The 89,075-nt window shown below is 61.6% G+C and carries 82 protein-coding genes; 3 read left to right on the plus strand and 79 right to left on the minus strand.

The window, feature by feature from the left end:
• Positions 1-195: 195 nt before the first annotated feature.
• The 10 genes from FQ668_RS20605 to ccmA are packed head-to-tail and all read right to left on the minus strand — an operon-like array spanning position 196 to position 7,541.
• The gene (locus FQ668_RS20605) at positions 196-612 is read right to left on the minus strand and encodes a hypothetical protein (protein WP_014590174.1); all 417 of its coding nucleotides are present in this window, start codon (positions 610-612) and stop codon (positions 196-198) included.
• Between the two features lie 12 nt (positions 613-624).
• Complete coding sequence (ccmI, locus tag FQ668_RS20610) at positions 625-1,821, minus strand: c-type cytochrome biogenesis protein CcmI (protein ID WP_014590173.1); 1,197 nt, start codon at positions 1,819-1,821, stop codon at positions 625-627.
• A complete protein-coding gene (locus FQ668_RS20615) occupies positions 1,814-2,290 on the minus strand; it encodes a cytochrome c-type biogenesis protein (RefSeq protein WP_014590172.1) in 477 nt (158 codons plus the stop codon). Before FQ668_RS20615 ends, ccmI begins: the two co-directional genes overlap by 8 nt.
• Positions 2,287-2,823, minus strand: a complete 537-nt coding sequence (locus FQ668_RS20620) for a DsbE family thiol:disulfide interchange protein (protein WP_014590171.1) — start codon at positions 2,821-2,823, stop codon at positions 2,287-2,289. Before FQ668_RS20620 ends, FQ668_RS20615 begins: the two co-directional genes overlap by 4 nt.
• Entirely contained in the window at positions 2,820-4,808 is a 1,989-nt protein-coding gene (locus FQ668_RS20625; protein WP_014590170.1) for a heme lyase CcmF/NrfE family subunit, read from the minus strand. The genes FQ668_RS20620 and FQ668_RS20625 overlap by 4 nt, the downstream gene beginning before the upstream one ends.
• The gene (gene ccmE, locus FQ668_RS20630; RefSeq protein ID WP_014590169.1) at positions 4,805-5,260 is read right to left on the minus strand and encodes a cytochrome c maturation protein CcmE; all 456 of its coding nucleotides are present in this window, start codon (positions 5,258-5,260) and stop codon (positions 4,805-4,807) included. Before ccmE ends, FQ668_RS20625 begins: the two co-directional genes overlap by 4 nt.
• Positions 5,257-5,433, minus strand: a complete 177-nt coding sequence (ccmD, locus tag FQ668_RS20635) for a heme exporter protein CcmD (protein ID WP_003254380.1) — start codon at positions 5,431-5,433, stop codon at positions 5,257-5,259. The genes ccmE and ccmD overlap by 4 nt, the downstream gene beginning before the upstream one ends.
• Positions 5,430-6,197 carry a heme ABC transporter permease gene (locus FQ668_RS20640; protein WP_010955058.1) on the minus strand — a complete coding sequence of 256 codons (768 nt, stop codon included), beginning with the start codon at positions 6,195-6,197 and terminating at the stop codon, positions 5,430-5,432. Before FQ668_RS20640 ends, ccmD begins: the two co-directional genes overlap by 4 nt.
• Positions 6,198-6,243: 46 nt before the next feature.
• Positions 6,244-6,912 (minus strand): heme exporter protein CcmB, encoded by a 669-nt coding sequence (gene ccmB, locus FQ668_RS20645; RefSeq protein WP_012051653.1) that lies wholly within the window; start codon positions 6,910-6,912, stop codon positions 6,244-6,246.
• Complete coding sequence (gene ccmA / locus FQ668_RS20650; protein ID WP_003254385.1) at positions 6,909-7,541, minus strand: cytochrome c biogenesis heme-transporting ATPase CcmA; 633 nt, start codon at positions 7,539-7,541, stop codon at positions 6,909-6,911. The genes ccmB and ccmA overlap by 4 nt, the downstream gene beginning before the upstream one ends.
• Positions 7,542-7,745: 204 nt before the next feature.
• Here ccmA and FQ668_RS20655 point away from each other — a divergent pair, with 204 nt between their 5' ends.
• The 3 genes from FQ668_RS20655 (at position 7,746) to FQ668_RS20665 (ending at position 12,416) form a co-directional block, all read left to right on the plus strand.
• A complete protein-coding gene (locus FQ668_RS20655) occupies positions 7,746-9,302 on the plus strand; it encodes a flagellar hook-length control protein FliK (RefSeq protein ID WP_014590167.1) in 1,557 nt (518 codons plus the stop codon).
• Complete coding sequence (locus tag FQ668_RS20660) at positions 9,299-9,637, plus strand: EscU/YscU/HrcU family type III secretion system export apparatus switch protein (RefSeq protein WP_014590166.1); 339 nt, start codon at positions 9,299-9,301, stop codon at positions 9,635-9,637. Before FQ668_RS20655 ends, FQ668_RS20660 begins: the two co-directional genes overlap by 4 nt.
• A 67-nt stretch (positions 9,638-9,704) precedes the next feature.
• Complete coding sequence (locus tag FQ668_RS20665; RefSeq protein WP_144180625.1) at positions 9,705-12,416, plus strand: DUF6543 domain-containing protein; 2,712 nt, start codon at positions 9,705-9,707, stop codon at positions 12,414-12,416.
• Between the two features lie 107 nt (positions 12,417-12,523).
• On the opposite strand, the gene FQ668_RS20670 is transcribed toward FQ668_RS20665, so the two are convergent.
• From FQ668_RS20670 to flgB, 69 genes are all read right to left on the minus strand, one after another.
• A complete protein-coding gene (locus FQ668_RS20670; RefSeq protein WP_010955062.1) occupies positions 12,524-12,919 on the minus strand; it encodes a DUF2802 domain-containing protein in 396 nt (131 codons plus the stop codon).
• Position 12,920: 1 nt separating this feature from the next.
• The gene (locus FQ668_RS20675) at positions 12,921-13,400 is read right to left on the minus strand and encodes a chemotaxis protein CheW (protein WP_003254393.1); all 480 of its coding nucleotides are present in this window, start codon (positions 13,398-13,400) and stop codon (positions 12,921-12,923) included.
• Between the two features lie 41 nt (positions 13,401-13,441).
• Positions 13,442-14,335, minus strand: a complete 894-nt coding sequence (locus tag FQ668_RS20680) for a CheW domain-containing protein (RefSeq protein ID WP_144180627.1) — start codon at positions 14,333-14,335, stop codon at positions 13,442-13,444.
• On the minus strand, positions 14,335-15,123 hold the full coding sequence (locus FQ668_RS20685; RefSeq protein WP_010955064.1) for a ParA family protein: 789 nt from the start codon (positions 15,121-15,123) through the stop codon (positions 14,335-14,337). Before FQ668_RS20685 ends, FQ668_RS20680 begins: the two co-directional genes overlap by 1 nt.
• Positions 15,124-15,346: 223 nt before the next feature.
• Entirely contained in the window at positions 15,347-16,204 is an 858-nt protein-coding gene (motD, locus tag FQ668_RS20695) for a flagellar motor protein MotD (protein WP_012051647.1), read from the minus strand.
• 3 nt (positions 16,205-16,207) lie between these two features.
• Positions 16,208-16,948 carry a flagellar motor protein gene (locus tag FQ668_RS20700; RefSeq protein WP_014590163.1) on the minus strand — a complete coding sequence of 247 codons (741 nt, stop codon included), beginning with the start codon at positions 16,946-16,948 and terminating at the stop codon, positions 16,208-16,210.
• The gene (locus FQ668_RS20705; protein WP_003254400.1) at positions 16,948-18,060 is read right to left on the minus strand and encodes a chemotaxis response regulator protein-glutamate methylesterase; all 1,113 of its coding nucleotides are present in this window, start codon (positions 18,058-18,060) and stop codon (positions 16,948-16,950) included. The genes FQ668_RS20700 and FQ668_RS20705 overlap by 1 nt, the downstream gene beginning before the upstream one ends.
• 46 nt (positions 18,061-18,106) lie before the next feature.
• Entirely contained in the window at positions 18,107-20,344 is a 2,238-nt protein-coding gene (locus tag FQ668_RS20710) for a chemotaxis protein CheA (protein ID WP_144180629.1), read from the minus strand.
• A 12-nt stretch (positions 20,345-20,356) separates the two neighbouring features.
• Positions 20,357-21,145, minus strand: coding sequence for a protein phosphatase CheZ (locus FQ668_RS20715; protein WP_014590161.1), 789 nt, complete (start codon positions 21,143-21,145; stop codon positions 20,357-20,359).
• 22 nt (positions 21,146-21,167) lie between these two features.
• Positions 21,168-21,542, minus strand: coding sequence for a chemotaxis response regulator CheY (locus FQ668_RS20720; protein ID WP_010955070.1), 375 nt, complete (start codon positions 21,540-21,542; stop codon positions 21,168-21,170).
• Positions 21,543-21,649: 107 nt separating this feature from the next.
• Positions 21,650-22,390 carry an RNA polymerase sigma factor FliA gene (fliA, locus tag FQ668_RS20725; RefSeq protein WP_003254406.1) on the minus strand — a complete coding sequence of 247 codons (741 nt, stop codon included), beginning with the start codon at positions 22,388-22,390 and terminating at the stop codon, positions 21,650-21,652.
• Positions 22,387-23,220, minus strand: coding sequence for a flagellar synthesis regulator FleN (gene fleN, locus FQ668_RS20730; RefSeq protein WP_003254408.1), 834 nt, complete (start codon positions 23,218-23,220; stop codon positions 22,387-22,389). The genes fliA and fleN overlap by 4 nt, the downstream gene beginning before the upstream one ends.
• A 93-nt stretch (positions 23,221-23,313) precedes the next feature.
• The gene (flhF, locus tag FQ668_RS20735) at positions 23,314-24,621 is read right to left on the minus strand and encodes a flagellar biosynthesis protein FlhF (protein WP_014590160.1); all 1,308 of its coding nucleotides are present in this window, start codon (positions 24,619-24,621) and stop codon (positions 23,314-23,316) included.
• Between the two features lie 11 nt (positions 24,622-24,632).
• Positions 24,633-26,762 carry a flagellar biosynthesis protein FlhA gene (gene flhA, locus FQ668_RS20740; protein ID WP_014590159.1) on the minus strand — a complete coding sequence of 710 codons (2,130 nt, stop codon included), beginning with the start codon at positions 26,760-26,762 and terminating at the stop codon, positions 24,633-24,635.
• Positions 26,763-26,980: 218 nt separating this feature from the next.
• Positions 26,981-28,123, minus strand: coding sequence for a flagellar biosynthesis protein FlhB (gene flhB, locus FQ668_RS20745; protein ID WP_014590158.1), 1,143 nt, complete (start codon positions 28,121-28,123; stop codon positions 26,981-26,983).
• Positions 28,124-28,125: 2 nt separating this feature from the next.
• Positions 28,126-28,902: a flagellar biosynthetic protein FliR gene (gene fliR, locus FQ668_RS20750; RefSeq protein WP_014590157.1), complete on the minus strand. Its 777-nt coding sequence runs from the start codon at positions 28,900-28,902 to the stop codon at positions 28,126-28,128.
• Between the two features lie 7 nt (positions 28,903-28,909).
• Positions 28,910-29,179, minus strand: coding sequence for a flagellar biosynthesis protein FliQ (fliQ, locus tag FQ668_RS20755; protein ID WP_014590156.1), 270 nt, complete (start codon positions 29,177-29,179; stop codon positions 28,910-28,912).
• Positions 29,180-29,200: 21 nt separating this feature from the next.
• Positions 29,201-29,956: a flagellar type III secretion system pore protein FliP gene (gene fliP / locus FQ668_RS20760; protein ID WP_003254415.1), complete on the minus strand. Its 756-nt coding sequence runs from the start codon at positions 29,954-29,956 to the stop codon at positions 29,201-29,203.
• Positions 29,956-30,390, minus strand: coding sequence for a flagellar biosynthetic protein FliO (fliO, locus tag FQ668_RS20765; RefSeq protein ID WP_010955081.1), 435 nt, complete (start codon positions 30,388-30,390; stop codon positions 29,956-29,958). Before fliO ends, fliP begins: the two co-directional genes overlap by 1 nt.
• Before the next feature lie 12 nt (positions 30,391-30,402).
• Positions 30,403-30,867, minus strand: a complete 465-nt coding sequence (gene fliN, locus FQ668_RS20770) for a flagellar motor switch protein FliN (RefSeq protein WP_003254417.1) — start codon at positions 30,865-30,867, stop codon at positions 30,403-30,405.
• A gap of 47 nt (positions 30,868-30,914) precedes the next feature.
• Complete coding sequence (fliM, locus tag FQ668_RS20775; protein ID WP_003254418.1) at positions 30,915-31,883, minus strand: flagellar motor switch protein FliM; 969 nt, start codon at positions 31,881-31,883, stop codon at positions 30,915-30,917.
• A 9-nt stretch (positions 31,884-31,892) separates the two neighbouring features.
• Positions 31,893-32,390 carry a flagellar basal body-associated protein FliL gene (gene fliL / locus FQ668_RS20780; protein ID WP_010955083.1) on the minus strand — a complete coding sequence of 166 codons (498 nt, stop codon included), beginning with the start codon at positions 32,388-32,390 and terminating at the stop codon, positions 31,893-31,895.
• A 218-nt stretch (positions 32,391-32,608) separates the two neighbouring features.
• Positions 32,609-33,874, minus strand: coding sequence for a flagellar hook-length control protein FliK (locus FQ668_RS20785; RefSeq protein WP_076402700.1), 1,266 nt, complete (start codon positions 33,872-33,874; stop codon positions 32,609-32,611).
• A 71-nt stretch (positions 33,875-33,945) separates the two neighbouring features.
• Complete coding sequence (locus FQ668_RS20790) at positions 33,946-34,293, minus strand: Hpt domain-containing protein (RefSeq protein WP_004577674.1); 348 nt, start codon at positions 34,291-34,293, stop codon at positions 33,946-33,948.
• A 48-nt stretch (positions 34,294-34,341) separates the two neighbouring features.
• Positions 34,342-36,033: a fused response regulator/phosphatase gene (locus FQ668_RS20795; RefSeq protein WP_144180631.1), complete on the minus strand. Its 1,692-nt coding sequence runs from the start codon at positions 36,031-36,033 to the stop codon at positions 34,342-34,344.
• A gap of 8 nt (positions 36,034-36,041) precedes the next feature.
• A complete protein-coding gene (locus FQ668_RS20800; RefSeq protein ID WP_003254426.1) occupies positions 36,042-36,347 on the minus strand; it encodes an STAS domain-containing protein in 306 nt (101 codons plus the stop codon).
• Positions 36,348-36,519: 172 nt separating this feature from the next.
• Positions 36,520-36,972, minus strand: coding sequence for a flagellar export protein FliJ (fliJ, locus tag FQ668_RS20805; protein WP_003254427.1), 453 nt, complete (start codon positions 36,970-36,972; stop codon positions 36,520-36,522).
• Between the two features lie 6 nt (positions 36,973-36,978).
• Entirely contained in the window at positions 36,979-38,334 is a 1,356-nt protein-coding gene (gene fliI, locus FQ668_RS20810) for a flagellar protein export ATPase FliI (RefSeq protein ID WP_014590152.1), read from the minus strand.
• Positions 38,324-39,115 (minus strand): flagellar assembly protein FliH, encoded by a 792-nt coding sequence (fliH, locus tag FQ668_RS20815; protein ID WP_014590151.1) that lies wholly within the window; start codon positions 39,113-39,115, stop codon positions 38,324-38,326. Before fliH ends, fliI begins: the two co-directional genes overlap by 11 nt.
• A 162-nt stretch (positions 39,116-39,277) precedes the next feature.
• On the minus strand, positions 39,278-40,297 hold the full coding sequence (gene fliG, locus FQ668_RS20820) for a flagellar motor switch protein FliG (protein WP_003254434.1): 1,020 nt from the start codon (positions 40,295-40,297) through the stop codon (positions 39,278-39,280).
• On the minus strand, positions 40,290-42,068 hold the full coding sequence (fliF, locus tag FQ668_RS20825; protein WP_014590150.1) for a flagellar basal-body MS-ring/collar protein FliF: 1,779 nt from the start codon (positions 42,066-42,068) through the stop codon (positions 40,290-40,292). The genes fliG and fliF overlap by 8 nt, the downstream gene beginning before the upstream one ends.
• Positions 42,069-42,083: 15 nt before the next feature.
• The gene (fliE, locus tag FQ668_RS20830) at positions 42,084-42,416 is read right to left on the minus strand and encodes a flagellar hook-basal body complex protein FliE (RefSeq protein WP_003254438.1); all 333 of its coding nucleotides are present in this window, start codon (positions 42,414-42,416) and stop codon (positions 42,084-42,086) included.
• Between the two features lie 262 nt (positions 42,417-42,678).
• The gene (locus tag FQ668_RS20835) at positions 42,679-44,034 is read right to left on the minus strand and encodes a sigma-54 dependent transcriptional regulator (RefSeq protein WP_019438389.1); all 1,356 of its coding nucleotides are present in this window, start codon (positions 44,032-44,034) and stop codon (positions 42,679-42,681) included.
• A complete protein-coding gene (locus tag FQ668_RS20840; protein ID WP_019438388.1) occupies positions 44,034-45,251 on the minus strand; it encodes a PAS domain-containing sensor histidine kinase in 1,218 nt (405 codons plus the stop codon). Before FQ668_RS20840 ends, FQ668_RS20835 begins: the two co-directional genes overlap by 1 nt.
• Before the next feature lie 156 nt (positions 45,252-45,407).
• The gene (locus tag FQ668_RS20845; protein WP_014590147.1) at positions 45,408-46,727 is read right to left on the minus strand and encodes an IS110 family transposase; all 1,320 of its coding nucleotides are present in this window, start codon (positions 46,725-46,727) and stop codon (positions 45,408-45,410) included.
• 422 nt (positions 46,728-47,149) lie between these two features.
• A complete protein-coding gene (locus FQ668_RS20855) occupies positions 47,150-52,258 on the minus strand; it encodes a glycosyltransferase (protein ID WP_080590252.1) in 5,109 nt (1,702 codons plus the stop codon).
• Positions 52,259-52,358: 100 nt separating this feature from the next.
• On the minus strand, positions 52,359-53,420 hold the full coding sequence (locus FQ668_RS20860; protein WP_230678086.1) for an NAD(P)-dependent oxidoreductase: 1,062 nt from the start codon (positions 53,418-53,420) through the stop codon (positions 52,359-52,361).
• 91 nt (positions 53,421-53,511) lie between these two features.
• Positions 53,512-54,831 carry an FkbM family methyltransferase gene (locus FQ668_RS20865; RefSeq protein WP_014590144.1) on the minus strand — a complete coding sequence of 440 codons (1,320 nt, stop codon included), beginning with the start codon at positions 54,829-54,831 and terminating at the stop codon, positions 53,512-53,514.
• A gap of 86 nt (positions 54,832-54,917) precedes the next feature.
• A complete protein-coding gene (locus tag FQ668_RS20870; RefSeq protein WP_014590143.1) occupies positions 54,918-55,832 on the minus strand; it encodes a hypothetical protein in 915 nt (304 codons plus the stop codon).
• Positions 55,832-57,112 (minus strand): hypothetical protein, encoded by a 1,281-nt coding sequence (locus FQ668_RS20875; RefSeq protein WP_019438382.1) that lies wholly within the window; start codon positions 57,110-57,112, stop codon positions 55,832-55,834. The genes FQ668_RS20870 and FQ668_RS20875 overlap by 1 nt, the downstream gene beginning before the upstream one ends.
• Positions 57,109-58,089: a hypothetical protein gene (locus tag FQ668_RS20880; protein WP_023389425.1), complete on the minus strand. Its 981-nt coding sequence runs from the start codon at positions 58,087-58,089 to the stop codon at positions 57,109-57,111. The genes FQ668_RS20875 and FQ668_RS20880 overlap by 4 nt, the downstream gene beginning before the upstream one ends.
• 85 nt (positions 58,090-58,174) lie before the next feature.
• Positions 58,175-59,233 carry an FkbM family methyltransferase gene (locus FQ668_RS20885; protein ID WP_019438380.1) on the minus strand — a complete coding sequence of 353 codons (1,059 nt, stop codon included), beginning with the start codon at positions 59,231-59,233 and terminating at the stop codon, positions 58,175-58,177.
• On the minus strand, positions 59,223-59,981 hold the full coding sequence (locus FQ668_RS20890) for a TylF/MycF/NovP-related O-methyltransferase (protein ID WP_019438379.1): 759 nt from the start codon (positions 59,979-59,981) through the stop codon (positions 59,223-59,225). The genes FQ668_RS20885 and FQ668_RS20890 overlap by 11 nt, the downstream gene beginning before the upstream one ends.
• Positions 59,978-61,783: a thiamine pyrophosphate-binding protein gene (locus FQ668_RS20895; RefSeq protein WP_230678087.1), complete on the minus strand. Its 1,806-nt coding sequence runs from the start codon at positions 61,781-61,783 to the stop codon at positions 59,978-59,980. The genes FQ668_RS20890 and FQ668_RS20895 overlap by 4 nt, the downstream gene beginning before the upstream one ends.
• 26 nt (positions 61,784-61,809) lie before the next feature.
• Positions 61,810-63,708: an N-acetylneuraminate synthase family protein gene (locus FQ668_RS20900; protein WP_014590137.1), complete on the minus strand. Its 1,899-nt coding sequence runs from the start codon at positions 63,706-63,708 to the stop codon at positions 61,810-61,812.
• Positions 63,705-65,069 (minus strand): CBS domain-containing protein, encoded by a 1,365-nt coding sequence (locus tag FQ668_RS20905; protein ID WP_014590136.1) that lies wholly within the window; start codon positions 65,067-65,069, stop codon positions 63,705-63,707. Before FQ668_RS20905 ends, FQ668_RS20900 begins: the two co-directional genes overlap by 4 nt.
• Positions 65,066-65,758, minus strand: a complete 693-nt coding sequence (locus tag FQ668_RS20910; protein ID WP_014590135.1) for a sugar phosphate nucleotidyltransferase — start codon at positions 65,756-65,758, stop codon at positions 65,066-65,068. The genes FQ668_RS20905 and FQ668_RS20910 overlap by 4 nt, the downstream gene beginning before the upstream one ends.
• Positions 65,758-67,080: a lipopolysaccharide biosynthesis protein RfbH gene (gene rfbH, locus FQ668_RS20915; protein WP_014590134.1), complete on the minus strand. Its 1,323-nt coding sequence runs from the start codon at positions 67,078-67,080 to the stop codon at positions 65,758-65,760. Before rfbH ends, FQ668_RS20910 begins: the two co-directional genes overlap by 1 nt.
• Positions 67,073-68,149 (minus strand): CDP-glucose 4,6-dehydratase, encoded by a 1,077-nt coding sequence (gene rfbG / locus FQ668_RS20920; protein WP_014590133.1) that lies wholly within the window; start codon positions 68,147-68,149, stop codon positions 67,073-67,075. The genes rfbH and rfbG overlap by 8 nt, the downstream gene beginning before the upstream one ends.
• A complete protein-coding gene (rfbF, locus tag FQ668_RS20925) occupies positions 68,131-68,901 on the minus strand; it encodes a glucose-1-phosphate cytidylyltransferase (RefSeq protein WP_014590132.1) in 771 nt (256 codons plus the stop codon). The genes rfbG and rfbF overlap by 19 nt, the downstream gene beginning before the upstream one ends.
• Before the next feature lie 274 nt (positions 68,902-69,175).
• On the minus strand, positions 69,176-70,651 hold the full coding sequence (gene fleQ, locus FQ668_RS20930; RefSeq protein ID WP_010955093.1) for a transcriptional regulator FleQ: 1,476 nt from the start codon (positions 70,649-70,651) through the stop codon (positions 69,176-69,178).
• Between the two features lie 168 nt (positions 70,652-70,819).
• Positions 70,820-71,113 carry a hypothetical protein gene (locus FQ668_RS20935; RefSeq protein ID WP_014590131.1) on the minus strand — a complete coding sequence of 98 codons (294 nt, stop codon included), beginning with the start codon at positions 71,111-71,113 and terminating at the stop codon, positions 70,820-70,822.
• Between the two features lie 16 nt (positions 71,114-71,129).
• Positions 71,130-71,531 (minus strand): flagellar export chaperone FliS, encoded by a 402-nt coding sequence (fliS, locus tag FQ668_RS20940; protein WP_019438376.1) that lies wholly within the window; start codon positions 71,529-71,531, stop codon positions 71,130-71,132.
• Positions 71,532-71,658: 127 nt separating this feature from the next.
• Positions 71,659-73,047, minus strand: a complete 1,389-nt coding sequence (gene fliD, locus FQ668_RS20945) for a flagellar filament capping protein FliD (RefSeq protein WP_019438375.1) — start codon at positions 73,045-73,047, stop codon at positions 71,659-71,661.
• A gap of 83 nt (positions 73,048-73,130) precedes the next feature.
• Complete coding sequence (locus FQ668_RS20950) at positions 73,131-73,487, minus strand: flagellar protein FlaG (RefSeq protein WP_014590128.1); 357 nt, start codon at positions 73,485-73,487, stop codon at positions 73,131-73,133.
• 76 nt (positions 73,488-73,563) lie between these two features.
• Positions 73,564-75,006, minus strand: a complete 1,443-nt coding sequence (locus FQ668_RS20955; RefSeq protein WP_014590127.1) for a flagellin — start codon at positions 75,004-75,006, stop codon at positions 73,564-73,566.
• 393 nt (positions 75,007-75,399) lie between these two features.
• Entirely contained in the window at positions 75,400-76,329 is a 930-nt protein-coding gene (locus FQ668_RS20965; protein ID WP_003254453.1) for a ketoacyl-ACP synthase III, read from the minus strand.
• A 419-nt stretch (positions 76,330-76,748) separates the two neighbouring features.
• Complete coding sequence (locus FQ668_RS20970; RefSeq protein WP_019438374.1) at positions 76,749-78,311, minus strand: flagellar hook-associated protein 3; 1,563 nt, start codon at positions 78,309-78,311, stop codon at positions 76,749-76,751.
• Between the two features lie 13 nt (positions 78,312-78,324).
• Positions 78,325-80,367, minus strand: coding sequence for a flagellar hook-associated protein FlgK (gene flgK, locus FQ668_RS20975; RefSeq protein ID WP_014590125.1), 2,043 nt, complete (start codon positions 80,365-80,367; stop codon positions 78,325-78,327).
• Between the two features lie 12 nt (positions 80,368-80,379).
• Positions 80,380-81,534, minus strand: a complete 1,155-nt coding sequence (gene flgJ / locus FQ668_RS20980) for a flagellar assembly peptidoglycan hydrolase FlgJ (protein WP_019438373.1) — start codon at positions 81,532-81,534, stop codon at positions 80,380-80,382.
• 11 nt (positions 81,535-81,545) lie between these two features.
• Positions 81,546-82,661, minus strand: a complete 1,116-nt coding sequence (locus FQ668_RS20985) for a flagellar basal body P-ring protein FlgI (RefSeq protein WP_003254458.1) — start codon at positions 82,659-82,661, stop codon at positions 81,546-81,548.
• A gap of 6 nt (positions 82,662-82,667) precedes the next feature.
• A complete protein-coding gene (gene flgH, locus FQ668_RS20990) occupies positions 82,668-83,363 on the minus strand; it encodes a flagellar basal body L-ring protein FlgH (RefSeq protein WP_003254461.1) in 696 nt (231 codons plus the stop codon).
• Positions 83,364-83,399: 36 nt separating this feature from the next.
• The gene (flgG, locus tag FQ668_RS20995; protein WP_003254462.1) at positions 83,400-84,185 is read right to left on the minus strand and encodes a flagellar basal-body rod protein FlgG; all 786 of its coding nucleotides are present in this window, start codon (positions 84,183-84,185) and stop codon (positions 83,400-83,402) included.
• Between the two features lie 47 nt (positions 84,186-84,232).
• Positions 84,233-84,973 (minus strand): flagellar basal-body rod protein FlgF, encoded by a 741-nt coding sequence (gene flgF, locus FQ668_RS21000; RefSeq protein WP_010955101.1) that lies wholly within the window; start codon positions 84,971-84,973, stop codon positions 84,233-84,235.
• 160 nt (positions 84,974-85,133) lie between these two features.
• Positions 85,134-85,325, minus strand: a complete 192-nt coding sequence (locus FQ668_RS21005; RefSeq protein WP_003254464.1) for a hypothetical protein — start codon at positions 85,323-85,325, stop codon at positions 85,134-85,136.
• Between the two features lie 71 nt (positions 85,326-85,396).
• Positions 85,397-86,719, minus strand: a complete 1,323-nt coding sequence (flgE, locus tag FQ668_RS21010; RefSeq protein ID WP_014590122.1) for a flagellar hook protein FlgE — start codon at positions 86,717-86,719, stop codon at positions 85,397-85,399.
• 28 nt (positions 86,720-86,747) lie between these two features.
• Positions 86,748-87,449, minus strand: coding sequence for a flagellar hook assembly protein FlgD (gene flgD, locus FQ668_RS21015; protein WP_014590121.1), 702 nt, complete (start codon positions 87,447-87,449; stop codon positions 86,748-86,750).
• A gap of 12 nt (positions 87,450-87,461) precedes the next feature.
• Positions 87,462-87,905 (minus strand): flagellar basal body rod protein FlgC, encoded by a 444-nt coding sequence (gene flgC / locus FQ668_RS21020; protein ID WP_003254469.1) that lies wholly within the window; start codon positions 87,903-87,905, stop codon positions 87,462-87,464.
• A 2-nt stretch (positions 87,906-87,907) separates the two neighbouring features.
• The gene (gene flgB / locus FQ668_RS21025) at positions 87,908-88,318 is read right to left on the minus strand and encodes a flagellar basal body rod protein FlgB (RefSeq protein ID WP_012051595.1); all 411 of its coding nucleotides are present in this window, start codon (positions 88,316-88,318) and stop codon (positions 87,908-87,910) included.
• Between the last annotated feature and the right edge of the window lie 757 nt (positions 88,319-89,075).

The following is an 89,075-nucleotide window of genomic DNA, read 5'->3' on the forward strand; positions in this document are numbered from 1 at the left end:
GCTCCCGGGAGTACGCGCTGCAGGCCCCATCCATGGGGCCTCAGCGCTTGACGGGCATCCATGCCCGTCACCTCCCTTCGCAAGCCCTGCGCTCGGCCTCCTGAAGTCGCAATCTGCGTCGCCTGAACTACCGCGCGCTTACAAGCAAAAGCAGAAGCAGAAGCAGAAGCAGAAGCAGCAGATACAGAAACAGCGTTACTGCGCGAACGCCCGCCCCAACCCACCGGGTACACCACTGCTGTCAGTTTCCTGCCAAGGCCCATTCGGGCTCAACGACCAGCTCCAGCCGTTATCGAACCGATAGTAGGTACGCTGCCGGTAGAAGGTATTGGGCTGCTTCTCCAACACATATACACCCAGCTTGGGGTCCCAGTGGCTTGCCCCGCCAGGCGGTGGCGCAAAGCTGGCCGAGGTGCGCGGCATGGGCTTGGGTATCGCCGCCGGCTTGCTCGGCTGCGTGGCAGGCTGCCTGCCCGGCAAGGGCTTGACCACCGGCCCCGACGGCGGCACACGCTCGATCGGTGGCGCGGGCTGCTCGTACGGCTCATGCACCGTACACGCAGACAAACCCAGGGCCAGGGTAATCAGGGTCAGGCGGACGGTGCTGTGCATGGCATTGCTCTCTTACTGGTCTGGAGTGTCGATGGTCAGGTGCTGGGTAGCCTGGGTGGCGCTAGACAACGGAGCACCCTGGCCAATCCACTCACCCTGGGTAGGCTGACCCGCGCGTGAAACACGTGCAACCAGTTGGACTTCGGCATACTGCGACAGTTTCATCTGCGGCATCATCGCATCAGCATCAGACAACTCCACCTCGATCGGCAACTGCGCCACGGTCACCCGCTTGGCCGCCAGCGGCATCGGCGGGCCATTGCTGGCGCGAGCGAAGATAAACACCGTGTCGTCCGGCTGGACCTTGTCCTTCAAGGCAGCCGCCAGTTCCACCCGCACTTTCAGGCGAGCCGCCACAGGTGCAGGCTCGGTAGCCTGCACTGACGCGCCCCCCAGGCGCTCGGCGGCACGGTCGATCCCCCCCTGCAACGCCGCTCTCGATGCATCACCTTCTGGCAACTGCGCCAGCAAGCGCTTCCAGTAGTCGATGGCTTCCTGATAACGCTCACCTTCAAACGCGGCAATACCACGCAGGCCCAGGCTGGTCACCTCGTTGGGGTCCGCCTTCAGCGCTTCGTCAGTCAGCGCCTGCAATTGCGGGCTCCATTGCTTGTTGGCGGCAAAGTACTGGGCCTGGGCCCACTGCCCCAGCAGCTCGGGCTGGCGGCCAGCCAAGGCCACGGCCCGTTCGAACGTACGCGCGGCATCGGCCGGGCGCTGCTCGGCCATGTAGGCCCGACCAAGGAAATACATGGCCTCGGCCGAATCCGGCTGGGCCTGCACCACGCGCTCAAGGCGCGTAGTCATTTCTTCCATCGACTTGGGTGCCTCGGCAAACTCCTGGGTCAGCGCCACCTTGTCCGCCGCACCAAAATGCAGGTATAGCCCCAGCGCCATCAGCGGCACCAGTACCGCAGCCAGCAGCGGCAGGGCCTTGCCCAAATGCCCCTGGCGCGGGGCCTCGGCGCCTTCGGTATCGGCCAGCAGCTCGCGGGCAGCCTCGTCCCGGCCCTTGGCCATCTGCGCCTCATCAAGCACACCGGCGGCTTGCTGGGCCGCCAGTTCGGCGACACGTTCCTGGTAAAGGGCCACGTTCAAGGCCGTGCGGTCTTCTTCCTGCTGGCGACGGCGGCCACGCAGGATCGGGAGCAGCAAAAAGCTGAGGGCAGCGAGCAGCAGAAGGCCCGCACTAAGCCAGAATTCAATCATGGGTCTGTTCTTTTTCCAGCAGTTTGGCGAGACGCTCGCGTTCTTCGGCAGACAACTCATCGGCGCCTTGCGCGGCCGTAGCACGGCGCCGGCGTACGATCACCGCCAGCACCACGAAGCCACCGGCCAGCAAGATCCCCGGGCCAAACCACAGCAGCCAGGTACGCCCGCTGAGCGCCGGCTTGTAGCGCACAAAGTCGCCATAGCGGTCGACCATGAAGTCGATGATCTGCTGGTTGCTCTGGCCTTCGCCGAGCATGCGGAAGATTTCCCGGCGCAGATCGGCAGCAATCGGCGCGTTGGAGTCGGCAATATCCTGGTTCTGGCACTTGGGGCAGCGCAGTTCCTTGGTCAACTGTTGGTAACGCTCGCGCTCTGCCTCGTCGCGAAACTGATAGGTGTCGATAGCCGCCTTGGCCACACCGGCCAGGCTCATGCCCAACACCGCAGCTGCCAGCCAGCGCCTCATGGCTTGGCCTCGTCGATCAGGCCCTGGTACAACGGCGCCAGCTGTTCACGCCAGACCGTGGCATCGACGATGCCTACGTGCTTGTAGCGGATGATGCCCTTGGCATCGATCAGGAAGGTTTCCGGCGCCCCATACACCCCAAGGTCCAGGCCCAGACTGCCCTGTTCGTCACGAATATCCAGCTGATAGGGGTTGTGGAACTCGGCCAACCACTTCTGCGCGGCGGCGTTGTCATCCTTGTAGTTGACCCCATGGATCACCACCCCCTGCTGTGCCAGCTGGTTCAGGTACGGGTGCTCGACCTTGCACGACGGGCACCAGGTGGCCCACACGTTGACCAGTGCCGGACGCCCCTGCAAGTCAGCCTGAGTCAGGGTGCGGTCCCCCTGTGTCGAAGCCAGGGAAAACGCCGGGAACGGTTTGCCGATCATTGCCGAAGGCAGCTCGTCGGGCTTGAGGAAAAGCCCCTTGTAGAGGAACACCGCCACCAGCAGGAACACTGCAAGGGGCACTACCATGATCCAACGCTTCATGCAGCTGCTCCAGACACGCCCAGGACATCACGCACCCGGGTCTTGACCTTGACGCGGTAGCGCCGGTCGAGGGCCGCCAGCAACCCGCCCAGGCCGGTCAGCAGACCGCCCAGCCAGATCCAGCGGACGTAAGGCTTTATATGTACGCGCACAGCCCAGGCGCCATTCTCCAGTGGCTCGCCAAGCGCAACGTACAGGTCGCGGGTAAAGCCGGCGTCGATACCTGCTTCGGTCATCATCGACTGCTGCACGGTGTACAGGCGCTTCTCCGGGTAAAGTGTGGTCACTTCACGGCCATCGCGGCTGACCACGATGGTGCCCTTGTCAGAGATGAAGTTCGGCCCCTCGAAGTGCTTGGCGCCCTGGAACAGGAAGTGGTAGCCACCCAGCTCCACGCTTTCGCCCGGCGCCATGCGCAGGTCGCGCTCGGCGCTGTTGTTGCTGGACAGCACCACGCCCAGCGCACACACCGCCAGGCCCAGGTGCGCCAGTTGCATGCCCCAGTAGCTGCGGCCCAGGCCCGGCAGGCCTTTGACCAGGCCCTTGTGGCGGGTCTTGTCGAGAATGTCACGCAGCCCGCCAAGCACTACCCAGGCGGCCAGGGCGAAGGCCGTCAGCGTCGGCCAGTCGAAGTCGTCGACGATAAAGCCGGCAACCGGGGCAAGGATGGCACTGCCGATCAATACCGGGGTCATCATGCTGGCCAGCCATTTGCCCGGGGTGTCCTTCCAGCGCACCACCACGCCCACGCTCAGCACCACCATCAGCAGCGCCATCAGCGGCAGGAACAAGGCGTCGAAGTAGGGCGGGCCGACCGACAGCTTGGCCCCGGTCAGGGCATCGAGCACCAATGGGTACAGGGTACCGAGCAGAATCATCGAAGCCGCGACCACCAGCACCAGGTTGTTGGCCAGCAGCAGCGTTTCACGCGACCACAGGGCGAAACCGACCTGGCTCTTGACCACCGGTGCGCGCAGGGCGAACAGGGTGAGCGACCCGCCAACCACGAACAGCAGGAAAAACAGGATGAAAATGCCACGCGAAGGGTCGGCGGCAAACGCGTGCACCGAGGTCAGCACCCCGGAACGCACCAGGAAGGTACCCAGCAGGCTGAGCGAGAATGCGGCAATTGCCAGCAGCACGGTCCAGCTCTTGAACACCCCGCGCTTCTCGGTCACCGCCAGCGAGTGGATCAGTGCGGTGCCCACCAGCCAAGGCATGAACGAGGCGTTTTCCACCGGGTCCCAGAACCACCAGCCACCCCAGCCCAGTTCGTAGTAGGCCCACCACGAACCCAAGGTGATACCAACACCCAGGAAAGCCCAGGCGACGATGGTCCACGGCCGCGACCAGCGCGCCCAGGCAGCGTCCAGCCGGCCGCCGAGCAAGGCGGCGATGGCGAAAGCGAAGGCCACCGAGAAGCCCACGTAGCCCATGTACAGCATCGGCGGATGCACGATCAGGCCAAAGTCCTGCAACAGCGGGTTGAGGTCACGGCCATCGGTCGGCACCTGCGGCAGCAGGCGCTGGAATGGGTTGGAAGTAATGATCAGGAAGCTCAGGAAGCCCACGCTGATCATGCCCATTACCGCCAGCACGCGGGCCAGCATCACCTGCGGCAACTGCCGGGAGAACACCGACACGGCAAAGGTCCAGCCGCCGAGGATCAGCGCCCAAAGCAGCAACGACCCCTCATGGGCGCCCCACACCGCACTGAACTTGTAGTACCAGGGCAAGGCGCTGTTGGAGTTGCTGGCGACATAGGCGACCGAGAAATTGTCTGTCATGAAGGCATGGGTCAGGCAGGCAAAGGCAAACGCCAGGAAGGCGAACTGCCCCCAGGCTGCCGGCCGCGCCAGGCTCATCCACAGGCTGTCGCCACGCCACGCGCCAAGCAGCGGCACACTGGCCTGCACGACGGCAAAGCAGATGGCCAGAATCATCGCCAACTGGCCCAGTTCGGGGACTACCAGTGCTGCGTTCATGGCTTCGTCTCTCCGCCGGTAGCGGCCTGGCCGCTTTCCTTCAGGGCCTTGGTGACTTCGGGCGGCATGTATTTCTCGTCGTGCTTGGCCAGCACCTCATCGGCTACCACCACACCTTCGGTGTTGAGCTTGCCAAGGGCGACGATACCCTGCCCTTCGCGGAACAGATCGGGAAGGATGCCGCGGTAGGTGATGGGTACCGACTTGTTGAAGTCGGTTACCACGAAACGCACGTCCAGCGAGTCGGCCGAGCGCTGCACCGAGCCTTTCTCGACCATGCCGCCGGCGCGGATGCGCGTGTCCAGCGGGGCTTCGCCGTTGGCGATCTGGGTCGGTGTATAGAACAGGTTGATGTTCTGCTGCAATGCGCTCAAGGCAAAGCCGACGGCAACCCCGACGCCGACCAGCAGGCCGACGATGAGCAACAGGCGTTTCTTGCGCTGCGGATTCACTGGTTGTTCTCCCGGCGCAAACGGCGCGCCTCTTCTTGCAAATAGCGACGACGAGCCAGCAGTGGCGCACCGACATTCAGCGCCAGCACCGCCAGGCAGATGCCATAGGCCGACCACACGTACAGGCCATGGTGGCCCATGGCGAGAAAGTCACCGAAGGTGGCAAAGCTCATTGTGCGGCCCTCCGCCCCAGGCTGTTCAATACTTCGTCCCTGACCCAACTGGCGCGTGCTTCGCGCTTGAGCACTTCAAGGCGCATGCGCAGCAGCAGTACGGCGCCGAAGAAACAGTAGAAACCCAGCGCCGTGCACAACAGCGGCAGCCACATTTCGGCCGGCATCGCCGGCTTTTCGGTAAGGGTGAAGGTGGCCCCCTGGTGCAGGGTGTTCCACCACTCCACCGAATACTTGATGATCGGGATATTCACCACACCGACAATCGCAAGCACCGCACAGGCCTTGGCTGCACTGTCACGATTACTGATCGCCTGGCCCAGCGCAATAATGCCGAAGTACAGGAACAGCAGGATGAGCATGGACGTAAGGCGGGCATCCCACACCCACCAGCTGCCCCAGGTCGGCTTGCCCCAGATGGCGCCGGTAACCAGCGCCACGGCGGTCATCCAGGCGCCAATGGGCGCGGCACACTGCAGGGCGACGTCGGCCAGTTTCATCTTCCACACCAGCCCCACCACCCCGGCCACCGCCAGCAACACATAGCAGGACTGCGCCAGCATCGCCGCCGGCACATGGATATAGATGATGCGGAAGCTGTTGCCCTGCTGGTAGTCCTGGGGGGCGAAGGCCAGGCCCCAGGTGATGCCGACCAGCAGCAGGAGCACGGCAGCACCGGCCAGCCACGGCAGCATGCGGCCGCTGATGGCATAGAACCATTTCGGGGAGCCCAGCTTGTGGAACCACGTCCAGCTTATTTTCATCAGGGTACATCCAGGGTATTTGCCGGGCTTGAGAGCCCGGGACTCGTTATTCGCCGACGCTGATCTTCAGGCCGGCCGCTATCGCAAAGGGTGCCAGGGTAACGGCCAGGGCCGTCAGGCTGGCGAGCCAGAGCAGATGGCCGGTTGCCGGCATATTTTGCAACGCCGCTTGCAACGCACCACTGCCCAGGATCAATACAGGGATATACAACGGCAGAATCAGCAACGCCAGTAACAAACCTCCGCGTTTGAGGCCGACTGTCAGCGCCGCACCTACCGCGCCCAGCAAGCTCAATACCGGCGTACCCAGCAGCAGCGAACCGAGTAGCACCGGCAGGCAATGGCTTGGCAGCCCCAGCATCAGTGCCAGCAGTGGCGCCAACAATACCAGCGCCAGCCCGGAAAAGATCCAGTGCGCCAGCACCTTGGCCAGCACCAGCAACGCCAGTGGGTGCGGCGACAGCACCCATTGCTCCAGCGAGCCGTCTTCGAAATCGCTGCGGAACAGGCCGTCCAGCGACAACAACACGGCCAGCAACGCCGCCACCCAGACCAGGCCCGGCGACAAGGTTTGCAACAATTGGCTTTCCGGGCCGACCGCCAGCGGGAACATGGCCACGACGATGGCGAAGAACACCAACGGGTTGGCCAGTTCGGCCGGGCGACGGAACAGCAGGCGCGCTTCGCGGCGCAGCAACAAAATGAATACGCTCATGCAGCCCATTGCCCCAGGTTCAGTTCTCGGTAACCGGAGGGCTTGCGTTCCAGTGTGTGGTGAGTCGTCAGCACCACCGTGCCGCCCTGCTCGCAGTGGGCTGCCAGGTGCGCTTCAAGCTGCGCCACGCCTTGCTTGTCGAGCGCGGTGAACGGCTCGTCGAGAATCCATAGCGGCGGGCAAGCCAGGTGCAGCCGGGCCAGCGCCACACGGCGCTGCTGACCGGCCGACAGCGTATGGCAGGGGACATCTTCGAAACCGCGCAGGCCGACAGCCTCCAGCGCCGCCCAGATCGCCTCGCGGCTGGCCGGCTGGTGCAGGGCGCACAGCCAGGTGAGATTCTCCTCGGCAGTTAGCAAGTCCTTGATGCCGGCGGCGTGGCCAATCCACAGCAGGGCGCTGGCCAGGGCATGTCGCTGTTCGGCCAGGGGCTTGCCACCCAGCAGAATCTGCCCGGCCGTCGGCTGCATCAGCCCGGCCAGCAGGCGCAACAGGCTGGTCTTGCCACTGCCGTTGGGGCCACTGATCTGCAGCATGTCGCCGGCGCCCAGCTCGAAATCGAGCTGCTCGAACAGCAGGCGCCAGTCGCGCTCGCAGGCCAGGCCTGCGGCTTGGAGGTGAAGGGTCACGGTTTCGCCTTATCTTTAGTAGGGCTTTGGAGCGGCGTCGCCTGTTTCGCGGGTTCACCCGCGAAGCAGCCAACACCGCTCCAAAACCCTTGTGTCTCAAGTCGCCCCGCGCGCTGCCGTTATACTGGCAACCACGGGCGCGCGGCATTATTACACGCGCCGCCGCGCTGCCAAGAGGCCGGGCTCGACAGGTTGTATACAATCATGACTGAAATCAATAGTCTCGGCGCACAAACCGCGATCAACAGCCAAGCCATGAAGGCGGGCATGACCGGCGATCTGCTGCGCCTGATCCAGGCGCAGCCTGGGCTGCTGGCCCCCGGCGAAACCGCGCAAGCCGAGGTTTTATCATTGCGCCAGACGGGCCAGGACTTTCAGCTGGTGCTACGGCTGATGCAGGCCAACGGCGTCCAGACCCAGCTTCAGGCCAACGCCAGCCAGCCGCTGCCACAAGGCAGCCAGATCACCGTCAGCCAGACCGAAAGCAATCGCCTGGCGATCATGCTGCAACAGGCCAGCGCCAGCCAGGTCGCCACCCTCACCCAGCTGGACACCAGCAAGGTGCCGGTCGGCACCTTGCTGCAAGGCAAGGTCCTGACCAACCAGCTGCTGGCCCAGGCACCCGGCCAACCGGCCGTGTACCGGGCGCTGGTCAGCCTGCTCAACAGCAATCAGGCCGGTGCCACACTGAGCATCGACAGCCCGCGCCCGCTGGCCATTGGCAGCCTGCTCAGCGCCCTGGTGCAGGGTGATCAGTCATTGCGCTTCGTGCCGCTCAGCGGCAGGCAGGACCAACTCAGCATTGCCCAACAGCTGCTGACCCAGCAGAACCGCCAAGCCTCGCTGCCCGGCCTGCTCAACGCCCTGCAACAGCTCACCCGCGACCCCGGCGTCGATGGCGACCTGCGCGCCAGCGCCGAACGCCTGCTGGCCGGGCTGCCGGATGCCCGACAACTGGGCGACGCCAAGGCAGTGGCCCAGGCCCTGAACAACAGCGGCAGCTTTCTCGAAGCGAAGCTGCTGAGCGGGTCCACCGCCAGCGTCGCCACCGACCTCAAGGCGCATTTGCTGCGGCTGATGGCCCAGGCCCCTGCCCTCCCGGCAAGCCCTGCCAATCTCAACCCCGCCAGCCTGGCCGTGACCATGCCGGCTTTGGCGCGCAGCGCACTGGGCATGCTTGAGCGGGTCAGCCCCAAGCCGCAGCCGGGCGCGTTCCCATTACCGTCGCGCCTGCTCAAGGCCCTGGAGGACGAAGGCGACCTGCAACAGTTGCTGCGCCTGGCTGCTGCTGCCGTCTCACGCTTGCAGAGCCACGCCATGAGCAGCCTGCAACAAACCGGCACGCTGGAAAACGGCAACCTGCAGACCACCTGGCAAACCGAAGTGCCGATCCGCCACGGCCAGGACTTCATCCCGCTGCAAGTCAAACTGCAGCGCGAAGAAACCCCACAACAACAGGCCGACCGCCAACATGAAGCCCAAGACCCTCGCCAAGCCCTGTGGCGCATCGAGCTGGCCTTCGACCTGTCCCCGCTCGGCCCCATGCAAGTGCAGGCACAACTGAGCGAGGGCCGCCTGAGCGGGCAGCTATGGGCGGAGCGCGAGCAGACCGCGCGGTTGATCGACACCCAGCTTGGCGCGCTGCGCGCGCGCCTGCTGGCCCGGGGCCTGGAAGTCGGCGACCTGGAGTGCCACCCGGGCATCCCGCCGCAGGGGCCACGCACACGGATGGAACAACGCTGGGTGGACGAAACCGCATGAACGACACGACGCCACGCCAAGCCATAGCGCTGAACTACGACGGCCATCAAGCACCGACTCTCACCGCCAAGGGCGACGAGGAGCTGGCCGAGGCAATCCTTGCGCTCGCCCGCGAACACGAAGTGCCGATCTACGAAAACGCCGAGCTGGTGCGCCTGCTGGCGCGGCTGGAGCTGGGCGATCAAATACCCGAGGCGCTGTATCTGACCATTGCCGAGATCATCGCCTTCGCCTGGCACCTGCGCGGCAAGGTACCCGCCGGCTTCGATGATCCGCGCCCGGCAGAACGCGATATCACCCCACCATTGCCCCCGCTGCCCGGCACTGGCCAGTAAATATCTACCACCCCTCCCCCTCCATGCGCCCAACCTTGTCGACCTCCCACGTACAAGGTGTACCGTCATGATCGACAGCAGAATCAACGCCAAAGGCGTGCAGTTCGTAGTAGACCATCTGGCCAACATCCCACGCCCGGACCGCGAAGCCAGTCGCTTGATCCGGCAGTGGCTTGCCGGGCAAGGTGTGCATATCGACCCCGATCGCGTCGATGTGGTCACCCTGCACTACCGGCCGGATGATCAAGGGTATGTGGCAGCGGTCCAGCAGACCCAGAGCATGACCCAGGCGCTGCTGGGCAACTGGCAAGGGGAGTCCGATAACAACCTCATCGGCGCGCTGTTCGCCAACCCCTGGGCAGGCACCTTTCCCCAAGGGCCCTTGAAGCTGGTCGATCGCCTGCCAGCGCTGGGCTTTGGCCATCAGGGCGCAGCCTTCGAAGTGTACAACGGCCTGTTCCAGCGATCGTCCCCTGCCCGTTACGATGCTTCGACCCATGTTCAGGTACCGGCTGAAGCTTTCCAGCGGTTCATAGAAGCGCTGGATTTTCACGGGCCGTTCAAAGCCATGCTCGACACGTACTGGCAGCAACACCAAGGCAATCACCGCCTGGCCAGCAAGCTCAATTTCATCGCCGCCTGCAACGCCCAGGTCAGTCAGGGGCGCCTTAGCGATGCCGCCAGGGAGCTGGCATGGCAAGCCGCCGGCATGATGCCACAGCGCTTCAAGATACGGGTGAGCACGCTGAGCATCTATGGCTACGCGGCCACCGACCTGCTGTACATCAATGCCCCCCACAGCGATCTGACCCTGCTGTACATGCCAGGTAACAGCTCGCCCTTGCTCGAATTCGCCAGCGAGAACCTGCTCAAGGACTGGGTGGGCGATCAGTGCAAAGACCCCGCCCGACGCGAGGCACTCAAACAACACTTCAGGCTCGCCGACCGACCTCAGGGCCTCGATTTCAGCGGCCTGGACACCGCGCTCGAGGGCCTTGGCGATTATCCAAACCGGCACCGGCTGCCGCCCGAACATGGTTATTTCAACGATGATGGCGTCTGGCCCCCCAGAACCTACGTGAACTACAAACCTGGCAAATACAACCCCAAACTGACCGGGGATATGTTCGCAGCCCTGACCGAGCGCCAGCGCCAGCGCAGCTACGACGACGCCGATTTTGTCATCACCACCGATAGCCAGGTTACCAAAGCCAAATGGCGTGGCTACCTCGCCAACACGCTCAACCTGCTAGCGCCACTTTGTCTGGTGGTGCCGGGGCTCGCGCCACTACTGGCGCTCGGCGGCATTGCCCAGTTGGGCTTGGGCCTGGATCAGGTGATCAACGGCCACAGCCTGAAAGCCAAACAGGACGGGGTGGGCGACATCGCCTGGGGGTTGTTCAACGCCGTACCGCTGGCAACGGAGGGCACCGCAGGCATCAAGGCCCTGTTCGAGTTCAAAAGCGATGGTTTTGTCATGCCGCGCGAGGTCAACGAGCAGCTCGGCTATCCGCTAAGCCCGACCAGCCCACCGCGGCTTCCAGAGCCAGAAGGCGCGGAGTACTTCCACCACCACGAGCCGATTACACCGCTTGACGAAGGCGACCCGGCTGTTGCCGGCGCGGTGATACGCTTGCCACACTACGATGGCGAACTGGACGACCTGGAATGCAGCATCGAAACCTACAATGCACGCGTGGTCTATGACCTGGAGCACGACGCTTTCATCATCAAGGAAACCGTCAACGAGGTCGAGCCGCAAGCCTACATCGCAGTGCCTGGCAGCCGTGACCTTGTAGCGCTCGACAGGCCGCGCCCAGTCACCGACGCCATGCGCACCCGCACCTTGCGCGCGCTGGGTGTCGACCTGCCACTACCAGTCACCATTCCGACACCGGCCCCGGACAGCGCCCCCATCCCCAAACTTATCTCCAGCCTCTGGGTCGGCGACAAAGTCATAAGCGAGCCATTGCTGGCCAACCTTGCCGCCAACGCCGCGCGCCTGAGCGACAGTGAATACAGCATGCGCCTGTTTCTGTCGAAGGCTTCGCCTACCGCCTACGAACAGAACGCAAGGCTATTGGCAGCCCGGGCGCCAGGGCTGCAGGTATTGCCACTTGAAGAGCAAGGCTTCTTCCGGGCCTTCCGCCAGAGCCGCTATTACGCGCAGTACGAGGCAGCGCTGGATGGCAACGGTGGCATCGCCACCAATTACGCGTCTGCGACCGATGTGCTGCGCTACCGGATGCTGCACCATGAGGGTGGGCTGTACATGGACGTGGACGACTTCCTGCTGCCGGACGGCAAGGGCGAAACGATCGATCAGGTCGAGCTGCGCACCCCACCCGATGGGCTGCTGCTGCCACCGCCGATGTCCAACGAGAAAATGAGCATGAATTGCCTGTACAACACCAGCCTCATTGGTAGCCACCCAGGCAACCCACTGCTGGATGCGATCTCCGATGAAATGCTCGCACGTTTCCAGACCCATGCAGACTTCTACGAAAGCCGACCGAGCCTGGAACAGGACCCGAGCGGTTTCTACCGCTATGCCAACACGCTCAGCTACCTCACCGGGCCGGCACTGCTCACCGAAGTGGTCGATCGCCATCTACCCGGGTTGCGGACCCTGCGCCAGATCATCAACCTGCACACCATGCCACGCGTCAACACCTATCCATTCATCAACCCTTCGCAAGCCAATACAGCCCTGAAGCAACTGCTGCCCCTGAACCGGTTCGCCGGCGTGGGCGGCAATCACTCCTGGGTTCGCAATTGAAATGAGCTGCGGGTACTGAACGGGCCTGCCGACACCTTTCAGATCGGGCGACGCATGGGCGCCGCTCGATTTCCCAGGCGACGTACCTGCTGCCGAGGGTACCCCCGTCAAGGAGCCCGGTACACCTTGCTCATCAACTCCGCCTCGGCCTGGGTCAGGCCGCAGCTCTGGGTCAACTCATCGATACTCGCCCCCATCCCCACCAGCTTGGCCGCCTGGCTGAAGGTAACGTTGCTGGGGTCGCGCTGCTCGAGGCGCTCCAGCCGGTCCGGCAGGGTGGCCACCGCCGCACGCAGCTCATGGATGGCCTCACCCATGCGCACCGTGCCGTTCTGGTAGTCATCCAGACGCTTGGCCAAGTCCTTGATGCGCTGGTCACGCAGCGCATCGCCCTCGGCCTGCTGCGCAGCCAGCTCGCGCTGGCGCTTGCTGTAGTTGAGGAAAAACCACAGGCTCAGCGCCCAGGCCAGCGCCAGGAAGATGACAGCAACCTCTAGGATCAACTCAGATGTTCTCCAGCTCGGACCACTCTTCCTCGGTCATCATCTTGTCCAGTTCGACCAGGATCAGCAGTTCGCCATTCTTGTTGCACACGCCCTGAATGAACTTGGCCGACTCTTCGTTACCCACGTTCGGCGCGGTCTCGATTTCGGACTGGCGCAGGTAAACCACTTCGGCCACGCTGTCGACCAGAATGCCGACCACTTGCTTGTCGGCTTCGATGATGACGATACGGGTGTTGTCGGTCACTTCGGTCGGCATCAGGCCAAAACGCTGACGCGTGTCGATCACCGTCACCACGTTGCCGCGCAAGTTGATGATGCCCAGCACGTAGCTCGGCGCACCCGGCACCGGGGCAATCTCGGTGTAGCGCAGGACTTCCTGCACCTGCATCACATTGATGCCGTAGGACTCGTTGTCCAGACGGAAGGTAACCCACTGCAGGATCGGATCTTCGGAACCTTGTGCAGACGACTTTTTCATTCCCCTACCCTCAAAATCCGCCGTTGGCGGTATGTTCTGTGTCATTTCTGTTTGGCGTGCATCTGCTTGACCGCACCGCTGGCGATCAGCTCGGCCAGTGCGGCGACGTCGAGCAGTGCGCACATGTGTTCGATTACGGTGCCGGCCAGCCACGGGCGCTGGCCACGCTGGCTGCGCCACTTGATCTCCGACGGGTCCAGGCGCAGCGAGCGGCTGACCTGATGCACCGCCAGCCCCCATTCGTAGCCCTGCACCGAAATCACGTATTGCAGGCCCTGGCGAAAATCATCGCGGTAGCGGTCGGGCATTACCCAACGCGCAGTGTCCAGCACCTTCAGGTTGCCGGCCTGGCAGCTCAGGATGCCGAGGAACCAGTCGGGCTGGCCGAACAGTGGCGTCAGCTCCTGGCCAGCCAGGGTGTAGATCGAGCCCAGGCACACCAACGGCACCGCCAGGGTCAGGCCGGCAACGTCGAACAGCAGGCATTCGAACGGCTCGGCCGCCCACACCGGACGACCGTCGACAGTGGCCGGGGGCACGGGCAGGTTGGGTGCCGGCAGATGCAAATCGACCAGCGGCACAGCCGGTTCCACCGTTTGTTCTTCGATCAGTACCGGGATGCTGGCTTCGGCCACGATCTCCTGCTCGACCACCGTCACCACCGGGGCTTCCACCGGCATCACGCTGGGCAGTACCGCCAGCCGGGGTTCGGCGAACGGCCGCGGGGCAAAGCTGGCGGCGGCTTCGGCGGGCTCTGGCCGGGCTGGCTGCCGGGCATCGCGAGCCTGCTCCTCGCGCACCGCCTCGGCGAACTCATCCGCCACTGCCGGCTGCTCGCTCAGGTCTTCGGCCTCGGTGGCCTCCTGCAGCAAGCCGTCCAGGTACGATTGCAGTGCCATCTGGGGCCGGGTGCTGGTTTGCCGGGTTTGAGTCATCAGGCCACCTGCACTGCGTTCTTGTAGGTGAGCAGGTGCTTGAGCAGCGCCCTGTAGGCGATCAACCCACGGCTCTTGCTGTCGAACTGCGAAGGCGTGACGCCCTTGCGACTGGCATCGCGCAGGCGCGTATCCACCGGTATGTAGCCCTGCCACACATGTTGCCCATAGGTGTCACGCAGCAGCTTGAGGGTGCCCAGCGACGCCTGGGTACGACGGTCGAACAGGGTCGGCACGATCTGGTACGGCAGCGCCTGCTTGCGCGAACGGTTGACCATGGCCAGGGTGCCGACCATGCGCTCCAGGCCCTTCACCGCAAGGAATTCGGTTTGCACCGGGATCACCAGCTGCTGGCTGGCGGCCAGGGCATTGACCATAAGCACACCCAGCAAGGGTGGGCTGTCGATCAGGGCATAGTCGAAATCCTGCCACAGCTGCGCCAGACTCTTGGCGATTACCAGGCCCAGGCCATTCTGCCCTGGCGACTGGCGCTCCAGCACCGCCAGCGCGGTACTCGACGGCAACAGCGAAATGCGCTCATCGCTGGTGGGCAGCAGCAGTTGCCCGGGCAAGCCTTCGGGCACCGTGCCCTTGTGCAGGAACAGGTCGTAGCAGCTGTGCTCCAGGGCATCCGGGTTGTGCCCGAAGTAGCTGGTCATCGAGCCGTGCGGGTCGAGGTCGACGACGACCACGCGCTTGCCGGCCTCGGCCAGCAGGCCGGCCAGGGCAATGGTAGTGGTGGTCTTGCCGACACCACCTTTTTGATTGGCTACTGCCCAGACTCTCATCAAGCAAACTCTATCTATTGATTTGGCAGGGACACTGTAGAAACAACCGTCATGCGCAAAACTTCAAAGCTCGCACTCCCCTCTGTGGGAGCGGGCAAGCCCGCGAACACCGGCGTAGCCGGTGCCATTCACCGAGTCGCTGGCTTCGCGGGCATGCCCGCTCCCACAGGGGGCGGCGGCACATTCAAAATCGTGTTCGTATCGGCGACGGGGAATTGACGTATCACGGCCTCGCTACCGTTGCTTGTATTGCCGGTGCACTTTGTGTGCCAGCCCGGCGCAATGCGGCATCCGGTGTGGCATTGGCACTGCCCGAGCCTGTCAGGCTGCGGCGCACTTCCAGGTTACGGGAAATCACCAGCACAACCCGGCGGTTGCGTGCGCGCCCTTCGGCGGTATCGTTGCTGGCCACCGGCTGGTATTCGCCGTAGCCCACCGAAGCCATGCGTGCCGGGTTGACGCCCTCCATGGCCAGCAGGCGCACGATGCTGGCCGCGCGCGCCGAGGACAACTCCCAGTTGGTGGGGTACTGCGCGGTGCGGATCGGCAGGTTGTCGGTGAAGCCTTCGACGTGTACCGGGTTGGCGAACGGCTTGAGAATGTTGGCCACCTTCTCGATGATCGCAAACGCCTTGTCACTGGGCATCGCATCACCGCTGCCAAACAGCAGCGATGAGTTGAGCTCGATCTCGACCCACAGCTCGTTGCCGCGCACAGTCATCTGGTCGCTGTTGATCAGGTCACCGAAGGCATCGCGCACGTCATCGCTGATGGTTTTCAAGGGGTCGACATTGGTCGCCGCCAGGCCCGCTTCAGTCTGCTCGCTGTCTTTGACCAGCGGTTCGGCCGGGCGCACGCTCAGCGGCTGCTCATCGCCAATCGGGATCGGCTTCATACTGCGCTCGGGGTCGTTGAATACCCCGAGCAACGCCTGGGAAATAACCTTGTACTTACCCTCGTTGATCGAGGAAATGGAATACATCACCACGAAGAAGGCGAACAGCAACGTGATGAAGTCGGCGTACGACACCAGCCAGCGCTCGTGGTTTTCGTGTTCCTCGGTATGACGACGGCGACGCATGGGTTACTCCATGAAGCCTTGCAGCTTCAGCTCGATCGAGCGCGGGTTTTCACCTTCGGCAATCGACAGCAGGCCTTCGAGCAGCATTTCGCGGTAGCGCGACTGGCGCATGACGATAGCCTTGAGCTTGCTGGCGACCGGCAATAGCACAAGGTTGGCACTGGCCACACCGTAAATGGTGGCGACAAAAGCCACGGCAATGCCATTGCCCAGTTGCGACGGGTCGGCCAGATTGCCCATCACATGGATAAGGCCCATGACCGCACCGATGATGCCGATGGTCGGCGCATAGCCGCCCATGCTTTCGAATACCTTGGCTGCCTGGATGTCACGGCCCTCCTGGGTAAGGAGGTCGACCTCGAGGATGCTGCGGATGGCTTCCGGCTCGGCGCCATCCACCAGCAGTTGCAGGCCCTTGCGCGCATAGGGGTCGGGCTCGCTGTCCGCTACCCCTTCCAGGCCCAGCAGGCCTTCTTTGCGAGCGGTCAGGCTCCAGTTCACCACGCGGTCGATGCCGCCCGCCAGATCAACCCGCGGAGGAAACAGGATCCAACGCAAAATCTGCAAGGCGCGCTTGAACGACGACAGCGGCGACTGCAACAACGCCGCCGCCAGGGTGCCTCCCAGCACGATCAGAGCCGCCGGACCATTGACCAGTGCACCGACATGACCGCCTTCAAGGAAGTTGCCACCAACGATGGCAACGAAAGCCAGGATCAGACCGATCAGGCTGAGGACGTCCATCAGACGCACGCCTCCACCAGGTGCTTGCCGATTTCGTCCAGGCTGTACACGGCATCCGCCAGGTTGGCCTTGACGATGGCCATGGGCATGCCATAAATCACGCAGCTGGCTTCATCCTGGGCCCACACCGTGCTGCCCCCCTGCTTGAGCAGGCGTGCGCCCTCGCGGCCATCGGCGCCCATGCCGGTGAGCACCACCGACAACACCTTGTCACCATACGACTTGGCCGCCGAACCGAAGGTGATGTCCACGCACGGCTTGTAGTTCAGGCGCTCGTCGCCCGGCAGGATCTTCACCGTGCCACGGCCATCGATCATCATCTGCTTGCCACCGGGAGCCAGCAGGGCCAGGCCCGGGCGCAGCATGTCGCCGTCTTCGGCTTCCTTGACGCTGATGCGGCACAGCTTGTCCAGGCGTTCGGCAAAAGCTTTGGTGAACGCCGCCGGCATGTGCTGGATCAACACGATCGGCGCCGGGAAATTGGCCGGCAGCTGGGTCAGTACCCGCTGCAGCGCCACCGGCCCCCCCGTGGAGGTACCGATGGCCACCAGTTTGTAGGGTTTGCGCTTGGGTGCCGGCGACTGCGAGGCCGCCGGTGTCGGGGCCGCTGCACGGGCAGGCGCTGCCGGGCGCGTCTGCGCCTGGCTGGCGAAAGTGCTGGCGGGCGCTGGCGCGGCGACCGGCGCCGTTCTGGCATAGCTGCCGATCCTGCGGTTGCTGCGCGAAATGGTGTGCACCTTCTCGCACAGCAACTGCTTGACCTTGTCAGGGTTGCGCGAGATGTCCTCGAAGTTTTTCGGCAGGTAGTCCACAGCGCCGGCATCCAGCGCGTCGAGGGTGACACGGGCGCCTTCATGGGTCAGCGACGAAAACATCAACACGGGCGTCGGGCAGCGCTGCATGATGTGCCGCACGGCGGTAATGCCATCCATCATGGGCATTTCGTAGTCCATGGTGATCACATCGGGCTTGAGCGCCAGCGCCTGGTCGATTGCTTCCTTGCCGTTGGTCGCGGTACCCACTACCTGGATCGTTGGATCCGCCGAGAGGATTTCCGAGACACGGCGGCGGAAGAAACCAGAATCATCCACCACCAGGACCTTGACTGCCATAAACACTCCATTAGGCGGCGCAACCCGCCAGGGCGCGCCACCGAAATCAAATACGCCGCGCGGCGTAACGCTTGAGCATGCTCGGGACGTCGAGAATCAACGCGATGCGACCGTCGCCGGTAATGGTGGCCCCGGACATGCCCGGGGTGCCTTGCAGCATCTTGCCCAGCGGCTTGATGACCACTTCTTCCTGGCCCACCAGCTGGTCAACGACAAAACCGATGCGCTGGGTGCCGACCGACAGAATCACCACGTGGCCCTCGTGCTGCTCTTCGTGCACCTGGCCCTGGACCAGCCAGCGCTTGAGGTAGAACAGCGGCAGCGCCTTGTCGCGCACGATCACCACTTCCTGGCCGTCCACCACGTTGGTGCGCGACAGGTCGAGGTGGAAGATCTCGTTGACGTTGACCAGCGGGAAGGCAAACGCCTGGTTGCCCAGCATCACCATCAGGGTGGGCATGATCGCCAGGGTCAGCGGCACCTTGATGACGATCTTGGAGCCTTGGCCCTTGGCCGAGAAAATGTTGATCGAGCCGTTGAGCTGGGAGATCTTGGTTTTCACCACGTCCATGCCCACGCCACGCCCGGACACATCGGAAATCTCGGTCTTGGTCGAAAAGCCCGGAGCGAAGATCAGGTTGTAGCAGTCCGACTCGCTCAGGCGCTCCGCGGCGTCCTTGTCCATCAGGCCCTTTTCCACGGCCTTGGCGCGCAGGATGTTCGGGTCCATGCCCTTGCCGTCGTCCGAGATCGACAGCAGGATGTGGTCGCCTTCCTGTTCAGCCGACAGCACTACGCGGCCGGTACGCGCCTTGCCAGACGCTTCACGCTCGTCGGGCATCTCGATACCGTGGTCGACCGCATTGCGCACCAAGTGCACCAGCGGGTCGGCCAAGGCTTCTACGAGGTTCTTGTCAAGGTCGGTCTCTTCGCCGACCAGCTCCAGATTGATCTCTTTCTTCAACTGGCGCGCCAGGTCGCGGACCAGGCGCGGGAAGCGGCCGAAGACCTTCTTGATCGGCTGCATACGGGTTTTCATCACCGCGGTCTGCAGGTCGGCGGTGACCACGTCAAGGTTGGACACGGCCTTGGACATGGCCTCGTCGCCGCTGTTCAGGCCCAGGCGCACCAGGCGGTTACGCACCAGCACCAGTTCACCGACCATGTTCATGATCTCGTCCAGGCGCGCGGTATCGACGCGTACCGTGGTTTCCGCTTCGCTGGCGGCATGCTTTTCGGCGGCCGGGGCCGGCGCGCGAGGCGCCGCGGCAGGTTTGCTGGCCGGCGAAGGCGCTGGCGCGGCAGCGGGCTTGGCCACCGGCTGGCTTTCGGCCTTGGCGGCAGCCGGCGCTTGCGCCTGGACAGCAGCCGGGGCTTCTACAGCGGCAACATCGCCACCGAACTTGCCCTTGCCGTGCAACTGGTCCAGCAGGGCTTCGAACTCATGCTCGCTGATTTCATCGCTGGTGGCGCTGTTGTCTGGCGCGGCAGGTGCTGGTGCCTGGGCGGCTGGCAAGGCGCCAGCCTGGAAGGTGCCCTTGCCATGCAACTGGTCGAGCAGCGATTCGAATTCGGCGTCGGTGATCTCATCACTGACCGCTTCGCTGCTGACGGCAACCGGCGGCGCGGCGACCTCGGCATTGAACTGGCCCTTGCCGTGCAACTGGTCGAGCAGTGATTCGAACTCGGCGTCGGTGATTTCATCACCAGCACCGCTGACAGTCTCGCCCTGCATCTGCTCGTCGGCCGCCGCTTGCGCCTTGACCGCATCCAGCGAATCGAGCAACTGCTCGAACTCGCTGTCAGTGATGTCCTGGTGCTGCTCCTCGGCCTCGGCCGGAGCCGCAACCGCCGCGTCGGCAACCGGCGCCGGTGCTGCAACAGCTTCGGCTGCGCCAGGTTCGGCCAGGCGCGACAGCGCTGTCAGCAGTGCGGGGGTGGCCGGTGTCACTTCGGCACGCTCGCGCACCTGGCCGAACATGCTGTTGACCGTATCCAGTGCCTCAAGCACCACATCCATCAGTTCCGCATCGACCCGGCGCTCACCTTTGCGCAGGACGTCGAACACGTTCTCGGCGATATGGCAGCACTCCACCAGCTCGTTCAGCTGAAGGAAGCCGGCGCCCCCTTTTACAGTGTGGAAACCGCGAAAGATCGCATTGAGCAGGTCGGCATCGTCAGGTCGGCTTTCCAGCTCGACCAGTTGCTCGGACAATTGCTCAAGAATTTCGCCGGCTTCTACCAGGAAATCCTGGAGGATTTCTTCATCGGCGCCGAAGCTCATCAAACGTGCTCCTTAAAAACCAAGGCTGGACAGCAGATCATCGACATCGTCCTGACCGGACACGACGTCTTCACGCTTATCGGCATGAATCTGCGGACCTTCACCCCGAGTCGGATGTTTTTCTCGATCTTTTTCTGCACGCAATTGATCGTGGTCATGTTTTATACCGGCAAAGCGGTCGACCTGGCTGGCCATCAGCACCAGCTTGAGCAGGTTGCTTTCCACCTCGGTCACCAGTGTGGTGACGCGCTTGATCACCTGGCCGGTCAGGTCCTGATAGTCCTGGGCCAGCAAAATATCATTGAGGTGCCCGGAAACCTTGCGGTTACCCTCGGCGCTGTGCGTCAGGAAACTGTCGACTCGCTTGACCAGATCACGAAATTCCGGCGCAGCCACTTCGCGGCGCATGAAGCGCTGCCAGTCGGTGCTCAGGGCCTTGGCCTCGCTGGCCAGCTCATTGAGCACCGGCGTGCTTTCCTCGACCAAGTCCATGGTGCGGTTGGCCGCGCCCTCGGTGAGCTTGACCACATACGACAGGCGCTCGGTGGCGTCGGTAATCTGCGACACCTCTTCTGCCTGCGGCATGGTGGGGTCGATCTGGAAACTGACGATGGCACTGTGCAGCTCGCGAGTCAGCTTGCCGACTTCCTGGTACAGGCCGCGGTCGCGGGTCTGGTTCAGTTCGTGAATCAACTGCACCGCCTCGCCGAAACGGCCCCGCTCCAGGCTTTCGACCAACTCCTGGGCATGCTTCTTCAGGGTCGACTCGAACTCGCCCAAAGACGTTTGTGATGAATCCATGACGCGCCCCCCCTGACGTGACTCAGCCGTTGACGCGTTCGAAGATCTTCTCGATCTTCTCTTTGAGCACCTGAGCGGTGAACGGCTTGACCACGTAACCATTGACCCCGGCCTGGGCCGCTTCAATGATCTGGTCGCGCTTGGCTTCGGCGGTCACCATCAAGACCGGCATGCTTTTCAGCTTGTCGCTGGCACGCACTTTACGCAGCAGGTCGATGCCGGACATGCCCGGCATGTTCCAGTCGGTCACCAGGAAATCGTAGTGGCCGTTTTCCAGCATCGGCAACGCCGTGGTGCCGTCATCGGCTTCATCGGTGTTGGTGAACCCCAGGTCACGCAACAGGTTCTTGATGATCCGCCGCATCGTCGAAAAATCGTCAACGATGAGGATTTTCATGTTCTTGTCCAATTAGACCTCCAAGCAGTCTCAAACGCGCTCGGCCTACCGAGCACGCACTCATTCAATTCGGTACAACGTGGAAAACGACTGCAACGACAGTGGGCTCAACGTGCCCGCCATTCCCCCAGGCGGCTGCGCAGGCGCGCGGCACATTGGCTGTGCAACTGGCTGACCCGCGACTCGCTGACACCCAGCACCTCACCGATTTCCTTGAGGTTCAGCTCTTCGTCGTAGTACAGCGCCAGCACCAGGCGCTCACGCTCCGGCAGGTTGGCGATAGCCTCGGTCAGGGCAGCCTGGAAGCGCTCCTCCTCCAGGCCGCGCGCAGGTTCGACCTGGCCACTGGCGCCATCCTCATGCAGCCCTTCGTGCTCGCCGTCCTGCAACAGGTCGTCGAAGCTGAACAGGCGGCTGCCCAGCGTATCGTTCAAGATCCCGTAGTAATCATCGAGACTCAATTGGAGTTCGGCAGCAACTTCATGATCTTTAGCGTCACGGCCTGTTCTGGCCTCAACTGCACGCATGGCATCACTGACCATACGGGTGTTGCGGTGTACCGAACGCGGTGCCCAATCGCCTTTGCGCACTTCGTCCAGCATGGCCCCGCGGATGCGGATGCCGGCGTAGGTCTCAAAGCTGGCGCCCTTGCTGGCGTCGTATTTGTTGGCCACTTCCAGCAGGCCGATCATGCCGGCCTGGATCAGGTCCTCGACCTGCACGTTGGCCGGCAAGCGCGCCAACAGGTGGTAGGCGATGCGCTTGACCAGCGGGGCGTAGCGTTCGATCAGCTCGTACTGGGCGTCCTTCGCCGCCCGGCTGTACATCTTGAAGCCGCTGGCGTTCATAGTACGGGTCCCGCGCTGGTGGGTTGCACCAAGCGCTCGACAAAGAACTCCAGATGGCCGCGCGGATTGGCCGGCAGCGGCCAGCTGTCGACCTTCTGGGCAATCGCCTTGAAGGCCAGCGCGCACTTGGAGCGAGGGAAGGCTTCGTAGACGGCACGCTGCTTCTGCACCGCCTTGCGCACGCACTCGTCGTACGGCACGGCACCCACGTACTGCAGGGCAACGTCAAGGAAGCGGTCGGTGACCTTGGTCAGCTTGGCAAACAGGTTGCGCCCTTCCTGCGGGCTCTGCGCCATGTTGGCCAACACACGGAAACGGTTCATGCCATAGTCGCGATTGAGCAGCTTGATCAACGCGTACGCGTCGGTAATCGAGGTAGGTTCATCACACACCACCAGCAGCACTTCCTGGGCGGCGCGAACGAAGCTGACCACCGAGTCACCGATACCCGCAGCGGTATCGATCACCAACACATCGAGGTTGTCGCCGATCTCGCTGAACGCCTGGATCAACCCGGCATGCTGGGCCGGGGCCAGATGCACCATGCTCTGGGTGCCCGAGGCTGCCGGTACGATACGCACACCGCCGGGGCCCTGCAGCATCACGTCACGCAGCTCGCAACGCCCTTCAATCACATCGGCGAGGGTACGTTTGGGGGTAAGGCCCAGCAACACGTCGACATTGGCCAGGCCCAGGTCGGCGTCCAGCAGCATGACCCTGCGGCCAAGCTCGGCCAGCGCCAGGGACAAGTTCACTGAAACGTTAGTCTTGCCGACGCCACCTTTGCCACCGGTCACGGCGATCACCTGTACGGGATGCATGCTACCCATGTCTGTTCTTTACCTTGTCTCGCTGGGACTCAGGCCACACGTAGGGCAATTCTGCGTGCCCCTTGGCATAGCGACTTTGCACACGCTTCATGGTCAACCCGCTCGCCGTGGGTTGTGATAGAGATCAGCGAACATGTCGGCCATGGCCTCTTCGCTGGGCTCATCCTGCTGCTGCACATTCACCGCCCGCGTGACCAACTGGTGGCCCCGCGGCAGGTGCAGGTCGTCAGGAATGCGTGGGCCATCGGTAAGATAGGCCACTGGCAGTTCATGACTGATGGCAAGGCTCAGCACATCGCCAAGGCTCGCCGTTTCATCGAGTTTGGTCAGGATGCAGCCGGCCAGGCCACAGCGCTTGTAGCTGTGGTAGGCGGCGGTCAGCACCTGCTTCTGGCTGGTGGTGGCCAGCACCAGGTAGTTCTTCGCGGCAATGCCACGCCCGGCCAAGGTTTCCAGTTGCATGCGCAGCGCAGGGTCGCTGGCTTGCAGGCCGGCAGTATCGATCAGCACCACGCGCTTGCGCAGCAGTGGTTCCAGCGCTGCTGCCAGCGACTGGCCCGGGTCGACGTAAGTCACCGGCACGTTGAGGATGCGGCCCAGGGTCTTGAGCTGCTCCTGGGCGCCAATACGGAAGCTGTCCATGCTCACCAACGCCAGGTTCTGCGCGCCGTACTTGAGCACGTAGCGCGCGGCCAGCTTGGCCAGGGTGGTAGTCTTGCCCATGCCCGCCGGGCCGACCATGGCGATCACCCCGCCCTCTTCGATCGGCTCGATTTCAGGCACTTCGATCATCCGTGCCAAGTGAGCCAGCAGCATGCGCCAGGCCTGGCGCGGCTCTTCGATCTCGGCGGTCAGGTCCAGCAGCTCGCGGGCGATGGGCCCGGACAGGCCAATACGTTGGAGGCGGCGCCAAAGGTTGGCCTGCTGCGGCTTGCTGCCCTGCAGCTGATTCCAGGCCAGCGAACCGAGTTGCACTTCCAGCAGCTCGCGCAGGCCCGACAGCTCGGAGCGCATGGCATCGAACAGGCGTGGGTCAACCGGCGCAGCAGCCGGTACGGCCGCGGCCTCCGGGGCCTCGACGTGCGGCTCGATCAACGGTTCGGCAGCGGTCAAAGATTGCCCGGCGAACAATTGGCGGTTGTTGTCGCTGCTGTCCTGACGCTGGTCAAGCTCGGCCTGGGCAGTGGCAATGCGCGTATGGGTCTTGCGCAGCTCTTCTTCCAGCTCGGCGTTGGGCACACGCGGGGCCAGGGCGGACAGCTTGTAGTCCAGCGCGGCCGTCAGCTCGACACCACCGGCAATGCGGCGGTTGCCGATGATCGCGGCATCGGCGCCCAGCTCGTCACGGACCAGTTTCATGGCCTGACGCATATCGGCGGCGAAAAATCGCTTAACTTGCATTATCCCCTACCTCAGCCGTTAGGGCCCACGGTGGCAACGATGGTGACTTGCTTGTTGTCAGGTATTTCCTGATACGCCAGAACATGCAAATTCGGTACAGCCAGGCGACCGAAACGCGACAACATGGCGCGGATCGGGCCGGCGACCAGCAGAATGGCCGGCTGACCCTGCATTTCCTGGCGCTGGGCCGCCTCGATCAGCGAACGTTGCAGCTTCTCGGCCATGCTAGGTTCCAGAAGAACACCGTCTTCCTGACCCTGCCCAGCCCTTTGCAGACTATTCAGCAAAATCTGTTCCAACCTTGGCTCCAGGGTAATCACTGGTAGCTCCGACTCAACGCCGACAATGCTTTGCACGATGGCGCGACACAATCCGACGCGCACCACCGCCACCAACGCGGCGGTATCTTGACTCTTGCCTGCGTTGTTCGCGATGGCCTCGGCAATACTGCGAATATCGCGCACTGGCACCTGTTCCGACAACAGGGCTTGCAGCACCTTGAGCAGCCCCGACAAGGAAATGACACCCGGGACCAGCTCTTCTGCAAGTTTAGGCGATGCCTTGGCCAGCACCTGCAGCAGTTGCTGAACCTCTTCGTGGCCGATCAGCTCGTGGCAGTGCTTCTGCAGGATCTGGTTGAGGTGGGTGGCCACCACGGTGCTGGCATCGACCACGGTGTAACCCAGCGACTGCGCCTGTGAGCGCTGGCCGACGTCGATCCACACCGCCTCCAGGCCAAACGCCGGGTCGCGCGCGGCAATACCGTTGAGGGTGCCAAACACCTGCCCAGGGTTGATCGCCAGTTCGCGGTCCGGATAGATCTCCGCCTCGGCCAGAATCACCCCCATCAGGGTCAGGCGGTACGCGCTGGGTTGCAGGTCGAGGTTGTCACGAATGTGCACGGTGGGCATCAGGAAACCCAGGTCCTGCGACAGCTTCTTGCGCACGCCCTTGATCCGCGCCAGCAGCTGGCCGCCCTGGTTGCGGTCGACCAGCGGGATCAGCCGATAGCCGACCTCCAGGCCGATCATGTCGATGGGGGTGACGTCGTCCCAACCCAGCTCCTTGGTTTCCAGCGCGCGCTGAGGCGAGGGCAGCAGGTCCTGCTGGCGCTGCGCCTCCTGCTGGGCTTTGACCTTGGCCTGCTGCTGCTTCTTCCACACCAGGTAGGCGCCGCCGGCAGCCATCAGGCCGAGGCTGAGGAAGGCAATGTGCGGCATGCCCGGCACCAGGCCCATGACGATCATCAACGCGCCAGACACCGCCAGGGCCTTGGGCGAATCGAACATCTGCCGATTGATCAGCTTGCCCATGTCCTCGGAACCCGACGCGCGGGTCACCATGATCGCGGCGGCGGTGGACAGCAGCAGTGATGGCAATTGCGCCACCAAACCGTCACCGATGGTCAGCAGGGCATAGACCTTGCCGGCCTCGCTGAACGACATATTGTGCTGCAGCATGCCGATGAGCATGCCGCCGATCAGGTTGATGAACAGGATCAGCAAGCCGGCGATGGCGTCGCCGCGCACGAACTTGCTGGCACCGTCCATCGAACCGTAGAACTCGGCCTCCTGCGCCACCTCGGCACGGCGATGCTTGGCCTGGGCCTGGTCGATCAGGCCGGCATTGAGGTCGGCGTCGATGGCCATCTGCTTGCCAGGCATGGCGTCGAGGGTGAAACGCGCACTCACTTCCGAGATACGCCCGGCACCCTTGGTTACCACCACGAAGTTGATGATCATGAGGATGGCGAACACCACGGCACCGACCACGTAGTTACCGCCGATCACCACTTCACCGAAGGCCTGGATCACTTTACCGGCAGCGCCATGGCCCTCCTGGCCATGCAGCATGACCACACGGGTGGACGCCACGTTCAGAGCCAGGCGCAACAACGTGGCCACCAGCAAGATGGTCGGGAACGCGGCAAAGTCGAGCGGGCGCAAGGCGTATACACAGACCAGCAGCACCACGATCGACAGGGCGATGTTGAAGGTGAAGAACACGTCGAGCAGGAACGGCGGTATCGGCAACATCATCATTGCCAACATCACCAGCAACAACAGCGGCACACCCAGGTTGCCCCGGCCGAGCCCGGCCAGGTTGTTGCGGGCGTTGCTGATTAACTGAGTGCGATCCACCGCGAGTCCTCTTGATGCAAAACTTTGACGCCCAGGGGGCGCCTGGGCGTGGCTTTGCAAGAAGCTTTCCAACTTTGCTCGACGGGGGATTTATGTTGCCGCCGCTACCGTATTCGCGGGTAAACCCGCTCCTACGACGGACTATGCCCACCAATGTGCCCCCAGATCAGTGTAGGAGCGGGTTTACCCGCGAAAGGGCCAGAAGCCATGACACAAGGTCAACTGTCGCGGCGCAGGTCCGGCGGGATCGGCAGGTCGTCCTTCAGCGGCTCTGGGCGTTTGCCCTTGCCGGCGCGGTATTGGCGAATCTGGAACACATACGCCAGCACCTGGGCCACCGCCAGGTACAGCCCCGCCGGGATTTCCTGCTCAAGTTCGGTGGAGTAATAAATCGCCCGCGCCAGCGCCGGCGATTCGAGGATCTGGATGTTGTGCTCCACGCCAATTTCACGAATCTTCAACGCCATGAAATCGCTACCCTTGGCCAGCAGCAACGGCGCCGCACCGCCTTTCTCCGGGTCGTACTGCAAAGCCACCGCATAATGCGTCGGGTTGGTGATGATCACGTCTGCATCCGGCACCGCCGCCATCATGCGCCGCTGCGACACCTCGCGCTGCAGTTGGCGAATACGTTGCTTGACTTCGGGCTTGCCTTCGCTGTCCTTGTACTCGTCGCGCACTTCCTGCTTGGTCATCTTCATTTTCTTGTGCGTCTGGTACAGCTGGAACGGCACGTCTGCCGCGGCAATCAGCAACAGCCCGGCTGACATCCACAAGGCACTCCAGCCCACCACCTGCAGGCTGTGGATGATCGCCTGCTCCAGCGGCTCATTGGCAATCGACAGCAAGGCCTGGCGGTCACCGGAGAGCACCACCACCGCCACCACCAGAATCACGAAGAACTTGGCCAGCGCCTTGAGCAATTCAGTCAAGGCCTGCATCGAGAACATGCGCTTGATCCCCGACAGCGGGTTCATGCGGCTGAATTTTGGCTGCAACAAGCTGCCCGAGAACAGGAAGCCGCTAAGCGCGATGGGCGCCACGAAGGAAATCACGAACAGCAGGATCAGCACCGGCTGCACCGCCCATATGGCCATCTTGCCCGAGGCCAGCAGGAAGGCACCCATGGCCCGTTCATCGACGATGATGTCGCGGGTCAAACTGAAGTTCATGCGCATCAACGCCAGCAATGTCTCGGCCACGTGGCCGCCGAACGCCAGGAGGCCACCGGCACCCGCCAGGGTCACAGCCACCGTGTTCAGCTCCTTGGAGCGGGCGACCTCGCCCTTCTCGCGGGCGTCGCGCTTACGCTTTTCAGTGGGGTCTTCTGTCTTGTCCTGACCGCTCTCGCTTTCTGCCATGCTCAGCGCGCCCTCGCCAACTCACGCAGCCATTGCAGCGTTTCGCTGGCCAATGCCTGATAGTGGGACAGGACATCGGCCAGGCCGACCCAGAAGATGAACATGCCCATGACCAAGGTCAGCGGGAAGCCGATGGAGAAAATGTTCAGCTGCGGCGCGGCGCGGGTCATTACGCCAAAGGCAATGTTCACCACCAGCAGCGCAGCGATCACCGGCAGAATCAACAGCAGGCCGGCACCGAACACCCAGCCCATGCGCCCGGCCAGCTCCCAGAAGTGATTGACCACCAGTGCACTCCCCACCGGCAAGGTGGTAAAACTTTCGGTCAGTACCTCGAACACCACCAGGTGGCCGTTCATCAACAGGAACAACACACTCACCAGCATGGTCATGAACTGACTGATTACCGTGACGTTGACCCCGTTGGCGGGGTCGACCATCGAGGCGAACGCCATACCCATCTGTACCGCGACGATTTGCCCGGCAACCACGAAAGCCTGAAACAGCAACTGCAAGGCCAGGCCAAACAGCGCACCAACGATGATCTGCTCGGCGCACAGCAGCATACCGCGCAGGCTCAACGGGTCGAACTCGGGCAGCGGCGGCAATGCCGGCACGATCACCACGGTCACCGCCACCGCCACGTACAGGCGAATCCGCGCCGGCAACATGCGGGTACCGAAGATTGGCATGGTCATCAGCACCGCAGTCACCCTGAACAACGGCAGGATGAAGGTGGCGACCCAGGTGCCAATCTGCGTGTCGGTCAGCTCCAGCATCGCCGCATCAACCAATGAGCTGCGGGATGTTGGTGTAAAGGGTGGTGAAGTACTCCATGAACTTCTGCACCAGCCACGGCCCGGCGATGATCAGCGTGATCAGCATCACCAGCAGGCGCGGCAAAAAGCTCAAGGTCTGTTCGTTGATCTGCGTGGCAGCCTGGAACATCGCCACCACCAGGCCCACCAACAGGCTCGGCACCACCAGCACGGCGACCATGAGGGTGGTCAGCCACAGGGCATCACGAAACAGGTCGACAGCTACTTCAGGTGTCATCGGCGGCTCTCCTTGACGGCGTCAGACGCCGCCGAAACTGCTGGCCAGGGTGCCCATGATCAACGCCCAGCCATCGACCAGCACGAACAGCATGATCTTGAACGGTAGCGAGATGATCAGCGGCGACAGCATCATCATACCCATGGCCATCAGCACACTGGCCACGACCATGTCGATGATCAGGAACGGGATGAAGATCATGAAACCGATCTGGAACGCCGTCTTCAGCTCGGAAGTGACGAACGCCGGCACCAGGATCGTCAGCGGCACCTGGTCGGGGCCGGCGATGTCAGTACGCTTGGACAAGCGCATGAACAGGTCGAGGTCGCTTTGCCGGGTTTGCGCCAGCATGAAGTCCTTGAGCGGCCCCTGAGCCTTGTCGATCGCCTGCTGGGCAGTCATCTGCTCCTTCAGGTAAGGCTGCAGCGCGTCCTGGTTCACCCGATCGAACACCGGCGCCATGATGAACATGGTCAGGAACAGCGCCATGCCAGTCAGCAACTGGTTGGACGGCGTCTGCTGCAGGCCCAGCGCCTGGCGCAAAATCGAAAACACGATGATGATGCGGGTAAAGCTGGTCATCAGAATGACGAACGCCGGGATGAAGCTCAGCGCGGTCATGATCAGCAGGATTTGCAGGCTGACCGAATATTCCTGTTGCCCGTCCGGGGTGTTGGACAGGGTGATGGCCGGGATCGACAGCGGGTCGGCGGCCAGGGCCAGCGGCGCAGCCAGCAGCAGCGCCAGAGTCAACAACGTACGCAGCGCGCCGCTCATCACTTGTTGTCCTTAGGGTCCTTGCCCATCAGCTCCATCAGCCGCTGGGCAAACTCCGGCGTCGCCTGACGGGCGCTTGCCGGCACTTCCACGGGTTCGGCCAGTACGTGCAGGGCCTCAATGGTGCCGGGGGTATGGCCGATCAGGATCTGCTCCTTGCCCACCTGCACCAACAGCAGGCGGTCACGCGGGCCGATGGCACGGCTGCCGACAATCTCGATCACCTGCCCACCCTTCACTGCGGTGCTCTGCAGCCGCCGCAGCAGCCAGGCCAGGAAGAAGATCAGGCCCACCACCAGCAGCAGGCCCAAGACCATCTGCGCCAGCTGCCCGCCGAGACTGCCAGGTTGAGCCGCCGGGGTGGCTGCTGGCGTGGCCGCAGCCAGGCAGGCGTGGCTGGCGAACAGCACCGCTGCCGCGGCGATGGCGCGCATCGTGCCCTTCACTCAGCGCAGCTTCTTGATACGTTCGCTGGGGCTGATCACGTCGGTCAGGCGGATGCCGAACTTTTCGTTGACCACGACCACTTCGCCATGGGCGATCAGCGTGCCGTTGACCAGCACGTCGAGCGGCTCGCCGGCCAGGCGGTCGAGCTCGATCACCGAGCCCTGGTTGAGCTGCAGCAGGTTGCGGATGTTGATCTCGGTGCTGCCCACCTCCATGGAAATGTTCACCGGGATGTCCAGGATCACGTCCAGGTTCGGGCCTTCGAGGCTGACATTTTCGTTCGGCTTCGGCGAGCTGGCGAATTCTTCCATCGGCAGGCGGCCCGGGCCGCTGCTGCCGGTGTCCCCGCCCAGCAGCGCATCGATGTCGGCCTGGCCGGCAGAACCGGTTTCTTCCAACGCTGCGGCCCACTCATCGGCCAGTGCCTGGTCCTCTGGGGAGGTGATCTCGTTTTCGTTAGCCATGATTTCCTCGACAGGCATTCAATTCGTTGTAAGCGACCGGCACACCGTCAGCGGCGTTCGATCGGGTCGATGATTTGCAGGGCCAGGTTGCCCTTGTGCGAGCCCAGCCGCGCCTTGAACGCTGGCACCCCGTTAGCGCGCAGCACCAGGTGCTCGGGCAGCTCGACCGGGATCACGTCACCCGGCTGCATGTGCAGGATGTCGCGCAGCTTCAGCTGGCGTCGCGCGACCGTGGCGGTCATTGGCACGGCCACGTCCAGCACGTCCTCGCGCAGGGCCTTGACCCAGCGCTCGTCCTGGTCGTCCAGGTCCGACTGGAAGCCGGCATCGAGCATTTCCCGCACCGGCTCGATCATCGAGTACGGCATGGTCACGTGCAGATCGCCGCCGCCGCCGTCCAGTTCGATGTGGAAGGTGGACACCACCACCGCCTCGCTGGGGCCGACAATGTTGGCCATGGCCGGGTTGACCTCGGAGTTCATGTACTCGAAGCTGACCGGCATGATCGCCTGCCAGGCTTCCTTGAGGTCGACGAAACACTGGTCCAGCACCATACGCACCACACGCAGTTCGGTCGGGGTGAACTCACGCCCTTCGATCTTGGCGTGGCGGCCATCGCCGCCAAAGAAGTTGTCTACCAGCTTGAACACCAGCTTGGCGTCAAGGATGAACAGCGAGGTGCCGCGCAACGGCTTGATCTTGACCAGGTTGAGGCTGGTCGGCACGTACAGCGAGTGCACGTATTCGCCGAACTTCATGACCTGCACGCCCCCCACGGCCACGTCTGCGGAGCGGCGTAGCAGGTTGAACATGCTGATACGGGTATAGCGGGCGAAGCGCTCGTTGATCATTTCCAGGGTCGGCATGCGACCCCGCACGATACGGTCCTGACTGGTCAGGTCGTAGCTTTTGATACTGCCAGGCTCGGATGCACTCTCGGTCTGCACCAGCCCGTCGTCGACACCATGCAACAGGGCATCGATTTCATCCTGGGACAGCAGGTCCTGTACGGCCATTGCGGACTCCTACTGCAATACGAAATTGGTGAACAGCAACTGGTCGATGACCGGCTTGCCGACTTCCTTCTGCGCCACTTCCTGGACCACTGCGGTGGCCTTCTGGCGCAGCATCTCCTGCCCTACCGGGCTGCTGGCGAGGGTGTCGAACCCTTGCCCGGAGAACATCATCACCAGGTTGTTGCGGATCACCGGCATGTGCACCTTGAGGGCATCCAGGTCGGCCTGGTTACGCGCCTGCAGGGTGATGCTCAGCTGCATGTAGCGCTGGCGGCCGTTCTGGTTGAAGTTGACCACGAAGGCCGGGGTCAGCGCCTCGTAGATCGCCCCTGGCTTGACGTTGCTGGCCGTGGCCTCGGCGGCCGGAGCCGGCTCGCTCTTGTGCATGATGAACCAGGTAGCGCCCACCGAAAGGCCGATCGCCAGCAACAGGCCGACGACAGCCAGCAGGATCAGCTTGAGTTTGCCTTTAGTGGCGGGGTCTTTGACTGCTTCGCTCTTCGCCATGCCAATAATCCGTCGTCCATCGGGGGTTCAAAGGAGAATGGCTTGGCTTGAGCAAGTGTTATGCCAGATTTTGCAGGGGATGGATTCCAGCAGGTTTTGCGGTGCTGGCTTCTTCGCGGGCACGCCCGCTCACACAGGTACCGCACAGGGCTCGAAATCAACGAAATTCCTGTGGGAGCGAGCTCGCCCGCGAAGAAGCCAGCCCAGGCCAACAGTTATCAGGCGTAGTAATCGACCGCACTGTCGCCGACAACCACCTGCTGCTCCAAAGGCCGGGCACTATCGACCGCCTCGGCCGCACCCTGCTCGGCCCGGCGCGCCGCCACCCCGGAAAGGTTGCTGCCCTGGGCCTGCCCCTGCTGCTGTTGCTGCCCGCGCGACTGGTCAGCCACGTTGACATCCGGCTGCGCCAAACCCTGCTGGGCAAACAGTTCGCGCAGGCGGTGCACCTGGCTGTCAAGGGCGTCACGTACGCCGGCGTGGCCGCTGATGAAGGTGACCTGGGTGGCCTGGTCCGCCGCAACATTGACGCGAATGTCGAGGCGACCGAGTTCTGCCGGTTCCAGCTGGATATCAGCCGACTTGAGGTTTTGGCTGGACAGGTACATGACCCGGTTGACCAGGCCCTCGGCCCAAGCGTTCTGGTTCATCGGCAATGGCTGATGCAGCGGGTTCGCAGTGGCCGGTACGGCGTTGGCGGTCTTGGCCGTGGCCGCCTGGGTCAGGCTGGCCAGGCGGTTGGCAAAATCATCGATGCGGGTGTCGCTGCTGGCGCTCTTGGTGTCTTTCAGGCCGTCTTCAAGCAAGGCGCCAAAGGCCTTGCCACCGGATTCGCCACTCTCGCCATCGGTATTCTCGACCAGATTCGCCAAGGTATTGACGGCTGCCTGCCCTTCCTCGCCCTGAGCCTGGGCAGCATCAAGGGCATGTGCCGAGGTGCCACCTTTGGCCTGGGCACTGTGCTCCAACGCCAGGCGCAGGGTCGGCAGGTTGGCCAGGGGGTCAGCATCCGGATCGAAGGCCTCCTCGGCGGACGGCTCTTCAGGCAGTACCGCGGCAACCTGGGTTTGCGCCGTGGCCGCCTGCAGCACGGGCGCCACCGCCTCGGCCTGCGCCTGGATCAGTTGTGCGCCGGGCTGGGCATCAGTGACCTGACCGGCCACCAGGCTGGCATCACGCACACCCGTATCGGCCTGGGCCGAATCCTCTTCTGGCAACTTGTTGCCGTCATCGGCAACTGCAGCTTTGCCAGCCGGGTCTTTCTTGCCGCCAACTGCCGCATCAGGTTTGTCCTTGGGCTTGGCCTGAGCGACCTTGTCGTCCTGCCCGGTAACCTTGTCGCGGCCCTGCCTGGCCATCACCTGGCCAAAGGCATCGCCCTTGTCACCCAGCGCCTGCAGCGGTTTGTCCGCCTGCACGGTGGCCGAGCGCGAGGTTTTGGCAATGGCATTGGCTTGCAGCAAAGGGTTGGGTGCGACAGGCATCGAGCGGTCTCCGCGCCAGAAACAAAAAATCATCGAGGCAGAGACAGGCAAGACTCGCGCCAACTCACGTATCAGCCTGCGGAAATACGTTGCTGCTCACCGCGGTAAAAGTGCTGCACCACGACGAATTCCATGTCGATGCGGCTGATCAAGTCTTCAATACCGTACAACGGGGGCCGCCGCGCGCGCTCTTCGAGCTGCTGACACAGGCTGGCCAAGGCCACCGCGCCCATGTTGCTGCTGCTGCCCTTGAAACTGTGAGCTGCCGCGCCAAGCTCCTCGGCGCTTTTGGCCGCGTGCAACTGCCCAAGACGTCGCTCCGAGTCGTCCAGAAAAGTCTGAACCAACTGCAGGTAGCCATCTTCCATGACCTCACGCAGGTCACTGAGTACCTTGTGGTCAATATGCATGTCAGTCACTTGTTCACTCCTTGATCAAGCCAGATTATGCCCGAGCCAACCCGTGGCTCACCATACGAACTCCACATGCGCGCAACGCCCGCCTTCACTCCAGCGCGCGTCACTGGCCAACTGCCGCACCAGATTCAGACCGCGGCCGCTCAGCCCCTGGTCCGGCGAAGGCCGCGCAAGCACGCGCTGCACGTCGAAGCCGGCACCGCTGTCGCGCACCTTGATCATCAGACGCCCACCGCCACCATGCGGTTCAACCTTGAAATCGATGCTTACAAAGCCTTCGGTCAGCGAGCCCAGGCGCCGGGCACGCTCCTGGTAATAGTCGGTAAAGCCTTGCACATCGCGCTTGAGCTGTGAGTCCAGGCCCAGCACACCATGCTCCAGCGCATTGGAATACAACTCGCTAAGCACACTGTGCAGGTTGCCGGTACGTGCGCGCAGGCCATGAATTTCCTGCAACAACTGCACCAGGTACGGCACAGGGTTGAAGCGTTTCAGGCTTTCGCCACGCACCTCGAAGCTCAGCGACCAGTCCAGCGGGCTGGAGCGGCCACTATCAGAGTAGATCATCGGGGCCGGCACCCGCTCCTCGGCAGTGAACATGCGAATATCGCACAAGCTGATGTCATCGCGTGGCTGCCCACCAAAACGCTCCAGGGCCAGCATCAGCTCATCGAACAACTTCACCGGGTCGCGGTTGTCGGCCAGCACCGCTCGCAGGCGCTGTACGCCAAATAGACGTTCCTGGTCGTCGACGGTATCGATCACACCGTCTGACAGCAGCAACAGGCGCTCGCCCGGTGCCAGCGGCAACACCTCCGTGCTGTCATCGAAACGCTCAGCGGCCAGAATGCCCAGCGGCAGGTGCCGCGAACTCAGTGCCGACAGCACTTGGCCATCCACCGACAGGCGATAGCCATCAGGCATACCGCCATTCCACACCTCCACCGAGCCGCGCTGCATGCTGAGGTTGAGCAACAGCGCACAGCAGAACATGTCCACCGGCAGGATGCGCTTGAGCTTGGCATTCATCTCGCGCAGGATCTGCGCCATGCCGTAGCCCTTGGCGGTCATGCCGTAGAACACCTCAGCCATCGGCATGGCGCCGACCGCCGCCGGCAGGCCGTGACCGGTGAAATCGCCAAGCAGCACACGCATGTCGCCGGCCGGGGTAAATGCCGCCAGCATCAGGTCGCCATTGAACAGCGCGTAAGGCGATTGCAGGTAGCGAATGTTGGGCGCAGAAAGGCAACCAGAGTGGGCCACCTTGTCGAACACCGCCTTGGCGACACGCTGCTCGTTAAGCAGGTGATGGTGATGCCGGGTGATCTGGTCACGCTGTTCCAGTACCGTTGCCTGCAAGCGACGCAGGCGGTCCATGGCGCGAATCTTGGCAGCGAGGATCACCGCACTGTAGGGCTTGGCCATGAAATCATCGCCCCCCGCCTCCAGGCAACGCACCAGGCCTTCTTCTTCATTCAGCGATGTCAGGAAAATGATCGGCACCAACGCTTCGCCAGCCAATGCCTTGATCTGCCGCGCCGCCTCGAAGCCATCCATGACCGGCATCAGGGCGTCCAGCAGCACCAGTTGCGGGCGCCGCTCGAGGTACAGCGCTACCGCCTGCTCGCCGTTTTCCGCAGTGAATACCTGATGCCCCTGGCGGCGTACGATCTGCGCAAGTAGAAGGCGATCGACAGCACTGTCTTCGGCGACCAGCACGGTTAACGCCTGTTCGGCCGGCATGTCGGCGCTCAACTGATATCGAAGAGTTTTTCGAAATTGGAGATAGCGAGAATCTTGCGCACGTCGGAGCTGGCATGCACTACCCGCACATCCGACTCGTCGCCGCCCGCGTGGTCGCGCAGCAACAGCAGCATGCCAAGCGCGGAGCTGTCGAGGTAGGTGGTGTCCTTCAGGTCGACGACCACCGAATCCGGCCGCCTGGGCTGGCGTTCGTAGGCGTCGCGAAACTCCTGATGCTTGCCGAAATCGAAGCGCCCTTTGATCTTGATGGTCAGCTTTTTCCCATCCTGCGAAAAATCAGTCTCGACTGCCATGCTAGCGATTCCTTCGATGATGGCGGATGCAACTGCTTTAAGGTTTAGCAGGCGATGCTGGGGGAGGCAAGTGTTCACCCTGGTACCTGCGGCGCCCGTGCGGCGCATTCGCGGGCAAGGCCTCTCATTTGTTTCGGGCCAATTATTCCGCTGCAAGGCCTGCGGCGAACACCTATAGATGGTTTTGCCGCGGCAGGCGCTGCGACAGCTCATCCAGCAAGCGCTGCTCGCGCTTGTCTTCAGCGCGCCGGGCCTCGTCCTGGTAGCGCTGTACCAGCTTGCGCAAACCCTCCACCCGGGCATAGGCCTGCTGCCAGGTACCCCGGGCGTTATTGAGGTTGTTCTGGTGCCAGACCAGGCTCTGGCGCTGCTGGGTCATGGCCGTTTCCAGTTGGCCGAGAAAACGCTGGTAATTGACCAGCCAGCTGCCATTGACCCCTTGCCCGCCGCGGTTGATCCACTGCAGCTGGTAATCCTCGCGAAAGCGCTCCAGTTCGGCCAGCTTGGCCTGGGCCGTGGCCACCTGCTGCTGGAAATGGCCAAGGCGCTGAGCCGCCTTGCGCTCGGCCTCTTCGGCCATGTCCACCACCGGCGCCAGGCGCGCGGCACGTCCGGGCAGCGCCACGGCCTATCAACCTGCCGGGGGCGTGAAAATCGCCCCCAGCTGTTCGCGGCTCTGCGCCATGCCCACGTTCTCGCGCAGGCCCTGGCGCAGAAACTCAACCAGCTTCGATTGCAAGGCAATGGCCAGGTCGGTCTCCGGATCACCGCCGGCGACATAAGCCCCCACGCTGATCAGGTCGCGGCTTTGCGACAGACGCGACCACAATTGCTTGAACTTCTGTGCCTGGCGCAAATGGTCGGCATCAACCACTTGGGGCATGACCCGGCTGATAGACGCTTCGATGTCGATGGCCGGGTAATGGCCTTCCTCAGCCAGCCGACGCGACAGCACAAAGTGGCCGTCAAGCACGCCCCGCGCCGAGTCGGCGATCGGGTCTTGCTGATCGTCGCCTTCAGACAGCACGGTATAGAACGCAGTGATCGAACCACCGCCAGGTTCGCCATTGCCTGCCCGCTCCACCAACTTGGGCAGCTTGGCGAACACCGAGGGCGGATAACCCCGGGTGGCCGGCGGCTCGCCGATGGCCAGGGCAATTTCCCGCTGGGCCTGGGCGAAACGGGTCAACGAGTCCATCAGCAACAGCACATTCTTGCCTTTGTCGCGGAAATACTCGGCAATGCGTGTGCAATACATGGCGGCGCGCAGGCGCATCAGCGGCGCATCGTCGGCCGGCGAAGCCACCACCACCGAGCGCTTGAGGCCCTCCTCACCGAGGATGTGCTCGATGAACTCCTTTACCTCGCGCCCCCGCTCACCGATCAGGCCGACCACGATGATTTCGGCCTCGGTGAAACGGGTCATCATGCCCAGCAATACCGATTTACCCACCCCGGTACCGGCGAACAGGCCTAACCGCTGGCCACGGCCGACGGTAAGCAGGCCATTGATACTGCGAATGCCCACATCCAACGGCTTGCTGATAGGGTCGCGGTTGAGCGGGTTGATCACCGGGCCGTCCATCGGCACCCAGTCCTCGGCCTTCATCCCGCCCTTGCCATCCAGCGCACGGCCGGCGCCGTCGAGCACCCGGCCCAGCATGCTCATGCCCATGGGCAAACGGCCGCCGTCATCCAGCGGCACTACCCGGGCCCCCGGAGCGATGCCGACGATGCTGCCCACCGGCATCAGAAACACCTTGGGCCCGGAAAAGCCCATGACTTCGGCCTCGACCTGCACCGGGTGATAACTGTCATCGTTGATCACCAGGCAGCGGCTGCCCACTGCTGCGCGCAGGCCTTCGGCTTCCAGGGTGAGGCCGACCATACGCAGCAAGCGGCCTTCGACGATGGGCTGGGCCGGCAGCTCGATGGCCTCAGCGTAAGTGCCCAGGCGCTTGCCGAAGCTGGTGCGTTCAAGGCGCATCTGGGCGGTCCACGGTACGCTCGACCGGCGCATCCAGGTCTATCGACATGTCTGGCGCCGCCGGGTGCAGGGAATGATCGTGCAACTGGTCGAACAGCTGCGCCACCGCTTTTTCGATACGCGTTTCCATGGTGGCATCGATACGGCTGTGGGCCGTCTCGATGCGGCAACCACCCGGCAGCAGCGCGCTGTCTTCCAGCAGCCGCCAGTTCTCCTCATGGCGTTCGCGCAGGGCCTTGGCCAGCTCGAAATCCTGCGGGTTGAGGTGGATGCGGATATTGTCCGCGCCCATGGGCAGCAGCTTGAGCGCTTCGCGCAGCACCTGAGTGATCTGACTGGAATCGTTGCGTAGTTCGCGACCAATCACCTGGCGGCTCATGTGCGCGATCAGGTGCACCAGGCTTTTCTCGATCTGCGTGTCTTGCTCGGCGATAGGCTCCATCAGGTTGGCCATCAGCCGTTCGAGGCTGTCGAGCTTGGTTTTCAGGGCCTCTTCGGCCTCCTGCCGGACCTTGAGCTGGGTGCTGTGGAAGCCCTCGCGCTCACCGGTGGCGAAACCCTCGTTGTAGGCCTCCTGACGGATGGCTTCGAGCTCTTCCAGGGTCAGCGGCTGGACTTCTTCCAGCGGCACTTCCTCGACTTCCTCGATGACCTCGGGCTCAGGCTCAGGCTCCGGTTCGGGCTCCGGTTCCGGGTCGAAGCTGGGCAGCGCCCACACGTCCACGCCCTCAAGGTCGCGGGCGCGGATCAAGTCGCTGGGGTGGTGTTCTTTAGTGGACATGCTGTCATGTTCTCAAACCATGTTCGGCCGACACGGCCCCTTGTAGGAGCGGGTTCACCCGCGAATGCGTCGGCAGCGACAACCTCGATTGCCAGGACCGACGCCTTCGCGGGTAAACCCGCCCCTACAAAAGGCGACGTCGGCTATGGGATCGCGAATACCTTAGATCATTTCCTCGGCGCCCTTGCCGCCGAGGACGATTTCGCCGGCCTCGGCCATACGCCGGGCAATGGTGAGGATTTCTTTTTGCGCGGTTTCCACGTCGCTGACCCGTACCGGCCCTTTGGCCTCCAGATCGTCGCGCAGCAGCTCCGAAGCACGTTTGGACATGTTCTTGAAAATCTTGTCCTTGACCCGCTCGTCGGCGCCCTTGAGCGACACCACCAACACGTCGGAGGACACTTCGCGCAACAGCGCCTGGATGCCCCGGTCGTCGACGTCGGCCAGGTTGTTGAAGACGAACATCAGGTCTTCGATCTGCTCCGACAGGTCGCTGTCGATTTCGCGGATCGCGTCCATCAGTGCGCCCTCCACCGAACTGTCGAGGAAGTTCATGATGTCCGCCGCCCGCTTGATGCCACCCAGGGTGGTGCGCGCGGCGTTGGAGTTGCCCGAGAACTGCTTCTCGAGAATCTGGTTCAGCTCCTTCAGCGCCGCGGGTTGCACGGTGTTCAGCGATGACACGCGCAAGACGATGTCCAGGCGCACCTTGTGGTCGAAGTTGCTCAGCACTTCACCGGCCTGGTCAGGGTCGAGATAGGCCACCACGATGGCCTGGATCTGCGGGTGCTCGTAGCGGATCACGTCGGCCACGGCACGCGGTTCCATCCACTTGAGGCTGTCCAGGCCGCTGGTATTGCCGCCGAGCAGGATGCGGTCGACCAGGCCGTTGGCCTTGTCCTCGCCCAGGGCCTGGTTGAGCATCTTGCGGATGTACGCATCAGAACCGACGCCCAGGCTGGTCTGGTCGCCGACGATGTCGACGAACTCGCTCATCACCTGTTCGACCTGGTCACGGTGCACATTGCCCATCTGCGCCATGGCCACACCTACCCGCTGCACTTCCTTCGGGCCCATGTGCCGCAGCACTTGGGCCGCATCGGTCTCGCCCAGCGAGAGCAGAAGGATCGCCGCCTTGTCGACGCGGCTCAGCTTGGCGGTAACGGCTCGGTTATCACTCATCGGCGTTGATCCAGTCTTTCACGACCTGAGCCACACGGCCCGGGTCTTCGGCCACCAGGCCTTTGATTGCGTTGAGCTGTGCCTCGTAACCCTCGCTCGGGCTAGGCAGCAGAATGCTTGTCGGGCCACCCAGGCTGACGCGGTCGTTGGCCAGTTCGCCGTCCAGACCCATCATGCCGCCCAGCTCCATGTCGCTGTCCGGGGCAGCCTGCTTGCCGCCCCCGGTAATGTTGTTCAGCACTGGCCGAAGCACGCCGAACACCAGCACCAGGATGAACACCACACCCAGCACCTGCTTGACGATATCCCAGAACCAGGGCTGCTGGTAGAAAGCGATATCGGCGATTTCCTCGCCACGGTCGGCGGCGAACGGCACGTTGATTACCGTCACGCTGTCGCCACGGCTGGCATCGAAGCCGACTGCGTCCTGCACCAGGCGGGTAAAGCGCGCCAGGTCCTCGGCACCCCACGGTGCCCGCGTGGTATCGCCAGTGGCCGGGTCGATCTTGACCTGGTCGTCCACCACCACCGCTACCGACAGGCGGGTCATGCGCCCCTGCTGCTGGCGAGTGTGACTGATGGAACGGTCCAGCTCGAAGTTCTTGGTGCTTTGCTGACGTTTGTCTGACGGGTACGGCGCGAGCATCGGCTGACCGGTGGCCGGGTCCATGATCTGCTGGCCGTTGGCATCCACCAGCGGCTGGCCAGGCTGAATGGCGGCAGCCGGGGTAGCCGCGCCACCAGTTGTCTGCGGTGCCGAAGCGGCACCGGGTGGCTGGTTGCTCAGCGCGCCAGGCACGCCTTGCGGGCCTTGGCTGCTGGCACGTTGTTCGTCGACCGACTGCTCGCTGCGCAACGCCGGCTGGTCGGGGTTGAACTGTTCGGAGGTGGACTCGACCGCGCTGAAGTCGAGGTCGGCGGACACTTCGGCCTTGTAGCGGTCGTTGCCCAACACCGGCTGCAGAATGTTGTGCACACGCTGGGTGAGCATGCTTTCCACCCGGCGGCTGTAGTCGAACTGCTTGCCGGCCTGGGTCAGCGCGGAATCCTGAATCTGCTCGGACAGCAGGTTGCCCTTCTGGTCGACGACGGTGACCTGGGATTTGTCCAGTTCCGGCACGCTGGTGGCGACCAGGTTGACGATGGCCATCACCTGCCCGGCTTCCAGTGCCCGGCCTGGGTACAGCTCGACCAGTACCGAGGCGCTGGGCTTGCGTTCATCACGCACGAACACCGAACTTTTCGGGATGGCCAGGTGCACGCGCGCGGCCTTGACGTTGTTGAGGCTGGAAACGGTACGTGCCAGTTCGCCTTCCAGGCTGCGGCGGTAGCGGGTGGTTTCCATGAACTGGCTGGTGCCCAGGCCCTGCTCCTTGTCGAGCAGTTCGAAGCCGACATTGCCGTCGCTCGGCGCCACGCCGGCGGCTGCCAGTTTCAGGCGCGCACGGGAGAGGTCGTCGGCCTTGACCAGCAGGGCACCCGAGTTGGGCTCCACGTTATAGGGGATGTCAGCAGCAGCCAGGGTGTCCATGACCTGCTTGGTGTCCATGCCCGACAGGCTGCCGTACAACGGACGGTAATCGGGTTGTTGCGACCACAGCACCACGGCAAAGCCGATGGCCACGCTGGCCGCCAGGCCGACCATGAGGCCGATCTGGCGCAGCATGGGCATCTGCGAGATGTTTTCCAGAAACGCCATGCCAAACAGCGGCGGCTTGGCCGCTGGCGAGCCAGCTTTGGCGGGGGCGTTTTCGACGACTGCTTCAGCCATGGGTTACATCCGTCCTCAAACCGGCATCTGCATGATGTCCTGGTACGCCTGGACCAGCTTGTTGCGTACCTGGGTCATGGCTTGCATCGACACGCTGGCCTTTTGCGAAGCGATCATCACGTCAGTCAGGTCGACGCCGCTCTTGCCGATTTCGAACGCGTTGGCCAGTTGGGTCGAGGCCTGCTGCGTCTCATGCACCTTGCCGATGGCCTGGCCGAGCATGTCGGCGAAGGTGCTTTGCCCTGGCGCCAGCTCGGGGGCGGCAGTGACCTTGGGCAACGACATGGCATCGGCCTGCATGGCCCGCATGTCCAACATCAGACGATTGAATTCAACACCTTGGCTCATGACCCTTCTCTCTCCTGCGGCCGCATTTTTTTGACAGTCATGCGGCGAATGACCTACCTAAAGCAACAAAGGTGCCAGCCTTCGCGACTAATTTCCCTGGGATCACACAATTCCTGTGGGAGCGGCCTTGCGTCGCGAATGGGCCGCAAAGCGGCCCCGGCGATCTTTGCGGCGGAGCTGAAGACCTGGGGCCGCTTCGCGCCCCATTCGCGACACAAGGCCGCTCCCCAGAGGTCCGCGCCAGTTGCAGATGATTGGCCAATCAGCCGAACAGGCTGGCCTCGACGTCAAACCCGGCATCCCGCATCTGCGCCAGCTTGTAGCGCAACGTCCGCGGACTGATCCCCAGGCGTTCGGCCGCCTCTTTGCGGCGGCCGCGCTCGGCGCGCAGGGTGTCGATGATCATCTGGTACTCATGGCGACGCATGTCATCCCCCAGGCCGCCGGCATCAGCAACCACCTCGAGAGATGGCTCGGTGCCAGCCGACAATGGAATGGCGCCTGCCAGACAAAAATCCGCCGCCTCGATCACGCCACCCTGCTGCAAAATCAACGCCCGCTGCAGGGCGTTGTCCAGTTCGCGCACGTTGCCCGGCCAGGCATAGGCTTGCAGGCAGGCCCGAGCCGCTGGCGAGAGGCGCACCGGGGCATGCTTCATCTTGGCCACATGGCGCGCCAGCAGGCGCTCGGCCAACTGCAGGATATCGCCCGGCCGCTCACGCAGCGGGCGCCAGGCCAGCGGGAACACCGACAGGCGGTAGTACAGGTCTTCGCGGAAGCGCCCGGCCGCCACCTCGCCGGCCAGGTCGCGGTTGGTGGTGGCCAGCACCCGAATGTCCAGGCTGATCGGCTTGCGCCCGCCTACCCGCTCCACCTCGCGCTCCTGCAGCACACGCAGCAGCTTGGCCTGCAAGGCCATGGGCATTTCCGAGATTTCGTCGAGCAGCAGGGTGCCGCCTTCGGCCTGCTCGAACTTGCCTGCCTGAGCCGCGACAGCACCGGTGAAGGCACCCTTCTCGTGGCCAAAGAGGGTGGCCTCGAGCATGTTGTCGGGGATCGCCGCGCAGTTGATCGCCACGAAGGGCTGCGCCGCACGCGGGGACTGCTGGTGAATGTAGCGCGCCAGCACTTCCTTGCCAGTACCGGACTCGCCGGAAATCAGCACGGTCGAGTCACTGCGCGCCACACGGGCAGCCAGCTCCAGCAACTGGCGGCTGGCCGGCTCGCAGGCCACCGGCCCTTCTTCGCCGCTCACACGCCCGGCAGCATGTCGCTCCACGAGGCTGAGCAGCGCCTTGGGCTCGAACGGTTTGACCAGGTAGTCGGCGGCGCCTTGACGCATGGCCTCGACCGCACGCTCGACGGCGGCATGCGCCGTCATCAACAGCACCGGCAACTGTGGCTGCTGGCGGCGCAGCTGGCTCAGCAACTGGTGCCCGTCCATACCGGGCATGTTGACGTCACTGACCACCAGGCTGAACGCGTCTTCGAGTACGGCCTCCAGCGCTTCTTCGGCACTGCCCACTGCCTGATAGGCGAAACCGCCGATTTCCAGGGTATCGCCCAGCGCCTGGCGCAATACGCGGTCATCCTCGACCAGCAGCACCTTGATTGCCATTACACCCCCTCCGCCAATTGCCCGTCGATCAACGGCAGCTCTACCCGCACGCAGGTACCACGGCCGACTTTCGAGCGCAGGTTGATCGTGCCCTGATGCGCACGCACCACCGCCTTGACCACGGCCAGGCCCAGGCCGGTACCAGTGGCCTTGGTGGTAAGGAACGGCTCGCCCAAACGGCCGAGCAAGCCTGCATCGATACCGCTGCCGGCATCGCTGACGCACAGGTGCAAGCTACGTTCGCGGCGGTACAGGTGCACCTTCAGCCGTGCCGGGCCATCGCTGGCCTGCAGGGCATTTTCAATCAGGTTGAGCAAGGCGCCGACCAGGGTGTCGCGGTTGCACAGCAACTCACCCAGATGACTGTCGCACTGCCAGCGCACGGCGTGCCCCTGCACATGTGCCTGGGCCGCCTGTTGCAGGGCCTGGAATAGCGCTTTCGGGGTCACCCGATCCCCCAGCGGCAACTCGCCACGGGCAAACACCAGCATGTCGCGCACCTGATGTTCCAGCTCGTGAAGGCGCTCCTTCAGGGTCGCGGCGAAGCGCAGGCGGGTTTCCGCGCTCAGCGCTTGCTCGCTATCGGCCAGGTGGCCGGCATACAGCATGGCTGCCGACAGCGGTGTGCGGATCTGGTGGGCCAGCGAGGCAACCATGCGCCCCAACGACGACAGGCGCTCGTGGCGAGCCAGCTGGTCCTGGAGGCGACGGGTTTCAGTCAGGTCGTTGAGCAGCACCAATTGGCCAGGCTCGGCATCCAGCGAGCGGGTGGCGATCGACAGGCGGCGACCGTCGCGCAGCGAGACTTCATGGCCGTCGTCCTTGCGCGGAGCAAAGCTACGGGTGATCACCTGGCGCCACAATTGGCCGATCAGAGGCTCGCCGAGCAACTCGCAGGCAGCCGGATTGGCTTCGCGCACCAGGCCCTGGCCGTCGATCACGATCACCCCGCCGGGCAGCAAGTCGAGCAGGTTCTGCAGGCGGTTGGCCAGGCGTTCCTTTTCACTCAGTTCGTCGATGCGCTGGGCGCTGACCACGGCCAGCTCACCTTTGAGCTCACTGACCCGGGCTTCAAGCAGGCTGTAGGACTGGCTCAGCTGGCTGGACACCTGATTGAACAGGGCGAAGGCTTGCGCGATACCCTGGCCGCTGTCCTGCGCGACCAGGGTTTGCCCCTGCTGATCGGGGGCTCGGGATACGTGGGCGGCCTGGGGCATCGTGCTCTCTCGCGTGGCTGACCGTCATAAAAACGGTGTGTTGCCAGCGGTGTAGCAATAGCCGTGCCGGAGATGGGGGTTGAGTTACCTGTGCCGGTCTCTTCGCGGGCTTACCCGCTTCATCAAACATAATGCAACCCATTGTTTTCTAAGCACTCAAGCGGCCACCAGCCGATACCCCAGTTTCCGGGCTTTGCGAAGCAAAGCCCGGACCTGCCGGTCTTGGCTTCTGGTTTCGAACTCCTCAAGACCTTGTTCAACATAAGCCTGCTTCTTGGTTAACAGGTTGTACACCAGACGTGCCAACTGATGTGCAGTGGCCTTGATGGCGCAGCTGGTATCCATTCGAGTCAGTCTGGCTCGGTGCGATACACCAATGAAACCCTTGTCGTTACGGGCATTGGATGCGGCCTGCTTGAGTGCTTGAGCTGCTCGATTGACTATTTTGGGCCCGCCACCTGCCAGTCGATGACCGCCGGAAATTCGGGTAGGGGGAGCCAGTCCCAACCAAGAGCAGAAGTGCTGTGAGGACGGGAAGCGTGATAGATCTGTACCGATCTCCCCTGCCAGCACTAATGCAGTGTCCACCCCAATGGTTGGAATTGCGGTTAGGTCCACGCCAAGAACTTTCCACAATGTCTGATGCAATTCAGTCTGTTGGGCACCGTTTCGGTGTGGGCTCCGTAAAGGTTTATTGGATGGCTCTGGCTTGTTTTGCAGCACCGGCAACTGCTCTAACGCGGCTTTTATGGCGTCGTCACAATCAGCAATTTGCTGCTCCAGGAAGTCATAGGCAGACAATTCCTGAGTTAGCGCATACAAATGCTCGCGCCGCCAATTGCCATGAAGACTCCGAGCGACAGCCTCCTTGCCTGCCTTGATGCGGCGGTCGGTCAGTTCAGCCAGTTGCACTGGGTCCCGCTCACCTGCGCAGATGGCTCGCAAAATCTTCATGCCAGTTACGCCGGAAATATCACTGATGACATTGGCCAGTTGGATGTTCATTTGGCTCATGGCCTTTTGCATCCGGTTCAGCGTCTGCGCCTGGTCTTTCACTTTGGAAGCACGCTGCCTGACCAATGACCGGACGCAGCAGGTCAGATCATCGGGGCGGAATGCGCCTCTGAGCAGTCCATGAGTCATCAGCTGCCAAATCCACTGGCAATCCAGCACATCTGATTTACGGCCCGTGATTTGCCGAGTTGCTCTGGCATTGACGAGATAAACCTCAAAACCGCGCTCGCTGAGAATCTCGTAAATTGGAATCCAATAAACCCCCGTGGATTCCATGGCAACGACCTTGATCCCCAGGTTTTCAAGCCAGTTAGCCATCTTGAGCAGGTCGTCAGTGAACGACTGGACGGGATTTTCGTGCCGGGGATCGACCGCCACGAAATGCTCTCGACCACCGACATCGATCGCCGCGCAATCGGGATGAACGACGGTAAAGCGTTGCTTGGAAGGCTTGCGCGCCATGATGAATCCTCGCAGGATAAAGGGCGCGCGGGACACACGGTGGCGAAAGGGTTCACTCTCTCATACGTGGTCACAGCTGAATCAGCTGATGCCTACGGGGACTTCACGCCGATACCGTGCGGATCGCTCTCCCACGCGGGTGTGCGGACACACATCAGTGCTGGCTACGATCTCTGTCCCGCGCACAGGAACCGTAACAAAGCAAAAGGCGGCTGGCCCTACCGGGCCAACCGCCTTTTCTTTATCAAAATGTCAGCGTCGCTGCGGATCTAAAGCCGTACACCTCATGTTTGCTGCGCGACAGCGCAGCCCGGAAGGGCTGGGTGATCTCCCACAGGTACAGCGCTGGGCTTGACTCCTACGCTGGCCCTGTGGGAGCGGGCAAGCCCGCGAAGAGGCCGGTCCAGGCCTACGACAATGTATCAGTCCGGCAGCCAGGCCTTGCGCCAGTTGCTCAGGTTGTCGCCTTCGAGCATCCAGCCGCCCAGCACTGCATTGCGCAGTGCATCGCCCGCCTTCGCCGTGGCATCCAGATCAGAGATGTGCATGCGAATGGCATCTACCCAGCCTCGGAAACGGTTCTTCACCAGTGTGACCGGCAAATCGCTATAGCCCTGGTAGCAACGCAGGTCGCTGGCGATTACCGGGAAACCACAGGCGCCGTACTCCAGCAAACGCAAGTTGCTCTTGCACTCGTTGAACAGGTTCTGCTCGACGGGCGCCAGGGCCAGGTCTAGGTTCATGCTGGCCAGAACCCGCGGGTATTGTTCAATCGAAACACCCTCGTGGAACTCATGGGCATAAGGCCGCAGCTTGTCTGGGCACATGCCGAAGAACACCCACTCCACCTCGTTGGCCAATTCCTTGACCACGTCCGCGATCACTTCAAGGTCGCCCGTATGGCTCGCCCCACCCGCCCAGCCGACGCGCGGTTTGCGCGACTGCCGGCGCAGGGCCTTGAGGTCGCTCCAGTAGCGGGTATCCAGCGTGTTGGGTACCACGCGGATATCGCCATGCACGCCGGCGAAGGCTTCGGCCAGCGGCTGCGTGGAGACGACAAAGCGGTCCACATAGGACAGACCACGACGTATGGACCGCAGAATGTCCTTGGGCATGTGCGTCCTGTGCACGCTCTTGAGTGGCAGGTTGGGCAGGTAGTCGTCCAGCTCGAAGACCTTGAAGGCCCGCGAAAACGCATGCATCCGGCGTATATGCTCAATCTGCTCATCGCCAACCTGGCGCTGCAGGATGATGCTGTCCGGCTGATAACGCTCAAGTTCGGCAGGCGCCAGATAATTCCACGCCACCACCCCCTCGGCCAGCCCCTCGCGGTTGAGCGTATCCAGCGGCTGGATGACCCGGTAGTTGCCACACCCCCCTCTGTCCGCCGCATGGGCGAGGACAGTCGGCAGCGGTTTCCAGGACGACAACGGTCGCCAGCTCAGACCGGAGGGCGCCAGGCCGAGGCCATTGTTGGAAGACAGCGAGAAGTTCGGGTTGTGGAGCGGGTCGCGTGCCAGTACAGGCAGCCAGCGGTCATACAAGGCATCTTCTTCTGCGGTGGTGGCCGGCGTTACAGCATCCTCACTTAGCAGCAACTGAACACGCGGCGTCCACACGTTCAGGTAGCCGCCACGGTGCAGGCGCAGGCACAGATCAACATCCGTCCAGCGCTGCAACTCGGGGGCCTCGTCGAAACCGCCCGCCTCTAGGAACAGGCTTTTGTTCACCAGCAGGCACTTGCCGCTCACTGCGACATAGTTCTGGTCCACTTGCAGGCGCTGCAGATAGCCGGACGCGTCCATCGGCTGACCGGCAAAAGCTTCGCCAACAGGGCCATTCAGGCCGAGCACGAAACCGGCATGACTGATGGTAGCGTCCCCCGCCACCAGTTTGCACCCCACCACGCCGACTTCTTGGCGCATGCCGTGGTTGAGCATCTGCTGCAACCAATCGTTGTCGAGCACCGCAGCGCCTTCGTCCAGCCACAATAGGAAATCACCACGGGCCTGCCCGGCGGCCTGGTTGCGCATTTGCACTGGCGCCATGGTGGCGGGGAATCGCAGGCAACGAATGGCATCGGTGCCAAGCCGGGCAACGTTGTCGAGCCAGCCGTTTACTGCCTGGCCGGCATTATCACGCGCCAGCAGCAGCACCTCGTAGTTTCGATAGGTCGTCTTCTCCAGAATGGTTTCCATGCAACGCTGCACCCGCTCGGTGCCGCTGCCCTGGAGCAGGATCAGGATGCTGACCGGTGCGTCGCCGGGGGCGCCATAGTCCAGATCATAACGCCCGGGCAGACGAGACTCGACCCGCGCCTGGGCAAAACCGCGTGCATGCAAATGGCGCTGAATGACACCGCGCTCGTCTGGGCAGTCGCGCAACGAAGGGACATCACAGATCAACAACGGCTCGCTGATGTGCCCCAGCCCCTCGAAACCGGCAGACTCGATCAGGCGCAGAATGTAATCCAGCTCGAACGCCTGCCCCGCCTCCTGGTGAAAGCCCCCCATATCCAGCCACACCTGACGGTTGAACAGCCAGTGACGTGACATGCTTGCTGGCAAACTGAGCAGTAGATCAAGGTTGAGATCAGGGCGCAGCGCAGCGCCCATTTCTGACCCATCGGAACGCAAACCCTCATCACCATAAACGGCCCGACAGCCCGGCGCCGCTAGCAGGTCAAGCGCGGCGATCAGCAAGCCGCTTGCAGTGAACTCACTCCCCGCCTCTACCAGCATGAACCAGTCGAACTCACCCGCCTGAACAGCCAGGTTCAGCTGATCGCTCAAGCTGGCATCGGTCAAACGCATGAAATGCAGCTCGTCCTGCGCTGAAGTCGCGGGGGCCTCGCCCGGCGTCAACACCACAATTTTCAAAGTGGAATAAAGGCAGTGATCGCTACTCAGGCTTTGCAGAGAAGCTTTCAACCCCTCTGCGTGCCCGTCAGCGTCCACCACGATAATGCCGATCACAGGGCCGCCCTGATGGGCCTGCAGACGCTGTGCGATCAAGCGGCTCTGCATCGCATCCGGAACGCGCTCGGCCAGCCAGGTTTGCAGTGTCAACGCCTTGGGCTTGCCACCCAGATGCTCCAGCATTTGCTGACGCCCGCGGCTTACTTCTTCGCTGCCAACGTCGCTATGGCGCGCATACAACTCGCGATAAAGCGCGGGGTAATCTTTCAGTGCCTGCTCGGAGCGTCGTGCAGGCGCACTGTCATCCAGGCGCATACGGACTTCCACCGTCTCGCAGCGAACATGATGGAAAGCGCTTCGCGCGCTCAGGCGCATGAGGAAATCCCAATCCTCCAAGCCTGCCAGCGACTCGTCGAAGTCCCCCACGGAAAGTGCAAGCGCGCGTGGGCAGGCAAACGTGTTGATCGGGATATAGTTGTTGACCAGCAAAAGCTCCCTGGAATAAGCCTCGTGAGGATAGCGTTGCTCGCGCGCCACCTCAGTCCGCTTGCCAGCCGCAATCGTTTCCTGAATGAAGACTGCATCTGTGTACACCACACTGTCGGGGTGGGTATCCAGCGCTTTGGCCAATGTTTCAAGATGGTCAGGCAGGTACAGGTCGTCGTCGTCCAGATACACGACATACCGACCACGGGCCAGATGCAAAGCGGTATTACGGGCCGCGGCAGGACCGCGATTACGGCCCTGGCGGATATAGGTGATGGGGAAATCGTAGTCAGCCAGCAGCGACTCGACCGGGTCGCCGTTGTCGTTGACCAGAATGACGTCAAAGTCCTTGAAGGACTGATGAGCAATACTGCTCAGCGCATCCTTGAGCAATTGCGGGCGGTTGAACGTGGTCAATATGATGGAGAACAGCGTTCTCTCGGCGTCTTGCGCCAAGGCTTCGAGACGCCCACACAATTGCCGAATCCGTTTGCCCAGCCCGGTATCCTGCTCTTGCGGATAAAGCGCCAGCCGCCGCTTGAGGTGCGCAGCAACTTCGCGCTCATAGCCTTTCAGCCGCCCTTCGTTACCACGCTCAAATACGCCTTCGAGAATACAGGTGTGCCCTTCCAGCGGTGCGGAGGAGACATAAAACTCATGGGAATGTTGTGCAGCATGTACGCGATAGCTCACACCAGGCACAGCGCTGAACGCGAAGTCAGGGTAAAGTTCTGCAAGCTGAACCATAAGCTGCCAGTCACCAGACCCTCGAATTCTGACATCACGCCGCCAGGCCTTGAAAAAAGCATCTCTACGAATGATGGCTGCAGAGGGCGTAATGTAGCTGTCGTAAATCAGAAGATCCGCAACCTCATTACGCCCGCCAAAATAATCTGCACCACGATGCCCCGGGTGGCGAGGCCCTGGTAGGGGCTCTCCTTGCTCGCTGACCCAACATATCGGACTGTAACCCAGGGCAACCTGCGCATTGCTTTCCATCGCAGGGAGAAGGCGCTGAACATGGCCTGGATTCATGAAATCGTCGGCCATGAACAAAATTATGTATTTGCCTTTGGCTGCCCAAAAGCCATTTTGAGAGCTGTTGCCTGCCCCAAAATTCCGCCGGTTACGCATATAGCGCACCCGCGTATCAGACGAAAATTCCGCCATGACCAACTGCGTGTTGTCCGTCGAGTCATTGTCCAGAACAAGGACTTCAACCTCCTCGACACCCTGGCTCAACACGGACCGCACTGCCTGCCCCAGATACCGACCATAGTTATAGGCTGGAATGACGACGCTCAACAACGGCGCTGCGCCACGCACCGCTGTTGCATCCAGTGCAATGGCGGAGGTCAACGCATTGATCCAGAAGTCTACGGTATAGGGGTAAATACGCTCATCCGGGCGAGCGCTGCCTTGCATGAGAAACGACCGCAGGCGACTCGCCAGCGCCTCGTACTCCACCCACTGCATACCATCAAGAAAAGCGAACAAGTCTTCGCTGTTACTAAACGCACTACCGTCTACATAGCAGTCACGCGGAAACCATTCTGGCACCGAAGCGGTTGCGGTATGCACAGGAACGGCACCAGACAACAGGCAAGACTGCCACTCAGGTGAGAGCCAACCCGACAACTCGGGCTCAAGGCCACATAAAGCGAAGTGTGCTCCCGCCAACTCGATAGCGTCCCGGCCATGCACACATGCCTTTGCGCTGAAAGCAGAGCGCAGGCTCAATTCGGCAAGCGGTAGTTCCAGCGGCTGATTGAGCCGCACCAGGTCTTGGCCTGTGAACGCCTCTTTGGCAGGTAGAAACACCCGATCAAACTGTTCGAGTAGCTGTGCGCCGTCCCTAGAGTTCTCCAACTGCATCAGATAGCGTCGAGTATCGGACGAGAATGTCAGCACTTGCGAGCCTGCATGAACCTGCTCAATCAAGAGGACACTGTCATAGTGACCAGTGACGACGTCGGCTACAGCCACCCGCTCGAAGACAAGACCGTTGGCATTACCGTAGGTCTGCAGTGGGCCAAGAGGAAATAGAGCATGCAGCTTCTCCCATTGCTCATCGCTTAAAAGAAAAGCCTTCTGCTCCTGCCCTAGCTGAACCCCGGCGATACCCACTCGCCAAGGCTTCCCCTGGCAACTACCGCCTGCAATTGAGGCCCAATCCATCACGCATCCCCTCTGTCACGGCCTCGCTTACACGGAGCCTCGTTGAAATTCAATTTCGTTCACCCAGGGATTTCGCCCAGGCAGCCATGCTGTCGATCGATTGGTCCAGGCTGGTCCAGACGTCCAGCCCCAACCTACGGGCATGGCCAATATCCGGTACATAAAAGGAACGTTCCGAACCCTCGGGGCGCCCCATGATCCGCACCTGTTTTCCTTGAGCCACTCGCGAAACAACCCGACGCGCCAGATCGGCAATGCTGATCGCCTGATCGGAGCCAACGTTGTAGGCTTCGCCGGATTTGCCTCGTGCCAGCAACACCAACAGCCATGCAGCCAGATCTGCACCGTGCAAATAGCTACGCACCGCCGTCCCACAAGAGCGGATCACCACCTGATCCGCAAACAGGGCGTCACGAACAAAGTTGCCAATGGCGAAGTGGCCATCAAGCGGCAGACCTGGCCCCGAAAAGGCGAAGCAGCGCGCCATGATTACGTCAATGCCATGCGTCTGTGCATAAATCGCGCCCAAGGTTTCCTGTGCTCGCTTACCTTCGGCATAAGCACTTCCCGCGCTATTGCTGACACAAGCGCTAGCGAAGCCTTCCACAACCCCGGAGACCTCATCGGCTCCTCCCCGCAGAACCCCGTACTGCGCACCGGAGCCAGTAAAAAGCACGCGCGCCTGATCCCTTACTGCCAGGTCGAGCACCCGACGCGCACCGGTCATGATGGTGTCGAATATTTCCAACGGCTTGCCATGGGCAGCCGCGGAAGTTTCAGTTGCCGCATGAATAATCAGATTTACAGGCTGACCCGGAACGGTCAGCAGATCACGCACATCACCACAGACCCAATGCAGCCAAGCGCACTCACGGTAACAAGGCTGCGCATCCAGAAACCGGGATGGGTTGCGTGACAGAACGGTGACATTCACCCCTGCGCCTTGCAGGTTTAGTTGCTGAAACAACGCCAACAACCATGATCCAAAAAAACCTGTACCACCGGTCAACAGCACATGCTGCCCCGCCAGGGCGTTGTGCAAACCAAGCGTGGAGGGGACGGCAAGCAACGCGTTTCTGATTACGGGTGAAAGCGAGGAAAATCCGGGCATTGGCGTCAGGACTCATGGGTAGGTTAAACGCGGGAGTGGAGACGCAGCAGCAGTTCAGGCGCCCCCAAAAAATGGCCGCCTGGCCACAGGCCTAATAGAAATACAGGGTAATGTCTTCCAGAATGTCCGCGTACAAGCGCATGCCTACCTTGTAATCGCTGCGAATGGACTGCACTTCATCGATCAAGCACCAATAATCGTCAGAACGATGATAAGCACAGACTGCCAAAGCGGGCCTGTCGCGCTCGATGATCATACGTGCGCCCCGCAAGGCAGATGCCTCCATGCCCTCGATGTCGAGCTTGAACAAGCCAACCTTGCCCGGCACCACGGCATCCAGCGGTACACCCTGAATGAACGAGGTGATGCTTGCGGGCACATCACTGCTTAATTCTCCAGCAATATCATACGAAAGCTCTGGCTGATAGATGGCCCGGCTGGGCACTTCGTCCAGCCCCATGTTGAACAGCCAGACACTGGGCCGGTCCGAGACACTCTTGAGCGCCTCGTAGTAAGCGGGTAATTCGGGCTCAAACAGCCAGGCCTGCTCGACCGGACCAAAGTGTTTCTCTAGCCGATGCAGGGTATCGCCCGCTGCCGCGCCGGCGTCCACAAAGCGCGCCGCCTGTTCAGGCCGTACAAATGCCTTGTCGAAATACTCTTCATCCCAAGGCGACTTGGCCTGCTCGGCACACGCAATTGACAGGCGTGTGCGCATACCAATCAACGCATCAAAAACCTTGCGTGATGGCTCATCGTCCAGGCACAAAAAAGCAGAAATGAACCGCCAGGGATCACGTAATGGTGCTTCTGCAAAACTGGAGAACTTCTCGCATCCAAGGCCAGGCCCCGCGCCATCCAGCGCGTATAGAAATTCATGCATGTTGACCAGGCGAATCCCCGGCACCTGACCCAATTGCCTGGAAATGGCGTTGCCATGCCTGCCACTCGCGACAACGACGACCGCGTTGTCCAGAGAAAGGCTGGATGGGTGAGCGATCAAGATCCCCTCCAATGAACCGCCTTCCTTCGCGCAGTCATTGTCGAGAAAACCTTTGACCTCAACGCCTAGCGTTTGCGCGTGAAGCGCCAATCGTAAACCGACCTTGAAGGCACCAAAGATATAGAACCCCTCACTCAGCCAGCCGAGCACCTGCTTCTTTAGCGCCGCCAAATCGGCCAGGCCAGTGTTCGAGTCCAGCAAGCGCCTGATATTGGGGTAATTATCCAGACGTGATAAAGCCTCCAGCCGAGACGGGTGCCTGATCACGATGTAATCTTGAGCATCACGCAGAGGCGCATCCGACCAGCAAACCGGCACACGCTCGCCAGACGGAAGTGCAAATGAATAGATGCAACCTTTCTGCATCGCTGAAAAATTGGCGCCGAGCAAGGACAAGCCAGCATTCATCATATTACCTGCCTAACCGATTGGAACGGCCACGAACTGCCATCCCGCAACATAAAATAAAACCAAGCACCTGAAAAATGCGTTTGTCACTCGATAACGATATTGAACAGTGCATCTGCGCGCTGCGGGTACAGTGCCGCCAAGCGCGGCCTGATACGCTCCAGTCGCTCAGCGATCCACTGATTCAACGTCAAGTTCGGATCAATCAGTAGCTTTTCTTTTGCAGACGTGGTGCTGCCGTTAACATCGACATAGTGCCGCGCAATTCCCGACACCTTTGCATCATCGAGATAATTCAGCATGACCGAAATATCAGGCGGCGGTACATCCAGGCGGTCAAGCGCATACTCGATCGCCAAAATATCGTTGATGCTTTGCAGGTAGGTACGTAGCCTGACATTGCCCTCATCGACAAGATAGTGCTGAAGCCGGCCGTAAGTCGTTACGAAGCGGCGCTTGCAAAAGTCATAGACTCGAAGCAGTTTTTTCATCTCTGCGAAATTTTCACGCACGCTACCCAAGCGATCCGTCAACACACCGTTGCCGTAATAGAACATATCGGAAAAAATCGAGGCAACCTTGGGAGAGCTGCAACCAGGCACAACAGTGATATCAAACGCGGCGTCATGAACGGTCAGAGAGTTAAGATGATGAGGGTATGCCTGCGAAAATACAGCCTCTGGCATATCCATAAATTTCAAAGCACACAGTTCAATATCAGCAAGCAACAAGTTTACCTGCCCTGCAACGTGCTCCGCACCCAGCAGCGGCGTCTTGTTATTGAGAACATCATACTGCTTGGAGGTTATTGCCCGCTGCGGCTCGTAAAACGCAAGCAGGTCATAATCAGACGAAGCATTCCCCATACCAAGAGGAATAGAGCCCATCAGCGAATAGCACAAAACGCGTACCGGGCAGTGCTGCTCCATTCGCTGGATAACATCGTCCACCTGCGCCTGCAAGTCAGGCTTCGCACACACATCAATCAGTTGCGCACGCATTATCGAGCCACCCACTCATCCAGTAAAAAGTCATACGCTTCGAGCGCAGCGGCCGACTGTGCGAAACGATCGGAAATGCGGTACAAATCCCTGACGCCACGGTCAAACTCGCTTTCTTGATAAGCATAGTGAATCGAGCAACCTAGCAGCGCAAACGCCTGGGCCAGAGGCTCGAGATCAGCGCTTTCTGCCCGCAGATGAACGCCACGGAGGCTGACCCTGCCGGTTTCGCTAAAGTTTCTCAGTACCAGCACACGGCACAACTTCAGCAACGTCTCATAGTAGGCACTTTCTGCCCGATACGGCGCTCTCAGAAAATACGAGTGCATTACTGGATAGGGCAATTCGGTGATGCCTGATCGCACCATGCAATCAATCAGCGCTTTCAAAGCAGGGTGATTAAGGTAGGCCTCATAGTCCGCACTCGACAGCTTCAGCGGAACCAGTGACCGCTTGCGATGAATCTGGAAGGCGGCACGGTGTTTGCCGCTGTCCATGTTGAAGTGGTTTTCTTCACTGTTCCAGTCCGCCTTCACCGCATGGTTCAAAAAGAACAAGGGATCGATAGATTCCGTTTGCCGCATGCGCTCATACACCTGCCTACGGCTTCTCAGCACGTTATCCACCCACGCGGCCGTTTGCGCGATACCAAATTGATCAGCCGCGTTGCGACAGTAAAGGTCCATGTAGTGGTCCGGTGTTGCGCCCGCCTCACCGTCAAACCACTTGAACAGCTCTAGGTAGGGGAACAGGGTAAACACCGGACTGTCCTGGAACAGGCCATTCCCGTTACGGCGCGCACAGACCAACAAGGCCGGTATCCACGCCAGCACGTCCCCCGACGCGTCACTGATGAGCGCATCATCCTTGTAGTCCGGATGAAAAAGCCCTCTCAGTGCAGGGATCTCAACGGGCAAGGTCAGCTGTTCGTCAATGATATGGTTATGAAGCTTTGCCATCTGCGCCCGGTCTTCAGCAGATCGCCACGACATGTTGGACCCATTCACCGGGCAAAAAATGACCCGTTCGAACCCCTCCGCGGCCAAGCCAAGCGCAATGCTTTCGTGCTCAAAAATATTGTTTACACAAATGATCACGAGTGCAGATTTGTCTGCATGCCCGACACTTGTGACTGGCAGCCCCTCGTGACGCTCTATTTCGGCAGCACGCTTGTCAATAAAGCCTGTGACATTGCAGCTAGCCCTCAGATAACGCGAAACCATCGTCCCACGATGGGCGGCACCGTACAGAACTATCGGCGTCTCGGCAGTCCAGATCATACCGGGCACACTCCCTTGAGCAGGCGCAAGAACTCCGCGTCTGGCTCACGCTCGCGTACGGGGAACGACATGAAAGCAGGATGTGTAACGACAACAGGAAGCGACTGCAGCTGCCTGCAATAATCCATCAGCGCCTGTGCCTGGTACGCTCTGAAATAAGCCTCCCACTCCGCCCGCTTCATTTTAAGCGGAATGCCGTCAAACCCCTGGCGCTCCAGATAGAAGGCGCGATGAGAGCCATCGAGAATATTGAAGCGGTGCGCGGCGCTATCAAACACGGCGACAGACGCAGCCTCTCGATAATAATCCCCCATATCGAAAAAGGTTTTCGCGCGATAAAAATCCAGCTGCGCTTGGGTAAACAATTCATCAAAAGGAAGCAGTGCCTTGACCACCGGATCATCCAGTCGGACGTTGGTCGCCCTGTCGATAACATCTTGTTCCTGATTTTGCCACTTGAAGTAGTCAGCGTAATCGTGATCAATGCCATCGTAAGATCGCCTTACGGTATAGACATAGTCCTTGTGCACAATGGCAGTCACATAATCTGACAACGCGCTCAGCAGGTAGTCACCTGCGTGCACCGTATACAGCTCGTCAAAACTGGCAAAGGGCACCGCATAATCACCCGAATAAAATGCGTTCCATGCGCGCGTCATGGCGGCCGCTTTTTCTCCACGGAGAAACGCGGGCAAGTGCAGTATTTTCGTATAGCCGACGCTTCGCAAGGTACGCGCAATCGGGGGGTGGGCAAGGCCATTTCCTATTGCCACGAACACCAGCGCATCACCGTGCATTTGAATGCACGTCTCCACATTCATCACCGGTACAGGCGCATTCGACACGCCTTCCGGATTACGATCAATGATGGCGCAAACATTCACACCGCATTGCATCAAACGCCGACAAAAGCCAACACCTATCTGACCGCCACCATAAATGACAACAGGCTGTTCTATCGTGGAAATTTTATTCATTGATCGCACATCCGATTTCCTTGCACAGCGACCGCTACGTATTTCGCTGATGAAAAAGCATATGAGCTACCGTGACATGTGGCACTCACGGCCTCTCAGGCACAGCGTAGAGCACTGCATCAAAGGTACTGGGCGAGTGACAGCGCAGGTAAAAGCGGTAGCCCAAATCAAAGCCTTGCAATTGCTCGGCTATTTCCCAGAGGTGTTCCGCACGGTGATAGATACTAATGGCCAGGTGGGGACGATGTGCACGCAGCAGGCCCGCCGCGCCGCGCAAGGCTGCCGGCTCTTCGCCTTCGATATCCATCTTGATGAAGTTCGGCGCGAATCCGGGCAAGGCATCATCCAGGCGCACACAACACACAGGGTTCCCGCCGGACTCTACAAGATGTCCCCCCGCCCCCAAGGTGGGGTCATACCCACTCAAACGGCTGCTGCCTGACACGCCACAGGGAAAATGGATTGCGCCCGGGACCTGGCCAAGTTGCGCCGTCAGATGACGATAGTTATCCAGGTCCGGCTCGAATGTCGCCAGGCTGGTGAAACGAAAACCGGCAGCCAGCAACGCCTGAACAGTGTCGCCGATGTATGCACCGCAATCGATGAACCGCAGCGGTTCAGGCAAACCCGGCACGTCTGCCGGGAAATACTGCTGCCCTGCTACCGAAGGAAGGCAACGCGGATCACCCAAGGTGCGGTACTTCACTATCGCGTCCAACAGCTGTTTGCTCGCCTCATCCTCCAGCGCAACCCGCAACGCTGCAATACGTGCTGCATGCTGTTCGTAAAAGCTGGGGGCAACCAGCCAGTAACGAAACGGCTGGTCTTCTGGATAAAGGCGAACGAATTCGACCAGGCTGACTATGCGACCAAACCCCAGCGCCTCCAGATCATCGAAAATGGTCCTGGTATCCACATGGGCGTTGAACAAACCTATCAACACACAGGCTTTAGTCGGGTCATGGTTAGCAGCCCAGTCTTGTGCACTAAAGACTGGTAAGCCGTCCACGTCGTGCAGGCTCTCATCGCGGTCGAGAAAGGCATCCACGCGCTGCCCTCGCGCAACGAGATAATCCCGCACGCACCGCCCGGCAAGCCTGGCCCCATACACCAACAGTTGGTCGAAGCCGAACTCATTCGCCATGATCGGCTACCTTGATCAGGACGGCATGCCCGTTGAGATTATGAAGGAAGCGGTATCCGCTGTTCTGCGCCACGAACTCGTTGACCATGCGCGTTACCCCTTCACAGCCAAAGAACCCGTAATCGTCGAAAACCACCACGGCTCCACGCACGAGCCTGGGCGCAGCCCAAAGCAGTACATCGCGAGCAGACTCATAGACGTCAACGTCAATATGCAGCAACGCCAGCCGGTCACTGACCTGTTCCGCGTTGTTCTCCGGGAACATGCCGACCAGTACGCGTACGTTATCTGCCACCCGGCAACGCTTGGCCATTTCCAGAACCAGGTCAACACCGGTATCAGCATGCTCGCCGCCGCTGTAGCTGGTGTCATGTGCCCCGGCCTTGACTACGCCAGTGAAAGTGTCCGCCAAAAAAACACTACGCCCCTCGCGCTGGCCGGCCATTGCCAGCAAACACCCCGAGCCACCGCGCCATACGCCAACCTCGAGAAAGTCGCCCTCAACGTTGTCAAGTTGGCGCGCCAGCGTCCACAACTCGTACAGCCGCATGATGTCGACCAGGGTGGCGTGGCGCACGGTCTGGTACACCTTCAAAAACGCGGCGTCATTGACCCACGGCGCGTGGCTGGCCATGGGCAGTACGCGGGCATGACGCACCTTGGGCGATTTATCATGCGCCCAGTCGTGCTGGCTACGCAGGTAGCCGTAGCACAACCCGGTCAAGCGACGCTTGAGCCACACCTTCATCTCTGAGGGTCCAGCGAAACAGCCATCTGCTGTGCCAGCTCTTCGCGGCTGAGGAACGGATACAAGTCTTCGAGCGCACCGGTTACCGGCTTGCCGTTCTCGTCCATGCGCGTCATCACCCGTGGAACACGCGGCTCCTCGATCTGCACAAGTACCTCACAGATCACCGGGCCATCGCGCTCCAGCACTGCCTGCAAATCAGCCTGCAAATCTTTGTGCGACTCGATGCGCGCATAACCCACACCATACGCACTGGCCAGTTGCGCCAGGTCCGGCAGCTGCAAGCCGCTGCTGGCATCGGCACCCACCAGCAGTTTGAAATGAGCACTCTGCGAGGCACGAATCGAGGCATAGCCCTGGTTGTTGATGACGAAGCATTTGACCGGCAGTTTCTGCGCGGCCAGGGTCGCCAGCTCCTGAATGTTCAGCTGCAAACCACCATCGCCTTCAACACACACGGTCGGCTGGCGGCCAGAGGCCAGACACGCGCCGATTGCCGACGGAATGCCAAAGCCCATCGACCCCGTGCCACGGTTGTGGAAGCAACGCTGGCCCTTCTTCAGGCGCAGGTTGAGCAGGAACAACTCGGAGGCGAAACCCGAGCTGCCCGGTGCGATCACGTCGCCTTCGTTGAGCAGCGAGGACAGCTGGTCAGTGAAGTAGTACATGCTCACGCCCTGGCTGTCGTCGGCGTGTTCGCTCTGCAACAGCGGGTATTGCTTGCGCCATTGCGCGATGCGCGCCAGCCAGTCGGCGTAGGACGGTAGGCGATCACGGGAAACCTGCGCAGCCAAGGCTTCAATGAACGGTTTCACATCCGAGACGACGGAGACCTCGATGGGCATCTGCAACTTGGCGATTTCCGCCGGATCGATATCCACCACAACTTTCTTCGAATAGGGCGCGAAGTGAGCATGGTTGTAGGCAGTCAGCGCCATATCCAGACGCGAACCAAGCACGATCAGCAGGTCGCAGTTCTGCAGCGCAAAGTTGGCCCAGCGCGGTGCTATGGAGCCTGGACGGCCGCCATAGAGCGGGTGCTCGTCTTCGATGATGTCCATGGCCAGCCACGTGGGCATGACCGGTACGCCTGCGGCTTCGATCAACTGGTTGAATGCATCAACCGCACCCGCCATGCGAATGCCACTGCCGGCGATGATGCCTGGGCGCTTGGCCTGGCGCAGTAAACTCACGGTTTGCTCAACCGCCGCACGGATGTCCGGTTGCTCCGCAGCCACGGGGCGCTGCGCCCGGCGCAAGGTCGCCGGGTCAATCCGGGCAGCCTGAACGTCCAGCGGTACATCCAGCCATACCGGGCCACGACGCCCGCTGAGCGCGGCATGTTCGAGCTGGTCGAAGACTTCGGCGACCGCCTCGGGATCGGTCAGGGTGAACGCCGCTTTGGTGATCGGCTCGACAATCGACACGATGTCGGCTTCCTGAACGCCCAGCATGCGCAGGCCGGTACCGGCTTTAAGGTCGGCACTCTTGACCTGGCCAGAAACGAAGAATACCGGCGTTGAGTCCAGCCAGGCACCCAGCACTGCCGTAACCGTATTGGTCGCACCTGGGCCACAGGTCGTCATGCATGCTGCCGGGCCACCCGTGAGCTTGCCGGCTGCTTCGGCGGCAATAGCCGCCGCCTGCTCGTGCAGGCAAAGCACCGGCTCCAGCTCGGGGTGGCGCCCCAGGGCGTCATTGAGGTGCATCGCACCGCCTCCCGGCAGAAAGTAGACCTGCCCCACGCCCAGACGCGCCAGGCGCTCCATGATGTAATCTGCTACACGGACAGTCTGTGTCACCTTGAATACCCTCTCGAAACCGGCACTTAAGCAAGCCGCGTCAAAAACTGCAGCGCCGACCAGAAGCCGGCACCATGATCCTTGTGCCCTTGCCAGACTTCAGGAATGAAGCTGACTTCGGGATGATTGCGAATCTGCGCCCAGGTGGCCGGCCAGTCGATGTCGCCGGTACCCATCACTACGCCTTCGCCGTTGGTACCCTTGGCATCGGCCACGTGCAGGTGCGCCGAATGCGGCAGCAGCAGCGCCAGCGCGGCCTGGAAGTCGAGGCCGAAGTGGAAGCAGGTCATCTGCAGGTGCGACAGGTCCAGACACAAGCGCAAGCCGTGCTCGCGGGCCTGGGCCGCCAGTTCGTCGGGCATCATGAAAATGTTCTGGTGGCGCTGGCCGCCGAAATGCCAAGGGAACGGCGCCATGTTCTGCGGGATCAGCTCGGTACCGGCGAAGTCCACCAGGCGGCAGGCTTCATGGAAGCGCTCGTAGAGTTCGGGGCGCATGGCCAGCGGGCGCGGCGCGTCGGCGGAGAAACCGCCGATGTTGGCGACGATCAGCCGGGCATCAGCCCCAGGGAAGAACTCGCCGATCTGCAGGGTGGCATCGACCACGCGCTGCAGATTGTCGATAGAACGCCGACGGTAGGCCGGGTCGTCTGCAACCAGATCCAGCAGCTCACTGTTCTCGAACAGCTCCGGCGCATGCACCACCAGACGCGAACAGTCCACTTCGGCCAGGAATGGCTGCGGTTTCAGGCTGAGGTCGCGATAAGACAGATGGAACTCGAACAAGTCCGGCTCGATGCGTCGCCGGTAGTCGCGGAAGTCGTGGTAGCGCACCGGCACCCCCCAGCGAACCGGCATGTCGAACGCCAGCTTCTGCTCGGGTTGCTGTTCCTGCAGGTCGCTCTCGAACAGGAAGTCACCCTGGACGATGTCGCGCCGTACCGGCTTGCCCAGCAGTTCCGGCAGCCGGTACGGCGGCAGGCCCTGGCCGGGGCTGGCGATGCGCAGCATGCCCTGCTCCAGTAACGCACCACACGGGATATCGCGGGCAGCGATCACGCTCTTGCCGAGGTTCTCGCGGTTCAGCAATTCGCCCTGACTGGCATGGCGACCTGGCCCTTGCCAAGGCAGCGCCAGTTCCAGTTGGCGGATGCCGTCCACCAGTTGGCGAAATTCGGTGGGCTCTAGGCTGGCGAGGTGATCCGGCCCTTCCATGTTGCGATCCAGGGTGATGTGGCGCTCCACCAACCGGGCGCCCAAGGCCACTGCGCCGAGGGTGATGGCAATACCGCGCTCATGGCCGGAATAGCCGATCAGGCCATGCAGCTCCTGCAGGCGGCACAAGTAGCCGAGCTGGATATCCGCTTCCGGTGCCGGGTAGGCGCTGTTGCAGTGCAGTAGCGCGAAAGGCGTGCCCAACGCGTTGAGCTGTTCGATGGCCCGGATGATTTCGTGCTCGAAAGACATGCCGGTGGACAGGATCAGTGGCTTACCCAGGCTGGCGGCCTTGGCGATCAAGTAAGGGTTGCACAAGTCTGCCGAGGCAATTTTCAAGGCAGCCACATCGAAGTGGGCCAGGGCATCGACGCTAGGCTCATCCCAGGGAGTGCACAGATAGGTGATGCCCTTTTGCGCACAATAAGTACGCACCTGGCGGTGCTCGTCGAGGCTCAGCTCAACCTTGTCCAGCAGATCCTGGATGTACTCCACGCCAAGATCTTCGGCACGCGAGCCATCAGCCTTGCGCCGGTACAGCGCCTCGCGATTGCGCAGCTGGAATTTGACGCAGTCGGCTCCAGCCGCAATGGCTGCATCCACCAGTTGCCTGGCCAATGCCAGCGAGCCGTTGTGGTTGTTGCCGATCTCAGCGATGACGTAGACACGCCCGCCACCCAGGGCAATGCCGTCGAGAAGAATTGGGGTCATTGAATTTTCGTCCGCCAAGAAGTTACACCACAGGACTCAAAGCGGAAACCTTGAGTCTGGCAGCCCAGTGCGCGCACCGCATGCACCACACGCTGGCGATGCTGGGGCTGTACGTAGAACAGGAAGAAGCCACCGCCACCGGCACCCAGCAGCTTGCCGCCGAGCGCGCCTGCAGCCAGCGCCGCGGCGTAGATTTGATCAAGGTGGCCATGGCTAATGGCCGAGGAAAAGCACTTTTTCAGGCGCCAGGCTTCGTCCATGCACAGGCCGAAATCGCGGAGCTCACCGCGAATCAGATAGCGGTGCATGCGTCGACAGAGCGCTACGCTGGCGTGGAGCAGGTCTGTTTGAGAGGACTCGGCCTGCATCTCCTCACGCTGCAGGTCGTGCAGGCGGCCTGAATCGTGAGAAATGCCGGTGTCACACAGGACCAGGCAGGATTCCAGCTCATTGCGGATCGCCTCTTCCAGGCGAATCGGATGGACTAGATTGCGCTGGTTCTCGAACTCGATCAGGTTGAAGCCACCGAAGGCCGAGGCATACTGATCTTGCCAGCCACCGGCAATACCGAAGCAAAGGCGCTCGGCCTGGAACGCCAGTTCGGCAATTTCATAGGTGCTCCAGCGATCCTGGCGCAATTCATTGAATACCGCGATTGTGGCTGTGGTGGCAGCGGAGGAGCCGCCCAGCCCGGAGCCCACGGGGAAATCCGAACGCAGGTAAAGATCGAAACCGTATTGCGGCTTTATCAGCGAAACGATGGTCGCCAACAGGCTTTTTTCACTGGCGGCTAGCAGGTCAGCCAGTGAGTCGTAGTCCTCCTCACGCCCCAGATCTTCGGAGAAAATGCGGATGCCACGGTCACTCCGTGGAACAAGGGTGGCGTGAGCATAAAGACCGACAGTACAGCTGAGCACCGCTGCCGGGTGGTCAATGAAGAAATATGTCAGGTCCGCACCGCCGCCGCAGAAGCTCATGCGCACCGGCGCGCGGGCCCGCGCCAGTACCGGTACTTCCGGGCTGGCCGCCATCAGGCGGGTAAAGACTTCCACCAGGCGCCCCTGCTCATCCACGGCCGGGATGGCGTTGAAACCCAGGTCGAAAGCCTTGAGCAACTCCTCCCGCGACGCACCGGCTTGAACAGCGCGGTAGTGGGTGTTCATGCAAGTTGTTACTGGCAGGTCGGTCTGGCCGCCCTGCAGCAGGTGGCGACGCACATCGCCGTTGGTCACCACGCCCAGCAGACGGCGGTCGTCAGCAACCACAAAGGCGATCTGCAAGGCGCCTGCCTCAATGCACTTGACTGCATCGAGAATGCTTTGGCGATCGCCAATGCTGAGGGTCTGCACAAGCAGGCTCATAGCGAAGTATCCGGAAGAAATTCGTGGGTGTAGCGCGCAAGCGACTCTGGCGTGCCGATATCGATGAAACGCCCGCTGTAATCGACAACTGTCACGGCCGCTTGCTGGAGCAACTCAGGCAACAGATCGTGCTCCATGGAGCATGCACGAACAGGCGTAGTGGTGAAGGCCGACGCGGTGAAGGCATACACCCCTGCATTGATAAGGCCGGCGCCTGGCACGCCCTTTTCCTGCAGCGCAGCCATGTGCCCGGTTGCAGTCAGCGCCAAGCTGCCATACCGGCTGCGGTCACTGACCCGAGCCGCCAGTACCGCGTTACCTTCGCTCTGGAGCATCTGACGGTAACCCTGCACCTCCACAAAAGTGTCGGCATTGAGTACCAAGTACCTCCCCTGCGCAGGTTGCTCGCGCAACGCGTTGAGCAGCGCCCCGCCGGTTCCCAGAGGGTTCTCCTCCACCACCATCGACAGCGGCAGACCGGCCTGGCGAGACAGCTCGGCAAGCTGCTCGGCCACCTGCTCAGCGCGGTAATGCGCGCACAGTACACCTTCGCTGACGCCAGCACGGGCCAACTGGCTTAGTACGCGCGCCAGAAAGGGCTCACCGCGAACGGGAACCAGGGCCTTCTGCGAGTCAGTGACACTGCGCAGACGCGTACCGAAACCACCACACAGGACGTAGGCGCGCATCAGCACGGCCTCTGCAGGTAGGTTTCCAGGCAGCGCGCCGCGTGTTCCAGATGGTCGTCGCTCAAGCCCGGCCACAGGCCAATCCAGAACGTGTCGTTCATGATTTTGTCAGTCACCGACAGCTCACCGGAAACCCGGTAGTGCAGCCCCTGCATGTAGGGCTGGCGCGTCAGGTTCCCGGCAAACAGCAAGCGCGTGCCCACATCCTGTTCATCCAGGTAGCGCAACAGCTCGACGCGATTGATGCCGCAGCCATCGCGTAGGGTGATCGGATAACCGAACCAGGAAGGGTCGCTTTCGCGGGTGGCCTGCGGCAGGATCAGTTTGTCCGCACAACCGGCCAGCCGGTCACTGAGCCAAGCGAAGTTGCGCTTGCGCGCGGCAACGAAATCATCAACCCGGTCCATCTGCGCCAGCGCGCAGGCGGCCTGCATGTCGGTGATCTTCAGGTTGTAGCCCAGATGCGAGTAGGTGTATTTGTGGTCGTAGCCCTGCGGCAGCCCCCCCATTTGCCAGCAGAAACGCTTGCTGCAGGTGTTGTCCTCGCCCGGCGCACAGTAGCAATCGCGGCCCCAGTCGCGGAACGACTCGATGATGCGCTTGAGCAACGGCGAGTCGGTAAACACCGCACCGCCCTCGCCCATGGTGATATGGTGCGCCGGATAGAAGCTGAGGGTGCCAATATCGCCGAAAGCGCCAACCATGCGACCCTGGTAGGTGGAACCCAGGGCATCGCAGCAGTCTTCGATCAGCCACAGGCCATGCTTGTCGCACAGGGCGCGCACAACGCTGAGGTCGAAGGGGTTGCCCAGGGTATGGGCCAGCATGATGGCCTTGGTCTTCGGGCCGATGGCCGCTTCGATCAGCGCCGGGTCGATGTTGTAGGTGCCCATCTCGATATCGACGAACACCGGAACCGCGCCGAACTGCAGGATCGGGTTGACGGTGGTCGGGAAGCCGGCAGCAACGCCGATCACCTCGTCACCCGGCTTGATCGCCCGGTCGCCGAGGCGTGGCGAGGTCAGTGCGGAAAACGCCAGCAAGTTGGCCGACGAGCCGGAGTTGGTGGTGAGTACGCAGCGACGCCCCAGGTACTTGGCCAGGCGCTTCTCGAACGCCTCGTTGAAGCGGCCGGTCGTCAGCCAGCCATCCAGCACGGCCTCGGTCATTGCCTGCAGCTCGCCGGCACCGATCACCTTGCCCGAAGGCGGAACATTGCTCTGCCCCGCCACGAAGGGTTTGGGCGCCATCTGCAGCTCGGCATAGCGCCCGACCAGCTCGGCAATCTGTTGGCGCAACTGCTGCGCCGTACTGTCACTCATGGATTCCGCCTTGGTGAACCGCGATCTGCTCGCGGGTAACGATGTTCATGTCACGCCCTGCGCGCCAGGCCAGGTGCCAGTCCAGGGTATGTTTCAGGGTGTCATCCAGCGACCAGCGCGGTGCCCAGCAAAGCACTTGCCGCGCCTTGCTGGAATCCAGTGCCAGCAAACTGGCTTCATGCGCCTGGACATCGCCGGCGACCGACCAGCGCGCATCGCCTGGCCAGCGCAGGGCAAGACGACGGACGATTTCGCCGACGGTGGCCAGCCCTGCGCTGTCCGGGCCGAAGTTCCAGGCTGTTGCGTATCGCTCGGCGTCCGTGAGCAAGCCCTGCGCCAGCTGCAGATAGCCCATCAGCGGGTCGAGCACGTGCTGCCAGGGGCGGGTCGCATGGGGATAGCGCAAGACCACTTCTTCACCGTCTTGCCAGGCGCGGAAGATATCCGGCAGCAAGCGCTCGGCAGACCAGTCCCCGCCACCCAGAACGTTGCCAGCACGTGCCGTGGCCAAGGCCACGCCGGCGGAGCGCAGGAACGAGTCGCGGTAGCTGGCGCACAGCAGTTCGACACAGGCCTTGCTGCTGCTATAGGGGTCGAAGCCGCCCAGGGCATCCTGCTCGCGGTAGGGCCAGGGCCACTCGCGGTTGTCGTAGCACTTGTCAGTGGTCACCACCAGCACTGCGCGCACCGAAGGCGTGGCACGCACCGCTTCCAGCAGGTTGAGCGTACCCATGACGTTGGTGGCGTAGGTGTCGCCTGGTGCACGGTAGGACTCGCGCACCAGCGGCTGAGCCGCCAGGTGCAGCACCAGTTCGGGTTGGAAATCCTGCATGGCACGCGCCAGGGCCGAGGCATCACGGATATCGGCGAAATCACCTGGAATCTGCTGTTGCAGTTGCGCGACCTGCCACAGCGATGGCGTGGTGGCGGCAGGCAAGGCGAAACCGCGCAGCTCGGCGCCAAGCTGGCGCAGCCACACGGCCAGCCAGCCGCCCTTGAAACCGGTATGCCCGGTCAGCAGGACGCGGCGCCCTGCCCAGAATGCCGGGTTCAGCGCCATAGCTGCCATGCTGCGTCGCCGTTTTTCCAGTGGGTTTCAAGCAACGTGCGATCACGCAGGGTATCCATCGGCTGCCAGAAGCCACGGTGCAAGTGGCTCATCAGCTGGCCGTCTTCGGCCAGACGGCGCATGGGCTCGTCTTCCCAAGTGGTGGCATCGCCCTGGATGTATTCGAGCACGGCCGGTTCAAGCACGAAGAAGCCGCCATTGATCCAGGCACCGTCGCCCGCCGGCTTTTCCTGAAAGCCACGCACCTGTTCGCCGTGCACGTCCAGGGCGCCATAGCGACCCGGCGGCTGTACAGCGGTAACCGTGGCCATCTTACCGTGCTGGCGGTGGAATTCGATAAGGCGCGGAATATCGACGTCGGACACACCGTCGCCGTAAGTCAGGCAAAAGGTTTCATTGCCGACGTAGTCGCGGACACGCTTCAGGCGGCCGCCGGTGGCGGTGTTTTCCCCGGTATCCACCAGCGTCACCCGCCACGGCTCAGCGTGGCGGTTATGGATATCCATGCGATTTTCCGCCATGTCGAAGGTCACGTCCGACATGTGCAGGAAGTAGTTGGCGAAGTACTCCTTGATCACATAGCCCTTGTAGCCCAGGCAAATGACGAAGTCGTTGATACCGTAGTGCGAGTAGATCTTCATGATGTGCCAGATGATCGGTTTGCCGCCTATCTCGATCATCGGCTTGGGGCGCAGGTGGGATTCTTCGCTGATGCGTGTGCCCAGCCCCCCGGCCAGAATTACTGCTTTCATTGTGTTGTTGGTCCGCATTGGTCGGAGGGGGCGGCGACAAAAAACTGGCCCCAGGCCCTTTATGCTGGTCAAAGCAAAACGCATGCCTGCTTTAGGGTCGCCCTGGGTGCGGCATCGGTTTTGTTACTGGGGGCTTTTCAAAGAGCGCTCAACTCATGCCAGCGCCGATTCGGACCGGCTAGCGAGCGCGGAAGAAGAAAGAATGGAGGGTGATTTGGGCGGCCTCTTCGCGGGTAAACCCGCGAAGAGGCTATCTCAGGCGCCCTACCAAGCGTCAATCCTCCGCCTGGTCCTCGCCGCCCTGTCGGCTCATACCGTACTTGCGCATCTTCTCGACCAGGGTAGTACGGCGAATACGCAAACGTTCAGCCGCGCGCGCAACGATACCGTTGGCATCGTCCAGCGCCTGCTGGATCAGTCCCTGCTCCAGGCTACCCAGGTAGTCCTTGAGGTCCAGGCCTTCGGGCGGCAGCATGGCGTGGTTGCTGAAGTTTGGTGTGTGGCCATTGATCGCCACGCGCTCTTCCAGGTCGCTGCGCAGGCTGTCGACCATCTGCTCGTCTTCGTCATCGACATAGCGGAATTTCTTCGGCAGTTCCGACACGCCAATGACCCCGTACGGGTGCATGATCGCCATGCGCTCGACCAGGTTGGCCAGCTCGCGCACATTGCCCGGCCAGCCGTGACGACACAGCGACATGATCGAAGCGGAATTGAAGCGAATGGAACCGCGCTTCTCGTGCTCCATGCGCGAAATGAGCTCGTTCATCAGCAACGGGATGTCTTCCACCCGCTCACGCAGCGGCGCCATTTCGATAGGGAACACGTTCAGGCGGTAGTACAGGTCTTCGCGGAAGGTGCCGTCCTCGATCATGGTTTCGAGGTTCTTGTGCGTCGCAGCGATGATGCGCACGTCGATGCTCTGGGTCTTGTTGCTGCCCACGCGCTCGAAGGTACGCTCCTGCAGCACACGCAGCAGCTTGACCTGCATCGGCAACGGCATGTCGCCGATTTCGTCGAGGAACAGGGTACCGCCGTTGGCCAGCTCGAAACGCCCGGCACGGCTGGTGATGGCCCCGGTAAAGGCGCCCTTCTCGTGGCCGAACAGTTCGCTTTCCAGCAGCTCGGCCGGGATCGCGCCACAGTTGACCGGCACGAACGGCGCTTCGCGGCGCTTGGAATGGTAGTGCAGGTTGCGCGCTACCACTTCCTTGCCGGTGCCGGACTCACCCAGGATCAGCACGCTGGCGTCGGTATCCGCCACTTGCTGCATCATCTGCCGCACGTGCTGAATGGCACGACTGGTGCCAACCAGGCTGCGGAACAGATTGGGTTCGCGCTGGCGACCCCGCTCGCGCGCCTGGTCATACATTTCGCGGTAGACCTGGGCACGGTGCAGCGAGTCCAGCAATTGGCTGTAGCTTGGCGGCATTTCCAGGTTGGAAAGCACCCGGCGGCGAAGGTCTTCCGGCAGCTCGGCGGAAGAAATTTCACCTAAAAGCAAAACCGGAAGGAACTCATCCCAGGTAGCCACTGTCTTAAGCAGCCCAAGCAGATTGCCCGGAGCATTCACGGTGCCGATGAGCACGCACAGCACTTCGCGGCTCGAGGACAATGGCTCGACCGCCTGCTGCCAGTCATGGCTGGCACACGCGAGGTTTTCTTCGCCGAGGAAGTTCAGCACCACCGCAAGGTCGCGGCGGCGCGCGCTGTCGTCATCGATCAGCAGAATCTTGGTTTCACGCCACATGCAATAGCAACTTCCCTAGTCATATCGGCGCCCTGCAGGGGCGTGCTCGACATCATTCCGACTGAATGGTCAGTGTTCGGACGTCTGAAATTCGAAAACAGCCACTAGTAAAGTCAAAAAGGCCCACACAGTCAAATTTATGGCGCCTTTTGTTAAGTCGTGCGCATCTTAACTGAAGAGATGGTAAACCTTCGATGCATTTTTCGCTTGATTGATCTGCATCATCTCTTCGGCAATTGCCTGGCGTTCACCGGTTGTCACATCGATCAGATTGCGGTAGAGCCGCAGCACCCCTTCCAGCTTCTCGCGCAGCAACGCCTGATCCATCGCATGGGTTTCCAGCACCTCGTCGATGCACGCGCGGCACGCCACATCCAGCTTGGCAATGGCTTCCCAGTCACGCTCACCCAAGGCCCCGATCAGGGCATCGCAGGTGTCATCGAGGCGTTGCAGTGCGGTCACGGTAATCTCCTTGCCATCAGCTGGCAGGCTGGGCGTCGGCAATGCCGTCCCAGCCACTTTTCACGGTAATCAGCAGCTGGGCAACTTCGTCGATAATGCTGGCATCGTTGTCCACATTGGCCTGCATCAGGCGGTTGGTCATGTAGACGTAGAGGGCGTCGAGCTTTTCGACGTACTCCGGGTTTTCGCTTTTTTCAGGCGACAAGCCATCGCGCAAGCCGATGATGATGTCGATCGCCTTGCCCAGCATCAGGCCTTTTTCCGCAATGTCGCCACGCGCCATCGCACCCTTGGCCTGCGCCATGCGATCGAGGCCGCCTTCCATCAGCATCTGCACCAGGCGATGGGGCGTGGCTTCGGAAATCTGGGCATGGGAATTGACCTTCTGGTACTGACGAAGGGCTCTCATGGGATTCATCTTGCGACCTCGTGACTGGCAGGCTTAAAGGGGGAGATATTCCTTGTATCGGGCAGGCGGCGAAAAACTTTACCGACCGATGACATGAAGCCCGGCATCTTGCAGGACTTCATGCAAGGTTCACGGATCAATCGTCGCTGTTCGCCTTGTTCAGTGCATTGAGGGTGCTCAGCACCGAGTCCTGCTGCTGGCGCAGCTGGGTGACCAGGGTATCCATGTTGTTGTACTTGTCCTGCAGGCTCTTTTGCAGGGCTTCCATGCGGGCGTCCAGGGTGTCCTGCTCGGTCTTGAGTTTGGTCAGGCTTTCGCTCAGAACTTTGGAGCGTTCGGCGAGGGTGCCGGTTGCGGCCTTGGCGAATGGCTCGGTGACTTTTTGCAGGCGCGCCAGCAGGCCATCCTTGCCATTGAAAATACTGGTCAGGTCCGCCGCGTTGGTGGAAGCAACCTTGTCCCACTTCTTGTCATCCAGGCTCAGCGCACCGCCGTCCTGGGCCGAAGTGACACCAAAAGCAGCGAGCGACTTCAAGGTACCGTTGCCTGCTACCGCATTGAGTTCCTCACGAATGGAGTTCATCAATGTGCGCATTGTGGCATCACCCGTCAGCGCCGCAGCCGTCATGGTGCCATCGGCATTCTTGGTCACTTTGGTTTCGGCGTTCATCACCTTCAACAATGCGTTGTAGGTATCGATGAAACCTTTGAGGCCCGACTTCAACGTTGTGGAACTGGTAGTCAGGGAGAGGATGGTCGCCGTAGGCTCGCTACTGGTAGCGTTGATCGGTGAAACACCCACCAGCTTAATATTGAGACCACTGACAGCATCGGTAATGTCATTGGTCTTGGACTTCATGGCAATGCCGTCCAGGGTGTACTCGGCGTCCGTCGGCTCATCGACAACGGTATAGCCGGTATCGATGCCCGAATTGCCGGAAAGGGTAATGTCAGAGCCCTCCCCCATTTTCGTCGAGGTGACGATCAGGCGAGAACCATTGGCATCCGTCAGCACGTTGGCGCTAAGGCCCGCTACGCCAAACTGGCTATTGATGCTGTCGCGCACCTGCTGCAATGTGGCGCCGGCGGGCACACTGAGGTCGAAGTCCTTGCCGCCCTGACTGATGGTCAGCGTAGTCGATGTACTGCCACTATTGACTACCGATCCCGCACCATCTGCATACACTTTGGTCGAAACTTTTGACGCAGTCGCCAACTTGTCGACGATCAGCTTGAACGAGCCGTTCGCAGCCCCAGTCCCCATGGTGACGGTCGCGACCTTTTCATCCGAAGACTTCAGGCTCAGACCCCCAAAGCTGTTGGTATCGGTCATGTTGGTCAAAGCGCCGCGGAATGCATCCAGGGCTGACTGAATCTTGCCAATAGAGGACAACGTGGTGGTTGCCTTCAGCGTTTGGGTATTGATCTGGGCCTGCTTGGGCGCTTTTTGCGCGGCCACCAGGGAATCGACGATCGCCTGGGTATCGATGCCCGAGCCAATACCGCTGACTGTTGTACCTGCCATCATTGCTCTCCTTGTTCAGTAGCTGCCGGATCCTTGGCGGATAAATCCATCAAATAGTCGACAACAACAAAAATCATGCCAGCCTATGCCTGACCGTCGAACAGCAGGCTGCTGGCTTCACTGAGGCTCTGCGCCAATTTCAGCGCAGCTTCCGATGGAAGTTGCCGGATCACCTCACCGGACTGGGTAGCAATCACCTTGACTACAATCCGACCCGTGGAATCGTCAATGGAAAAGTCCAGCTGGCGCTGGCTCGACTGGACGAAATCACGAATTTCGCCAACCGCTTTTTCCAGGTCCTCGCGCGAGTGTGGCTGATTATCGGAGGCAGCGGCTTCCTGCACCTTGGCAGGCGTAGCCGGATCCCGCTCGCGATCAGCTCCTGGCACCTGGGGTAACACGGCTGGATACACCTGGTTCAGCTTGACACTCATGTCCATGTTTCGAACTCCTCATGTCAAAAAGGGTGAAAGGGCACGTAAACGCGCCCTTTCACCCTTCACTCAAGCGCCTGAATTACTGAAGCAGTTTCAGGACCGACGATGGCAGCTGGTTAGCCTGCGACAGGATCGCAGTCGAAGCCTGCTGCAAAGTCTGCTGCTTGGTCAGCTCGGCAGTTTCCGAAGCGAAGTCCACGTCCTGCACGGTGGAGCGGGCAGCGGTGGAGTTCTTCTGGATGTTCTGCAGGTTGTCGACGGTGGTTTGCAGACGGTTCTGGGTAGCACCCAGGCCCGAACGGACGCTGTCGATCGAACCGATGGCTTTGTCGATAACGGCCAGAGCGTTCTGGGCGTTGGTGGCGTCGGTAACATCGGTATCGGCGATGGTGGTCTTGGCCGAAGACTTGGAAGCTGCACCGAACAGGTCAGTAGCGCCAGTACCGGTTGCACCATCGGCTACCGAGTAACCTTTTGCAGAGTCCAGGGAGATCTGGCCAGTTACAACTGATGTGTCATTAGCAGTACCGGAAAGCGTGGTCAGCGTGCCCGGGAAATCACCATTGCCATCACGCGCACCCACAGAAATGGCATCAGCGCCGGCCTGCGAGGTGAATTTCAGGTTCTCACCAGTGTCCGACTTCACCGACAGGCTCTTGGTCGATTCGTCGTAGTTGACGCTGATACCCAGCTTGGCGGCGTTGGACTTCAGCTGATCAGCCAGGCTTGCAGTGTCAGTAACACCGATGAAGCTGACGGTGCTGCCACCAACGGTCAGGTCAAAGTTGGCAGGAGTGGCTGCTGCACCACTTGCAACAGCCAGCTTGACTTCAGTGCTGGCAGAGGCAGTCAGACCACCGATTGCGCCATTGAGTTTGGCAGCAATATCTTTGGCCGAAGCACCCTCATCATAGCTGACAGTCTTGGTTTGGCCGTTGCCGGTTACAACCAGATCTGCTGCTGCAACGCCGCTAGCGCTTGGCGCAATAGTGCCGGATTTAATCTGCTGCGAGCCAATGCTCTTGGCCGAAACGTTGTCCAGCGCCAGGTTGATGGTTTCGTTGGCGTTGGCGCCGACCTGAATGGCCTTGGTGCCGTAGGAACCGTCCAGCAGCTTCTGACCACCGAAGGTGGTAGTTTCCGAGATACGGTTCAGCTCAGCGGTCAGAGCCTGGTATTCGTCGTTGTTCGACTTACGGTCGTCGGCGCTCAGCGAGCCAGTAGCCGAGGACAGGGCCAGGGTACGCATTTTCTGCAGGATGTCGGTCGAGGCCTGCATTGCACCTTCAGCGGTCTGGGCGATCGAGATACCGTCGTTGGCGTTCTTCACAGCCTGGCCCAGGCCATTGATCTGGCTGGTCAGACGGTTGGCGATCTGCAGGCCGGCAGCGTCGTCTTTAGCGCTGTTGATGCGCAGACCCGAGGACAGACGCTGCATCGAAGTGGTCTGAGCGTTGCTCGCCTTGGTCAGGTTGCCCTGGGTGGTGATCGACGCAATGTTGGTGTTTACAGTTAAAGCCATGACGAAATCCTCGTTGGATGGGTACTGCGGCTTCCGGCCTTGGCAACCGCCGGATTGGCCTAGAGAACCTTCGTAATGGTTATCGTCGGGTGCGCGGGTTGCTTGAGGGTTTTTTCAAAAAAAAAATACTGGCATGGGGCCAGCCCCGAGAAATCAAGGGGTTAAGGGCGGTTTATTGGCGTCAAAAACTGTTCGAGCTGGGCTGAATGCCTCATTCCGTCTGTAGGAGCGGGTTCACCCGCGAACACCGGCGAAGCCGGTGCCATAGACCGAGCTGCCTTCTTCGCGGGTAAACCCGCTCCTACAATGGGCTGCGTCAGGCAGAAGTTTATTTTCGGCAGAAAAAAAGCGCCGGGCGGGGGCCGCCGGGCGCTTTTGTGGGCTGACTGGGGATCAGTCGCGGTACAGGATGGCCGAGCCCCACGACAGGCCCACGCCGAAGCCACTGATCGCCACGCGCTTCCAGCTGCCATCGAGCATGTGCTTCTGCAGCAGCAGCGGAACGCTGGAGGACACCGTATTGCCGGTTTCCAGCATGTCCTTGACGAACTTCTCCGGGTGTTGCTCTTCAAAGCGTCGCGCCACGGCGTCGACAATCGCCGCACTGCCCTGGTGGATGCAGAAGGCGTCGATATCCGACGACTTCAGGCCGCTGGCGTCCAGCAACTCGTGCAGGTGCGCAGGCACTTTGATCAGGGCGAAGTTGAATACCTGGCGGCCGTTCATGAAGAACTTGCCGTCGCTGACTTTCAGGTGCTCGGCACCGGAACCGTCAGTGCCGAAACGCGCCTGGCCCAGGTTCCAAACCGCGTTTTCACCCATCCAGGTAGCGGTGGCGGCGTCGCCGAACAGCATGGTGGTGTTGCGGTCTTCCGGGTCGACGATCTTCGAATACGGGTCGGCGGTGATCAGCAGGCCGTTCTTGAGGCCTGCCGCTTCCATGAAGCCTTTGATCGCATACAGGCCATACACATAGCCGGAGCAGCCCAGCGACACGTCGAATGCCGCCACGCGGGTAGACAGGCCAAGTTTGCTCTGGACGATGGCTGCGGTGTGCGGCAGGCCTTCTTCGTCGCCGTTCTGGGTGACCACGATCAACGCATCGATCGATTGCGGATCAAGGTCGGGGTTGCTGGCGAACAGCGCCTGGGCGGCCTCTACGCACAAGTCGGAGGTTTCTTGCTCTTCGGCCTTGCGCGGCAGGAACGACGCACCGATCTTGCCGAACATGAACTCTTCGTCCTTGCCGAACTTCGCACCCTGAACGTAGTTGTCCAGGCCAGCGGTGGGCACGTAACTCGCAATGCTTTTGATGCCAATCATTCTGGCTTCCCAATGAAAACAGCCAAAGACCACCACTCGATGAATTGAGGGCGCCAAATACCGGAGCGGTCACCGCCAGGGGTTGTAGCCAGGGCTCGCCTGCGCACCGGTAACAAAATGCTGCAACAGCTGCTGCATAGAATACAGGGAAGATGAGCGTTTTGACTCATTGGTCACATTGAAATGCTACGAAAGCCGTGGCGAGGGTGTGGGGACTGGGGAATTTGCGGAATGACCGGGCGGGCACTGGACCCCGAATGATCAGCTTCGCAGCCGATATCGATGCGGCCGCTTCGCGGCCCTTTCGCGACGCAAGGCCGCTCCCACAAATACGCCACCTTCAGGAGAGAGGAGGACCTGTGGGAGCGGCCTTGTGTCGCGAAAGGGCTGCACAGCAGCCCCAGGAACAGGCACGCAGATCAGAGCTTGTTGAACAGGCTCAGCTGGGAAATACGCGAGAAGGCCAGCTGCGAGGCCTCCAGCATGGCCTGCTGCAAGGTCAGAGTGATGGCCGCCTGCGACATGTCGGTGTTGCCGATGGCGTTCTGGGTGGTCTTGTTGGCCAGCCCCAGGCTGGTGTTCTCCTGGCGTTGAATCTCAAGCGAGTTGCCGCGAGCACCGATGGAACCACGGGTGATATCGACCTGCTCACGGGCACTGGCCAGGTTTGCAATGGCCGAGGCCGCCGCATCTTTCAGCGCATTCGCCGCGCCAGCACCGGTCACCGGCGTTTCCAGTGCCGCCCGCAGTTGGCTGAGGGTTTCCAGCACGTTCTGGTTCTGGTGGGTATTGGCCGTGACCGCAAACTGGTCGCCTGCCTCCGGCGAACCGGAAACCTGGTAGGTCACCCCGGCCACCGTCAACGACGGCGCCGTAAAGGTACCTTTGGCGACCGGCTTGCTGTCGGCCGTCAGCGGCTGGGCATAGAACTCGTAAGCACCCGGCCCCGTGAACTTGATCACCGCACCATCACTGGGGAACGTGCTGCGATAGGCGGCCTCATCAGTCACACTACTGCTGGTGACCTGGGCGCTGGAGGTGTTGCTGCCATTTCGGGTGGTATTGAACGAATCCGGGCGTGCTTCCAGAGAGAACTCGCGCCCGCCCACGGCGGCGTCGGCATCGGCACCCTCCTTCAAGGTAACGGTTATTTCGAACTCCACGCCACGCAGGGCAATCTTGTTGGCACCTTCGGTTTTGCTGTCGAAGGTACCGTTGGTGGGCGTTTCCGAGGTGATGTCATTACCGTTGGCGTCAGTGATGGTGTACTGCGTCGCGCTGGTGAAGGTCAGCTTGTAGGGCTGGCCTGCCGTGAAACTGTTGTTGTAGGTGGTGCTCGAGGCCAGCAGACCAGACGACACCCCGACCACGCTATCGTCAGTCGCCGGCACCAGCAGGGTCGACTGGGTGCGGCTCTTGTTGCTGGCCGAGTCGAAGATGCTGAAACCGGTGTCGTTGGTGGCCAGGCTCAGGGTATCGGATACCTGCAGGCTCAGCTGGGTCTGGTCGCCGTGGTAGCTATAGGTGCCATCGGAGTTACGCACATAGGGCGGCGTGGTGCTCTTGGAGCCTCCGAACATGTAGTCGCCGTTGGCATCGCGCGAGTTGAGCAGGCCAAAGATGTTGGCCTCGATCTCTTTCAGCTCGGTGCCGATGGCCACGCGGTCAGAATCGGTCACCCCGGCGCCACCGGCACGGATCGCCAACTCGCTGGCGCGCTGCATGGCCTCGTTGATGGTGGAGAGCACGCTCTCCTCCTGCAACAGCGAGTTGCTCACGGTGTTGATGTTGCCGCTGTACTGGTCCAGCAACGATTGCTGCTGTTGCAGCAGCAGCAGGCGCGCAGCACCGACCGGGTCATCGGCTGCGGTCTGGATACGGATACCCGACGTCACCTGGTCGTTGGTCTTGTTCATGCTGGAGAAGTTCTTGGAGTAGCTACTGGCGCTGGCCTCATAGAACTGAGCAGTGGAAATACGCACGATAGTCTTCTCCTTACAAAGCGTTGATCAGGGTGCTGAAGGTTTCTTGCGCCGCCTTGATGATCTGCGAGGACGCCGTGTAGTAATGCTGGAACTTGACCAGGCTGGCCGCTTCGTCATCCAGGTTGACCCCGGACACCGCGCTGCGGCTTTCGCTGGCGGACTTGAGCACCGCCTCGGTCGCGGTGCTGTCGATGGACGCCTGGTTCGCCTTGGCACCCACGCGCTCGACCAGCGAGGCGTAGGCCGAAGTGAAGCTGGTACCGCCACCGGAACCGGTATTCACCGTCGACTTGGTCTGCAGGTCGAGCAGCGCCGTTGCGTTGCGGTTATCGGCCTTGCCGTCGGCATTGAACGACAGGGTAAAACTGTCATTGGCCGCAGGGCTGCCGCCGATGGTGGTCTCGACGGCGAACGTGCGCGGGTTGCCGCTGCCATCCAGAATCGGGTCGCCGGCCGCATCGAGCATCGGCACGGTCACCGACAGTTTGTTGTCGGTACCTGGCACCACGCTGCCGGTACCAATCTGGGTACCCTTGGCATCGAACAGCTTGTAGCCCTGGGAGCCACCGCTGGCAGCGTCGAACACCACGCGCACAGGCATCGAATCGCGAATCGACTGCTGGATCAGCGCGGTATCGGCACCGCCGTAGATGTCCAGCGACTCGCCCAGGGTCGGCTGGGTGATGGTGCCAGTACCGCTGTTGCCACTGCCCGAGGTAGCGCTGATGGGCCCGGCGAAGGCCAGCTTGTTGGCATCGGTCAAGGTCGTGGTAATGCTCCCGGCAGCTGCACGGGTAGGGATGACCTTGAAGCTGTCGCCGGCCGCCAGGCCGCCGCCTTTCAACGCCAGGCTGAAACCATCGATCACCGGCGCCGGGTCGGCATTCAGGTCGAAGCTGCCCATGTCGGTGCCGTCCGAGCGGCGCACACTGTACTGGTTGGCGCTGGTGAACTTCACCTCGTAGTCGTAGGTGGTCAACGCACCGCTGTTGGCGATGGTGACATCCAGATTGCCGGAGCCGGCACTGTTGTTCGACGAGGCCAGGCTGCGCTGGGCAATGGCAGTGGCGCTGTTGATGCTGGAGAACAGCGAGCTGCCGAACTGGCCGTTGGCATCCAGGCCCTGACCCAGCTGGCTATTGATGCTGTCGGCGACGACCAGGGCAACGCGACCAAGCTCGTTCATCGACGGCGTCAGCACGTCCTGGCGATAACGCAACAGGCCGCCAATGGCGCCCCCGGACACCACCGAGGTCACGTCCGAGCTGAACGAGTCATAGTTGATGCGCAGGGCAACCTGGCTCTTGTCGGCCACACCCGGCTCCACCGACAAGGTGTTGGCCTTGGTTCCGGTGACCAGCGATTGGCCACTGCCCAGGTACACGTCGTAGTTGCCATCACGCTCCTGCACCGTCACCCCTACCAGCTCGTTGAGCTGGCGCACGGCTTCGCTGCGCGCATCCAGCAGGCTGTTGGGGGTGTTGCCGGAGGCGCTGGCCGCGGTGATCTGCTTGTTGTACTCGGCAATGTTAGCGGTGAGCTTGTTCACCTGGCCGGCCATGGTGTCGAGCTGGGAGTTGATCGTGGCGTTCTGCTGGGTCAGCTGGGTGCTCACCGCGTTGAAACGGTTGCTCAGGGTTTGCGCCTGGGTCAGCAGCAACTGACGCGAGGCAACGTCACCCGGCTTCGCCGCTGCAGTCTGCAGCGCCGAAAAGAAGGCGGTAAGGACCGAACTGATACCGGTGTCACGGTCAGCCAGCAGCTTGTCGACGCTGGTGATCTGATCCTGGAACGTCAGCGAGTCTGCCTGCAACGAGGTGGCCGTCTGCAGCTGGTTGTCCAGGTAGGAGCTGTAGATGCGACGCACATCCGCCAGCGTGGTCCCGGTACCCAGAAACCCTGCGCCTATGTTGTGCGAAGGCCCCGCCGCCTGAACCGTCTGCTGGCGCGAGTAGCCACTGGTCGCGGCGTTGGCGATGTTGTTACTGGTTACCGACAAGGCCGCCTGGCTGGCACTCAGGCCACTCAGGCCGATGGAAATCAGGCTCGACATGATTTAGTCCTTTTATAAGTTCGTGGTTCTGCCAGCCATGGCGTATTGCGGGGTTGACTGCATTTGCTGGGCGATGCTGATGATTTTCTTCGCATAGCCCGGGTCGGTCGCATAACCTGCTTTTTGCAGCTCTCTTGCAAACTGCTCAGGGTTATCGGCCGCATCCAGCGCACCTTGATAGCGAGCATTGCTCTGCAGCAAGGTAACGAGATCGTGGAAGCTGTCCTGGTAGGAGTCGTAGCTGCGGAACGCCGCGGTTTCCTTGACGAACTGGCCATCGCGGAATTCGCTGGTGATCGCCCGCGCCTGCTCGCCTTGCCAGCTGCCGGTGGCTTTGATGCCGAACAGGTTGTGGCTGCTGCTGCCGTCGCTGTTGCGCATCACCGACTTGCCCCAACCGGTTTCCAGCGCGGCCTGGGCCACCAGGTAGCGTGGGTCGACACCAATGCGCCGGGCGGCCTGTTCGGCCATTGGCAGCATGGTGGCGACGAAGGCGTCGCTGTCGCTGAAAGCCTTGTTCGGCGCCAGCGGTGGCTGGGCCACGGCACGGCCGACAATGCGCAGGCCGTTGTCCGGCACGGCGAAGGCCTTGGCTACTGCCTGACCGTCACGGGCAGGCACGGCGGCGTTATTGGCAGTTTCCGCCGACGGCACGATACCGGCCAACAGGCGGTCGGTGAGTTTGCTGGGCAGGGCCAGGCGCCGCGCGTTGAGTGCAGCAACGTCATTGCGCGTAGCGGACGAGGCCATGGCATGCGCCGGCTCCGCCACCTTGTTGCCCCACAATGCCGGGCCACTGCTATCGACGCGCGGGAACGGGCTGGTATTGATCGACGCACTGCGGCCCTTGGTCAGCTGGCGCACCAGCACGTCCTGCAAGCCGATGCCGCCACCTTCGCGGGACATGCTCACGGCCAACTGCTGGTCGTACATGTCGCGGTACTGCTTGACCGTTTCGGTGTTCATCGGGTTGTCGTCGGCCAGCACGTCACTGGCCTTGCGCGAGGCCTTGAGCATTTCGCTGATGAACAGCGACTCGAATTCCTGGGCGACCTTGCGCACATTGGCTTCGCTGTCGCGGTCGCCGTGCTTGAGGGCACTCAGGCGGTTGAGGTCGGTATAGGCGCCGCTGTCGGCACTACCGGATACCTGGCTTTTGATATTCATCCGCGCCGTCCTCAGATCACGATCAGGTCGGCCTGCAAGGCGCCGGCCTGCTTCAAGGCTTCGAGGATTGCCATCAGGTCGCCGGGCGCTGCGCCCACCTGGTTCACCGCGCGGACGATTTCATCCAGCGTGGTGCCCGGGCCGAACTTGAACATCGGCTTGGCTTCCTGCTCGGCATTGACCCGCGAGCGTGGCACCACGGCAGTCTGGCCATTGGAGAAGGCCCCCGGCTGGCTGACGATCGGGTCTTCGGTGATGGTCACGGTCAGGCTGCCGTGGGTGACCGCCGCCGGCGACACCTTGACGTTCTGGCCGATGACGATGGTGCCGGTACGCGAATTGATGATGACTTTGGCCACCGCCTGGCCCGGGTCGATTTCGAGGTTTTCGAGGATCGACAGATAATCCACGCGCTGGCTTGGGTCCATTGGCGCACTGACTCGCACCGAACCACCATCCACGGCCTGGGCCACGCCAGGGCCGAGCAGGTCGTTGACCTTGTCCACGATGCGCTTGGCGGTCGTGAAGTCGGGGCGGTTGAGGTTCAAGGTCAGGGTATTGCCCTGGTTGAAGCCGCTCGGCACCGCACGCTCGACACTGGCACCACCCGGAATACGGCCAGCCGACGGAACGTTGACAGTGATCTTCGAGCCGTCACGACCTTCGGCATCAAAGCCGCCCACGACCAGGTTGCCCTGGGCAATGGCGTAGACATTGCCGTCGATACCCTTGAGCGGGGTCATCAACAGGCTGCCGCCGCGCAGGCTCTTCGAGTTACCGATCGACGACACGGTGATGTCCACCACCTGGCCCGGCTTGGCGAACGGTGGCAGGTCGGCATGCACCGACACTGCGGCAACGTTCTTCAGCTGCACGTTGCCGGAACCGGCCGGCACCTTGATGCCGAACTGCGACAGCATGTTGTTGAAAGTTTGCAGGGTGAACGGCGTCTGGGTGGTCTGGTCACCCGTGCCATTGAGGCCCACCACCAGGCCGTAACCAATCAACTGGTTGGAACGTACGCCAGAAATGCTGGCAATGTCCTTCAGGCGCTCGGCCTGGGCAGCGAAGGCGCAGGACAAAAGCAGGGTTGTGGCAATCAGCTGCCTCACGTTGAACATGGTCATCCGTACTCAGAAAGGCCAAAGCGGGCTGATGAAGAAGCGGTCCAGCCACCCGGGCTGGCTGGCATCGGCGAACGAACCGGTGCCGGAGTAGGTGATGCGCGCGTCGGCCACACGGGTGGACGGCACGGTGTTGTCGGTGGCGATATCGTCAGCGCGAACCATGCCGGCAATGCGCACCAGCTCTTCGCCGGTGTTCAGGGTCAGCCACTTCTCGCCGCGCACGGCGATGATGCCGTTGGGCAGCACCTCGGCCACGGTGACGGTGATCGAACCGGTCAGCGTGTTGCCCTGGGTGGCCTTGCTGTCGCCCTTGGTCGCGCGATCGCCGCTATAACCGGCCTCCAGCGAAAGGTCGCCGCCACCGAACGGATTATTGGTGTTGGGCGTGCTACCAAACAGCGAAGTCAGGCCGATGTCGGTCTTGCTGGTCTTGGCGATCTGCGAGCCCGCGTTCTTGCTGGCGGACGTGCGCTCATTGAGCGTGATGGTGATGATGTCACCCACCCGGAACGCCTTGCGGTCGCTGTACAGGTTCTGCTCGAAACCGGCCTGGTAGATCGAACCGTTGTTGGCCGCTGCCGGCAACGGGGTGCGCGGCAACACCGGCGCATAGTACGGGTCGTTGGGCTTGGGCGTCGGTGCGACGCAACCTGCCAGCAACACCGCCCCCCCCAGGGCGAAAACGGACAACAGACGATTCATGACACTTACCTCACGGGCGCAGCTGAGTGACAGGGCTTAGAGCTGTTGAGTAACGAACGACAGCATCTGGTCGGCCGTGGAAATGACTTTGGAGTTCATCTCGTAGGCACGCTGAGTGGTGATCATGTTCACCAGCTCTTCCACGGTGCTGACGTTGGAGTTCTCCAGCGTCTGCTGCAAGGTGGTGCCAAAACCGTTCAGGCCTGGGGTGCCGACCTGCGGTGCGCCACTGGCGGCGGTCTCGAGGAACAGGTTGTCACCGATCGCCTGCAGGCCGGCCGGGTTGATGAAGTCGGCGGTCTGGATGTTGCCGATCACCTGTGCAGCCGGGTTGCCGGCGGTGGTGATCGACACGGTGCCGTCCTGGCCTACGGTGAAGGTCTGGGCGTCGTTAGGCACGACAATGGCAGGTTCCAGGGCGTAGCCGTTGGCGGTGACGATCTGGCCATCGGAGTTCAGGTGGAAGGTGCCGTCACGGGTGTACGACACGGTGCCGTCCGGCTGCAGGACCTGGAAGAAACCGCGACCGTTGACTGCCATGTCCAACGGGTTTTCGGTGGTTTGCAGGCTGCCGGCGACGAAGCTTTTCTGGGTGCCCACGATACGCACACCGGTACCGACCTGCAGGCCCGAGGGCAGCTCGCTGTCCTGGGTCGACTGGGCACCAGGCTGGCGCTTGATCTGGTAGAGCAGGTCTGCGAATTCGGCGCGATCACGCTTGAAGCCGGTGGTCGAGACGTTGGCCAGGTTGTTGGAAATGACCGTCAGGTTGGTGTCCTGAGCGGACAGGCCGGTTTTAGCGACCCAAAGAGCCGGAAGCATGTGAGTTCTCCTCGTGCGCCTGTTTTACGGCACCCGTTCAAAAGTGATTAGCCGATTTGCAAAACCCGAGCCATGGCTTCGTCGCCTTCCTTGGCCGTATTCATCATCTTGACGTGCAGTTCGAACTGGCGGGACAGCGCCAGCACCGAGGTCATTTCCTCGACAGCGTTGACATTGCTGCCTTCCAGGAAGCCAGCCACCACCCGCACGTTGACGTCGGCATCGGCCGGCTGGCCGGAAGTGGTATGGATCAGACCGTCCAGGCCCTTCGTCAGGCCTTTGGTGTCCGGGTTGACCAGTTTGATGCGGTCGACCTCAGCCATCACCCGCGGGTCTTCACCCATGGAGCGGATGCTGATGGTGCCGTCGGCACCCACTTCCACTTTCTGCTCCGGCGGGATGGCGATCGGGCCACCGTTGCCGATCACCGGCATGCCATTGCCGGCACGCAGCACACCGAGGGCATCGATGTTCAGACTACCGGTACGCACATAGGCTTCGCTGCCATCCGGCGCCTGCACGGCGATAAAGCCTTTGCCGGTCACCGCGACGTCAAGGTCGCGGCCAGTTTCGACCAACGGGCCTTCACTGAAGTCGGTGGCCGGGCGCTCGGTCATGGCGAAGGCGCGCGCCGGAAAGCTGTCACCGAACACCGGCATCGAACGGGCCTGCTCCAGGTCGCGCTGAAAACCGTTGGTGGAAATGTTCGCCAGGTTGTTGGCGTGGGCCTTCTGCGCCAGCGCGTTCTGGCTGGCGCCGGTCATGGCCACATAAAGCAACTTGTCCACAGTTTCTCCTCTGCGCGTAGCTGCCGCGCTGTCACTGGGCAGGTTCCAAGCAATAATTGAACCAAGTCTGAAACACCCGGTTTACGGGGCTTTCAGCGCGGCAAGGGGCAATAACCGTCAGTTTGTCGGCGGATGTTTGCCGCCTGCGGCAAGGGCTTGCTCAATGGGCGCGGCAGGCGGCGTTGTTGTAGGGGCCAGAGTGGCGCACCCAGCCTTTGCCCGGGTTGTGGGCCGAACACAGGTAGCGGCCGGTGACCAGGCTTTGCCATTGATAGAACGGGGCGGGGGCAGCGGGGGCCGGCAGAACCAGCACCAGCAAGGGGAACAAGGCCAGTAACGACAGCCGCTTCATTCGCGTGAACCTTCACATTCTTGGGGCCGCTTTGCGGCCCCAATTACAAACACCCAAAGCAAAAACAATCATCAGGTCATCTGAATGATGGTCTGCATGATGGTGCTTTCAGTGGAAATGGTCTTGGCATTGGCCTGGTAGTTGCTCTGCGCCTTGATCAGGTTGACCAGTTCGCCGGTCAGGTCGACGTTGGAGTCTTCCAGGGCACCACCGGAAATCTGGCCGAGGGTACCGGTGTCCGGAGCGCCGATCACCGGCACGCCCGAGGCGTAGGACTCTTTCCAGTTTGTACCGCCAATCGGCGTCAAGCCCTGCAGGTTGGCGAAGTTGGCAATCGCCACCTGGCCGATCACCTTGTCCTTGCCGTTGGTGAAGCTGGCAAACAGGTAGCCGTTCTGGTCGATGCTCAGCCCCGACAGCTCACCGGTGGCGAAGCCATCCTGGGTTTTGGCGATTTCTGCGGACGACGCGTTGTATTGGGTGGCACCCAGCATGTCCAGCTTCACACCGTCCGCGTTGGCGATGGCGCCATTGGCCGACCACTCTCCAGCGGCGTTCTTCTGCGCCGGGATCCAGTCGTTGAGCTGGAAGATCTTGTCTTCGCCAATGCTCAGGCCGCCCGCGACGTCACCCGCAGTCATTGCATCCTTGTCCAGCGTACCATCGGACTTGAACGGCACGGCGTTGACCAGCGGCGTGGTGGAAGCCGGATTGGCCGGGTTGCGGCCATCGATAGTGGTGTGCATGGACCAGGTATTGGTCGCGTCGTCCTTGATGAAGTACTGATTCATCTGGTGTTCATTACCCTGGCTGTCGTACACCGGGGTATTGAACGTGAAGTTGTAGGAACTGGCATTGGTGGGATCGAAGGGCGTCACCGACGGGGAGGTCGCGGCCGAGTTCAGGTTGATCTTCTCGGTGATGAGGCTGGTCGGCTTCGGCGTCAGGTTGGAAGTATCGATCTGCAGGTCAGTCAGGATGCCCTGGATGATCTTGCCATCCTCGCCGACCGCATAACCCTGCAGGTTGGCACCCGAAGCATTCACCACATAACCGGCCTTGTCGCTGTAGAAAGCGCCCGCACGGGTGTAGATCTTCGAGCCGTTATCGTTCAGGGCAAAGAAGCCGTTGCCATCGATAGCCATGTCCAGCGCCTGGCCGGTGGCGTTGATATTGCCTGGCGTGAACAGCTGCGAAACCGCGGCAGTCTTTACCCCGGTGCCGATCACGGTCTTGCCTGCGCTGGTGCCGCGAATGGAGTTGGAGTACTGGTCGGCGAACTCGGCACGCGACGACTTGAAGCCAGTGGTGGCAACGTTGGCAATGTTGTTGCCGGTAACGTTCAGGGCCTTGTTTGCTGCATAGAGGCCGCTAAGGCCGATATTGAAAGACATGTGTAACTCCTGTCGTTTTGCTCAGGCCCTAGATGCCGATGCTTTGAATTTTGGAAAGCGCAACACTGCCCAGCCCGGCCAGGTTGAGCGTCATCTCCGAACCGTTGCTACCCATGGTCACACTGGTAACCGAGGCCGGCAGGTTGGTGGTCATGGCCGTGGCCTTGCCATCGATCGAGGCGGTGGCCTTGAAGGTGTAGGTCCCGGCGGCCGCGACTTCACCGTCATCGTTCAGGCCATCCCAGGTAAAGTCGATGCTGCCAGCCTTCTGGGTACCGAGCTCGATGGTGCGCACCAGCTTGTCGTCCTTGTCGTAGATCCCCACCGAGGTGGAGGTACTGGACGACGTCAGGTTGACCGAGCCCTTCATGTCCTTGCTGGTATCGACCACAGCCTTATCGGTCTGGACAATGACGTTGCGCCCGACCAGCGAGGAGGCCTGCAAGGCCTGGGAAGATTGCAGCCCAGCCGCGATGTAGGTCACTGCGTCGTTCAGCGACTGCATGCTTTCCAGGCTGCTGAACTGCGCCAACTGGGCTACGAACTCGCCGTTTTCCTGCGGGTCGAGCGGGTTCTGGTTCTGCATCTGGGTGACCAGCAACTGCAGGAACGCGTCCTTGCCCAACGCGCTGCCGGCGGCGCCGGTAGAGCTGTCAGTCTTGGACGTCTGCTTCTGCAGCGAGGTCAGGTATGCGCTACCGACGTCTGTAGTGGAATTGGTGGTGGTCATGTCGGCTTCCTATCACTGCCCCAGGGTCAGCACTTTCTGCATCATGTTCTTGGCCGTGTTCATCAGTTCAGCGTTGGTCTGAAACGCGCGGCTGGCGGAGATCATGTCAGCCATCTCCTCGACCACATTGACGTTCGGGTAGTAGACGTAGCCGTCCTTGTTCGCCGCCGGGTGGTTCGGCTCGTAGCGTGCTTCCAGAGTGCTCTGGTCTTCGACGATGCCTTTTACCTGCACGCCCTGCCCTGCCTCGCCCTGGTCTTCGAACAGCGACTGGCTGCTGCCGGCCTGCGCATTCTGGAAGGTGGTGGCGAACACCGGGTGGCGGGCGCGGTACGTCTGGTCGATGCTCGAAGACACGGTCTCGGCGTTGGCGATGTTGGACGCCACGGTGTTCAGACGCGTGTTCTGTGCGCTCATGCCGCTACCGGCAATATTGAAGACACTGGAAAGGGACATGGTCATTCTCCCCGCAGGGCGGAAACCAGCCCTTTGAATTTACTGTTGAGCAAGGTGAAGCTGGCCTGGAAGCCAATCGCGTTTTCCGTGTAGTTCGATTGCTCGATCTGCGCATCCACGGTGTTCTGGTCGATCGACGGCTGCAGCGGCGTGCGGTACTTGAGGGTATCGTCAGCCGCGATGGCGAGGCCTTCGGCTTCGATGTGCCGGCTGTTGGTACGGTCCATGGCGAAGCGGCCGCCTTGCTGCTTGCTGGTCTCGGCGGCGAGCACCGAAGAAAAATCCATGTCACGCGCCTTGTAATTGGGCGTGTCGGCGTTGGCGATATTGTTGGCCAACACCTCGGCACGCTGGGCGCGGAAGCCCAGGGCCTTTTCGTGGATACCAAGCGCCTTGTCGAAACTGATGCTCATGTCGGGGAAACCTTCAGAGGTTGACCGGAATTTCGTTGAGCAAGGTATAGCAAGGGCTGTGCCAACCACTGGAAAGCCCGTATTTATGGGGTTTTGCAGCGCAGTACTGTCAGATTGATGCCAGAAAAGCGGCAAAGGCCTTCCGCCTGAGGTGACAAAAGCGGCAATTGATGGGCGGCAAAAGCGGCAAAACAAAAAATTGACGTCAGTGTTTTCCTGTGCGGGCCTCTTCGCGGGTGAACCCGCTCCTACGGCGGGCTGTGTCCAACCTCCGAGGTGTGTCCACCACCAATCTGTGTAGGAGCGGGTTCACCCGCGAATACGGTGGCGGCGGCAACGGTGAACGGCGGGTGGAGATTGGCCAGCAGGGCCGGCCCTTTCGCGGGTGAACCCGCTCCTACACGACGGTCTTNAACGGTGAACGGCGGGTGGAGATTGGCCAGCAGGGCCGGCCCTTTCGCGGGTGAACCCGCTCCTACACGACGGCCTGCGTCCAACCTCCGGTGTGTGTCCACCACCAATCTGTGTAGGAGCGGGTTCACCCGCGAATACGGTAGCGCCGGCAACGGTGAACGGCGGGTGGAAATTGGCCAGCAGGCCCGGCCCTTTCGCGGGTAAACCCGCTCCTACACGGCGGCCTATGCCCAACCACCGATGTGTGTCCACAACCAATTTGTGTAGGAGCGGGTTTACCCGCGAATACGGTGGCGGCGGCAACGGTGAACGGCGGGTGGAGATTGGCCAGCAGGGCCGGCCC

Source organism: Pseudomonas sp. Kh14, from assembly GCF_900291005.1.
In the GTDB taxonomy this organism is placed as follows: Bacteria; Pseudomonadota; Gammaproteobacteria; order Pseudomonadales; family Pseudomonadaceae; genus Aquipseudomonas; species Aquipseudomonas alloputida.

What these genes read in the sequence shown, in the direction of transcription:
- FQ668_RS20705 (WP_003254400.1), bottom strand. Translation starts at nt 18,060, where the DNA reads ATGGCAGTCAAGGTCCTGGTGGTGGATGATTCTGGTTTCTTCCGCCGC.
- FQ668_RS20605 (WP_014590174.1), bottom strand. Translation starts at nt 612, where the DNA reads ATGCACAGCACCGTCCGCCTGACCCTGATTACCCTGGCCCTGGGTTTG.
- fliS (WP_019438376.1), bottom strand. Translation starts at nt 71,531, where the DNA reads ATGAATCCCATGAGAGCCCTTCGTCAGTACCAGAAGGTCAATTCCCAT.
- FQ668_RS20965 (WP_003254453.1), bottom strand. Translation starts at nt 76,329, where the DNA reads ATGATTGGCATCAAAAGCATTGCGAGTTACGTGCCCACCGCTGGCCTG.
- fliQ (WP_014590156.1), bottom strand. Translation starts at nt 29,179, where the DNA reads ATGACACCTGAAGTAGCTGTCGACCTGTTTCGTGATGCCCTGTGGCTG.
- FQ668_RS20710 (WP_144180629.1), bottom strand. Translation starts at nt 20,344, where the DNA reads ATGAGCTTCGGCGCCGATGAAGAAATCCTCCAGGATTTCCTGGTAGAA.
- FQ668_RS20900 (WP_014590137.1), bottom strand. Translation starts at nt 63,708, where the DNA reads ATGACCCCAATTCTTCTCGACGGCATTGCCCTGGGTGGCGGGCGTGTC.
- FQ668_RS20615 (WP_014590172.1), bottom strand. Translation starts at nt 2,290, where the DNA reads ATGAGGCGCTGGCTGGCAGCTGCGGTGTTGGGCATGAGCCTGGCCGGT.
- FQ668_RS20675 (WP_003254393.1), bottom strand. Translation starts at nt 13,400, where the DNA reads ATGAAAAAGTCGTCTGCACAAGGTTCCGAAGATCCGATCCTGCAGTGG.
- fliM (WP_003254418.1), bottom strand. Translation starts at nt 31,883, where the DNA reads ATGGCCGTACAGGACCTGCTGTCCCAGGATGAAATCGATGCCCTGTTG.
- FQ668_RS20955 (WP_014590127.1), bottom strand. Translation starts at nt 75,006, where the DNA reads ATGGCTTTAACTGTAAACACCAACATTGCGTCGATCACCACCCAGGGC.
- FQ668_RS20680 (WP_144180627.1), bottom strand. Translation starts at nt 14,335, where the DNA reads ATGACTCAAACCCGGCAAACCAGCACCCGGCCCCAGATGGCACTGCAA.
- FQ668_RS20720 (WP_010955070.1), bottom strand. Translation starts at nt 21,542, where the DNA reads ATGAAAATCCTCATCGTTGACGATTTTTCGACGATGCGGCGGATCATC.
- fliF (WP_014590150.1), bottom strand. Translation starts at nt 42,068, where the DNA reads ATGGCTGAAGCAGTCGTCGAAAACGCCCCCGCCAAAGCTGGCTCGCCA.
- rfbH (WP_014590134.1), bottom strand. Translation starts at nt 67,080, where the DNA reads ATGAGTGACAGTACGGCGCAGCAGTTGCGCCAACAGATTGCCGAGCTG.
- flgC (WP_003254469.1), bottom strand. Translation starts at nt 87,905, where the DNA reads ATGTCCCTTTCCAGTGTCTTCAATATTGCCGGTAGCGGCATGAGCGCA.
- fliA (WP_003254406.1), bottom strand. Translation starts at nt 22,390, where the DNA reads ATGAACGCCAGCGGCTTCAAGATGTACAGCCGGGCGGCGAAGGACGCC.
- FQ668_RS20640 (WP_010955058.1), bottom strand. Translation starts at nt 6,197, where the DNA reads ATGAAAATAAGCTGGACGTGGTTCCACAAGCTGGGCTCCCCGAAATGG.
- FQ668_RS20865 (WP_014590144.1), bottom strand. Translation starts at nt 54,831, where the DNA reads ATGAATGCTGGCTTGTCCTTGCTCGGCGCCAATTTTTCAGCGATGCAG.
- fliE (WP_003254438.1), bottom strand. Translation starts at nt 42,416, where the DNA reads ATGAGCCAAGGTGTTGAATTCAATCGTCTGATGTTGGACATGCGGGCC.
- fliP (WP_003254415.1), bottom strand. Translation starts at nt 29,956, where the DNA reads ATGAGCGGCGCGCTGCGTACGTTGTTGACTCTGGCGCTGCTGCTGGCT.
- motD (WP_012051647.1), bottom strand. Translation starts at nt 16,204, where the DNA reads ATGCGTCGCCGTCGTCATACCGAGGAACACGAAAACCACGAGCGCTGG.
- FQ668_RS20715 (WP_014590161.1), bottom strand. Translation starts at nt 21,145, where the DNA reads ATGGATTCATCACAAACGTCTTTGGGCGAGTTCGAGTCGACCCTGAAG.
- rfbG (WP_014590133.1), bottom strand. Translation starts at nt 68,149, where the DNA reads ATGGCAGCTATGGCGCTGAACCCGGCATTCTGGGCAGGGCGCCGCGTC.
- ccmI (WP_014590173.1), bottom strand. Translation starts at nt 1,821, where the DNA reads ATGATTGAATTCTGGCTTAGTGCGGGCCTTCTGCTGCTCGCTGCCCTC.
- ccmD (WP_003254380.1), bottom strand. Translation starts at nt 5,433, where the DNA reads ATGAGCTTTGCCACCTTCGGTGACTTTCTCGCCATGGGCCACCATGGC.
- ccmB (WP_012051653.1), bottom strand. Translation starts at nt 6,912, where the DNA reads ATGAGCGTATTCATTTTGTTGCTGCGCCGCGAAGCGCGCCTGCTGTTC.
- fliR (WP_014590157.1), bottom strand. Translation starts at nt 28,902, where the DNA reads ATGCTGGAGCTGACCGACACGCAGATTGGCACCTGGGTCGCCACCTTC.
- FQ668_RS20885 (WP_019438380.1), bottom strand. Translation starts at nt 59,233, where the DNA reads ATGGCGAATGAGTTCGGCTTCGACCAACTGTTGGTGTATGGGGCCAGG.
- FQ668_RS20840 (WP_019438388.1), bottom strand. Translation starts at nt 45,251, where the DNA reads ATGCCCCAGGCCGCCCACGTATCCCGAGCCCCCGATCAGCAGGGGCAA.
- FQ668_RS20950 (WP_014590128.1), bottom strand. Translation starts at nt 73,487, where the DNA reads ATGGACATGAGTGTCAAGCTGAACCAGGTGTATCCAGCCGTGTTACCC.
- FQ668_RS20700 (WP_014590163.1), bottom strand. Translation starts at nt 16,948, where the DNA reads ATGGACGTCCTCAGCCTGATCGGTCTGATCCTGGCTTTCGTTGCCATC.
- fliH (WP_014590151.1), bottom strand. Translation starts at nt 39,115, where the DNA reads ATGTCCACTAAAGAACACCACCCCAGCGACTTGATCCGCGCCCGCGAC.
- fliD (WP_019438375.1), bottom strand. Translation starts at nt 73,047, where the DNA reads ATGGCAGGTACAACAGTCAGCGGTATTGGCTCGGGCATCGATACCCAG.
- flgE (WP_014590122.1), bottom strand. Translation starts at nt 86,719, where the DNA reads ATGTCTTTCAATATCGGCCTTAGCGGCCTCTATGCAGCAAACAAGGCC.
- FQ668_RS20880 (WP_023389425.1), bottom strand. Translation starts at nt 58,089, where the DNA reads ATGAATAAAATTTCCACGATAGAACAGCCTGTTGTCATTTATGGTGGC.
- FQ668_RS20910 (WP_014590135.1), bottom strand. Translation starts at nt 65,758, where the DNA reads ATGCGCGCCTACGTCCTGTGTGGTGGTTTCGGTACGCGTCTGCGCAGT.
- FQ668_RS20625 (WP_014590170.1), bottom strand. Translation starts at nt 4,808, where the DNA reads ATGAACGCAGCACTGGTAGTCCCCGAACTGGGCCAGTTGGCGATGATT.
- fliG (WP_003254434.1), bottom strand. Translation starts at nt 40,297, where the DNA reads ATGAGTGATAACCGAGCCGTTACCGCCAAGCTGAGCCGCGTCGACAAG.
- FQ668_RS20875 (WP_019438382.1), bottom strand. Translation starts at nt 57,112, where the DNA reads ATGATCTGGACTGCCGAGACGCCGATAGTTCTGTACGGTGCCGCCCAT.
- FQ668_RS20890 (WP_019438379.1), bottom strand. Translation starts at nt 59,981, where the DNA reads ATGAAGGTGTGGCTCAAGCGTCGCTTGACCGGGTTGTGCTACGGCTAC.
- rfbF (WP_014590132.1), bottom strand. Translation starts at nt 68,901, where the DNA reads ATGAAAGCAGTAATTCTGGCCGGGGGGCTGGGCACACGCATCAGCGAA.
- flgH (WP_003254461.1), bottom strand. Translation starts at nt 83,363, where the DNA reads ATGAATCGTCTGTTGTCCGTTTTCGCCCTGGGGGGGGCGGTGTTGCTG.
- FQ668_RS20620 (WP_014590171.1), bottom strand. Translation starts at nt 2,823, where the DNA reads ATGAAGCGTTGGATCATGGTAGTGCCCCTTGCAGTGTTCCTGCTGGTG.
- FQ668_RS20870 (WP_014590143.1), bottom strand. Translation starts at nt 55,832, where the DNA reads ATGCGTGCGCAACTGATTGATGTGTGTGCGAAGCCTGACTTGCAGGCG.
- FQ668_RS20685 (WP_010955064.1), bottom strand. Translation starts at nt 15,123, where the DNA reads ATGAGAGTCTGGGCAGTAGCCAATCAAAAAGGTGGTGTCGGCAAGACC.
- FQ668_RS20660 (WP_014590166.1), top strand. Translation starts at nt 9,299, where the DNA reads ATGAACGACACGACGCCACGCCAAGCCATAGCGCTGAACTACGACGGC.
- FQ668_RS20835 (WP_019438389.1), bottom strand. Translation starts at nt 44,034, where the DNA reads ATGGCAATCAAGGTGCTGCTGGTCGAGGATGACCGCGTATTGCGCCAG.
- flgJ (WP_019438373.1), bottom strand. Translation starts at nt 81,534, where the DNA reads ATGAATATCAAAAGCCAGGTATCCGGTAGTGCCGACAGCGGCGCCTAT.
- FQ668_RS20845 (WP_014590147.1), bottom strand. Translation starts at nt 46,727, where the DNA reads ATGGCGCGCAAGCCTTCCAAGCAACGCTTTACCGTCGTTCATCCCGAT.
- fleQ (WP_010955093.1), bottom strand. Translation starts at nt 70,651, where the DNA reads ATGTGGCGTGAAACCAAGATTCTGCTGATCGATGACGACAGCGCGCGC.
- flhB (WP_014590158.1), bottom strand. Translation starts at nt 28,123, where the DNA reads ATGGCAGAAAGCGAGAGCGGTCAGGACAAGACAGAAGACCCCACTGAA.
- FQ668_RS21005 (WP_003254464.1), bottom strand. Translation starts at nt 85,325, where the DNA reads ATGAAGCGGCTGTCGTTACTGGCCTTGTTCCCCTTGCTGGTGCTGGTT.
- FQ668_RS20785 (WP_076402700.1), bottom strand. Translation starts at nt 33,874, where the DNA reads ATGCCTGTCGCACCCAACCCTTTGCTGCAAGCCAATGCCATTGCCAAA.
- flhF (WP_014590160.1), bottom strand. Translation starts at nt 24,621, where the DNA reads ATGCAAGTTAAGCGATTTTTCGCCGCCGATATGCGTCAGGCCATGAAA.
- FQ668_RS20665 (WP_144180625.1), top strand. Translation starts at nt 9,705, where the DNA reads ATGATCGACAGCAGAATCAACGCCAAAGGCGTGCAGTTCGTAGTAGAC.
- flgK (WP_014590125.1), bottom strand. Translation starts at nt 80,367, where the DNA reads ATGTCGAGCCTGATTTCCATCGGCCTGAGTGGCCTGAGTGCCAGCCAG.
- FQ668_RS20905 (WP_014590136.1), bottom strand. Translation starts at nt 65,069, where the DNA reads ATGAGCCTGCTTGTGCAGACCCTCAGCATTGGCGATCGCCAAAGCATT.
- flgG (WP_003254462.1), bottom strand. Translation starts at nt 84,185, where the DNA reads ATGCTTCCGGCTCTTTGGGTCGCTAAAACCGGCCTGTCCGCTCAGGAC.
- fleN (WP_003254408.1), bottom strand. Translation starts at nt 23,220, where the DNA reads ATGGGTAGCATGCATCCCGTACAGGTGATCGCCGTGACCGGTGGCAAA.
- fliN (WP_003254417.1), bottom strand. Translation starts at nt 30,867, where the DNA reads ATGGCTAACGAAAACGAGATCACCTCCCCAGAGGACCAGGCACTGGCC.
- FQ668_RS20655 (WP_014590167.1), top strand. Translation starts at nt 7,746, where the DNA reads ATGACTGAAATCAATAGTCTCGGCGCACAAACCGCGATCAACAGCCAA.
- fliO (WP_010955081.1), bottom strand. Translation starts at nt 30,390, where the DNA reads ATGCGCGCCATCGCCGCGGCAGCGGTGCTGTTCGCCAGCCACGCCTGC.
- FQ668_RS20800 (WP_003254426.1), bottom strand. Translation starts at nt 36,347, where the DNA reads ATGGCAGTCGAGACTGATTTTTCGCAGGATGGGAAAAAGCTGACCATC.
- FQ668_RS20985 (WP_003254458.1), bottom strand. Translation starts at nt 82,661, where the DNA reads ATGACCATGTTCAACGTGAGGCAGCTGATTGCCACAACCCTGCTTTTG.
- FQ668_RS20860 (WP_230678086.1), bottom strand. Translation starts at nt 53,420, where the DNA reads ATGCCCGGATTTTCCTCGCTTTCACCCGTAATCAGAAACGCGTTGCTT.
- FQ668_RS20795 (WP_144180631.1), bottom strand. Translation starts at nt 36,033, where the DNA reads ATGCCGGCCGAACAGGCGTTAACCGTGCTGGTCGCCGAAGACAGTGCT.
- flgD (WP_014590121.1), bottom strand. Translation starts at nt 87,449, where the DNA reads ATGACCACCACCAATTCCACTACAGACGTCGGTAGCGCATACCTGACC.
- flgB (WP_012051595.1), bottom strand. Translation starts at nt 88,318, where the DNA reads ATGAGCATCAGTTTCGACAAGGCGCTTGGTATCCACGAAAAGGCCCTG.
- fliI (WP_014590152.1), bottom strand. Translation starts at nt 38,334, where the DNA reads ATGCGCCTTGAACGCACCAGCTTCGGCAAGCGCCTGGGCACTTACGCT.
- fliL (WP_010955083.1), bottom strand. Translation starts at nt 32,390, where the DNA reads ATGGCGAAGAGCGAAGCAGTCAAAGACCCCGCCACTAAAGGCAAACTC.